Here is a 112605-nt window from a genome sequence, read left to right as displayed (position 1 = left end):
GGCGCCCTCACGGACCGTCTTCACCGAGGTCACCGTCGCCGTGCCGTCGGAGGCCTTCACGGTCTGGGTCTCGTCCTCGGCCGCATGGGCCGGGGTCAGGCTCGGCAGTCCCGCGGGCGGGAGCAGGGCCAGCGTCAGCAGCGCGGCCACGGCCAGACGCAGCGGGTGGGAGATGAGGCGGTTCACGGCGGCGGGGGCTTCCTTCGGGGTGCGGTGGGCGGACAGCGGACGGATCACTGGTCCAGGTCCTTCATCACGTCGGCGACGATGCCCTGCATCAGCAGCGGGCCGCCGGTGGAGGTCCATCGGGAGCCGTCCACGGGGATGATGTGTCCGTCCTTGTAGGCGGTCAGGTCGGTGAAGCCGGAGGCCTTCTCGGCTTCCTTCAGCGCGGTCTGCGCGCCGCTGAGATCGGCGGTGCCGCCGGCGTTGGGGTTGTCCTGGCTGGATCCGCCCAGGGTGCCGAAGAACATGTAGTCGGCGTCGATCTGGTTCAGGTTTTCCAGCGAGACCGGGTCGGAGTGGCCCAGGCCCATGCGGTCCTGGTTCTGCGGGCGCTTGAGCCCGAGGTCGGTCAGGGCTCGGCCGGCAGGCAGCTCCTTGAGGATCAGGGAGGCTCCGCCGCCCTGCCAGCGCACGATGGAGAAGGTCTTGTCCCCGTAGCGACCGGCCAGCTTCTGCTTGTCCTGCTCCACGGTGGAGCGGTAGTCCTGTTCGATCTGCCGTGCCTTGTCCTGCAGGTTCAGCGCGTCGGCCACCCGATCGAAGTTCTTCTCCCAGGGTCCGCCGGCGTACCCGGTGAACACCACCGGGGCGATCTTGCGCAGGATCTCCAGGACGTCCGGGCGGTTGTTCACGCTGGTGCCGTCCACCAGGATCAGGTCCGGGTCCATCGCGCCGATGGCCTCGTAGTCCAGCTCCGAGACGCTGCCCAGCAGCTTCACCCCGTCGGCCTTGTCGGCCAGGTAGTGCGGCACCCCGGACTGCCCGCGCCCAGCCACGGACCCGACGGGCTTGACCCCCAGGGCCAGCGCCCCGTCCAGGGTCGGCTCGGACAGGGTCACGACCCGCTGCGGGTTCTCCGGCACCTGCACCTCGGTGCCCTCGATGTCCTTGACGGTGCGGGTGGGCCCGGCGGAGTCGGACTCGGCGTCCCCGGCGTCGGACCCGCACCCGGCCAGCACGCTGGCGCACAGGAGTGCCAGCAGGAGGGCGAGGAGGGTGCGCAGACGCCCGGTGCGGCGCGGTCCGGCTGGGACGATGACGGGCATGAAGGCTCCCCGGAGTGATCGATTAGCTCAGGCTCACCTTAGTCGGCGGATTCGTTCGCTTCAAGCGATAGCAGCCCCGGGTCACGCAGATGCGACGCAGGACACGAAGGAGCCCCTCCCCCGCAGACGGGGAAGGGGCTCCTTCACGGGATGGAGACGGCGCGCTGGGCACCGCACTCCCGGAGACGCAGGGCTTACTTGGCCCGCTCCAGGATCTCCACGATCCGCCACCGCTTGGTCGCGGACAGCGGGCGGGTCTCCATGATCCGCACCAGGTCGCCGACGCCGGCGGTGTTCTGCTCGTCGTGAGCCTTCACCTTGGAGCTGCGGCGCATGACCTTACCGTACAGCGCGTGCTTGACGTGGTCCTCGACCTCGACGACGACGGTCTTGTCCATCTTGTCGGAGACGACGTAGCCGCGGCGGGTCTTGCGCAGGTTGCGCTCTTCCGTCTTGACTTCACTCACTTGGCATCACCTTCGCTGGCCTTCGCGGCCTTCTTCGCAGCCTTGGCGGCCTTCTTGTCGGCCTTCTTGTCCGAGGCTTCCGGGGCCGAGGCCTCGACCTCGGGGCGGATGCCCAGCTCGCGCTCGCGCAGCACCGTGTAGATGCGGGCGATGTCGCGCTTGACGGCCTTGAAGCGGCCCGGGTTCTCGAGCTGGCCGGTGGCCTTCTGGAAACGGAGGTTGAACAGCTCCTCCTTAGACTCACGCAGCTTCTCGGCCAGAGCCGCGGAGTCCAGGTCCTCGAGCTGATCGATCGACAGATCCTTCGATCCAACTGCCATTTCTATTCACCACCTTCGCGGCGCACGATGCGTGCCTTCATGGGGAGCTTGTGGATGGCCAGGCGCAGGGCTTCCTTCGCCACCTCATCGGTGACGCCGGACAGCTCGAAGAGCACGCGGCCGGGCTTGACGTTGGCGACCCACCATTCCGGGGAGCCCTTACCGGAGCCCATGCGGGTCTCGGCGGGCTTCTTGGTCAGCGGGCGGTCCGGGAAGATGTTGATCCAGACCTTGCCACCGCGCTTGATGTAGCGGGTCATGGCGATACGCGCCGCCTCGATCTGGCGGTTGGTCACGTACGCCGGGGCCAGCGCCTGCACGCCCCACTCCCCGAAGGACACCGTGGTGCCGCCCTTGGCGACGCCGGTGCGCTTGGGGTGGTGCTGCTTGCGGTACTTGACGCGACGGGGAATCAGCATTTATGCCTCACCATTCTCTGCGGTCGTGGTCTCGGCCTGCGCGGAGGCACCGGTGCGAGCCGCATCGCCCTGGGGCTGCTGGCTGTCGGTGCGCCGCTCCTGCCGATGCTCGGCGGAGGCCCCGCGACGACGGCGCTCGCCGCCGCGACGCTCGCCGGCACCGCCGCGACGGTCCCCGCCGCGGCCGCCGCGCCGGTTGCCCTGCGCGACCTGCTGGGCGGCCAGCTCCTTGTCGGTCAGGTCGCCCTTGTAGATCCAGACCTTCACGCCGATGCGGCCGAAGGTGGTCTTGGCCTCGAAGAAGCCGTAGTCGATGTTCGCCCGCAGGGTGTGCAGGGGCACGCGGCCCTCGCGGTAGAACTCCGAGCGGGACATCTCGGCCCCACCCAGACGCCCGGCGCACTGGATCCGGATGCCCTTGGCACCGGCGCGCTGAGCGGACTGGATGGCCTTCTTCATCGCGCGGCGGAAGGCCACGCGGGAGGCCAGCTGCTCGGCCACACCCTGGGCGACCAGCTGAGCGTTGACCTCGGGGTTGTTGACCTCGAGGATGTTCAGCTGGATCTGCTTGCCGGTGAGCTTCTCCAGCTCGCCGCGGATGCGGTCGGCCTCGGCGCCGCGGCGGCCGATCACGATGCCGGGGCGGGCGGTGTGGATGTCCACGCGCACGCGGTCCCGGGTCCGCTCGATCTCGACGTTGGCGATGCCGGCGCGGTCCATGCCCTTGGACATGAGCTCGCGGATCTTGATGTCCTCACGAACGAAGTCCTTGTAGCGCTGGCCTTCCTTGGTGGAGTCAGCGAACCAGTGCGACTTGTGGTCCGTGGTGATCCCCAGTCGGAATCCGTGCGGGTTGATCTTCTGTCCCACTTAGCGGTCCTCCTCGTTCTCCGGGGTAGCGAGCACCACGGTGATGTGGCTGGTTCGCTTGTTGATGCGGTACGCGCGCCCCTGGGCCCGCGGCTGGAACCGCTTCATGGTGGGGCCCTCGTCCACGAAGGCCTCGGACACGTACAGGTCCTCCTCCGTGAAGGCGACGCTGTCGCGCTGAGCCAGCTGGCGGGCGTTGGCCACCGCGGACTCCACGATCTTGAACACCGGCTCCGAAGCGCCCTGCGGGGCGAACTTCAGAATCGCCAGAGCCTCATTCGCCTGCTTGCCACGAATCAGGTTGACGACGCGCCGGGCCTTCATAGGCGTCACGCGAACGTAGCGCGCAGATGCCTTGGCTTCCATTGCCTATCTCTCTTTCGTCTTCTAGCCGAAGAGCGTGAGCTGCTGGATCGGGGGAACCCGACCTAGCGGCGCTTGCCCTTGCGGTCGTCCTTCACATGGCCGCGGAAGGTCCGCGTGGGAGCGAATTCGCCGAGCTTGTGCCCGACCATCGACTCGGTGATGAACACGGGGATGTGCTTGCGTCCGTCGTGCACGGCGATCGTGTGCCCGAGCATGTCGGGGATGATCATCGAGCGGCGGGACCACGTCTTGATGACGTTCTTGGTGCCCTTGTCGTTCTGAGCGGCGACCTTCAGGTAGAGGTGCTGATCGACGAAAGGGCCCTTCTTCAGACTGCGAGGCATGTGTCAGGCTCCTTAGCGCTTCTTGCCGGTGCGACGGCGACGGACGATGAGCTTGTCGCTGTCCTTGTTCGGACGGCGGGTGCGCCCCTCGGGCTTGCCGTTCGGGTTGACGGGGTGCCGACCGCCGGAGGTCTTGCCCTCGCCACCGCCGTGCGGGTGGTCCACCGGGTTCATGACGACGCCGCGCACGGTCGGGCGGATGCCCTTCCAGCGGTTACGCCCGGCCTTGCCCCAGTTGATGTTGGACTGCTCGGCGTTGCCGACCTCGCCGATCGTGGCGCGGCAGCGCACGTCGACGTTGCGGATCTCCCCGGAGGGCAGGCGCAGCTGGCCGTACTTGCCCTCCTTGGCCACCAGCTGCACGGAGGCGCCGGCGGAGCGGGCGAGCTTGGCGCCCCCGCCGGGACGCAGCTCCACCGCGTGGATCACGGTGCCCACGGGGATGTTGCGCAGCGGCAGGTTGTTGCCGGGCTTGATGTCGGCGTTGGGGCCGGACTCCACGACGTCGCCCTGCTGCAGGCGGTTCGGGGCGATGATGTAGCGCTTCGCCCCGTCCACGTAGTGCAGCAGCGCGATGCGCGCGGTGCGGTTCGGATCGTACTCGATGTGCGCGACCCGGGCGTTCACGCCGTCCTTGTCGTGGCGGCGGAAGTCGATCAGGCGGTACTGGCGCTTGTGGCCACCGCCCTTGTGCCGGGTGGTGATGCGCCCGGAGCTGTTGCGCCCGCCGTTCTTGGGCAGCGGACGGACCAGGGACTTCTCCGGGGTCGTGCGCGTGATTTCTGCGAAGTCGGCGACGCTCGAGCCGCGGCGGCCCGGGGTCGTCGGCTTGTGCTTACGGATTGCCATAGTTGTCTTCCTCGTTCAAGTGGTCTCCGCAGGCTCAGGCCTGCGGACCGCCGAAGATGTCGATGCTGCCTTCGCGCAGGGTCACGACGGCACGCTTGGTGCTCTTGCGCGCTCCCCAGCCGAAGCGGGTGCGCTTGCGCTTCCCGGCACGGTTGATGGTGTTCACACCCGAGACCTTGACGCCGAAGATGCGCTCCACGGCGTCCTTGATCTCGGACTTGTTCGAGCGGGGGTCGACCTCGAAGGTGTACTTGCCTTCGTCGATCAGGCCGTAGCTCTTCTCCGAGACGACGGGGGCGATGATGACGTCACGGGGATCCTTGATGGTGGCGCTCACTGGGCGACCTCCTGGTTCTTTCCGGCCTTGCTGGCCACGGCCACGAACACGTCGTAGGCGTCCTTGGTGAAGACCACGTCGTCGGCCAGCAGCACGTCGTAGGTGTTCAGCTGGTCGGCGTAGAGCACGTGGGCGTTCACCAGGTTGCGCACGGACAGCGCGACGGCGTCCTCCTTGCGGTCGATGACCACCAGGACGTTCTTGCGCGGGGTGATCTCGGCCAGGGCGGCCTTCGCGGCCTTGGTGGACACGGAGTCCACCAGGGAGGAGACCACGTGGATGCGACCGTGGGCGGCCCGATCCGAGAGGGCCTGGCGCAGGGCCGCGGCCTTCATCTTCTTGGGGGTGCGCTGGGAGTAGTCGCGCGGGACGGGCCCGTGGACGATCCCGCCGCCGGTCATGTGCGGGGCGCGGATGGAGCCCTGGCGGGCCCGGCCGGTGCCCTTCTGCTTGAAGGGCTTGCGCCCGGCCCCGGAGACCTCTCCGCGGTTCTTGGCCTTGTGGGTGCCCTGGCGGGCGGCGGCCAGCTGCGCGATGACGACCTGGTGCAGCAGAGCCGTGTTGGGCTCCAGCGCGAAGACGTCGTCGGGCAGGTCGACGTTCAGGGTTTCGACTGCCATGGTGTCAGGCTCCCTTCACAGCGGTGCGCACCAGAACGACGCCGTTCTTGGGGCCGGGGACGGCGCCCTTGATCAGCAGCACGTTGTTCTCGGTGTCGACACCCTGGATCGTGAGGTTCTGGGTGGTGTGGCGGGTGTTGCCCATCCGCCCGGCCATGCGCATGCCCTTGAACACGCGCGCGGGGTAGGAGGCGCCGCCGATGGACCCGGGCTTGCGGTGGTTCTTGTGCGCACCGTGGGAGGCGGAGACGCCCTTGAACCCGTGGCGCTTCATGACGCCGGCGAAGCCCTTGCCCTTGGTCTTGCCGATGACGTCGACCTTCTGGCCGGCCTCGAACATCTCGACCTTCAGCTCCTGGCCGAGGGAGTACTCGGAGGCGTCCGCGGTGCGGATCTCCACGAGGTGGCGGCGCGGGGTGGTCCCGGCCTTCTCGAAGTGCCCCGCCATGGGCTTGGTGACCTTGCGCGGATCGATCGCACCGAAGCCGATCTGCACCGCGGAGTAGCCGTCGGTGTCCTGGTCGCGCAGCTGGGTGACGACGTTGGAGTCGGCCTTGACGACGGTCACCGGCACGAACTTGCCGTTCTCGTCCCAGACCTGGGTCATGCCGAGCTTGGTGCCCAGCAGGCCCTTCACCTGGCGCTCGAAGTGGTTAGTCATGGGGATGCGATCCTCTTTACAGCTTGATTTCGATGTTCACGTCTGCCGGGAGGTCGAGGCGCATGAGCGAGTCGACGGCCTTCGGCGTGGGATCGACGATGTCGATCAGCCGCTTGTGCGTGCGCATCTCGAAGTGCTCGCGGCTGTCCTTGTACTTGTGCGGCGAGCGGATCACGCAGTACACGTTCTTCTCGGTGGGCAGCGGCACGGGGCCGACCACCGTGGCGCCCGCGCGGGTCACCGTCTCAACGATCTTGCGAGCCGAGGAATCGATGACCTCGTGGTCATACGACTTCAGCCGGATGCGGATTTTCTGTCCCGCCATCTGTCGGACTCTCTTTCTTCAAGTACTTCCCTGTGATGGGACCGGACGGTCCCTTGTGGTGGCGTCTTCAGGCAAGCGCCCGCGAGCCGCTCGCCGCTGGGGCGATCGCTGCGGGATCCTGGCGCCGCTTCGCACGAGCTGAATCCGGACGGATTCCGGGTTCCTCACCTCGCCGAAGCACCGACCCCCGAACTCGGGCGTGTCGCGCGCGCTGCGCGCGGAGACGCCGTGAACATCTCGGACCGGGTCGTTGTGGCTTGCGCGGAGCGCACCGCCGTGAGCCGGAAGCGGGACTTCCGGTGCACGCGGCGCATCGACGCCTGCAAGCGCTTGAACAACGTTCTCCATCCTGCCATGCCCGGCAAGCCGCCCGCAAGCGCTGGAGGGATTCGTGGTAGAACACACACCCACCGAGGGCAGCGGGCGATGGCGGCGACCCATGGCCGGCGATCGCGCGGCACGCGCCCGGGGACGCGGGAAGGCCCCGACACACCTGAAGTGTGCCGGGGCCTTCTCGCAGATCCGGTCGGCGCGGGGGCTGCCCGCGCCGACCGAGCAGGTCGGGTGACCTTACTTGACGATCTTGGTCACACGACCGGAGCCCACGGTGCGGCCACCCTCGCGGATGGCGAAGCCGAGGCCCTCCTCCATGGCGATCGGCTGGATCAGCTCGACCGACATCTCGGTGTTGTCACCGGGCATGACCATCTCGGTGCCCTCGGGCAGGGTGATGACGCCGGTGACGTCGGTGGTCCGGAAGTAGAACTGCGGACGGTAGTTCGAGTAGAACGGGTTGTGACGCCCACCCTCGTCCTTGGACAGGATGTAGACGTTCGCCTCGAAGTTGGTGTGCGGGGTGATGGAACCCGGCTTCACCACGACCTGGCCGCGCTCGACGTCGTCGCGCTTCAGGCCGCGCAGCAGCAGACCGCAGTTCTCGCCGGCCCAGGCCTCGTCGAGCTGCTTGTGGAACATCTCGATCCCGGTGACCGTGGTCTTCTGGATCGGGCGGATGCCGACGATCTCGACCTCGGAGTTCAGGGCCAGGGTCCCGCGCTCGGCGCGACCGGTCACCACGGTGCCGCGCCCGGTGATGGTGAAGACGTCCTCGATGGGCATCAGGAACGGCTTGTCCTTGTCGCGCACGGGGTCCGGGATGTACTCGTCCACGGCCTCCATGAGCTCCTCGATGGACTTGACCCACTTCTCGTCGCCCTCCAGCGCCTTCAGCGCGGAGACGCGGATGACGGGGGCGTTGTCGCCGTCGAACTCCTGGGAGGACAGCAGCTCGCGGACCTCCATCTCGACGAGGTCCAGCAGCTCCTCGTCCTCGACCATGTCGGCCTTGTTCAGGGCGACCAGCAGGGTCGGCACGCCGACCTGGCGGGCGAGCAGCACGTGCTCGCGGGTCTGGGCCATCGGGCCGTCGGTGGCGGCGACCACGAGGATCGCGCCGTCCATCTGGGCGGCACCGGTGATCATGTTCTTCACGTAGTCCGCGTGGCCGGGGGCGTCCACGTGGGCGTAGTGGCGCTTCTCGGTCTGGTACTCGATGTGCGCGATGTTGATGGTGATGCCGCGCTGCCGCTCCTCGGGAGCGGAGTCGATCATGCCGAAGTCCTGGAGCTCGTTGAGGTCCGGGTACTTCTCGGCGAGGACCTTGGAGATCGCGGCGGTCAGGGTGGTCTTGCCGTGGTCGACGTGACCGATGGTGCCGATGTTGACGTGAGGCTTGGAGCGCTCGAACTTAGCCTTAGCCAAGGGTGTTCCTCCTAGAACGTTTGTGTGGAAGCTTGCGCTGGCCGCGCGCAGTCCGCTGTGGAAGACGGATTCCCTGTCTACCTTAGCGGATTTCCCGCAGACGCGTGAAGCGCCGGCGCAAGCCGGGGGTCCCCGTCGGCCCGCCCCGTGCGGGGCGGACCGGCGGAGTGGGGATCACTCCCCGCGGGACTTCTGGATGATCTCGTCCGCCACGGCCTTGGGGACCTCGGCGTAGCTGTCGAAGGTCATCGAGTACACCGCGCGGCCCTGCGTCTTGGAGCGCAGGTCGCCGATGTAGCCGAACATCTCGGACAGCGGGACGAGGGCGGCCACCAGCTTGATGCCGGCGACGTCCTCCATGGACTGGATCTGGCCGCGCCGGGAGTTCAGGTCGCCGATGACGTCGCCCATGTACTCCTCGGGGGTGCGGACCTCCACGGCCATCAGGGGCTCGAGCAGGACCGGGTTAGCGCGCCGCGCGCCTTCCTTGAAGACCATGGAGCCGGCGATCTTGAAGGCCATCTCGGAGGAGTCGACGTCGTGGTAGGCGCCGTCCACCAGGGTGGCCTTCACGCCCACGACCGGGTACCCGGCGAGGATGCCCAGCTGCATCGCGTCCTGGATGCCGTGATCCACGGACGGGATGTACTCGCGCGGCACGCGCCCGCCGGTGATCTTGTCCTCGAACTCGTAGAGCTCCTCGGAGTCCAGGGCGATCGGCTCGAAGGAGACCTGCACCTTCGCGAACTGACCGGAGCCGCCGGTCTGCTTCTTGTGGGTGTAGTCGACCTTCTCCACGGCCTTCTTGATGGTCTCGCGGTAGGCCACCTGGGGCTTGCCCACGTTGGCCTCCACGCGGAACTCGCGCTTCATGCGATCCACCAGGATGTCCAGGTGCAGCTCGCCCATGCCGCCGATCTCGGTCTGGCCGGTCTCCTCGTTGAGGTTCACGGTGAACGTGGGGTCCTCGGCGGAGAGCTTCTGGATGGCGGTGGACAGCTTCTCCTGGTCGCCCTTGGTCTTGGGCTCGATGGCCACGAAGATCACGGGCTTCGGGAAGGTCATGGACTCCAGCACGATCGGGTGGGCCGGATCGCACAGGGTGTCCCCCGTGGTGGTGTCCTTCAGCCCGATCGCCGCGTAGATGTGCCCGGCCTGGATCTCCTCCACCGGGTTCTCCTTGTTGGAGTGCATCTGGAACAGCTTGCCGATGCGCTCCTTGCGGCCCTTGGTGGAGTTGGTGACCTGCTGGCCGGAGGAGGCCACGCCGGAGTAGACGCGGATGTAGGTCAGCTGGCCGTAGAACGGGTGCGCGGCGACCTTGAAGGCCAGGGCCGAGAACGGCTCGTCCTTCGAGGGCTTGCGGGTCAGCTCGACCTCCTCGTCCTTGGGGTCGTGCCCGATCATGGGGGGCACGTCCAGCGGGGACGGCAGGTAGTCGATGACCGCATCCAGCATGGGCTGCACGCCGCGGTTCTTGAAGGCCGAGCCGCAGAACACGGGGTAGGCCTCGTTGTTCACGGTCAGCTGGCGCACGCCGGCCTTGATCTCGTCGATCGTGAGCTCTTCGCCCTCGAGGTACTTCTCCATGAGCTCCTCGGAGGCCTCCGCGACGGCCTCGATCAGCTCGTTGCGGTACTGCTCCGCGCGGTCCTTGAGCTCCTCGGGGATGTCCCGGGTCTCGTACTCCGCGCCCATGGTGACATCGCCCTTGGCGTCGCCGGGCCACACGTAGGCCTTCATCTCCAGCAGGTCGACGACGCCGACGAAGTCGTTCTCCGCGCCGATCGGCAGCTGCATGACCAGGGGCTTGGCCCCCAGGCGCTTGACGATGGTGTCCACGGTGAAGTAGAAGTCCGCGCCCAGCTTGTCCATCTTGTTGACGAAGCAGATGCGGGGGACCTCGTACTTGTCGGCCTGGCGCCACACGGTCTCGGACTGGGGCTCCACGCCCTCCTTGCCGTCGAAGACCGCCACGGCGCCGTCGAGCACGCGCAGGGCGCGCTCGACCTCGACCGTGAAGTCCACGTGGCCGGGGGTGTCGATGATGTTGATCTGGTTGTTCTTCCAGAACGTGGTGGTCGCGGCCGAGGTGATGGTGATGCCGCGTTCCTGCTCCTGGGCCATCCAGTCCATCGTGGAGGCGCCGTCGTGGGTCTCACCGATCTTGTGGTTGATGCCCGTGTAGAACAGGATGCGTTCGGTCGTCGTGGTCTTGCCGGCATCGATGTGGGCCATGATGCCGATGTTGCGGACCTTGTTCAGGTCGGTAAGCACGTCACGTGCCACGGTGTCTCCTTCAGGTGGATCCGTGCCCTCGGGACCCGCCCGCCGGTGCCGGCGGGCGGGTGGGGCATGAGATTACCAGCGGTAGTGGGCGAAGGCCTTGTTGGACTCGGCCATCTTGTGGGTGTCCTCGCGGCGCTTCACAGCGGCACCGAGACCGTTGGAGGCATCCAGGATCTCGTTCATCAGACGCTCGGTCATGGTCTTCTCGCGGCGCAGCTTGGAGAAGCCGACCAGCCAGCGCAGGGCCAGCGCGGTGGCGCGCCCGGCGCGCACCTCGACCGGCACCTGGTAGGTGGCGCCGCCGACGCGGCGGGAGCGGACCTCCAGGGAGGGCTTGATGTTGTCCATGGCCTTCTTCAGCGTGGCCACGGCGTCGCCGCCCTCGGCCTTCTGCGCCACGCCCTCGAGGGCGCCGTAGACGATGCGCTCGGCGGTGGACTTCTTGCCGTCCTGTAGGACCTTGTTGATCAGCTGGGTGACCAGCGGGGAGCCGTAGACCGGGTCGACGACGAGAGGACGCTTGGGAGCGGGACCCTTACGAGGCATTACTTCTTCTCCTTCTTCGCGCCGTAGCGGGAGCGGGCCTGGCCGCGGTTCTTGACGCCCTGGGTGTCCAGCGCGCCGCGCACGATCTTGTACCGCACGCCGGGGAGGTCCTTCACACGACCGCCGCGCACGAGCACGATGGAGTGCTCCTGCAGGTTGTGGCCCTCACCGGGGATGTACGCGGTGACCTCGACGCCGCCGTTGAGCTTCACGCGAGCGACCTTGCGCAGCGCGGAGTTCGGCTTCTTCGGGGTGGTGGTGTAGACGCGGGTGCACACGCCGCGCTTCATGGGGCTGCCCTTCAGTGCGGGCGCCTTGGTCTTCTCGACCTTGGGAGTCCGGCCCTTGCGGACCAGCTGCTGAATGGTAGGCACTGTTCGTGTTCTCCAGTTGGTGCTTCGCCGCGGCCGTCCCCGTGCTGGACACGGGGGAAGCCGCTGCTCGGTGTCTGTCCCAGGCGGTCTCGGGTGAGGAGCCGGTTCTGAGGCACTGATACGTCGCCGACCGGCGGGCGGGGAGATCGGAGCGGTTTTGGGCACGCGGAGACGATGGCATTTTGGCGCAGAGCGTGCGCGCCAGAGGACCGTATCCATACCTGCCATTGATTCCGAAGCCCACCGCCGTGATCGCCTCCGGTGTCGCGTCCGCGAGACTCCGAAGCCGGAGCCCTGTGGGCACGCACCCGCGCTGGGGCTGGTACTTCGTCGTCCAGCATACACGAGGCCCCGCCGCCCCGGAAGAGCCCATGAGCCACCGCACACCCGACGGCCCCGGGCGCTGCCGCCCGGGCCGGACTCACACCCGGTGCTCCCCCAGGCGCAGCTGCTCCTCGATCCGGCCCGCGCAGTCTCGCAGCGCCTCCAGGGTTGGCCCGAGCAGCCGCCGCGGCTCCGCGTGCTCCGTGCCCACGCGCGTGGAGACGTTCAGCCCCGCCACGACCTCTCCCCCGGCCCCGCGCACCCCGACGGCCAGCGAGCGCAGCCCGACCTCCAGCTCCTGGTCCACCAGCGCCCACCCGTCCCGGCGCACCTGCTCGATCCGCTGGGCCACGGCCTGCGGATCGGTCAGCGTGTGCCGGTTCAGCGCCCGCGGAGGGTGCTCACCCAGGTGCCGGTCCACCTCCTGCGGGGATCGCCCGGCGAGCAGGACCCGGCCCATCGACGTCGTCGCGGCCGGCAGCCGGGTGCCCACCGAGATGTCCACGGCCATGATCCGCTGCGCGGCCACCCGCGCCAGGTAGACGATCTCCGGCCCGTCCAGCACGGACAGGGACACCGACTCCCCCAGCCGGGCCGACAGCTCCCGCAGCGGGACCTCGGCCACCTGCTTGAGGGTCTGCCCGGACAGGTAGGCGTAGCCCAGGGACAGCACCTGCGGGCCCAGGCGGAAGGCCCGGCCCTCCACCTGCACGTAGCCCAGGTGGGCCAGGGTGTGCAGGAACCGCCGGGCGCTGGCCCGGCTCATCCCCGTGCGCTCGGCCACCTGCGCCAGGGTGAGCTCCGGGTGCTCGGCGTCGAAGGCCCGGATCACCGCCAGGCCCCGCTCCAGCGACCGCACATACGTGCCGGCGGCCGGCTCCTGCTCGTCGCGGCTCACGCGGCCTCGCCGTCGGGGAAGACCAGGGGCACCTCGGGCATCAGCTCGCGCAGACCGGACTCGTCGATCCCGTGCATCTGGCGCACCCGCACCTTCCCGTCGCCCTCCAGCAGGAACACCCCCAGGTCCGTGTAGACCCGGGAGACGCAGCCGACGCCGGTGAGGGGGAAGGTGCACTCGGGGACGATCTTGGCCGTGCCGTCCCGGGTGAGCAGGCGCATCATCACCCAGGTGGACTTCGCCCCGATCGCCAGGTCCATCGCCCCGCCCACCGCGGGGATCGCACCGGGCTTGCCGGTGGACCAGTTGGCCAGATCCCCGCCGGCGGAGACCTGGTAGGCCCCCAGCACGCACACGTCCAGGTGCCCGCCGCGCATCATCGCGAAGGAGTCCGCGTGGTGGAAGTAGGAGGCGCCCGGGGTCTCGGTCACCGGGATCTTCCCGGCGTTGATGAGGTCCTCGTCCACCTCCTCCCCGTGCGCGGCCCGGCCCATGCCCAGCATCCCGTTCTCGGTGTGCAGGGTGACCCCCTGCTCGGGGCCGAGGTGATCCGCGACGGTCGTGGGCTGGCCAATGCCGAGGTTGACGTAGGAGCCCGGGGCGATGTCCGCGGCGACCAGCCGGGCCAGGGCCTCCTTCTCCAGGGGCCCCTCGTCGGGGGACTGCGGCTCGGGCGTCTGCTGCTCGGGGGTGCTCATCGGCGGTCTCCTTCCGCGGGGGTGCTGGACGGCCGCCCGGCGCGCTCGCGCGCGGCCAGCCGCCCGGATTCGCTGGGGATGCGCACCAGCACGTCGGTGTAGATCCCGGGGGTCACGATGACCTCCGGGTCCAGCGGCTCCCGGGAGATCTCATCCACCTGCGCGATGGTGCGCCGGGCGGCCGTCGCCATGACGGGGCCGAAGTTCCGGGCGGTCTTGCGGTAGACGAGGTTGCCCCAGGCATCCGCGGCGAAGGCCTTGATCAAGGCGGCGTCGGCGTGGATCGGGGTCTCCAGCACGTGCCCGCGCCCGTCGATCATCCGGGTCTCCTTGCCCTCGGCCAGGGCCGTGCCGTAGCCGGTGGGGGTGAAGAACCCGCCGATGCCGGCCCCGGCCGCGCGCAGCCGCTCGGCCAGGTTCCCCTGCGGGACCAGCTCCAGCTCGATCCGCCCGGCCCGGTAGGCCTCGTCGAAGTGCCAGGAGTCGGACTGGCGGGGGAAGGAGCAGATGATCTTGGCGACCCGCCCCTCCCGGATCAGCCGCGCGAGCCCGACGTCGCCCTGCCCGGCGTTGTTGTTGACCACGGTCAGGCCCGTGGCCCCGCCCTCCAGCAGGGCGTCGATCAGCTCCATGGGCTGCCCGGCGTTGCCGAAGCCCCCGATCAGCACGGTCGAGCCGTCCTCGATCCCGGCGACGGCCTCGGCCGCACTCTGCGCGATCTCGGTCATGCCCGCTCCTTCCCGTCATTCTCCTCGGACCGGGGTTCCTCGTCCCCGGCGACGTTCTCCAGGACCACGGCCAGGCCCTGGCCCACCCCGATGCAGATCGCGGCCACGCCCCACCGGCTGCCGGTCTCCCGCAGCCGCGCGGCCAGGGTGCCCAGGATCCGCCCGCCGGAGGCGCCCAGGGGGTGTCCGATGGCGATGGCCCCGCCGCGGGCATTGACGATCTGCGGATCCACCTCCCAGGCGTCCAGGCAGGCCAGGGACTGGGCGGCGAAGGCCTCGTTCAGCTCGATCGCCCCGACCTCGCCCCAGCCGATGCCGGCCCGGGCCAGGGCCTGTTCGGCCGCGGCCACCGGAGCGATGCCGAAGTCCTGCGGGACCAGGGCGTGGGCCCCGCGCCCGGCGATGCGGGCCACCGGGTCCCGCCCGATCAGCTCCGCGGCCTCCTCGCTGCCCAGCAGCACCGCGGAGGCGCCGTCGTTCAGCGGCGAGGCGTTTCCGGCGGTGATCCGCCCGCCGTCCTTGCGGAAGGCGGGGTTCAGCCCGGCCAGCTTCTCCTCGATGGTCCCCGGGCGCAGGGACTCGTCCCGGGTCAGCTCGGTGTCCGGAACCTGGGCCACCAGCGCGTCGTAGAAGCCCTCCTCCCAGGCCTGTGCCGTGAGTCGGTGCGAGCGCGCGGCGAAGGCGTCCATCCGCTCGCGGGTGATCCCGCGGGTCTCGGCCAGCTGCTCGTTGGCCTCCCCGAGGGACACGGTCCAGGCCGGATCCATCCGGGGGTTGACCAGGCGCCAGCCCAGGGTCGTGGAGGCCAGCTCCAGGTTCCCGGCGGGGAAGGGCCGCTCGGTCTTGGGCAGCACCCAGGGGGCCCGGGACATGGACTCCACCCCGCCGGTCAGCACGATCCGCGCATCCCCGACGGCGATCTGGCGGGAGGCCTGCATCGCGGCGTCCAGGGAGGAGCCGCACAGCCGGTTGATGCTGGTGCCGGGCACGGACACGGGCATCCCCGCCAGCAGTGCGGCCATGCGTGCGACGTTGCGGTTCTCCTCCCCGGCGCCGTTGGCGTTGCCCAGCATCACCTCATCCACCGCCGCCGGGTCCAGCGCGGGGCTGCGCCGCAGGATCTCGGCCAGCACGAAGGCCGCCAGGTCATCCGGGCGGGTGCCGGACAGGCCGCCGCGGAAGCGCCCGAAGGGGGTGCGCACGGCGTCGTACACGTAGGTCTGTGCAAGGGCGCTCATCGGCGCTCATCCTCCTGGGCATCGGTGGGGTCATCGGCGTGGCCGGGGTCCTGGGCCGGGCCCGGATCCTGGGCAGCGGCCGGGGGCAGGTCCCCGATCTCGCGCAGGACCCGCTGGGCGCGGGCGAAGGCCGTGTTGGCCGAGGGCACGGAGCAGTAGATCGCGGTCTGCAGCAGGATCTCCTGCAGCTGGGCCACGGTGACGCCGTTGCGCCTGGCGGCCCGCACGTGCATGTCGAACTCCTCCCAGTGCTGCCCGGCGATCATCGCGGTCAGGGTCACGGCGCTGCGAGTCGGCCGGTCCAGACCGGGGCGGGTCCAGATCTCCCCCCAGGCGTAGCGGGAGATCAGGTCCTGGAAGGGGGCGGTGAACGCGGTGGCGGTGCGCGCGGCCCGATCCACGTGCGCGTCGGAGAGCACCTGGCGGCGCACCGCGGCGCCCTCGGCGTGGACCCGGTCCCGGTCCGCGGACCGCTCGGGCAGCTCGCCGTTCGGCCGGGAGCCGTCGGCCTGCACGGCGTCGGTGGGGGCGGCATCGCCAGCCGCGGGGGCGGCGCCGGCGGGGGCGACGGCGGCGGCCGCGGCGTCGGCGGCGGGCCGGTGCTCGGCGAAGAACTCCCGCAGCGCCCCGGCCACCTCCCTGGGCTTCTCCGCGCAGGCCAGGTGCGCGGCACCCTCGATGACCGCCAGGCGCCCGTCGGGCACCCCGTCGGCGATCTCGCGCAGGGATGCCGGGGGCGTGGCGGGGTCCTCGGCCCCGGCGATGGCCAGGACCGGCACCCGGATCTCCCGGAGGCGCTCGCGCAGATCGTGGCGGCTCAGGGCCCGGCAGATCTGCGCGTAGCAGTGCCGGTCCGCCTCCTGCAGGCTGTGCATCAGCTCGGTGGCCACGACCGGCTGGGCCGCGAGGAAGCCGTCCGCGAACCAGGTCTGGGTGCTGCGGATGACCTGGCTTGGGGTTCCGGAGGCGGCCACGAACTCGGCCCGCTCCAGCCAGGCCTGCTCGGTGCCGATCTTCGCCCCGGTGCACAGGGCCGCCAGGGCACTCACCCGCTCCGGGTGGGCCAGGGCCAGCTCCAGACCCACGGCCCCGCCCACCGAGACCCCGGCGTACAGGAACGGGGTGTCCTCGGGCAGGCCGCGCTCGCGCTGCAGGCGCGCGGCCAGGTCGGCCACGGCCTCGGCCAGCTCCGCCAGGCTGTGCTGCGCGGTGTCGGCGGCCCCGCGGCCGTGCCCGGGCAGCTCCCAGCCGACCGGCTCGACGTCGCCCGCCAGCTGCGCGGCCGCCGGGGCCCACAGCGGGGTCACGGCGGTGCCCAGGGAGGGTCCGAGCAGCAGCAGCGGGCGGCGCGGATGGTGGGCCGGCGCGTCGGGCTCGTCCCGGAGGTACTCCCCCAGGGCGACGGCGGTCAGGGTCGGGGTGCTCATGGGCGTGCTCCTCGGGTCGCGGGCTCATCCGGTGCGATGCCGCCGCGCCATCGGCGGGCGGCGGCCAGGGCCAGGGCCACGGCGTCGCCGTAGGTCCCGGTGTCCTCGGGGTCGGTGTCGGGGGCCTCGGGGAAGGTCAGGGCGAGGTTGCGGGCCATCGGCTCGGGGTGGACCTCCAGGCCCTCCAGGAGACGACGCCCCAGAGCGGCGGCGATCATCCCGTGGGCCAGGACCTCGCGCAGCGGCTCCCACTCCAGGTGCCAGGCCACGTCCGAGCGCTCCTCCAGGGCCAGCGCGGCGCACTCGTGCAGCCGGCCCATCGCCGAGGCGGCGGCCAGCCCGGAGCGGCGCATCAGCACGGACAGCACGGGGTTGCGCTTGTGGGCCATGGCCGAGGAGCCCCCGCGCCCCGGTGCCGCGGGCTCGGACAGCTCCCCGATCTCCCGGCGCGCCGAGACGACGACGTCGCCGCCGATCCGGGCGAAGCACTGCGCGGTCAGGGCCGGGGCCTGGGCCGCGGCGAGCACCGGCTGTCGCCGGGTGTGCCAGGGCGCGGCGGGCAGCGCCAGGCCCAGGCGCCGGGCCCAGGCCGCCAGCAGGGCCTGGGGGTCCCGCCCTCCCCGGGGGTCCCGGGGCAGCTGGGCACCGGTGCCCGCGGCCCCGCCGATCGCGACCGGTAGCCGCCGCAGGCTCGCGGTCAGCTCGGCCCGGGCCTCGGCGAGCCCGTCCAGCCAGCCGCCGGCCCGGGCCCCGAAGGTCGTGGGCAGGGCGTGCTGGGCCAGGGTGCGCGCGATCATCGGGGTGCGGGCCTGACGCTGCGCGATCTCGGCCAGGGCGTCCCCGGCGGCCGTCACCTCCGCGAGGATCCGCTCGGTGCCGGCGCGCATGCGCAGCATCAGCGCGGTGTCCATGACATCCTGGCTGGTCAGCCCGCGGTGCACCCAGGCCCCGGGATCGGAGTCCGGCCCGTCCGGGGAGCCGGTGCCGCCCAGCCGGGACCGGACCCGCTCGCGCGCGGCGCGCACCAGCCCGATCACGGGGTTGCCCCCGGCTTCGGCCTCGGCCGCCAGGCCCGGCAGGTCGTAGTCCTCGGCCGCGCCGAGGGCCTCGGCCACCTGCTCAGCCCACCCGGAATCGAGGATGCCGGTCTCGGCCTGCGCCATGACCCAGGCCAGCTCGACCTGGAGGAGCGAGTCCAGGAAGGCCTCGGGGTCCAGGGCCTCCCCCGCGTGCTGCCCGCCGGGCAGCAGCAGGTCGCGGAACTCAGCCATCGGCCGCGACCCCCCGCCGGTCGGCGCGATCCTGCCCGACGCCCTCCTCATCGGCACCCTCCTGTCCGGCGTCGTCGGCCGCGAGCGCCTGCTCGTCCTCGGGCAGGTACGCCCGGGTGAACAGGCGGTTGAGCAGCCCGCGGGCGAAGATCGTGACCAGCCAGAACGGGGCGTGGCCGGGATCGGTCGGGCCCGGCTGCACCGTGGTGAAGGAGAACGTCCCCTCCCGGTCCACGAAGTCCCGGCCCCAGCCGGTGAACTCCCAGCCGCTGCGCACCAGGGAGCCGGTGCGCTGCGGGATCGAACCGTCCCGATCGGCCTGCCAGATCTCGATCATCGCGTCCGGGACCGGCTGCCCGGCGCCGTCGCGCACGGTGCCGAAGAAGCGCATCGCGCCCGGCACGCCGATGTGGACCAGCTCGCTGCCCCCGCCGAAGGGCAGGCCGTTGTTCTCGTAGGCCGTGGCGTAGCCGAAGAACGGGCCGATGGTCTGGCCCGGCGTCGGCGTGAGGTCCTCCGGCGGGTCGGTGACGGGCCGGCCGCGGCTGACCGGCACGGTCACGGGGGTGCGGTTCTGGGTGCTCATGCGTCCTCCTCGGGGTCCATCCAGGTGCGGCCGCTGCCGCCGAGCACGATGTCCCAGCGGTAGCCCAGCAGCCATTCGTGCTCGGAGACCTCGTGGTCGTAGGCCGCGATCAGCCGGTCCCGGGCCTTCTGGTCGGCGATGGACTGGTAGATCGGGTCCAGCGGGAACAGCGGGTCCCCCGGGAAGTACATCTGGGTGATCATCCGCTGGGTGAAGTCCGTGCCGAACAGGGAGAAGTGGATGTGCGCTGGGCGCCAGGCGTTGCGGTGGTTCTTCCACGGGTACGGCCCGGGCTTGATGGTCGCGAAGGAGTAGGAGCCGTCCTGCCCCGTGATGGTCCGGCCGATGCCGGTGAAGTTCCGGTCGATCGGCGCCGGGTGCTGGTCCCGCTTGTGGATGTAGCGCCCGGCCGCGTTGGCCTGCCAGATCTCCACGAGCTGCCCGCGCATCGGGCGCCCGGCCGAATCCAGCACGCGCCCGCTGACCCGGATGCGCTCCCCGATCGGCTCCCCGCCGTGCTGGATGGTCAGGTCGCTCTCCAGCTCGCCGACGTCGCGGTGCCCGAAGGCCGGGGAGGTCAGCTCGATCAGCTCGGGGTCGGTGTGGTGCAGGTCCTTGGTCGGGTGGCGCAGCGCGGAGCTGCGGTAGGGGGCGAAGTCCAGGCGCGGCTGGGTCTCCCGCGTCCCCGAGGCCGCGTACTGCTCGTGCTGCTCCCGGATCTCCCGGCTGATCGCCTGCTGGCTGGCCGCGGCGGCGTCGGGGTCGGTGGGCACCTGAGCGTTCGTCTCGGCTCCGGCGGGCCGTTCGTCGTGGGTGGTGTGGGTGGTCATGGCTCGTCCTCTCGCGGGCTCGACGGCGGATGCGGGGTACCCGAGCCGACGCCGCGGGCGGCGTCGGCCCGGGCGGGTATCAGGTGCGGACTCGGCGCCGCTCGGCGTCGCTGCGCCGCTGCTCGGCGGCGGCACGCCGCTGCTCGCGCACCGCCTGCTGCACGGCCTTCCCGCCGAGCCGCTCCTGCGGCACGAAGGCCGTCTCCCGGGCCGAGAGGATCGTGACGCAGCTGATGAGGATGGAGACGACGACGAAGACGACCACGCCCTGCCAGCCGAAGCGCGGTTCGATGATCGCGGCGATCGAGGGAGCGAAGCCGATGAGCACCAGACCCAGCTGGTTGCCCATGGCCATGCCGGTGTAGCGCACGGGGGCGGCGAACATCTCCGGGAAGAACACCGTCCACACGGCGTTCCAGCAGGAGTAGAACAGGCCCTGGTTGACGATGCACAGCAGGAAGATCAGCCCCCAGCTGCCGGCGTGGATGGCCTCGAAGTAGAACCAGACGCTCACGATGCAGCCCAGGGCGCCGACCAGCAGCACGGGCTTGCGCCCGACCCGGTCCGAGAGCACCGCCAGCAGCGGGATCGCGGCCATGGACACCGCCATCGCCACGGCGTTGACCAGCAGCATCCGGGAGCGGTCCAGCCCGACGACGTTGGAGGCGTAGTTCAGGGCGTAGACCATCATGATGGACTGCACCACGGAGAAGAAGGTGATGAGGAAGACCCGCAGCACGTCCGTGCCCTGGGTGCGCAGCACCCCGACGGCGGGCACGGCCTGCAGCTGCCCGGTCTCCTTGGACTCCTCGAAGGCCGGGGTCTCATCCAGGTGGGCCCGGACGAAGTAGGCCAGGGCCAGCACGACCCCGGAGATCAGGAACGGGATGCGCCAGCCCCATCCGTACAGGGCCTCCTCGGGCAGGTTGGCCACGGGGATGAACACCAGGGCTGCCAGGACGTTGCCGGCCGAGCAGCCGATCATGGTGAAGCTGGTGAAGAAGGCCCGCCGCCCGTCCGGGGAGTGCTCCATGGTCAGGGTGGAGGCCCCGGCGGCCTCGGCCCCGGCGGAGAAGCCCTGCGCGGCCCGGCACAGCACGAGCAGCACCGTGGCCCAGGCGCCCACGGCCTGGTAGGTGGGCAGCAGGCCGATGGCCACCGAGGACAGGCCCATGATCATCAGGGTGATCAGCAGGGACAGCTTGCGCCCGACCCGATCCCCGATGTGGGACATCACCAGCCCGCCGATGGGCCGCACGATGTAGGCCACGCCGAAGGTCGCCAGGGAGGCCACGGTGGCGACGACGGGATCCCCCTCCGGGAAGAAGATGTGCCCGAAGACCAGGGCCGAGGCGGTGCCGTAGAGCACGAAGTCGTAGTACTCCAGGGTGGCCCCCAGGAAGGCGGCCAGGGCGGATTTGCCCGGTGTCTTGCGCACCGGATCCGACGGATCCGGGGCGTGCGATCCGGTGTGGGAGGCGTCCGGCGCGGGGGCCGGGGTGGTCTGCTCGCTCATGGGACTCCTTCGTCTCGTGGGCACGGGCGGCGCGCGGTGCGACGCCCGCCGCAGAAGGGCCCATGTGTTCGCTGTGCGAACTGTTGTACGCGATGCGCACCTCCGCGTAGTGTCGACGACGATACCCCGTCGGCGAGATCTGCGCCACTGCGGCGCCGCTGCCCCGACGCACCGACCCCGGGGACCCTCCCCGGACCAAGGAGCATCCCCATGAGCCTTCCCGGCCGATCCCACCTCGTGGGTCTGATCGGCGGCGGCATCACCGCCTCCCTGACCCCTCCCCTGCACGAACGCGCCGCGGACCGCCTCGGGCTGCGCTACCTCTACCGGCCGGTGGACCTCGAGGCCCTGCCCGGACACCCCGGTCCCGTCTCCGCCCAGCACGGGGTGGAGCTGCTCGGCGCGGCCCGCGAGCTCGGCTTCAGCGCCTGCAACGTGACCCACCCGTGCAAGCAGCTGGCCGTGGCGCCGATGGACGAGCTCTCCGAGGAGGCCGCCCGGCTGGGCGCGGTGAACACCGTGCTGTTCCGGGACGGACGGATGATCGGGCACAACACCGACGTCACCGGCTTCGCCGCCGCGCTGGCCGCGGGCCTGCCCGCGGCAGACCTGACACGGGTGGTGCAGCTGGGCACCGGCGGTGCCGGCTCGGCCACCGCCTACGCCCTGCTGGCCGCCGGCGCCCAGCGCCTGGAGCTGTTCGACGTGGATCGGCAGCGGGCCGAGGAGCGGGCCGCCGAGTACGCCCGGCTGTTCCCCGGGGCCGAGGTCCGCGCCCTGTCCCGCGAGCAGCTGCCCGAGGCCGTGGGCGAGGCGACCGGACTGCTCAACGCCACCCCCATCGGGATGCACCACCACCCCGGTGCGCCCCTGGATCTGGAGCTGGTGCACCCGGGACTCTGGGTGGCCGATGTGATCTACCTGCCGCAGGAGACCCCGCTGATCCGGCGCGCCCGCGCCCTGGGCTGCCCCGTGCTTCCCGGCGGCGGCATGGCCGTGGGGCAGGCCGTGGACGCCTTCACCCTGATCACCGGGCAGGCCCCGGACCGGGAGGCGATGGCCCGGGACTTCGCCGAACTGGTCACCGCCCAGCAGGGGCCCGGCACCCCGACGCCGCCGTCCCCCGCCGAGTCGACCCCCGCCCACGCGGAGAGCCAGCCCGCCGCCGAGGACGAGGAGGCCGGACGATGAGGACCTCGATCGCGACCGTGAGCCTGTCCGGGACCCTGGTGCAGAAGCTGCGCGCGGCCGCCGCGGCCGGATTCGACGGGGTGGAGATCTTCGAGCAGGACCTCGTCGTCGCCCCGGAGTCCCCGGAGCGGATCCGGGAGCTGGCCGCCGGGCTCGGGCTGAGCCTGGACCTGTACCAGCCCTTCCGCGATGCCGTGGGGGTCAGTCAGGAGGACTTCGCCCGGGTCCTGCACCGAGCCGAGGCGAAGTTCAAACTGATGGGCCGGCTCGGGATGGACCTGATGCTGGTCTGCTCCACCGTCGCCGGCGGGGTCACGGCCGATGACGCCGTCGGCGACGAGCTGACCGCCCGGCAGCTGGGGAGGCTGGCCGACGCCGCCGCGGCCCACGGCATCCGCCTGGCCTACGAGGCCCTGGCCTGGGGGGGCGGCGGTGAACGACGTGGACCACTCCTGGCGGATCGTGCGCGCCGCGGACCGGGGGAACCTCGGGATCTGCCTGGACAGCTTCCACATCCTCTCCCGGGACTGGCCCACCGAGGGCATCCTGGACATCCCGGCGCAGAAGCTGTTCTTCCTGCAGCTGGCCGACGCCCCGCCGATGTCCCTGGACGTGCTCTCCTGGTCCCGCCACCACCGGGTCTTCCCCGGGGAGGGCGGCTTCGCCCTGGCCGGCTTCCTGGACACGGTGCTGCGCGCCGGCTACGCGGGGCCGCTGTCCCTGGAGATCTTCAACGACTCCTACCGCCAGACCAACGTGTACCGGACCGCCCAGGAGGCCCACCGCAGCCCGGTGTGGCTGCAGGACCGCGTGGCCGCGCTGCGGGCGCAGCGCGGGGAGGACGAGCGGCTTCCCGCCGATGCCGCGCTGACCCGGCTGCCGCAGGCCCAGGCACCCACCGGGATCCAATGGGCGGAGGTGCGCGGGCAGCGCACCGACGGGCTGCAGGCCCTGCTGGCGCAGCTGGGCTTCCGCCCGCGCGGTCGGCACCGGACCAAGCCGGTGGGGCTGTGGGAGCAGGGCGCGGCGCGCGTCGTGCTCAACGAGGACCACTGGGCGCGGGAGGACGCCAGCCTCGCCTCCCTGGCCGTGCAGGTGCCCTCGGCCGAGGGCACCGCGCGCCGGTGCCGCGAGCTGGGCTTCCGCGAGGTCGCGCGCCTGACCCGCGACGACGAGCAGCGCTTCCCGGCCTTCCTCACCCCGGACGAGACCGAGGTCTTCCTCACCGAGGCGAGCGAGGGCCAGCCCGCGTGGGTCGCGGAGTTCGACCGGCCCGACGTCGACGCCGTCCCCCGCCTGGACCGGGAGCCGGGCGAGCCGCTGATCACCGGGATCGACCACGTCAACCTCGCCCAGCCCCGCCACCACCAGGCCGAATCCATGCTGTTCTACCGCGCGGCGCTGGGCCTGGAGCGGCGCGCGGCCACGGACGTGCCGGGCCCGGACGGGCTGATCAGCTCCCAGGTGGTGCGCACCGAGGACGGCTCGGTGCGCCTGCCGCTGAACGTGGCCCCGGACCTCAGCGCCCACCCGGGCCGGGAGCACGTGGCCTTCGCCTGCTGGGACATCCTGGCCCTGGCCCGGCGGGCCCGGGCGGCGGGGCTGGGATTCCTGCCGGTGCCGGAGAACTACTACGAGGACCTCGACGCCCGCTTCGAGCTGCCGGCCTCGCGCCTGGCCACCCTTCGGGAGCTGGACCTGATGTACGACCGGGACGAGCGCGGCGAGTTCCTGCACTTCTACACCCGCACCGTCGGGCAGGTGTTCTTCGAGGTGGTCCAGCGCCTGGACGGCTACGACGGCTACGGCGGGCCCAATGCCCCGGTGCGCCTGGCCGCCCAGGCCCGCCTGACCGACGGGCTCTGAGAGCCCCGGCGAAGCACCTGGGAAACGGGGAAGGGCCCCGCACCGGCCCCCGACGCTCACGAGCGTCGGGACCGGGGCGGGGCCCTTCACGGTGCCGTCACCGTGCGGGCGCGGTGCTCACCGCGCCCGCACGGTCCGGCATCAGGAGCCGTACCCGGGGTACTCCTCCAGCGGGATCGCGTGGAACTCCGCGGCCACGGAGCCGTCCGTCTCCCCCGCGTAGGAGAAGTCGGCGAATCCGGTGGAGTTGGCGTACATCTGCTCGCGCGCCTCCTCCGTGGGCTCCACCTCGATGTCGTTGTACCGATCCAGACCGGTGCCGGCCGGGATCAGCTTGCCGATGATCACGTTCTCCTTCAGGCCCACCAGCGGGTCGGACTTGCCCTCCATCGCCGCCTGGGTCAGCACCCGGGTGGTCTCCTGGAAGGAGGCGGCCGACAGCCACGAATCCGTGGCCAGGGAGGCCTTGGTGATGCCCATCAGCTCCGGACGCCCGGCGGCCGGGCGGACCTGCTCCTGCACGGCCTTCTTGTTGGCCTGCTGGAACTGGACCGTCTCCACCAGCTCACCCGGCAGCAGATCGGTGTCACCGGACTCGATGACGGTGACCCGCCGGGTCATCTGGCGCACGATGACCTCCACGTGCTTGTCGTGGATGCCCACGCCCTGGGAGCGGTACACGCCCTGGACCTCGTCCACCAGGTGCTTCTGCGCCTCGCGGGGCCCGCGGATGCGCAGCACCTCCTTGGGATCCACCGCACCGGAGACCAGCTGCTGGCCGACCTCCACGCGGTCCCCATCCGAGACCAGCAGCCGCGCCCGGCGCAGCACCGGGTAGGACATCGGCTCGTCGTCCTTGCTCTCCGGGGTGATGACCACCTTGAGGGACTTCTCCGTGTCCTCGATGGACACGGTCCCGGCGATCTCGGAGATCGGGGCCACGCCCTTGGGGGTGCGGGCCTCGAACAGCTCCTGGATGCGGGGCAGACCCTGGGTGATGTCATCCGCGGAGGCCACACCGCCGGTGTGGAAGGTGCGCATGGTCAGCTGGGTGCCCGGCTCGCCGATGGACTGCGCGGCGATGATGCCCACGGCCTCGCCGATGTCCACCAGGTTCCCGGAGGCCATCGAGCGGCCGTAGCACTTGGCGCACACGCCCACCGCGGACTCGCAGGTCAGCACGGAGCGGACCCGCACCTTCCGGATCCCGGCCTGGTACAGCTTCTGGATCACGGCGTCGGAGACGTCCGCGCCGCCCTCGGCCAGCACCGTGCCGTCCTCGTCCTTGACGTCCACCGCGAGCACGCGCCCGTGGATGGAGTTCTCGACGTCGTCGTGCAGGTGCACGGCCCCGGTGTCCGGGTCCACCTGGACCAGGTCCAGGTTCAGGCCCCGCTTGGTGCCGCAGTCCAGCTCCCGCACGATGACGTCCTGGGAGACGTCCACCAGACGCCGGGTGAGGTACCCGGAGTTCGCGGTGCGCAGCGCGGTGTCGGCCAGGCCCTTGCGGGCGCCGTGGGTCGCGATGAAGTACTCCAGCACCGACAGACCCTCGCGGTAGGAGGACTTGATCGGACGCGGCATGATCTCGCCCTTGGTGTTGGACACCAGCCCGCGGATGCCCGCGATCTGGCGGACCTGCATCCAGTTGCCCCGCGCCCCGGAGGAGACCATCCGGTTGATGGTGTTCAGCCCGGTCAGGTTCTCCATCATCGCCGCGGCGACCTCGTCGGTGGCCTTGGTCCAGATGTCGATCAGCTCGGAGCGGCGCTCGTCGTCGTCGATCAGACCCATGTCGTACTGACCCTGGATCTCGCTGGCCTGCTTCTCGTAGCCGGCCATGATCTCCGGCTTGGACGGCGGGGTGGCGATGTCGGAGACGGCCACCGTGACCCCCGAGCGGGAGGCCCAGTAGAACCCGGTGTCCTTGAGGTTGTCCAGGGTGCGGGCGACCACGTGCATCGGGTAGTTCTCGGCGAGGTCGTTGACCAGCGAGCCCAGGCCCTTCTTATCCGCGATCCCGGTGTACCAGGGGTAGTCCTCCGGCAGGGTCTGGTTGAACAGCACCTGCCCCAGGGTGCACTCCAGCAGCACCGGCTGACCCGGGTCCCAGCCCTCGGGGGCTTCCCAGCCCTCGTAGGGCACGAAGTCCTCCAGCTCGATCTTCACCATCGAGTTCAGGTGCAGCTCGCGCCGGTCCAGGGCCATCAGGGCCTCCGCGATCGAGGAGAAGGACCGGCCCTCGCCGGCGGCCCCCTCCCGGACCGTGGTCAGGTGGTACAGCCCGATGATCATGTCCTGGGACGGCACCGCCACGGGGCGCCCGTCCGAGGGCTTGAGGATGTTGTTCGAGGACAGCATCAGCACGCGCGCCTCCGCCTGGGCCTCCGGGCTCAGGGGCAGGTGCACGGCCATCTGGTCGCCGTCGAAGTCCGCGTTGAACGCCGAGCAGACCAGCGGGTGCAGCTGGATGGCCTTGCCCTCCACCAGCTGCGGCTCGAAGGCCTGGATCCCCAGGCGGTGCAGGGTGGGGGCGCGGTTGAGCAGCACCGGGTGCTCGGTGATGATCTCCTCCAGCACGTCCCAGACCTGCGGGCGGAAGCGCTCCACCATCCGCTTGGCGGACTTGATGTTCTGCGCGTGGTTCAGGTCCACCAGGCGCTTCATCACGAAGGGCTTGAACAGCTCCAGGGCCATCTGCTTGGGCAGACCGCACTGGTGCATCTTCAGCTGCGGGCCCACCACGATGACCGAGCGGCCCGAGTAGTCCACGCGCTTGCCCAACAGGTTCTGGCGGAACCGGCCCTGCTTGCCCTTGAGCATGTCCGACAGGGACTTCAGCGGGCGGTTGCCCGGCCCGGTGACCGGGCGACCGCGCCGGCCGTTGTCGAACAGGGAGTCCACGGCCTCCTGCAGCATCCGCTTCTCGTTGCTCACGATGATCTCGGGCGCGCCGAGATCCAGCAGGCGCTTCAGGCGGTTGTTGCGGTTGATGACCCGACGGTACAGGTCGTTCAGGTCCGAGGTCGCGAAGCGGCCGCCGTCCAGCTGCACCATCGGACGCAGCTCCGGCGGGATCACCGGCACCGCGTCCAGGACCATGCCCAGCGGGGAGTTGCTGGTGGTCAGGAACGCGTTGACGACCTTCAGCCGCTTCAGGGCGCGGGTCTTGCGCTGGCCCTTGCCGTTCTGGATGGTCTCCTTCAGGGCCTCCGCCTCGGCGGCCATGTCGAAGGTCTCCAGGCGCTTCTTGATCGCCTCGGCGCCCATCGCGCCCTCGAAGTACATGCCGAACTTGTCCACCATGGACCGGTACAGCGCCTCGTCGCCCTCCAGGTCGGTGACCTTGAGGTTCTTGAAGCGGTCGAAGACCTTGTCCATGTGGGCGATTTCGGCGTCCACGCGCTTGCGCACCTGGGCCATCTGACGCTCCGCGGCGTCGCGCAGCTTGCGCTTCTCCGCGGCCTTGCCGCCCTCGGCCTCGATGCGGGCCAGCTCCTCCTCGGTCTCCTTCGCGATCGCGGCGATGTCCGCGTCCCGCTCGGATTCCAGGGTCCTCTTGTCCCGGTCGTGGGCGGCCTGCAGGTTCGGCAGGTCCTCGTGCCGGGCCTCCTCGTCCACGGAGGTGATCATGTAGGCGGCGAAGTAGATGATCTTCTCCAGATCCTTCGGCGCCAGATCCAGCAGGTAGCCCAGGCGGGAGGGCACGCCCTTGAAGTACCAGATGTGCGTGACGGGCGCGGCCAGCTCGATGTGGCCCATCCGCTCACGGCGCACCTTGGCCCGGGTCACCTCGACGCCGCAGCGCTCGCAGATGATGCCCTTGAAGCGCACGCGCTTGTACTTGCCGCAGTAGCACTCCCAGTCGCGGGTCGGCCCGAAGATCCGCTCGTCGAACAGACCCTCCTTCTCCGGCTTGAGGGTGCGGTAGTTGATGGTCTCCGGCTTCTTGACCTCGCCGTACGACCACGAGCGGATGTCCTCGGCGGTGGCCAGACCGATCCGCATCAGTCCCAGTGAAGATTCGTTGGACATGGGGTCCTTTTCTCTTGAAAAACGAATGAACGATCTCGTGGATGGGGTGGGAGGATCAGACCTCTTCGACCGAGCTGGGCTCGGCGTGGGAGAGGTCGATGCCCAGCTCGTCGGCGGCCCGGTAGCTCTCGTCCTCGGAGTCGCGCATCTCGATGGCGTGCCCGTCGCTGGAGAGGACCTCCACGTTCAGGCACAGGGACTGCATCTCCTTGATGAGCACCTTGAAGGACTCCGGCACCCCCGGCTCGGGGATGTTGTCGCCCTTGACGATGGCCTCGTAGACCTTCACGCGACCGTGCACGTCATCGGACTTGATGGTCAGGATCTCCTGCAGGGTGTAGGCCGCGCCGTACGCCTCCAGGGCCCACACCTCCATCTCGCCGAAGCGCTGACCGCCGAACTGCGCCTTACCGCCCAGCGGCTGCTGGGTGATCATCGAGTACGGGCCGGTGGAGCGGGCGTGGATCTTGTCGTCCACCAGGTGGTGCAGCTTCAGGATGTACTGGTAGCCCACCGAGATCGAGTCCGGGAACGGCTCGCCGGTGCGCCCGTCGAACAGCTGGGCCTTGCCGGTGGAGTCGATCAGCCGCTCGCCGTCGCGGTTGAGGTTGGTGTGGTCCAGCAGGTCGAAGATCTCGTCCTCGTCCGCGCCGTCGAACACCGGGGTGGCGACCTTGGTGGGGCCGGACTCCTTGGGGAAGTTCGGCAGCTTCTCCAGCCACGCCGGGTTCCCCTCGATCTTCCAGCCCTGCTTGGCCAGCCAGCCGGTGTGCACCTCCAGCACCTGCCCGATGTTCATGCGCCCGGGCACGCCCAGCGGGTTGAGGATGACGTCCACCGGGGTGCCGTCGGCCATGAAGGGCATGTCCTCCACGGGCAGAATCTTGGAGATCACGCCCTTGTTGCCGTGGCGCCCGGCGAGCTTGTCCCCGTCGGTGATCTTGCGCTTCTGGGCCACGTACACGCGCACCAGCTGGTTGACCCCGGGGGGCATATCCTCGTCGTCGTCCTCGCGGTCGAACACCCGCACCCCGATGACGGTGCCGGACTCGCCGTGCGGGACCTTCAGGGAGGTGTCGCGCACCTCGCGGGACTTCTCGCCGAAGATCGCGCGCAGCAGCCGCTCCTCCGGGGTCAGCTCGGTCTCGCCCTTCGGGGTGACCTTGCCGACCAGGATGTCCCCGGCCTCGACCTCGGCGCCGATGTGGATGATGCCGCGCTCGTCCAGGGCGGAGAGCACGTCCTCGGAGACGTTCGGGATGTCCCGGGTGATCTCCTCGGCGCCGAGCTTGGTGTCGCGGGCGTCGATCTCGTGCTCCTCGATGTGGATCGAGGTCAGCACGTCGTCGGAGACCATCCGCTGGGACAGGATGATCGCGTCCTCGTAGTTCAGCCCCTCCCAGGACATGTACGCCACCAGGAGGTTCTTGCCCAGGGCCAGCTCGCCCTGGTCCGTGGAGGGACCGTCGGCGATCAGCCCGCGCACCTCCACGCGGTCCCCCTCGGAGACCACGACGCGGTGGTTGTAGCAGTTGCCCGGGTTGGAGCGCTGGAACTTGGAGATCGGGTAGGAGGTGGTGGTCCCGTCGTCGTTGCCCACCACGACCAGGTCCGCGGAGACCTCCCGGACCACGCCGGCCTTGCGGGCCAGCACGGAGTCCCCGGAGTCCAGGGCCGCGTAGCCCTCCATGCCGGTGCCGACCACCGGGGACTCGGACTGCAGCAGCGGCACGGCCTGACGCTGCATGTTCGCGCCCATCAGCGCGCGGTTGGCGTCGTCGTGCTCCAGGTACGGGATCAGCGAGGTGGCCACGGAGACCATCTGGCGCGGGGAGACGTCCATGAACTGGACCTCGTCCGCGGCGATCGCCTCGGCCTCGCCGGAGCCGTTGGCCGCACGGCACAGGACGGTGTCCTCGGCGAAGCGCTGGTCCTCGGTCAGCGGGGCGTTGGCCTGCGCGATGATCGAGCCCTTCTCGTCATCGGCGGTCAGGTACACGACCTTGTCGGTGACCTTCCCGTGCTCGACGACGCGGTACGGGGTCTCAATGAACCCGAAAGGGTTGATCCGGCCGAAGGTGGCCAGCGAGCCGATCAGGCCGATGTTCGGGCCCTCAGGGGACTCGATGGGGCACATGCGGCCGTAGTGGGAGGGGTGCACGTCGCGCACCTCCATGCCCGCGCGGTCGCGGGACAGACCGCCCGGGCCCAGCGCGGACAGGCGCCGCTTGTGGGTCAGGCCCGCCAGCGGGTTGTTCTGGTCCATGAACTGCGACAGCTGGGAGGTCCCGAAGAACTCCTTGATCGAGGCCACCACGGGGCGGATGTTGATCAGGGTCTGCGGGGTGATCGCCTCGACGTCCTGGGTGGTCATGCGCTCGCGCACGACCCGCTCCATGCGGGACAGCCCGGTGCGGATCTGGTTCTCGATCAGCTCGCCGACCGCGCGGATGCGGCGGTTGCCGAAGTGGTCGATGTCGTCGGTGTCCACGCGGATGTCCACGGACTGCCCGTCGCGCACGCCCTTCATGGTCGTGCCGCCGTCGTGCAGGGTCACCAGGTAGCGGATCATCGCGACGATGTCCTCCTGGGTCAGCACCGAGGAATCGTTGTCCGCGAGGTTCTTGTCCAGGCCCAGCTTCCGGTTGATCTTGTACCGGCCGACCTTCGCCAGGTCGTAGCGCTTGGGGGTGAAGTACATGTTGTCCAGCAGGGACTGGGCGGCGTCCACCGTCGGCGGCTCACCCGGGCGCAGCTTCTTGTAGATGTCGATCAGCGCCTCGTCGCGGGTCTCGACGGTGTCCTTCTCGAGGGTCGCGCGGATCGAGTCGAACTCGCCGAACTCCTCGAGGATCTTGGACTCGGTCCAGCCCAGGGCCTTCAGCAGCACGGTCACGGACTGCTTGCGCTTGCGGTCCAGGCGCACCCCGACCTGGTCGCGCTTGTCGATCTCCAGCTCGAACCAGGCCCCGCGGGAGGGGATGATGCGCGCGGAGTAGATGTCCTTGTCCGAGGTGCGGTCCGCGGACTTCTCGAAGTAGGCGCCCGGGGAGCGGACCAGCTGGGAGACGACGACGCGCTCGGAGCCGTTGATCACGAAGGTGCCGGACTCGGTCATCAGCGGGAAGTCGCCCATGAAGACGGTCTGCTGCTTGATCTCGCCGGTCTCGTTGTTCATGAACTCGGCCTTGACGTACAGCGGGGCCGAGTAGGTGGCGTCGCGGTCCTTGCACTCCTCCATGGAGTACTTGGGGTCGGCGAACTCCGGCTCGGAGAAGGACAGGGACATGGTGCCCTGGAAGTCCTCGATCGGGGAGATCTCCTCGAAGATCTCGGTCAGGCCGGAGACGGTGGACACGGAGGTGTCCCCGGTCTTCTCCGCCTCGGCGACGCGCTGGGCCCAGCGCTCGTTGCCGACCAGGCGGTCGAAGCTGTCCGTCTGCAGGGCCAGCAGATTCGGAACGCTCAGCGGCTCGTGGATCTTCGCGAATGAGATGCGGGACGCGGAGCCGTCGTGCTGGGCTCCGGTCGCGCCAGCGGCGTCGTTGTTTGAGGTGCTCGAGGCGACCAAGATTGGATCCTTCCACAGACCTGTCTGTACTCGAAGGCTCCCCTTCAGGATCCGACCGCTCCCGCGGGTCCTCGGCGCTGCACGACGCTCACCCGGCGCCCGCGCCGCGCGGTGGCGGCGGCGTCATGCGGTGCGGACGGTGGTCGTGCTGGCGTGGACGGGAGGAAGCTGGATCCATCGGTTGTACCCACCGCTATATGAAGGCACAAAGAACTAGGGAAAGCGCAAATCTCCACATTACACACACCCTGCCGTCCTGTCCAGGGGACGGGCTCAGCGCTTCCCGCGGTCTCGACGACGCCGCCGGGGCGCTCGGGCGCCGGGCTCGGGACTGGAGCTCAGGCGCCGGTGGCCTCGTACCGGCGGACCCCGCCCTCGATGCCGACGAAGCGGTAGGGGCCGGCGGTGACCCGCGGGTTGGCCTGCTGCTCGGCGGCGGAGACCGCCGTGCCCGGGTGCAGCTCGCGGTAGCGGGTGACGTCCACGGGCTCGCGGGCGGCCAGCTGGGCGGCGTGCTCGGCCCGGTGCAGGTGGGCCCGGTAGCCCGGGAGCACCCGCACGGAGAAGAACTCGGAGACCGCCCCGGAGCCGTAGGAGAAGATCCCGATGCGCCGCCCGGTCAGGTCCGCGTCCCCGTCCAGCAGGGCCAGGAGGGCCAGGAACACGGAGGCGGTGTAGCTGTTGCCCACCACGCGGTTGTATCCGACGGTCGGGGCGAGCTCCTCGACCACCTCCGCCTTGGGCAGGGGCTCCCCCACGTGCCGGCGCAGGCGCTGGTGGGCCTTGACCGCCATCATGGTGAAGGGCTGATGGTAGCAGAAGGCGTCGATCTCCTCGAAGGCGGCCCCGCCGTGGGCGCGGTAGTCCTCCCACGCCCCCTCCAGGGCGTCCATGTACGCGGAGATGGAGAACTTCCCCTCCACCAGCGCCGTGACCCGGTGGTTGGGCCGCCAGAAGTCCGGGACGTCCGCGGTGTGCACCCCGGAGGCCGGCTCCACCTCCAGCAGGGCGGGATCGGCCTGCACCAGGAAGGCCACCGCGGCCGCGCCCTGGGTGGGCTCCCCCGGGGAGTCCAGGTCGTAGCGGGCCACGTCCGAGGCGATGACCAGCACCTTCTCCTCCGGGTGCCGGGCCACCACGCCCAGGGCCAGCTGCAGGGCCCCCGCCCCGGAGTAGCAGGCCTGCTTGGTCTCCAGCACCCGGATCTGGGCGGGCAGGCCCAGCAGGGCGGCCACGTGCACCCCGGCGGCCTTGGACTGGTCGATCCCGGATTCGGTGGCGAAGATCAGGGTGCGCAGCCCCTCGACGTCGTTGTCGGCCAGGATCCGGGCCGCGGCGGCGGCGCCCATGGTGACGACGTCCTCGTCCTCGGCGGGCAGGCTCATGGCCTCCTGACCGATGCCCACGGAGAACTTGGCGGGGTCGATGCCCAGGTGCTGGGCCAGCAGGTCCAGGTCCAGGCGGTGGTGGGCGGTGGCGAAGGTGATGTCCTGGATGCCCAGGGCGGGGGTGGTCATCGGGCGTTCCTCTCGATCTTCACGTGGGCGGCCATCAGCTCACCCGGATTGGTCTGGGCGGCCAGCAGGGACAGCTCCCCGCACAGCACCGCGCCCGCGCACAGCACGGCCAGGCGCCGGGCGTTGGCCCCGGGCTCGCGCTCCTCGCGGCAGCCCAGCCGCCGCAGGTTCTCCTCCACGGTCTCCAGCCCCGCGCCCTTGCCGTTGCCCACCGAGCCGACGATGAGGCTGGGCAGGTTGCAGGCGAAGTACAGGTCCCCGTCGCGCACCTCGGCCTGGGTGATGCCCTGGGAGCCCTCCACGATGTTGGCCGCGTCCTGCCCGGTGGCCAGGTAGAAGGCCAGCAGCATGTTGGCGTAGTGGGCGTTGGCCGAGCGCAGCCCCCCGGCCAGGGTGGTGCCGATGAGGTTCTTCTCCGTGTTCAGCCGGGCGATGGCCTCCGGGGTGGATTTCAGCAGCCGCTGCACGATCCGCCGCGGGATGGTCAGCTCCGTGACCACGTTCTTGCCCCGGCCCAGGATCCCGTTGACGGCGGTCGCCTTCTTGTCCGAGCAGAAGTTCCCGGAGATCGAGCCGTACTCCAGCTCGGGGTGCAGCTGGAGGATCCAGGGCATCAGGTGGTCCGCGGCGAGGGTGACCATGTTGTGCCCGGAGGCGTCCCCGGTGGTGAACTCGAAGCGCACGAACAGCAGGTTCCCGGCGTGCTGCACGTGCAGGTCCACCAGCCGGGCGAAGCGCGAGGCCCCGGAGACCACCTCCTGCATCTGCTCCCGGCGGGTGCGCAGGTCCTCGGCGGCGGCCAGCGCGGCCCCGGCGTGCTCGGCGCGGAAGTACACGGAGCGGCTCATCCGCTCGTCCACCAGGGTCGCGCGGATGCCGCCATCGACGAACGCGGAGACCTTCGCCCCGCGTTTGACGGAGGGCCACAGTGGGGATTCGTAGGTGGCCAGCGGGACGCTGACCTCCTCGCCGTCGATCACGTTGCCGCTGAAGCGCAGCGGGCCGACCCATTGCAGGGGGATGGGGGCGTAGAGGGGCTGATCGGTCATGCGGGGTCCTCCTCGAAGGCGGTGGTCTCGGAGCGCGCGGCCAGGGCGGCCAGGTCCGCTCCGCGCAGGGCGGCGGCGTGGGCCAGGCGGCCCTCCACGAGCACGTCCGTGCGGGTCAGCTCGGCCGGGGTGCGCACCCCGAGCAGGGCGCACAGCTCGCGCAGCCGCTCGGTCCAGGCGCGGATCAGCCCGGTCAGGCGCTCGGCGCCGTCGGGGGCGACGGGCCCGGCGGACCCGGCCGGATCCTCGGCGAGCACGGCGTGCAGGAAGGTCCCGGCCACCCCGACGGCCCGCGCCCCCAGGGCCAGTCCGCGCACGACGTCGTAGGGGTGGCGCACCCCGCCCGAGGCCAGCAGGGCGGGCAGCCGGGTTCCCGCACGGGCGCCGAGAGCGTCGAGCAGGACCATCGGGGCGGACTGCCCGAAGCCCTGCAGGAAGGCGTAGTCGCGCCCGTCGCGCCGGTCGTTCTCGATGCGGGCGAAGTCCGTGCCGCCGCGCCCGGCCACGTCCACCAGCTGGACCCCGGCGCGGGCGAGCTTGGCCAGGGTGGTGCGGGTCATCCCGCAGCCGACCTCCTTGACCACCACCGGCACGGACAGCTGCTCGGCCAGGGCCGCGATGCCGTCGCACCACGCGGAGAAGCCGCGGGCGCCCTCGGGCATCACGGTCTCCTGCACCGCGTTGATGTGGATCTGCAGGGCGTCGGCCTCCAGGGCCTCCACGACGCGGCGGGCCTGATCCGGGGTGGCCTCGGCGGAGAGGTTGGCCATGACGAAGCCCTCCGGGTTGGCCTCGCGCAGCACCCGGAAGCTGGGCAGGGTGGAGGGGTCCTTGAGGTACATGCTCATGGACCCGGTGGCGATCGGCAGGCCGGTGGCCGCCGCGGCCTCCCCGAGGGCTGCGTTGACCGCACCCGTGTGCTCGGAGCCGCCGGTCATGCCGTTGAGGTAGAAAGGCACGGGCCAGCGCACCGGCCCGCGCTCCCCGGCCCAGGGCAGGGTCACGGACAGGTCCACGTCCTCGGCCTCGATCCCGGCCAGGGCCTCGTGCAGCAGGCGCACGTCGTCCCAGTCCGTGGGGACCGGGTCCCGGTGCAGCTGCCGCTGCTGGCCGGCGGCCAGGTGCAGGTGGTCGTCCTTGCGCTGTCCGCTCATGCTGCCGCTCCTCGGCTCATCGGCTGCTCCTCCTCCCGCGTGCGGCGCACGCGCAGTCCCTCGGGGGCCACGGCCAGATCCAGCGGGCGGATCCCGGCCGCACTCCAGGCCGCGCCCAGCCGGCCCGGGTCCGTCTCGCGCGCGGCCAGGGCGATCCCGCAGTCCCCTCCCCCGGCTCCCGAGGACTTCGCGGCCCAGCCGTGCGCGGCGGCGGTCTCGCACAGCACCCGCAGGTGCGGGGTCTCGATGACGGTGCCGCGCAGCGCGGACAGCTCGGCCAGCACCGCGCGGGCCGCCTCCACGGCCTTCCCGGCCGCCTCGACGTCCGCCGCGCGCAGGGCGGCGCGGAAGGCGGTCACGGCGGCGTCGCTGCGCTGCAGCAGGTGCTGGGGGATGCGCGCGGTGCGGCGCACGGCCCCGACCAGCTCGGGGGTGTCCGCGGGGGTTCCGGTCCACCCGATGGCCAGGCGCACCGGCAGGGGCGTGCCGGCGGGCAGGGCCGGTTCCAGGCGCAGCCCGGGCCAGGGAGCCCGCAGGGTGCGGCTCACGCCGTCGCGGGCCAGCATGTCCGCCACGGCCTGGCGGTCCGGGGAGGCGTAGTGCACCCACCCGCCCAGGGCGGAGGCGGCCAGGTCCCCGCCGGAGGTCAGGGTCGTGACCATGACGGTGGCCATCAGGGCCAGGCGGTAGACCTGCTCGGGGGTGGGATCCAGCCCGTAGGCCGCGGCCACGGTCCCGACGACGGCCACGGTGACCGCCGCGGAGGAGCCCAGGCCGAACTTCGCGCCGGAGACGGCGTCGTCCAGGCCGCTGGTGATGCGCAGTCCGTAGTGGCGCGGGGCCAGCCCGGATTCGGCGCGCCAGGTCTCCACCACGGTGATCGCCGCGCGCACGTACCGGTAGTAGCCCTGGCCCTCCTCGGAGAAGCTCGGCCCGCCCGCACCGTGGCGCCAGGTGACCGGGGTGGGGTCCGGGGCGTGGGGGGATTCCAGCAGCCCGGTCTCCTCCAGGTCCCGCAGCTGCACGGTGACCCGCCGGTCCACGGCCACCAGCACGGCCTGGCGTCCCGGCTCCACGACGGCGTACTCCCCCAGCAGGTACAGCTTGCCGGGGGCGTCGGTCGTGACCCGCGGGGCGGGGTCCTCCGGGATCATGCCCGCCCCCGGTCCAGCAGGTGCGCCCCGGGGCCCGCCTGGGCGCTGATCAGCCGGAGATCCGGGAAGCGCTCGGCCAGCCGGTCCCGCAGGGTCGGGACATCCTCGGCGCGGGTCAGCACGGCGACGTTGGGGCCGGCGTCGGCGGTGGCCCAGGCGCCCAGGCCCTCGGCGCGCAGGGCGGCGACGGCGTCGAACAGCGCCACGGAGGTAGGGGCGAGGTAGCGCACCGGGGGCCGATTGCCCATGATCGCGGCGTGCATGCGCAGGGCGCTGGACTCGGTGAGCTCTCCGACGGCCTCCACGTCCCCGGCGGCCAGAGCCGCGCGCATGTCCCGCAGATCCTGAGCGGTGGACTGCACCCAGCCGGGGAAGTACGGGGAGGTGGCCACGGTCTCGCGCATCGCGGTCCGGGAGGAGACGGCCTTGGTCCGCGCGGAGACCACCGCGATGACCATGCCGAGCTGCGGGCCGGGCACCTGCTCGGCGAAGGAGGCGGCGTCGGGATCCTCGGCCCCCTTGCCGTCGTGCCAGATCACGAGGTTGCCCAGCACCGAGCGGGCGGCGGAGCCGGAGCCGCGCCGGGCCAGGCGGGAGACGGTGCGGGCGTCCTCCGGCAGGCCGTAGGCGGCGGCCGCCGCGCGGGCCAGGGCGGCGAAGCCCGAGGCGGAGGAGGCCAGCCCCGCCCCGGTGGGCACGGAGTTCTCGGAGACCACCCGCGCGTGCGCGGTGGAACCGGCCAGCCGGCGCACCAGGTCCAGGAAGGCGGTGACCCGTGCCGCGGAGGTGCCGGTCTGCTCGACGCCGTTGAGGGTGAAGGCGTCCGCGCTCAGTTCCGGGTCCGGGGTGACGGTGGTGGTGGTCGGGAAGACGTCCAGGGTCAGGGAGAGGCTGCCGGTGTGCGGCAGGACGAGCTGCTCGTCGCGTTTGCCCCAATACTTGATCAGGGCGAGGTTGGGGTGGGCCACGGCGGTGGCGGGCTGCCGGCTCACGCGGTGAACTCCTCGGGGTCGATGATCCAGGTCTGGGCGGCCCCGGCCTCCTCCAGGGCCCGGGCCAGCTGGGGGGCGTGGCCCCGGTCCCGGGCCAGGGCGATGATGCAGCCGCCGCGCCCGCCGCCGGTGAGCTTGGCCCCGTGGGCCCCGGCCGCGCGGGCGGTGCCGACCAGGTGGTCCAGCTCCTCGCAGGAGACGGACAGGATCTGCAGGGTCTCGTGCACGGCGTCCATGTGGGCGCCGAGGGAGGCGGCGCGGTCGGCGGCGAGGTCCGCCCGGGCGGCGACGGTGTGGTGGCGGATGGTCTCGAAGTAGTCGGCGGCCAGCTCCGGGTCCGAGCGGCGGATCTCCCCGACGGCGGCCACCGCGGAGTGGGTGTCCCCGGGGCGCCCGGAGTCGGCGACCACCAGCGGGGCGGACAGCGCGACCTCGAGGTCCTCGACCCGCCCGGCCTGGAACCAGATGGGCCGCTGGGTGACCACGGTGTAGGCGTCCAGCCCGGAGGGGCTGCCGTGGGCGACCCGCTCCCCGGTCTGGACCAGCTCGTAGCGGGTGCGCTCGTCCAGCTCGGTGCCCATCAGGTCCGCGAGCGCGTTGACGATCGAGGAGGCCCCGGCCGCGCTGGATCCGAGGCCGCGCTCCAGGGGGACGTCGCCCAAGCAGGTCACGTGCACGCCCTCCAGGGGGTGGTGCAGCAGGTCCAGGGTGGATTCGATGGTGGTGACCAGGGAGCCGAGGCGGGCCGGGGCGTGGGCCAACGGGCCGTCGTAGATGTCCACGGTCAGACGCAGCGGGCCGGGCACGGGAGCGGCGGTGGCCTGCAGGCCGATCTTGCGCAGCGGGAAGGCGATGGCGGGCTGCCCGTGGACCACGGCGTGCTCGCCGAAGAGGATGATCTTGGCGTGGGCCCACCCGGTGCCGATGTGCCCGGGGGCCGCGGCGGTGTCGGGCCCCGGGGTCCGGGTGGGGTGGGCGGCCGGGTGCGCGGGGGTCTGCGGGGCCGCGGGGAGGGGGTCGGTGGCGCCGGGTGCGGCGCGCAGGTCCGAGCGGTTCTCGACCGCGCCGTGTTCCATCCTGAGCTGTTTCCGTTCCTCGCCTGTGCTGTGCCGGGCCCCGCGGGCGGCGTCCGCTCGGGGCGCGGCGCGTGGGGGCCGTGGTCCTCCCGCCCGCGGCGAGGGGATCCCCTCGATCCTACGTCCTGTCCCGCGGGAGGGCCCATTCGGCCCCTGTGCGCCCCCGTCAGCACTCGACGACGTTGACCGCCAGCCCGCCCTCCGAGGTCTCCTTGTACCGGTGGGACATGTCCGCGCCGGTCTGGCGCATCGTCTCGATGACCTGGTCCAGGGAGACCCGGTGCTCCCCGTCCCCGCGCAGGGCCATCCGGGCGGCGTTCACGGCCTTCGCCGCGGCCATCGCGTTGCGCTCGATGCACGGGATCTGCACCAGCCCGCCCACCGGGTCGCAGGTCAGACCCAGGTTGTGCTCCATCGCGATCTCCGCGGCGTTCTCCACCTGGTGCGGGGTCCCGCCCATCACCTGGGCCAGTCCGGCCGCGGCCATCGAGGAGGCGGAGCCCACCTCCCCCTGGCAGCCGACCTCCGCCCCGGAGATCGAGGCCTTCTTCTTGTACAGGGTCCCGACGGCGGCCGCGGCGAGGAAGAAGTCCACCACGGCCCGGTCCCGGGCCCGGCGCCCCGCCGTGCGGATGCCCGGCAGGTAGTTCATCGCGTAGTGCAGCACCGCCGGCAGGATGCCGGCGGCCCCGTTGGTCGGCGCGGTGACCACCCGCCCGCCGAAGGCGTTCTCCTCGTTGACGGCCAGGGCGATGAGGTTGACCCAGTCGATGGCCCAGCTGGGCTCCTTGCGCGGATCCTCCTCGAGCAGCTCCCGGTGCCACTGCCCCGCCCGGCAGCGGACCTTCAGCGGGCCCGGCAGGTAGCCGATGCGGGACAGGGAGGAGCCGATGCACTGGCGCATCACCTGGTAGATGTGCAGGATCCCCGCGGTGACCTCCTCCTCCGTGCGGGCGGTGGTCTCATTGGCCAGCTTGATCTGGGCGATGGACAGCCCGGCGTCGTCGGCGATCTGCAGCAGCTCGGCCGAGGAGGTGAAGGCGTGGGGCACATCCGTCAGGCTGTCCCCGCCGGCGGCCTCCTCCCCTTCCTCGATGACGAAGCCGCCGCCGATCGAGAAGTACGTGCGCTGCTGCAGCACCGCCTCATCCGCGTCCACGGCGGTGAAGCGGATCCCGTTGGTGTGCCGCTCGAGCACGGTCAGCGGGCGCAGCACCATCCCGGCCTCGGTCAGCGCGACCTCCGGGCCGGACACCAGGTCCTCCCGGGCGGCCTCGCGCGGCTCGATGCCGGGGGCGAACCCGGCCAGGCGCAGCCGCCCGGTGGCCTGATTCTCCTGCACGAGCCGCTCCGAGGCGGGCACGTCGATGGTCTCCGGGACCCACCCGGCCAGGCCCTTCAGCGTGGCGGACATGGTGCCGTGCCCGGCGCCGGTGGCCGCCAGCGAACCGTACAGGTCCACCCGCAGGTCCGCGACGTCGTCCAGCTGGTGCGCGCGGATCAGCTCCGTGATGAAGCGGTTGGCCGCTCGCATCGGGCCCACCGTGTGAGAGCTGGAGGGTCCGACGCCGATGCTGAACAGGTCGAACACGCTGATGTCGGTGGCCACGGGCCTAGCGCTCCCGCCGGTAGAAGGGCAGCGGGACGACCTCGAACTGCGCGTGCTTCCCGCGGATGTCCACCGTGACCTCGGTGCCGGGCTCGGCCCGGTCCGCGCGCAGGAAGGCCATCGCGATCGGATGGCCCAGGGTGGGCGAGGGGATCCCGGAGGTGACCTCCCCGATCGTCTGCCCGTCCTCCACGATCGCAGCACCGGCCCGGGCCGGGCGCTTGGCCAGGCCACGCAGCCCGACCAGGACGCGGGCGTCCTCGGCCTCGGCCCGCTCACCGGCCCCCTCCAGCCCGGCGCGGCCGACGAAGTCCTCCTTGGCCTTCAGCCCGGCGCGCACCAGCCCGCCCAGGCCGGCCGCGTAGGGGGAGATCCGCGCGCCCAGCTCGTGGCCGTACAGCGGCATCCCGGCCTCCAGGCGCAGCGAGTCCCGGGCCGCAAGCCCCGCCGGCATGACCCCGCGGGACTCCCCGGCCTGGGCGAGCACGCTCCACAGCTGCTCGGCCTGCTCCCGGGCGACGTACAGCTCGAAGCCGTCCTCCCCGGTGTAGCCGGTGCGGGCCAGCAGCACGTCGATCCCGCCGACCACCGCGGGGGCGCAGGCGTAGTAGCGCAGCCCGGACAGCTCGGTGCCGCCGTCGGCCAGGTGCAGCTCCTCGAGCGCATCCCCGAGGATCTCGACGGCGGCCGGGCCCTGCAGGGCCACCAGGGCGCTGGCCGCGGACTCATCGGCCACCTCGGCGTCGAAGCCGACCCCGCGCACGGTGAGCTCGCGCAGCACGGCGTCGACGTTGGCGGCGTTGGGCACCACCAGGTAGTCCCGCTCGGCCAGGCGGTAGGTGATCAGGTCATCCACCACCCCGCCGTCCTCGGTGGCCATCAGGGAGTACTTGGCCCGTCCCACGGCCAGGGCGCCGAAGGCGGAGACCAGGGCGTGGTCCAGCAGGTCAGCGGCCTGGGGCCCGCGCACCCGGATCTCGCCCATGTGGGAGAGGTCGAACAGCCCGGCGGCCTCGCGCACGGCCTGGTGCTCGGCGACGTCGTTGGCGTACTTCAGCGGCATGTCCCAGCCGCCGAAGTCCGTGAACTGCGCCCCCAGGGCCTCGTGCACGGCGTGCAGGGCGGTGCGGCGCGGGCCGTCCTCGACGGCGGGGGGAACGGGGGTCTCGGTCATGGCGGTTCAGTCCTCCTGGGCCGCGGCGGAGTGCGCGGCGTCGTCGTGGGCGTCGATGTCGAAGGCGGAGATCGGCGGGCACTCGCACACCAGGTTGCGGTCCCCGGCGGTGCCGTCGATGCGGCCCACCGGCGGCCAGTACTTCCCGGTGCGCAGGGCGGGCAGCGGGTAGGCGGCCTGCTCGCGGGTGTACGGCCGGTCCCAGTCCGCGCCCAGCAGGGCCTCGGCGGTGTGCGGGGCGCGGCGCAGCGCGGATTCCGCGGCCGGCACCCGCCCCTCGGCCACCGCGGTCATCTCCGCGTGGATCGCGCTCATCGCGTCGACGAAGCGGGTCAGCTCCGCGAGGTCCTCGGACTCGGTGGGCTCGACCATCAGGGTGCCGGGCACCGGGAAGGCCAGGGTCGGGGCGTGGAAGCCGTAGTCCATGAGCCGCTTGCACACGTCCTCCGCGGTGATCCCGGAGGCCTCGGTCAGCGGGCGCAGGTCCAGGATGCACTCATGGGCCACGAGCCCGCCGGGCCCGGTGTAGAGCACCGGGAACAGCGGATCCAGCTTCCGGGCCAGCCAGTTGGCGTTGAGGATCGCGGTGCGGGTGGCCTCGCGCAGGCCTTGAGCCCCCATCATCGCGATGTACATCCAGGAGATCGGCAGCACCCCGGCGGAGCCGAACAGCGCCTGGGAGACCGCCTGGGCCCGGCCGGCAGCGGTGCGGGAGGAGCCCGACGCCGCGGCGTCGTGCCCGGCACCGGCGGCGGCCGCATCCCCCGGCAGGTAGGGCAGCAGCTGCTCGGCCACCGCCAGGGGCCCGACGCCGGGCCCGCCCCCGCCGTGCGGGATGCAGAAGGTCTTGTGCAGGTTCAGGTGGGAGACGTCCCCGCCGAAGGCGCCCGGCGCGCCGAGGCCCACCAGGGCGTTGAGGTTGGCCCCGTCCAGGTACACCTGGCCGCCTGCGGCGTGCACCCGGGCGCAGACCTCGGCGACGTCCTCCTCGAAGACCCCGTGGGTGGAGGGGTAGGTGATCATGATCCCGGCCAGCTCCTCGCGGTGCTTGCCGATCTTCGCGTCCAGGTCATCCAGCAGGATCGAGCCGTCCTCGGCGGTGGCCACCGCGACCACCCGCAGCCCGGCCAGGGCGGCGGAGGCGGCGTTGGTGCCGTGCGCGGAGGCCGGGATGAGCACGACGTCGCGGCCCTCCTCGCCGCGGTCCCGGTGGTAGCCGCGGATCGCCAGCAGCCCCGCGTACTCCCCCTGGGAGCCCGCGTTGGGCTGCAGGGAGACCCCGGCGTACCCGGTGATCGCGGACAGCCACCGCTCCAGGTCCTCGATCAGCTCCAGCCACCCGGCGGTCTGCTCGGCCGGGGCCAACGGGTGGATCCCGGCGAACTCGGGCCAGGAGATCGGCTCCATCTCCGCGGCGGCGTTGAGCTTCATGGTGCACGAGCCCAGCGGGATCATGGTGCGATCCAGCGCCAGGTCCTTGTCCGACAGCTCCCGCAGGTAGCGCATCATCGCGGTCTCGGAGCGGTGCCGATGGAAGACCGGGTGGGTCAGGTACTCGTCCCGACGGGCCAGCGGCGCAGGGATCTCCCGGCCGAAGCCGGCCCCGGGCTGCCCGTCCGGGGCGGCGTCGAAGGCGGCCAGGACGTCGTCGAGCTGGGCCCAGGTGTGCGGCTCGCCCACCGAGATCCCGAGGGTGTCCGCGTCGATTCGGCGCAGGTTGATCCCGGCGCGCTCGGCGGCGGCCAGCACCGCGTCGGCCCGGCCCGGGACCCGCACGGTCACGGTGTCGAAGAAGTCCGCGTGCACCGGCTCCAGGCCCGCAGCGCCGAGCCCCGCGGCCAGGTAGGCGGCCTTGACGTGCACGTCCTCGGCGATGCGCCGCAGGCCCTGGGGCCCGTGGTAGACGGCGTAGGCCCCGGCGACGATGGCCAGCAGGGCCTGGGCGGTGCAGATGTTGGAGGTGGCCTTCTCCCGGCGGATGTGCTGCTCGCGGGTCTGCAGGGCCAGGCGGTAGGCCGGGCGGCCCGAGGAGTCCGTGGAGACCCCGACCAGGCGCCCGGGCAGGGAGCGCTCCAGGCCCTTGCGCACCGCGAGGAAGGCCGCGTGCGGGCCGCCGAAGAACAGCGGGACCCCGAAGCGCTGGGAGGAGCCGACGGCGGCGTCGGCGCCCAGCGACCCCGGGGAGGCCAGCAGGGTCAGGGCCAGCGGGTCGGAGGCCACGGTGGCCATGGCCCCGGCCTCCTTGGCGGCGGCGATCAGCGGGGCGACGTCGATCAGCTGCCCCTCGGAGCCGATCTGCGTCAGCAGCACCCCGAAGACCGGCTCCTCGGGCAGGGACTGGCCCGCGGCGAAGTCCACGGTGCGGTGCTCCAGACCCAGGGCGTCCAACCGGCCCCGGGTGATCTGCAGGGTCTGCGGCAGCAGCCGGGCGTCCAGCACCGCGACCCCCCGCTTGACCTTCCGGTTGGCCCGGTGCATCAGCAGCACGGCCTCGGCGGCGGAGGTGGCCTCATCCAGCATGGAGGCGTTGGCGATGTCCAGGCCGGTCAGGTCCATCATCGCGTTCTGGAAGTTCAGCAGGGCCTCCAGCCGGCCCTGGGAGATCTCCGCCTGGTAGGGGGTGTAGGAGGTGTACCAGGCCGGGTTCTCCAGGATGTTCCGGCGCAGCACCGCCGGGGTCACGGTCTCGTAGTAGCCCTGCCCGATCATCTGGGCGCGCACCGTGTTCTTCGCCGCGAGCTCGCGGATGCGGGCTAAGGCGGCGGTCTCGTCCAGGGGCTCTTCCAGCCCGGGCAGGGTCAGCTCGTCGGCGCGGCGCACCGATCCGGGCACGGCTGCGTCGATCAGGGCGTCCAGGGAGTCGCGTCCGAGGTCGGCGAGCATGGTCTCGATCTCGTCGGGGCGGGGTCCGAGGTGGCGGTCGAGGAAGGTCATGGCAGCTCCGCTGGGGGTGGGGTCTCGCCTCCCCGCTCTGTCCGGTGACCTGAGGGTTTCGGCCAGCGCCTTGCCCCGTCGGCGGGTCCTGCTGAGGGCCCTCTCCAGAGTCGCCTGGGCTGCGGCGGTACCTTGGCCTGAGAGTTTCCCGGGGAGGGTTTGCTCCTTCGGCGCCCGGTGGGTCCCGGGGCTCTCCCGCCGCGCGTGATCGGCTGGGTCCAGTGTGCCACACCGCACGCGCGGGCGCGTCATCGAGGGGCGGCCGGTGCCGGTCCCGACGCGGGGGCCGCCGCGTAGACTGTGTCTGCCCCGTTCCCCGCGCAGGAGATGACCGTGCCCCAGCCGAAGCTCGCCGATGTGGCCGCCGCGGCCGGGGTCTCCCCGACCACCGTCTCCCGGGTGCTCAACGATCGCGGCTACCTCTCCCAGAAGACCAAGGACGCGGTGCACGCGGCGATGGCGGAGCTGGGCTACCGCCCCAATGCCATCGCCCGCTCCCTGCAGCAGCGCTCCAGCCGCCTGGTCGGCATCATCTTCCCCACGGTGGCCCACCCGTTCTACGGGCAGATGGCCGAAGCCCTGGAGACCCGCCTGGCCGGGGCCGGCTACAAGGTGCTGCTGTGCGACTCCGCCGGGCGGCCGGATCGGGAGCGGCGGCACCTGGACATGCTGCTGGCCAACCAGGTGGACGGGATCATCACCGGGGCGCACTCCCAGGTGGTCGGCGACTACCCGGGGCTGCGGGCGCCGGTGGTCACGATCGACCGGCCGAAGGGCCACGACTTCCCGGACATCTCCTGCGACAACCGGACGGTGATGCGCGAGCTGACCCGCGGCGTCATCGCCCGGGGCGCCCGGCGGATCCTGCACCTGACCTCCTCGCGGGATCCGCAGGCCCCGCGCCTGCTGGGCCACGCCGAGGCGATGGCCGAGGCGGGGCTGGAGCCTGCGGTGCTGCGCCCGGAGCCCTCTCGGGGCTGGTGGCCCGACCCCGAGCAGATCGATCCCGTGCTGGATCGGGCGTGGGAGGCCGCCGCGGCCCCGGAGGCCGTGATGTGCAGCAACGACCTGCTGGCCGCCGCGGTGCTGAGCTGGGCCCGACGCCGGGGCCTGCGGGTGCCGCGGGATCTGCAGGTCACGGGCTTCGACGGCTCCGCGGCCTCCCGGATCTTCTGCCCCGAGCTGAGCACCGTGGTGCAGCCCTACGGGGCGATGGCCCGGGAGGCCGTCGCGGCGATCCTCGCCGCGGTGGACGGCGAGCCGCTGCCGGCCGGCACCCGCGAGCTGCCGGCCACCATCGACTGGCGCGAGACCACCCGCCCGGCCTGAGCCCCGCGCCCGCATCGGGGCGGGGGCCCGGGCCGGGCGGGCTCGGGTCGGCTCAGGACTGCGCGGCGGCGGCCGGCTTCTCCTTCGGGGTGATGCTCAGGAATGCCTCCCCGTGGGCGACGGTGCTTCCGGTGTCCGCGGTGAGCTGCGTACCCTCGATCCGCTTCGCCGAGGTCACGACCATCGGGGTGGTCAGGTCGTAGCCGGCCGCGCGGATGGCCGCGGCGTCGAAGCGGGCCAGGACGTCCCCGCGGCGCACCACGTCTCCCTTGCGCACCAGCGGGGTGAAGTGCTCCCCGTCCAGGGCCACGGTGTCGAAGCCCAGGTGGATCAGCACGTCCAGCCCGCCCGCGGTGCGCAGCCCGTAGGCGTGGCCGGTGGGGAAGGCGACGGTGACGACGGCGTCGGCCGGGGCGTAGAGCACCCCGTCGCTGGGGTCCACGGCCGCGCCGGGACCGAGCATCTGCTGGGCGAAGGTGGGGTCGGAGACCTCGGACAGGGCCAGCACCCGCCCGTCCAGCGGGGCGGTCAGGCGCCAGTCCTCGGCGTCGTCGGCCAGCACCGGGCCGGCTTCTCCCTCGTACCGCTCGGCGTCGTCGCCCTCCGCGCCCAGGGCCACGGCGGCCCCCTCGGCGGCGGCCGCGGCGTTGCGCTGGGCCGCACCGACCTTCCGGCGGGCCACCGCGTAGGTCACGGCGAAGGAGATCGCGGTGGTGATCAGCAGGGCGATGAAGAACCGGCCGATGTCCGTGGCCCGGATGGACACGAAGCCGAGGTAGCCCGCGGCCCCGAGGGCGACGGCGCGGATGTTCATCAGCGCCACGAGCGCCCCGCCGACCGCGGCCGCGCCCATGCCGATGAACAGCGGGTAGCGCAGGCGCAGGTTCACCCCGAAGATCGCCGGCTCGGTGATGCCGAGGAACGCGGAGAAGGAGGAGGCCCCGGCCACGCCCTTGAGCTTCTTCTCCCGGGTGGTCAGGTACACGGCGAGGCAGGCCGCGCCCTGGGCGGCGTTGGCCATCGAGGCGATGGGGAAGATGAAGGAGCCGCCGGCGGCGATCAGCTGCAGCTCGATCGGCGGGAAGGACTGGTGCAGCCCGGTGATCACGATCGGGCTGTAGAAGAACGCGAAGACCATGCCGCCGAGGGGCCCGGCCACGGTGTAGAGCCATTCGATGCCGCGCCCGAGGGCGTCGCCGGCGGTGAACAGGAACGGGCCGATCGCGACGAAGGTGATGAAGCCGGTGATCAGCAGGGACAGGGTCGGGGTGAAGATGAAGCCGATGGTGCCCTTGAGCACGCGGTTCAGCCCCTTCTCCAGGTTCGCCAGGATGAAGGCGACGACGAGGATGGGCAGCACGGTGCCCTGGTAGCCGGACTGCTGGACCTGCAGGCCGAAGACGTCCCAGTAGGTCATCCGGTTCTCGGCCAGGGCCTGGGCGACGTCGTAGCCGTTGACCAGCTGCGGCATGACCATGGCCATGCCCATCGCCGCACCCAGGTACGGGTTGCCGCCGAAGCGCTTGGCCGCGGAGAAGCCGACCAGGATCGGCAGGAAGGCGAAGGGGGCGGCCGCGAGCATGTTGATGATGCCGGCCAGGCCCTCCCAGGCGGGGTTGGCCTCGATGAACGACTGCCCGCCGTACCAGGGCATCAGCCCCTCGGCGGTGAGGACGTTGTTCAGGGCCATGAGCATGCCGCCGCCGACCAGCACCGGGATCAGCGGCACGAAGATGTCGGCGAAGACCTTGAGGAAGCGCACGAACCAGGAGGAGCGCTGGTCGGCGACCTGCTTGAGTTCGTCCTTGGAGACCTCCTTGACCCCGAGCGGGGCCAGGTGGGCGAAGACCCGGTCGACGTCGCCGGGCCCGACGATGACCTGGAACATGCCCCCGCCCTCGAAGGTGCCCTTCAGGTCCGGGTCCGCATCCAGCGCGGCCTGGTCCACCTCGTCGCTGTCCTGCAGGACGAAGCGCAGGCGCGTGGCGCAGTGGGCGGCGGCCTGGATGTTGCTGGGTCCGCCGACGGCGTCGACGACCCTCTCTGCTACGGCGGCGTGTTCCACGGAAGTCTCCTTCGCTCGGCCGTGGGCGCCCGCGGGATGCGGCGCCTGTCAATCGATTGACACACTAGCACGGCCGCGCCCCGGCGTGACCCCCTCCCGTTGTGCGTGGCGGGTGCATGGCGGGCCTAGGGCCCGGGCAGGAGCGCGGCCTCGGCGCTGAGGAGGCGGGCTCCGGCGTCGCACCGGGCGGTGACGGCCACGGGACCGGTGAGGAAGATGCGCTGGGTGAACACGCAGGCGCCGTCCTCGGCGAAGATCTCCAGGCTGGATGAGTCCGCGAAGAGCTCGACGGCGCGGTGCGGCGCCGCGGGAAGGGTGCGGGTGCGCTCGGGACCGCCGGCCTGGTACTGGCTGCCGCCGCGGTCCACGGTGATGCCGGTGGCGCAGATGCTGACGGTCACCGCGATCCCCCGCGGATCCAGGTACTCCAGGCGAGACGCAGGATCCGGTACCGCGCCGGCCGAGGGGCCCTCGAAAGAGACCTCCACCCGCAGCCGGTGCGCGGGGCGAGGCTGCGGCGGGATGAGCTGCGCGGCGTCGGCATCGGGCAGGTCCAGCTCCCCCAGGGGCAGCAGTCGGTCCACCTCGGGCACCGGCCGCTGCAGCAGCCGGCCGCCGCGCAGGATCAGCTCCCGGGGCAGGGTCATCTGGTGGACCCAGCCGTGGTCCAGGGAGGGCTGATCGTCCTCCCCGGCGTTGCCCATCCATCCCATCAGGACGGTGCGCTCTCCGGTCCCGGCGAAGACCTGCGGGGCGTAGAACTCGAAGCCGGCATCCAGCTCCTCCAGCGCGGTGGCCTCCCGGAAGGCGCACCCCTCCAGCACCCCCACGGTGTACGTGCACGGGTGGGGGTTGCGGAAGCGCTCGCCCTCGGGCCCCAGGCCCTGCGGACAGAAGATCAGCACGTGGCGTTCCTCCCCCGTCGCCTCATCGCGCAGACCCACCAGCTGGGGGCACTCATCCATGAATCCCGGGGCGCGCAACTCCGGACGATCGAAGCGCACCTCCCCCGTGAACCCCCAACGGCGGCGATCCGCCGAGTCCCACCGCAGGATCGCGCCCGTGCCATCCTCGCGCTGCGCCCCCAGCAGCATCATCCACCCGCCCTCCGGGGCGGGCAGCACCTGGGGATCCCGGAAGTGGGCGGTGTATCCCGGCGGCGGACCCGGGATCAGCGGGTTGTCTAGGTCCGGAAGCAGCCGCCCCGACCCGGCGCCGGCGGGCACGGCCCGGCACTGATAGGCCTCCCGGCCGCCGTCCGGGGTGCGCACGTTGCCGGTGTAGTAGAACTCCACCCCTCCCCCCGGCAGCGGCAGGGCCCCGCCGGAGTAGCAGCCGTCGCGGTCGTACCAGCGCACCGGCTCCAGCGCGGTGCCGAGGTCACGCCAGTGCAGCAGCTCCTCGGAGATGGCGTGACGCCAGAACACGGCCTTCTCCGGGTGCAGGGGGCTGTACTGGTAGAAGGCGTGCCAGCGCCCGTCCAGGTGCACCAGGCCGTTGGGGTCGTTGAGCCTGCCCACCGGCGGGGCCAGGTGGTAGCGGGGGCGGTCCGGGTCCGCGCGCACGGCGGCGGCCAGTTCGCGTTCGCGCGCCGCGGCCCGGCGGGCCCGATCCAGCAGCTCGGGATCGACGACGGCAGGATCCTCGACGCCGGGGATCCCGACGGCCGGGTCCTCGGCGGCAGCCCCCTCGGCATCGGGGCGGGCGGGCTCGGGAAGGCAGGAAGGGGGCATGAGACCACCCTAGACACTGTGACCATCGTTTGACACATCGCCCTGCCCCGGAGGCGGACGCGCGAGAGCCCCCGCCCTCCCGCGAACGGGATGACGGGGGCTCTCGCGTACCAGCAGGGGCTCTCCCCGGTGCGGGGAGAAGCGTCCTTACTTGAGGGTGACGGTGGCGCCGGCGCCCTCGAGCTGCTCCTTGGCCTTCTCGGCGTCCTCCTTGGAGGCACCCTCGAGGACGGCCTTGGGGGCGCCGTCGACCAGGTCCTTGGCCTCCTTCAGGCCGAGGGAGGTCAGGGCGCGCACCTCCTTGATGACCGCGATCTTCTTGTCGCCGGCACCCTCGAGGATGACGTCGAACTCGGTCTGCTCCTCGGCGGCGTCCGCGCCACCGTCGCCACCGGCGGCGGGGGCGGCGGCCACGGCGGCCGGGGCGGCGGCGGTGACGTCGAAGGTCTCCTCGAAGGTCTTCACGAACTCGGAGAGCTCGATCAGGGAGAGCTCCTTGAAGGCCTCGATCAGTTCGTCGATGGACAGCTTAGCCATGTGATTGGCTCCTCACTTCGTCTGGTTGCAGGTCGGAACTGCAACGGATCTTGGTTCCCTGGCCCCGGGTGGGCACCAGGCACAGCGTGCGATCCGCGAGCGGATCAGCGGCTGTCGGCATTCGCGGAGAATGCCTTAGGCAGCGGATTCTCCACCCTGTTCCTCGACCTTGACGCGCAGCGCCTCGGCGGTGCGCACGGTCTTGGACAGCGGTGCCTGGAACAGTGCGGCGGCCTTGGCCATGGTGCCCTTGGCGGCACCGGCGACCTTGGCCAGCAGCACCTCGCGAGATTCAAGATCCGCAAGCTTGATGACGTCAGCTTCACTGAGCGGCTTACCCTCGAAGTAACCGCTCTTGATGATCAGCTGGGGGTTCTCCTTGGCGAAGTTGCGCAGGCCCTTGGCCGCCTCCACCGGTTCCCCGGTGATGAAGGCGACGGCGGTGGGGCCCTGCAGGTCGTCGAAGTTCAGGCCCTCGACGCCCGCCTCCCTGGCCGCGATCGCGGTCAGGGTGTTCTTCACCACGGCATATTCGGCGTGCTCACCGAGGGAACGGCGCAGCTCCTTGAGCTTCGCCACGGTGAGACCACGGTACTCAGTCAGAACAGCGGCAGTGGAGGAGGAGAAAAGATCCCTCAGCTCCGCTACGGCGGCTGCCTTCTCCGGTGTCGCCATGGTTCTCCTTCCGGTCTGAATGCCGGGCGCCCATGAGCCCACGAAAAAAGCCCCGCACAGGCGGCGGGGCGACGCTCCCCTCACGGAATCCTCGATGCGCTGGGCAGAGGAACCCGGGGGTTCGGCGTGTCACGGTCACCTGCGCTGGCCGTCCTCGCGGGACTCTTATGGCGGATTGGTCTGCCTGGCGGCATGACCGAACCTACGACCGGCGGTCTTTGGTGTCTCCATTGAACCACACCCGCGGCGGATGCGCCAGCGGGCGGGGGCGCGGCACGCGAGGTGCGGATGCGAGAACGCCCCGCCGGACCCGGTGCCTGACCGGATCCGACGGGGAGCTGCGACCGCCATGGCGGCGGCTCACCGAGGCTCAGCTGCGCCTGCGGCTCACTTCTCCGCGACGGAGGGGTCCACCGGCACGCCGGGACCGAAGGTGGTGGCCACCGTCAGCTTGGAGATGTAGCGGCCCTTGGAGGAGGACGGCTTCAGCCGCACGATCTCCTCGACGGCGGCGCGGAAGTTCTCCACCAGCTGCTCCTGGGTGAAGGAAGCCTTGCCGATGATGAAGTGGAGGTTGGCGTTGCGATCGACGCGGAAGTCGATCTTGCCGCCCTTGATGTCGCCCACGGCCTTGGCCACGTCCATGGTCACGGTGCCGGTCTTGGGGTTCGGCATCAGGTTGCGCGGACCCAGGACCTTGCCCAGGCGCCCGACCTTGCCCATCATGTCCGGGGTGGCCACGGCGGCGTCGAAGTCCGTCCAGCCGCCGGCCACGCGGGCGATGAGGTCATCGGAGCCGACGAAGTCCGCACCGGCCTCCTCGGCGGCGGCGGCCTTGTCACCCTGGGCGAAGACGACCACGCGGGCGGTCTTGCCGGTGCCGTTGGGCAGGTTCACGGTGCCGCGGACCATCTGGTCGGCCTTGCGGGGGTCCACGGACAGCCGCATGGCGACCTCCACGGTGGGGTCGGCCTTGGAGCTGTTGATCTCCTGGGCCAGGGCGATCGCCTCGGGGGCGCTGTAGAGGCGGCCCTCCTCGATCTTCTCGGCGGCTGCCTTGTACGCTTTGCTGCGCTGTGCCATCTGCTTGCTCTCTCCTTGTGCAGTCGTGGTCTGTCGGATCGCGCGCGATCCTGCCACACGCCCGGCGCCTGCTGCGCTGCGGACGGCCCGCCGCGGCGGCGGGTCTTTCGGGTCGGCATCGGGATGATGCCGGTGCCTCGCGGTGGAGGCGAGGGGACTACTCGACGGTGATGCCCATGGAGCGGGCCGTGCCGGCGACGATCTTCGCGGCGGCGTCGATGTCGTTGGCGTTGAGGTCGGGCATCTTGGTCTGGGCGATCTCGCGGACCTGGTCCATGGAGATCTTGCCGACCTTGTTGGTGTGCGGGATGCCGGAGCCCTTCTGCACGCCCGCGGCCTTCTTGATCAGGTCAGCGGCCGGCGGGGTCTTGGTGATGAAGGTGAAGGAGCGGTCCTCGTAGACCGTGATCTCCACCGGCACCACGTTGCCGCGCATGGATTCCGTGGCGGCGTTGTACGCCTTGCAGAACTCCATGATGTTGACGCCGTGCTGACCCAGGGCCGGGCCGACCGGCGGGGCCGGGTTGGCGGCGCCTGCCTGGATCTGCAGCTTGATGAGGCCAGAGACCTTCTTCTTGGGAGCCAATGCTTGGTCCTTTGCTTACGTGGGACGGACCGCCGCGCAGGAGCGCACGACGGCGGGTGGCCGCCGTGGCGCGGCGACCGGCGTGAGGGCGCACCCCAGCGTTCGGGTGCGCACACGCAACCATCCACTCTACGCCGCGGCGGGGGTCGGGCACCACCCGCAGCGGCCCACCTCACAGACAGACGGCGCCCGTCGTCTCCCGGTGCGGGAGGCGGCGGGCGCCGTCGGAGCCTGGCGGATCAGATCTTGGAGACCTGATTGAACCCCAGGGTCACGGGGGTCTCGCGCTCGAAGAGGGAGACCAGGACCACCAGCTGCTGGGCCTCGGGGTTGATCTCGTTGACGGTCGCCGGGAGGGTCTCGAACGGGCCCTCCTTGACGACCACGGACTCCCCGATCTCGAAGCCGACGCTGACCTGCGGGGCCAGCGGCTCCGGGATGGGCTCGCCGGCCTGCTTGGCGGCCTCCACCTGCTCGGCCTCGAAGACCGGGGCCAGCATGTCCACGACCTCGTCCAGACGCAGCGGCACGGGGTTGTAGGCGTCCTGCCCGACGAAGCCGGTGACGCCGGGGGTGTGGCGCACCACGCCCCAGGACTCGTCGGTGAGGTTCATCCGCACCAGCACGTAGCCCGGGATGCGCACGCGGCGCACGGTCTTGCGCTGGCCGTTCTTGATCTCCACGACCTCTTCCATGGGGACCTGGATCTCGAAGAGGTCGTCCTCCATGTTCATCGACTGCGCGCGGGTCTGCAGGTTGGTGCGGACCCGGTTCTCGTAGCCGGCGTAGGTGTGGATGACGTACCAGTCGCCCTCCTGGCGGCGCAGCTTGGAGCGGAACTCGGCCATCGGGTCCGGCTGCTCCTCCTCGGCCGCCTCGGAGCCCTCCTGGGCCTGGACTGCCTCCGCGGCCTCGGCCGCGGTGTCCTCGAAGCCCTTCTCCGGGTTCTCCGGCTGGGCGTCGGTGGCCGCGATCAGCCCGGCGTCGGTGTTCTCGAAGCCGGAGCGAGACTCCCCCGCCTGCGCGGCGGCGGCCTGCGCGGCCTGCTCCGGGGAGACCTCCTCCGGGGTGCCGGCCTGCTCGGCGTCGGGAGTCTGGTTGGTCGGGGTCTCGGGGCTCACGCCCTCGGCGTTCTCGCGTTCCTGCTCGGACACTGTTGCTGTTCCTGCTTTCTGGGAGGGTGCGCCGGACGCCGCCCCGCCGGGGGCGGGTCCGCGCGAGCGGACCGGGGATCGGACGGACGGTGCGGACTACTGTCCGGTCATGGACTGGCCGTTGCCGAACAGCCAGAAGGCTCCCTTGCCGAAGAGGAAGTCCAGACCGGAGATCAGCAGCAGCATGAAGGCCACGAAGATCAGGACGATGATCACGTAGTTGACCAGCTCGCGGCCGGTGGGGGTCACGACCTTCTTCAGCTCGGCAAGGACCTGGCGGAGGAAGAGGAAGATCCTCCCGAAGAAGCCGCGGGCCCGGGCGTCTTCGATCCCGGCTCCTCCTGCGGCGGCGGCCTTGGCCATGGGATCCGCCCCTTTCTGCGACGTGCGACGAGCGTTCGGGACCCTGGGGCCCCGGTCCCCGCGGACGGGCCGCGACGACGGGGTGCGTGCAGGGCAGACAGGACTCGAACCTGCAACCTGCGGTTTTGGAGACCGCTGCGCTACCAATTGCGCCACTGCCCTTCGGAAGGCCCCGGGCCTTCCGCGGTGACTCTCCTCCGCGTCGGGGCCCGTGACGGCGCGCGGGATCCTCAGGGGGTGAGTACCGGGTACCGACTGTAGCCGAGAGCCCGCGCTCGGCGCAATCCGCCGTCGATCCCGGCCCGGGCGCAAGGCCCGACCCTAGGATGGGAGCTGGGCGGGCTGCCCGCGCCGCGGGTCCCGCACCGGCCACCGCCCCCGACGTCGAAGGAAGCCGCCGACCATGACCTCCCACGAGCGCATCTCCGCCCGCATCAGCGCGATCGCCCCCTCGGCCACCCTCGCGGTGGACGCCCGCGCCAAGGAGCTGAAGGCCGCCGGGCGCCCGGTCATCGGCTTCGGCGCGGGCGAGCCGGACTTCCCCACCCCGGAGTTCATCGTCGACGCCGCCCGGGCGGCCCTGGATGACCCGGCGAACTTCCGCTACACCCCGGCCGCGGGCTTGCCGCAGCTGCGCCGGGCCATCGCCGAGAAGACGGCGCGGGACTCCGGCTGGGAGGTGGAGGCCTCCCAGGTGGTGGTGACCAACGGCGGCAAGCAGGCGGTCTACGAGGCCTTCGCGACCGTCATCGGGCAGGGGGACGAGGTCCTGCTGCCCGCCCCGTACTGGACCACCTACCCCGAGGCGATCCGCCTGGCCGGGGGCGAGCCCGTGGAGGTCTTCGCCGGCTCGGAGCAGGGCTACAAGGTGACCCCGGAGCAGCTGGAGACCGCCTGCACCGAGCGCACCAAGGCGCTGATCTTCGTCTCCCCCTCCAACCCCACCGGGGCGGTGTACTCCCCCGAGGAGACCGCCGCGATCGGGGCGTGGGCCGCGGAGAAGGGGATCTTCGTGCTCACGGACGAGATCTACGAGCGGCTCACCTACGACGACACCCCCTTCACCTCTCTGACCGAAGCCGCCCCGCAGCTGCGGGAGAACCTGGTGATCCTCAGCGGGGTGGCCAAGACCTACGCGATGACCGGCTGGCGGGTGGGCTGGCTGGTGGCGCCGGCCGACGTGGCGAAGGCCGCGACCAACCTGCAGTCGCACCTGAGCTCCAACGTCAACAACATCGCCCAGCGGGCCGCGCTGGCGGCCCTGACGGGCCCGCAGGAGGAGGTCGAGGCGATGCGCCGGGCCTTCGACGCCCGCCGCCGGCTCATCGTGGATGGGCTCAACGCGGTGCCCGGCTTCTCCTGCCCCGTCCCGCAGGGCGCGTTCTACGCCTACCCGGACGTCACCGCCCTGCTGGGCCGGGAGATCGCCGGGCGGCGCATCGAGTCCTCCCAGGACCTGGCGACCCTGATCCTGGAGGAAGCGGAGGTCGCCGTCGTGCCGGGTGAGGCCTTCGGCCCCTCCGGATACCTGCGCCTGTCCTACGCCCTGGGCGAGGAGGATCTGCGCGAGGGCATCGGGCGGATCCAGCGGCTGCTGGCCGACGCCGCCTGAGCGCACCACCCGAGCCGACCGCCGATTCCCACACGAACCCACATGTCGGAAGTGTGACTCCCCTCGCCCTGAGGCCGTGGTTCCCCGGAATTCAACGGAACCACGGCCTCTGCCGACTCCACAGAAACGCAACCGCTCGCTAGACTGGTTCCGGTTGACGAATCCATCCGAACCATCAGTCGAGGAGACCACCATGAAGATCGGACTGCTCACCAGCGGCGGGGACTGCCCCGGCCTGAACGCCGTGATCCGCGGCGCCGTGCTCAACGGAGTCAAGACCTACGATGACGAGTTCGTGGGCTTCCGGGACGGCTGGCGCGGCCTCGTGGAGGACGACATCATGGATCTGCCCCGCACCAAGGTGCGCGGCCTGGCCCGCACCGGCGGCACGATCCTCGGCACCTCCCGCACCAACCCCTACGATGGCCCGCACGGCGGCCCGGAGAACATCTCCATCGTGCTGGAGAAGAACCAGATCGACGCCGTCGTCGCGATCGGCGGCGAGGGGACCCTGGCCGGGGCCCGCCGCCTGGCCGACGCCGGCCTGCCCGTCGTCGGGGTGCCGAAGACCATCGACAACGACCTCAACGGCACGGACTACACCTTCGGCTTCGACACCGCGGTGCAGATCGCCACGGATGCGATGGACCGCCTGCGCACCACCGGCGAGTCCCACCACCGCTGCATGGTCGCGGAGGTCATGGGCCGCCACGTCGGGTGGATCGCGCTGCACTCCGGCATGGCCGCCGGCGCGCACGCCGTGCTGATCCCGGAGCAGCAGGTGCCGATGACGCAGGTGGCCGAGTGGGCCAAGGAGGTCCACGACCGCGGCCGCTCCCCGCTGGTCGTGGTGGCCGAGGGCTTCATCCCGGAGGGCTTCGACGAGGTCATGCACGACAAGGGCGTGGAGAAGGACGGTCGCCCGCGCCTGGGCGGCATCGGCGAGTACGTGACCCGGGAGATCGAGAAGCTCACCGGCATCGAAACCCGCAACACCACGCTGGGGCACATCCAGCGCGGCGGCTCCCCCACCAGCTTCGACCGCGTGCTGGCCACCCGCTTCGGGATGAACGTGGTGGACCTGGTGCACGACAAGGAGTGGGGCAAGATGGTGGCCCTGCACGGCACCGACGTGGTGCGCGTGGGCTTCCACGAAGCCCTGGACTCCGGGCTGAAGGAGGTTCCGCAGGACCGCTGGGAGGAGGCCAAGACCCTCTTCGGACGCTGATCCCGCGTCGGCCGGGCGCCGGTGCCCACCGACGCCGCCCGGCCGAGCACGACGACGGCCCGGCCGTCCTCCCTCATCGCGAGGGGAGACGGCCGGGCCGTCGTCGTCGGTGCGGCCAGGCTAGCCGGACATCACGGCTGGCGCAGGAAGTCCGCGCGGTGCCGTCGGCCGGCCACCTGCCCGGCCTCCGGGTCCACGATCACGGTCTGGGCCGCGGCGTAGACGGTCTCCGCGGGCTCCCCGTCCTCACCGGGCTGCCCCGGATCCACCACCCGCAGGGCGGCGGCGGGGTCCACCGAGCGCTTGAGCACGGCCAGGGCGATGGGCCCGGCCTCGTGGTGCAGGGCCGCGGAGGTCACCCGCCCCACCGCACGGGTGCCACCCTCCGCGTAGACCGGCGAGCCGAGAGCGGGCAGGGTGTGCTCCGAGCCGTCCAGGTCCAGGAAGGCCAGGCGCCGGGGCGGGTGGCCCAGGTTGTGCACGCGGGCCACGGTCTCCTGGCCCTTGTAGCAGCCCTTGGCCAGGTGCACGGCGGTGCGCATCAGATCCAGCTCGTGCGGGATGGCCCGCCCATCGATCTCCCGGGCGGCGCGCGGGCGCCACTCCTCGATGCGCAGGGCCTCCGCGGCCCACAGCCCGGCCCAGCCCAGCGGCGCCGGGTCCGCCTCGGCCAGGCCCGCCAGCTCCGGCAGCCGCTCGCGCGGCACCAGGGCCTCGTACCAGGTGCGCTGGGCCCCGGGGTGCTCCGCGACGGCGGCGTAGCTGGTGCCGCCGGGCACGACGCCGGGCCACGGGTCCCGCCACACCAGCGGCAGCCCGGACTCGCCCGCGCGCGCCAGGAACGGCGCCAGCACGGCGGCATCCCGCGGGTCCACACGCAGCCCCACCACGGCCCAGTCCGCGGCGGCCGCCCGGACCTGCACCCGCAGCATGAAGCGCATCGAGTCCAGGAACGCCGTCAGCGGCTGCTCCTGCCCCGGCTCCACGATCAGCAGGATCCGGTCCTCGCCGATGATCGCGTGGGGGACGTACTCGAGCCGCCCCTGCGCGGAGAGCAGGGCCAGCTCCGCGGAGGACCCGGCGGGCAGGCCGGTGAGCACCTGGGAGGACAGGGTGGTCAGCCAGCTGGCCCGGTCCTGCCCCGTCACCTCGACGACGCCCAGGTGGGATGAGTCCACCAGCACCGGGGAGGCGGGGGTGGAGCGGGCCAGGCGGCGCTGTTCGCGCAGGGGGTCGCCGTAGTGGGCGGGGACCGCCTGGTCCGGGGCCTCCGCCGGCACCGCGCCGTGCCGGTCCAGCAGGGGTGAGCGTTCGGGACTCACCGCACCACCTCGGCCGCGTCCGTGCGGCGCAGGCGCGCGGAGGCGTGGGAGGCCATCTCGTGCCCGAGGGCGGCCATGTCCCAGGCCCACATCAGCTCGCCGTTGACCAGCCCGTACATCCGGGAGGCGGCGGTGTACTCCTTGGCTCCCTCGGCCCGCATCACGGCGTCGGTGGCCATCTGGATGCGGGGCCCGTCGATGACGCCCACGTACAGCTCGCTGACCCCGCCGGGGTGGTTGATGTTCGCGGTGATCTCGAAGCCGCCCTCCTCTCGGCGCAGCCTCTCCACGTCCGCGGCGGTGGCCAGAGTCGGTTCGGCCGCGCCGGGGATGAGCCCGGGGCCGAGGTCGCCCTCCTGCAGCTTCCGGCCCAGCTGCCAGAAGCCGGTCTCCACGCTGATGGGGCGGGTGCGCTGCCCCTCCTCGTCCAGCAGGTAGGACTCGGCGCGGTACTCGATGAACGGCAGGCCGGACTGGGTGAAGGAGACGATCTGCCCGAACTGCCGATCGGGGACGTCCTGGCCGTAGCCGAGCACGCCCACGCCCTCCCACTGGCCGAGCAGCCAGGCGAAGGGGACGAGCTCGGGAGTCATGTCTGAGGGGATCTCGATAGCCATGGCCCCATCCTAGGCGCGCAGCCTCAGGCCCGCGCGGGCTTTCCCTCGGACGCGAACGGGCCCCGGGCGGCAGTGCCCGGGGCCCGTTCGCGCGACCGCCGCGGCGGTCAGCGTCGATGGGTCACTTCTGGCCCTTGAACAGCCGGGCCACCACGAGGACCGCGGAGCCCGCGATGCCCAGGGAGGCCAGGCCCAGCAGGGACAGGAAGAAGATCTCGAGTGCCATGATCATGGTCACCAAGCTACCACGCGCAGCAGCAGGAAGGTTCCGGCGCAGCCCAGGATCCCGAAGAACGCGACCGGCACCAGCCCGAGGGTCACGGCCCCGCGCCGCGGGCCATCCGCAGGCCCCGCCGCGATCAGCCGGACGCCGACCCCGGCGATCAGCACCGCGATCACCGCGCCGCAGACCCACACGGCCCACCCGGCCCGGGTCTGCTCGTGCACCAGGGCCATCGCGATCCACCCGGCGGAGCTGACCGCGGCCAGCACCCCGGTCACCGCGGAGATCACGGACTCCAGCCGGGCGGGCGCCCCCTCCCCGCGCACCAGCTCCCCGATGAAGCAGGCCAGCACCCCCACGGCGACGACGGCCGGCAGCAGCGTCACCAGCGAGGCCGAGGCCGTCAGCAGCACGACCGCGCAGGCCGCCAAGCCGCTGGCGCCGATGATCCCGGTGTGCACCGGCACCACCTCCCCGCCGCGCTGCTGGGCCACCCCGGAGGCTGCCGGCCACCCCCACGCGATGACCAGGACCATCACGACGGTGGCCACCGCGGAGGCCTGCGGGGCCCACACCGCGCACAGCAGGGAGACGGCCAGGCCCAGGACGGCGGATCCGGCGACGAGCCGGTAGCGGGAGGGGCCGGAGCGCCCGGCGCTGCGCAGCCGCTCACCGCGGGTGGGAGTCGCTGACGGGGTCACGGCGGGCGGGCCTCCTGAGTCGATCGGGGCGGGCGACGGCGCGGGGCCGGCACGGGCCTGGCGGCGCCCGAGGGCGGACGGTGCCGAGTCTACCGGGCGCCGTGGCCGACGTCGGGGGCGCGCCGGGTCCCCGCGCCATCGGCCTATACTGTGCTCGTCCGCACAGACGCGGTCGCATCCCGCACCCGTGACCGAGGGAAGGAAGCCTCCGTGTCCCAGATCCTCGTCCTCAGCGACACCGCCGAGCAGGCCGCGGCGGCCCTGCCCGCCCTGGAGCTGCTCGCCCATGACGTGCACCGCGTGGGCCTGGGGACGAGCCTGGACTCCATCCGACGCCACGGCCCGGACCTGCTGCTGCTGGATGCCCGCGCGCAGGTGCTGCAGGCGCGCAACGCCGCCCGGCTGCTGCGCGCCCAGGCCCCCGAGCTGCCGATCCTGGCGGTGCTCACGGAGGGCACGCTCAGCGCGGTGACCCCCGAGTGGCCCGTGGACGACTTCCTGCTGCCCGACGCCGGCCCGGCCGAGGCCGAGGCGCGGCTGCGCCTCCTGCTGGGCGCCCGTCGCAGCCCCACCCCCGCCCCCGCTCCCGCCGCGGAGCTGATCCGGTGCGGGGCAGTCGTCGTGGACGAGGCGGGCTACAGCGCCCGGATCGACGGGCAGCCGCTGAACCTGACGTACAAGGAGTTCGAGCTGCTGAAGTTCCTCGCGCAGAACCCCGGGCACGTGTTCACCCGCGCCCAGCTGCTCAGCGAGGTGTGGGGCTACGACTACTACGGCGGCACGCGCACCGTGGATGTGCACATCCGGCGCCTGCGGGCCAAGCTCGGGGCGGATCACGAGCAGATGATCACCACGGTGCGCAACGTCGGCTACTCGATGCACGCGCCGAAGGGCTGACGGCTCAGCCGCTCGCGGCCCCGGGTTTGGCGGCCAGGATGGTCCCGCGCACCAGCTCGCGGTCTTAGCACACCAGGGCGTCGTTCTCCAGGAGGCGCTCGCGCCCGATGGTGTCCCCGGTGCGTCGGCTGCGGGTCTCGCGCACGATGACGTTGTGCCGACGCACCTGGGCGGCCCCGGCGTCGTCGGCGTCCTCGTAGAAGTACGCGTCCTCCTCGAGGATGTGGTATTTGAACTCCCCCGGCCGCTCCGCGCGCAGCTGGCCCCGCAGGTGCTCCCCGTCCACGGCGACCCGGAACTGGTGGGTGCGGTCCGTGCCGTTGTGCACCCGATAATCCAGGAAGTTGTAGATGATCGAGGTCCCGGTGCCGTAGGGGATCTGGCGCTTGAAGTCCGGGAACAGGTCCAGCCCGGAGTGGTGGTGGTGCTCGGTGATGGTCAGCTCGGAGTGCAGCGCCATCCAGTGCAGCAGGTTGGTGAACTGGCACATCCCGCCGCCGATGCCCGACTCCGCGTGGTCCCCCTGGATGACCACCCCGGGCTGGAAGCCGCGGGCGGCGGTGGGGTTGCCCACCAGCCGCCAGAAGGAGAAGGTCTGCCCCGGCCGGATCAGGATCCCGTCCACCAGGGGGGCGGCGATGGCCAGGGACCGGGCCTTGCCCTCCTGCAGGTGCTGCTCCGTGCTGCCCAGGCGACGCCGGATCAGCGAGTTGTGCCCGTAGATCCGCGTCGGCAGATCCTCGGCGCTGCGCGGCGCGGCGAAGCTCCGACGCCGCGGCAGGTCGGCCAGGTGCCGCTGCAGGCGCTGCCGCTGGATCGCGATCTGATACGTCAGCGGGGAGATGTCCGAGAAGAGTCTGCGAGCCATATCACAGAAGATAGCCCACGGCGCGGCATCCGCCCAGCCCCGTCCCGCGGCCCGGCACGGCTCAGTCCTCCATATCCTTCGCCGCGGCCCGCCGGGCCGGCAGCATCTCGCGGTCCACCCAGCCGAGCACCTCGTCGAGGATCGGCAGGACCTGCTCCAGCTCCTGGGTGGTGATCGTCAGGGGCGGACTGACGTGCAGGGTGTTCTCCCGCCCGAAGGTGCTGAAGCCCCGGTCGTACAGCCGACCGATGATCCGCTTCATCACCGGGTCCGAAGACCGGTACCCCACCAGCGGGGTGCGGGCCTCCCGGTCCGAGACCAGCTCCACCGCGGCGAACATCCCGAGGTGGCGCACCTGGCCCACGCACTCGTGCTCCCGGGCCATCCGGTCCAGGAAGTCCGCGAGCACCGGGGCGGTCTGCGCCACGTGCTCCAGCACCCCGTACTGCTCGTAGGCGTCCAGGGCCGCGTTGGCCGCGGCGCACGCGAGGGTGTGCCCGGAGTAGGTGAGCCCGCCGGGCAGCGGGTGCTCCTCGAAGAACCGGGCGATCTCCCGGGAGACCAGCACCCCGCCCAGCGGCACCGCCGCGTTGTCCACGCCCTTGGCGAAGGTCATCAGATCCGGCACGACGCCGAAGCCCTGCCAGGCGAACATCGTCCCGGTGCGCCCGAAGCCGGTCATCACCTCGTCGAAGATCAGCAGGATCCCGTACCGGTCGCACAGCCGCCGCAGCCCGGGCAGGTAGCCCTCCGGCGGGATGATGACGCCGTTGGCCCCGACCACCGGCTCCACGATGATCGCGGCGACCGTCTCCGGGCCCTCGAAGCGCAGCTGGCGCTCCAGATCCGCCAGGGCCCGCTCCGTGGCCGCGGCGTCCGCAGCCTCGCCGGACCAGCCGTCCTGGTACGGGTGCGGGGACAGGAACTTCACGAAGCCCGCGCCCGCGCCCTGCTCGGCCCCGAGCCGGCGCCAGTCCCCGGTGGCCTGCGCGGCCCCGGCCGTGGCCCCGTGGTAGCTGCGGTAGCTGGAGAAGACCTTGGTCCGGCCCGTGACGGTGCGGGCGATGCGCAGCGCGTGCTCGTTGGACTCCGCCCCGCCGTTGGTGAACATCACCCGGGCGAAGTGCTCCCGCCCGGCCAGGGCGACCAGGCGCGCGGCCAGCCGAGACTTGGGCTCGGTGGCGAAGGCGGGGGACATGAAGCAGAAGCGGCGGGCCTGCTCGGCGATCGCCTCGGCGATGCGGGGGTGGCCGTGGCCGAGGTTGGCGCAGACCATCAGCGAGGACATGTCCGCGATCCGCCGACCGGTCTCATCCCACAGCCAGATCCCCTCCGCCCGGGTGATGGTGTGCACCGGGCCCCCGGAGACGGACCAGGACTGCAGCACGTGATCCCGATGCTGGGCGGCGATCTCCTGGGTGTCGATCCCCAGAGTGTCGATCTCCGAGGTCCGGCCCGGATCCGCACCGGGCGCGGGATCGGCCTGCCCGCAGGCGTCGGAGACGGGGGTGATGCGGGCGGAGGTGACGGTCATGGCGGGCCCTTCTTCGTGCCGGAGGTCGTCCCGGGGCGGGTCCGGCGCGGCGTATGGCGAGCCTAGGAGCCGCGTGTTTCCCGCGCATTGCCGCCGGACGACGAGCGCGCACCGTCGGAACGACGTCTGCGCCGTCGCACCGGGCGGGCAGTAGACTGGGAGCAGTCGTCGCGCGTGCGCGGCGCGATCCTGGCCGCGAGAGAAACGGGAACGTCCACGTGTCCACTTCCGCCGAGCTGCACACCCAGAACCCCTCCCAGACCCCCAGCGGGCAGCCGCACCCCGCGGTCCTCGCCCCGACTCCCGAGCGCGTGCGCGCCGTCGAGCGCCTGGCCGAGCAGGCCCGCGAGCACGACGGCGCCGCCCCCTTCTCCGAGCAGACCCTCGTGCAGCTGCGCCGGGCCGCCCGCGACGACGCCGAGCGGATCCTGCTGGTCATCGCCGAGGAGGACGGGCAGGCGCTCGCCGCGGCCGTGGCCACCGCCCCGGACCCGCAGGACGAGGAGTCCACCGGCACGCTGGAGGCCGTCGTCGCCCCCGATCGACGCGGCGCCGGGCTCGGCCGGGCCCTGCTGGAGACCGCCCTGGGCGAGGAGGGCCTCGGCGAGGACCTGCCCCGCTACCGCGCCTGGGTGCACGGCTCGGGGCTGGCCGGGGACTCCCGGGAGTACTCCGCGCCCCTGGCCGCCGTGCAGCTGGCCAAGGACCTCGGGCTGCACGCGGTGCGCGAGCTGTGGAAGATGCGCCTGGAGCTCACCGATGCCGCCCGCCGCTCGATCGCCGAGCAGGCCGCCGCCCATGAGCCCGCCGCCCCGGTGCACCTGCGCACCTGGACCCCCGAGGACGCCGAGGCCTGGCTGCGCCTGAACGCCCAGGCCTTCGCCGAGCACCCCGAGCAGGGCCGCCTGACCCGCGCGGACCTGGACGCCCGCACCGCCGAGGACTGGTTCCGCCCCGAGGGCTTCTTCCTCGCCGAGACCTCCGAAGGCGCCGACGGCGGCTCCGGGCTGCTGGGCTTCCACTGGACCAAGATCGAGACCGATCAGCAGGGCCCGCGCGAGGGCGAGGTCTACGCCGTCGGCGTGGCCCCGGACGCGCAGGGCACCGGGCTGGGCAAGGCCCTGACCTTGGCCGGCATGGACTGGCTGGCGCGCCTGGGCACCGGCGAGGACGCGCAGGAGGAGCCGCTGGCCGCCATCGTCCTGTACGTGGACGCGGACAACGCCCCGGCGGTGAGCCTGTACCGCTCCCTGGGCTTCGTCCCGTGGGACGTGGACACGATGTACGCCCCCGGGCCCGCCGGGCAGGACGACGCCGCCCCCGCCCCGAGCGCGAACCTCACCCGCCCGGCCGAGATCTCCGACATCGCCAAGATCGAGCGCGCCGAGACCCGCGGGGACCGCATCGACGAGCCCGAGCACTTCTCCACCCCGCTGCTGCAGGGGGACTTCGGCTCGGAGCGCTTCCTGGACCGGGAGACCTCCTGGCTGGACTTCAACACCCGGGTGCTGGAGCTGGCCGAGGACCCGAACCTCTACCTGCTGGAGCGGCTGAACTTCCTCTCCATCGTCGCCTCCAACCTGGACGAGTTCTTCATGGTCCGGGTCGCCGGGCTCAAGCGGCGCATCGCCACCGGCATCGCCGTGCCCTCCGCGGCCGGGCTGACCCCGGAGGAGCAGATGGAGGAGATCTCCGAATCCGCCCACCGGCTGCAGCAGCGCCACGCGCAGGTCTTCCAGGAGCAGGTGCTGCCCCGCCTGGAGGAGGAGAACCTGTTCATCGTCGGCTGGGAGGACCTGGAGGAGGAGGCCCGGCAGCGGCTGTCCGCCGAGTTCCAGGAGCGGGTCTTCCCGATCCTCACCCCGCTGGCCGTGGACCCGGCCCACCCCTTCCCGTACATCTCCGGGCTGGCCCTGAACCTCGCCGTCATCGTGCGCAACCCGCAGACCGGCAAGGAGCTGTTCGCCCGCGTCAAGGTCCCGGACCAGCTGACCCGGATGATCTCCGTGGACGGGCCCAAGACCACCAACTCCTCCTCCCGCCCGGCCCGGTTCATCCCGCTGGAGACCGTCATCGCCCAGCACCTGGACCAGCTGTTCCCCGGCATGGAGGTCGTGGAGCACCATGTGTTCCGGGTGACCCGCAACGAGGACCTGGAGGTCGAGGAGGATGACGCCGAGAACCTCCTGAAGGCCCTGGAGAAGGAGCTGCTGCGCCGACGCTTCGGCCCGCCCGTGCGCCTGGAGGTGGAGGACTCCATCAACCCCGCGATCCTGGACCTGCTGGTCTCGGAGCTGCGCATCGACGAGTCCGAGGTGTACCAGCTGCCCGCCCCGCTGGACCTGCGCGGGGTGTCCAACATCGTCAAGGTCAACCGGCCCCGGCTGCACTACCCCACCTATGTGGCCCACACCAGCCGCTTCCTCAACGCCGCGGAGACCGCCAAGGCCGCGGACGTGTTCGCCGCGACCCGGGACCACGACGTGCTGCTGCACCACCCGTACGACTCCTTCGCCACCAGCGTCCAGGCCTTCCTGGAGCAGGCCGCGGCGGACCCGAACGTCATGGCGATCAAGCAGACCCTGTACCGCACCTCCGGGGACTCCCCCATCGTGGACGCCCTGATCGAGGCCGCGGAGGCCGGCAAGCAGGTGCTGGCCCTGGTGGAGATCAAGGCGCGCTTCGACGAGCAGGCCAACATCTCCTGGGCCCGCAAGCTCGAGGAGGCCGGGGTGCACGTGGTCTACGGCATCGTCGGGCTGAAGACCCACTGCAAGCTGTCCCTGGTGGTGCGCCGGGAGGCCGACGGGCTGCGCCGGTACTGCCACATCGGCACCGGCAACTACCACCCCTCCACCGCCCGGTTCTATGAGGACCTCGGCCTGCTGACCTGCGATGCGCAGATCGGTGAGGACGTCTCCCGGCTGTTCAACCAGCTCTCCGGGTACGCCCCGAAGACCACCTTCAAGTCCCTGCTGGTGGCCCCGCGCTCGCTGCGCTCGGGCCTGATCGACCGGATCAACCGGGAGATCGCCCACCAGCGGGCCGGGCTGGCCGCGAAGATCCAGATCAAGTGCAACTCCATGGTCGATGAGGCGATCATCGACTCCCTGTACCGGGCCTCGCAGGCCGGGGTGCGCGTGGACGTCGTCGTGCGCGGGATCTGCGCGCTGCGCCCGGGCGTGCCGGGACTGTCCGAGAACATCACGGTGCGCTCCGTGCTGGGCCGGTTCCTGGAGCACTCGCGGGTGTTCACCTTCGCCAACGGCGGCAAGCCGGTGGTCTACATCGGCTCCGCGGACATGATGCACCGGAACCTGGATCGGCGCGTGGAGGCGCTGGTGCGGATCAAGGACCCGGTGCACGTGGAGTACCTGCTGACCCTGTTCGACCTCTACCTCTCCGAGCGCACCTCCACCTGGCACCTGGACGGCGACGGCGTGTGGACCCGCCACGCGCTGGACGCCCAGGGGCGCCCGCTGATGGATGTGCAGAGCCACTACCTGGAGTCCCGGGCCCGGCAGGGCTCCTCCTCCCGAGGCTGAGCCAGCCTCCCGCGGGTCCCGCCGCCCCGGCGCGTCGGGGCCCCAGTGCGCGCGCAGCCGTCATCGATCCCCTCACCCGAAGGAAGCTCCCCGATCATGTCCAAGCCCTCTTTCCCCGCCGTCGTCGCCGCCGGCGCCCTGTGCTGGCGCGAGCGCGAGGGCGTGCTGGAGGTCCTGATCATCCACCGCCCCAAGTACGACGACTGGTCCTGGCCCAAGGGCAAGCGCGACGACGGCGAATCCGTGCCGCAGACCGCGATCCGGGAGGTCGCCGAGGAGGTGGGCCTGAGCATCACCCTGGGCGCCCCCCTGGCGGTGACCACTTACCAGGTCAAGCAGGGCCGCAAGGACGTGCACTACTGGGCCGCGCACGTGCCCGCCTCCGCCCAGGCCCACCAGGACGGCGGCGAGGTGGACGAGCTGCGCTGGGTCACCCCGGAGCAGGCCCGGGACCTGCTGACCAACGCCACGGACACCGAGCCCCTGGACCGGCTGGTGGCCCTGCACGAGGCGCAGGACCTGCGCACCCGCGCCGTGATCGTGGTGCGCCACGCGAAGGCCAAGCCGCGCTCGTCGTGGTCCCGGGCCGAGGGCGATCGGCCCCTGGCCGCGACCGGCAAGCGCCAGGCGGTGGCCGTGGGGAAGCTGCTGGCGGCGTGGAAGCCGCAGAAGGTCATCTCCAGTCCGTGGGTGCGCTGCATGCAGACGGTCGCCGGGTACGCGAAGGCCGAGGGCCTGGCGATCAAGGAGAAGAAGCGCCTGACCGAGGCTGAGCACTCCCGCAAACCGGGGAAGGTGGAGAAGCTGATGGAGGCCGTGTTCGAGTCCGGGACCTCCACCGTGGTGTGCACGCACCGGCCGGTGCTGCCCACGGTGCTGGCCGTGGTGGATCGGCACCTGCCCAAGGCGCTGCGCGCCCAGCTGCCCACCGAGGACCCGTACCTGAGCCCCGGGGAGATGATCGTGCTCAATGTGAGCCGGAAGCACCGAGGCCGCGTCGTCTCCCTGGAGCAGGTGAAGCCCAGCGATGACTGAGACGACGTCGATCCCCACGCCCTACGAGGACCTGCTGCGCGACATCCTCGCCCACGGCGCCCACCGTCCGGACCGCACCGGCACCGGGACCACCGGGGTGTTCGGCCGGCAGATGCGCTTCGACCTGGCCGCGTCCTTCCCGCTGCTGACCACCAAGCGGGTGCACTTCAAATCCGTGGCCCTGGAGCTGCTGTGGTTCCTGCGCGGCTCCTCCAACGTGCGCTGGCTGCAGGAGCGCGGGGTGAGCATCTGGGACGAGTGGGCCGATGAGGACGGCGAGCTGGGCCCGGTCTACGGGGTGCAGTGGCGCTCCTGGCCCACGCCGTCGGGCGGGCACATCGACCAGATCGCCCAGGTGATCCGCTCCCTCCGGGAGAACCCGTTCTCCCGCCGGCACGTGGTCTCCGCGTGGAACCCGGCCGAGGTGGAGGACATGGCCCTGCCCCCGTGCCACGCGCTGTTCCAGTTCTACGTGGTTCCGGATGCCTCCGGGGCGCCGCACCGGCTGTCCTGTCAGCTGTACCAGCGCTCCGCGGACATGTTCCTCGGGGTGCCGTTCAACATCGCCTCCTACGCGCTGCTGACCCTGCTGGTCGCCGATCAGGTGGGTCTGGAGCCCGGGGAGTTCGTGTGGTCCGGCGGGGACTGCCACATCTACGACAACCACCGGGAGCAGGTGGCCGAGCAGCTGAGCCGCGAGCCGCGCCCGTACCCTCAGCTGCGGTTCCGGCACCGCGACTCCCTGGATGCCTACGAGTACGAGGACTTCGAGCTGGTGGGCTACGACCCGCACCCGACGATCAAGGCGCCGATCGCCGTATGAGCGGGGTGGGCCCCGAGCTGGCGGCGATCTGGGCGCAGGCCGCCGGAGAGGTGATCGGACGGGACGGGGGGATGCCGTGGCACTGTCCCGCGGACTTCGCGTTCTTCCGCGAGCGCACGATGGGCTATCCGGTCATCATGGGCCGGGCCACCTGGCAGTCCTTCCCGCAGCGGTTCCGCCCCCTGCCGGGGCGGACCAACATCGTGCTCTCGCGCACCGTCTCCCCCGGGGAGCACGACGGCGCCCGGTGGGTCCGCGATCTGCCCGAGGCCCTGCGGGTCGCCGCCGAGGCGCCCAGTGGGTCGGAGCGGATCTGGCTGCTCGGCGGGGCGTCCCTGTACGACCGGGCGCTGGGGGCCGAGGACCTTCCGGTGGTGCGCGGGGGCCGGGTGTCCCGGGTGCTGGTCACGCAGCTGGACGCCGAGGTGCCCGGAGACGCCCGCGCCCCGCAGCTGGGCCCGGAGTGGTCCGTGCGGGAACTGGGCTCCGGCGTCGACCCGAAGGCCCGGGTGGCCGGTCCCGACGGCGCCCTGTCCCCCGCGGCGCTGCCCTATCGCTTCCTGGAGGCCACCCGCTGAGCTCACGCTCCGCGGCCGTTTGGGGAGCGGTCGGCCGGTTGTGGAGCGGCCTCACCGCTTCGCAACCCGCCGACCGCTTCCGAAACGCCCGGCCACCGCGGCGCGGCCCCCACCCGGCGGGGCATCTTCCGTAGACTGGGGCCCATGACTTTCCACCCTGGAGATCCCGTAGGATTCGTCGGCTGGCGCGGCATGGTCGGCTCCGTGCTGATGCAGCGCCTGGAGCAGGAGGGGGACTTCGCGGACTTCACCCCCGTGTTCTTCTCCACCTCCGCCGCCGGCTCCCCCGCGCCGACCTTCCGCGGCGCCGAGGAGCCCAGCACCCTGCAGGACGCCCACGACCTGGACGAGCTGGCGCTGCTGCCGGTCATCGTCACCACCCAGGGCGGGGATTACACGAAGGCCGTGCACGGGAAGCTGCGCGAACGCGGGTGGGACGGGCTGTGGATCGACGCCGCCTCGACCCTGCGCCAGGAGCCGGGCTCCGTGATCGTGCTGGATCCGGTGAACAGGGACGTCATCGACCGGGCCCTGGAGGCCGGGATCCGGGACTTCATCGGCGGCAACTGCACCGTGTCCTGCCTGCTGATGGGCCTGGGCGGACTGTTCCGCCGCGGGCTGGTGCAGTGGAGCACCGCGATGACCTACCAGGCGGCCTCCGGCGGCGGGGCCCGGCACATGCGCGAGGTGCTGGCCGGGTTCCGCGACGTCGCCGGGACCGTCGCGCAGGAGCTGTCCGATCCGGCGTCGGCGATCCTGGAGGTGGACCGGAAGGTGCTGGCGATGCAGCGCTCCGGTGAGCTGGACACCACCCAGTTCGAGGTGCCGCTGGCCGGCTCCCTGATCCCGTGGATCGACGCGGATCTGGGCAACGGGCAGTCCCGCGAGGAGTGGAAGGCGGATGCCGAGACCAACAAGATCCTGGGCCTGGACGGCGATGACCGGGTGGTCATGGACGGGCTGTGCGTGCGGATCGCGACGATGCGCTCCCACGCCCAGGCCCTGACGATGAAGCTCACCGAGGATCTGTCGGTGGAGGAGATCGAGCGGATCATCGACGAGGACAACGAGTGGGCGCACGTGGTGCCCAACACCAAGGAGGACACGATCCGGGACCTGACCCCGGTGGCGGCCTCCGGGTCCCTGCGGATCCCGGTGGGGCGCATCCGCAAGCTGGCGATGGGCCCCGAGTACATCTCCGCCTTCACCGTGGGGGATCAGCTGCTGTGGGGCGCGGCCGAGCCGGTGCGCCGGATGCTGAAGATCGCCGTCGGCACCCTCTGACGGGCGGCCCGGCCCCGGGCTGGCCCGGCCCCGCCCGCCCGCCCCGGCTTTGGGAGGGGTTTCGGCGTTTGGGAGCGTTCTCGCGGCTCCCAAACACCGAAACCCCTCCCAAACGGGCACGGAAGGAGGGCGCTGGCGGCTCGACCGCGGGACGGTCAGACTGCACGATCGGGGAACCACAGCGGGTCCTCCGCCATCCCCTCGGGGATATCCATCTCGGTCAGCCACGATTCGTCCGCGCCTAACAGCAGCCGATGCAGATCCCGGATGACGGACGCAGAGGGATCCACGGTGCGCACGATGAAGACGGCGAGGGAGAGCGGATAGTTGATCCGCTCCGTGTCGGCGCCCGCCAGTGAAGGTTCCAACAGCCCAGGAAGACGACGGATCGTCGCCACGCGCAGGGAGGTCCTCCGGTTCCAGACGCGCGCATGGTGGGCAGATCGATTGCGCAGAACCGTGAAGACGCGCAGAAACCTGGAGAGCACCTCGGGCGGCAGCCCGCATTCCCGGGCGATCCCCTTGCGGAGGCTGTCCTCACGGAGGTTGTCATACCACTTGGAGAGGAGCCCCAGACTCATGATCTCCGCGGCCATCCAGATCGGGGGCAGCGGATCCTGGTACTTGTTGCGGAACTCCTCGATGAACTGCTCCGGTGCCCCGCCGGTCATGCACTCTTCCAGTTTGCGCCGGTCTCGACGGAACGCCGGGGCGGAGGAGTACAGGGTCTCGTCCAGGTATCCCATGGGCCCGTGCGCCTGACCCAGATGGTTCGTCATCGCAGCCCGCAACCAGGCTTCGATGGAATGGGATAGGCGCATGATCTGCGATCGCAGCTGCGCATCGAAATCGTAGAGGCGCAGTACCTCGTCCAGGGTGGCGCCGGGTTCGAGGACCTCCCATTCCTCTCCGTAGAACCACCACAGGTAGCCCGCCAGACGGTAATAGCTCATCCGGTGCAGTGTCAGTTCGATCTTCTCGGCCGGTGCGTCAAGGCCTCGGCTGCGCAGCCGCAGCGCCTGATCCCGCAGGGAGAGGGACGGTTTGGTGTAAGGGGCCTTGGACATGAAGAAACCCGCCTATTTGAGGATCTGCTGTCACCAGCAGACTAGCCTTGGCGGGTCTTGTTGTCTCTCATTCTACCGCATCGCCGCGGGCTTCGTCGGCCGTTCCCCACCCCCGCCTCAGCTGTGGGAGGGGTTTCGGCGTGTGGGAGCGTTCTTGCGGCTCCCACACGCCGAAACCCCTCCCAAACGCGGGCAGAGACGGCGCGGGCGGCGGATAGGGTGAGGGGATGGAGATCTGCGCGACCCGGGCGCTGGAGCGCGCCGAGCTGATCCGCCTGTACGACGCCGTCGGCTGGTCCGCCTACACCCGCGAGCCGGAGCTGTTCGGCCCGATGGTCGACGGGGCCTGGCTGGTGCTCGCGGCGCGGGAGGGGGACCGCCTCGTGGGGCTGGTCCGGGTGGTCGGCGACGGCGCCACCGTCGCCTGCATCCAGGATCTGCTGGTGCTGCCCGAGCATCAGGGCTGCGGCATCGGGAGGGCGCTGCTGGACCGGGCGCTGGAGGCCTGCGCGGGGATCCGCCAGATCTACATCACCACGGACGACGCCGCCGCGAACCAGCGGGTCATCGATCTCTACCGCTCGCTGGGCTTCCGCCCCACCCCGGAGATGGGGCTGACAACCCTCACGCTGCAGCGCTGACCCGCCGCCCTGCCCTCCCCGGCCCCGGTTTTGGGAGGGGTTTCGGCCTTTGGGAGCGTCCTCGTGGCTCCCAGACGTCGAGACCCCTCCCAAACGCGGGGGGGGGGACGCTACGGCTCAGGCGCGGGCGGCCGGGCGGTGCGGGGCGCAGCAGTGGCGGGAGTGCCAGGCGGCCTTGATGCGCGCCTGCCGCACCTTCGCCTCGGCGCGCCGCTCGGCCCGACGGACTCGGCGCTGGGCCTTCGCCGCCCGGCGCTCGGCCCGCCGCGCCTGGATCCGATGCCACACGGCCAGCACCTTGGCCTTGGCCCACTGGTTGAAGCGGTGCACGATCGGGTACTCGGTGGCCAGCACGCCCAGCCCCAGGAAGATCGCGAGCCACCCCGGGCCCGGGGTCACCAGCATGACGACGCCGGCCAGCACGATCACCCCGCCGACCAGGGTCACCAGGGTCTTGTGGACGAAGCGCAGCACCGGGTGGCGATGGGTGAAGGCCTTGAAGCGCCCCAGGGCGCGGTGCACGCGCCCCTCGCGCTGGCCCTGTTCGATCTCCCGCTCCAGGGAGGAGGCGGGCTGGGTGCGCACCTCGACGGCAGCCTCGGCGGAGGCGGTGCTCGGGTGCGTGCGGACTGCGGTGGATGATGCCATCAGTCGGTATCCTACGGCCTGGTCTCCCGGGAATCCATGCCCTGGCCCACCAACGCCGCCTCTCCTCTCGGATTCTCCGGAAACACACCGGCGGCGCACCGGAAACACCCCGCTCAGGTCCTTGTCCGCGTCGGCGGCCGGTGGTGTGATGGCGGTATGAAGAAGCTCATCAACGATCCCGCCGACGTGGTCCGCGATTTCCTCACCGGATTCGCCGCCGCGCATCCCACCACCCACCGCGTGGACGCCGAGCAACGCCTGGTCCTGCGCTCGAGCATTCAGGAGGGCAAGGTCGGCGTCGTCTCCGGCGGCGGCTCCGGACACGAGCCCCTGCACGCCGGCTTCGTCGGCCCCGGGATGCTCGACGCCGCGGTGTGCGGGGAGGTCTTCACCTCTCCCGTCCCGGACCAGATCCAGGCCGCCACCGAAGCCGCTGACACCGGCGCCGGGGTGCTGCACATCGTGAAGAACTACACCGGCGACGTCATGAACTTCGACATGGCCGCGGAGCTGGCAGAGGACACCCGAGTGGAATCCGTGATCGTGGCCGACGACGTCGCGGTGGAGGACTCCTCCTTCACGGCCGGTCGCCGAGGGGTCGGCGGCACGGTGTTCGTGGAGCGCCTGGCCGGGGCCGCGGCCGCCGAGGGTCGGGACCTGGACGGCGTCGTGGCCGTCGCCCGGAAGGCCGCCGAGTCCTGCCGCTCGATGGGGGCGGCCCTGACCTCCGGCACGCTGCCCGCCCACGGGAAGCCGTCTTTCCAGCTGGGTGAGGATGAGCTGGAGCTGGGCGTCGGGATCCACGGCGAACCCGGTCGCTCCCGTGAGCCGATGGCCCCCGCCGCGGAAATCGCCCGGAAGCTCACCGAGCCCGTACTCGCCGAGATCCCCTCGGGCCAGCCCGTCATCGCGATGCTCAACGGCATGGGCGCCACTCCCCTGTCCGAGCTGTACCTGATGTACGGCGAGGTCGCGAAGGTCCTGGCCGAGCACGAGGTGGAGGTCGCCCGCGTGCTGGTGGGCGACTACATCACCAGCCTGGACATGGCCGGCTGCTCCCTGACCCTGATGCCCGCCGATGACGACCTGCTGCGCCTGTGGGATTCCCCCGTGGACACCCCCTCGCTGCGCTGGGGAGCCTGAGACTCCCGGACGATGCCGCCCGGGAGCCGGGCCGATTCTCGGCCCGTCCCAGCCCCGATACCCCGTCCGCCGCGGCCCGAGTCCGGGAGGCCGCCTCGGATGTCACCCCGTTCCCGGACGGATGCGAGGAGAAGCATGGATACCGCCGATGCCGCCACATGGGTCGAGCGCGCCGCCGCGCTGATGCACGAGCACGCCGAGGAGCTGACCGAGCTGGACGCCGCGATCGGGGACTCCGATCACGGGGCCAACATGGATCGCGGCTTCGCCGCCGCGGCCCGCCTGGGCTCCGCGGATTTCGACGACGCCGCGGCGTACCTGAAGAAGGTCGGGATGACCCTGGTCTCCACCGTGGGCGGGGCCTCCGGCCCCCTGTACGGGACGTTCTTCCTGCGCTTCGCGAAGGCCTACGATGCCGGGCAGGATCCGGCGTCGGCCTTCGCCGCGGCCTTCGAGGCCGGGGCCGAGGGCACAGCCGAGCGGGGGAAGTCCCAGGAGGGCGAGGCGACGATGCTCGATGCGCTGCTGCCCGCCTCCCGGGCCCTGACCGAGAAGAGTGGGGACGGGCTGGGTCCCGCCCTGGAGGCCGCGCAGCGGGCCGCCGAGGAAGGGGCCGCCGCGACCGAGGACATGGTGCCGACCAAGGGCCGGGCCAGCTACCTGGGCGAGCGGGCCAAGGGCCATCGCGATCCCGGGGCGGCGTCGGCCGTGCTGCTGGTGCGCGCCGCACGGGAGGTGCTGGCATGATCGGGATCGTCATCGCCTCTCACTCCGCGCCGCTGGCCGAGGCGGCCCGGGAGCTCGCCCTGCAGATGGTCGCCAAGAATCCGCCGGCCCTGGAGCTGGCGGCCGGCACGGAGGACGGCGGGCTGGGCACCGACGCCGCGAAGATCGTGGAGGCCGTGCAGCGGGCCGATTCCGGAGACGGGGTCGTGGTCCTGATGGACCTCGGCTCGGCCGTGATGTCCGCCGAGATGGCCGTGGAGATGCTCGAGCCGGAGCTGGCCGAGCGCACCCGCCTGTCCCCCGCCCCGCTGGTGGAGGGCCTGGTGGTCGCGGCCGTCACGGCCGCTTCCGGCGGGGACCTGGACCGCGTGGATTCCGAGGCCCGCGGCGGCCTGCGCCCCAAGGAGAAGCACCTGGGCTGACGCACCGGGGCGGCCACCCGGGCCGCCCCGGCCGCGCCCCGCCTCACCTGCGAGGCCCGCGGGGTCCGGCGGGGTCCCGTCAGATCCGGGTGCCGACCACCACGGGCTCGGCCTCCAGGCGCACCCCGAACTCCCGCTGGACGCCCTCGCGCACCGCGCGGGCCACTGCCACGACGTCGGCGGCGGTGGCCTGCCCGCGGTTGGTGATGGCCAGGGTGTGCTTGGTGGACAGGGCGGCCCGGCCGCCGGCGACGGCCGCGGACTCCCCCTCCAGCCCGTAGCCCTTGTCGAAGCCCGCGTGCTGGATCAGCCAGGCCGCGGAGAGCTTGGTCAGGGACTCGTCCACCGCGCCGTCGGCGTCCAGCACCGGGTAGCGCGGGGCATCGGCCGGCAGGTCCGCCCCGGCGTCGGCCGAGATGATGGGGTTGGTGAAGAAGGAGCCGGTGGAGTGCGTGTCGCGGTCCGCCGGGTCCAGGACCATGCCCTTGCCGGCGCGCAGACGCAACACGGCCTCGCGCACGCGGGACGCCGGGACCCGCTCACCGACCTCGGTGCCCAGGCTCCGGGCCAGCTCCGCGTAGCGCAGGGGCGCGGAGTCCGCGCGGACCTCCAGATCGAAGCTGACCTGCAGCACCGCCCAGCGCGGGGAGGGCCCGAGCATCTCCCGCTTCAGCGCGGAGTCCCGGTAGGCGAAGGCCATCCGCTGCCGGTCGAAGACCTCCACGCGCCGTTCGACGCGGTCCCACAGCCGGGCGGAGGCGAAGTGCTGGGAGATCTCCGTGCCGTACGCGCCGACGTTCTGCACCGGGGTGGCCCCGACGGTGCCGGGGATCCCGGAGAGGGTCTCCAGCCCGGACAGGCCCTCTTCGAGGCTGCGGGCCACCAGGCCGTCCCAGTCCTCCCCGGCCTCGGCGCTCAGGCGCGCGCTGCGTCCGTCCTCGGCGCGGCGCACGGTGACGCCGGTGCTCGCGGTGTGCACCACGGTGCCGTCGAAGCCGTCGTCGCCGACCACCAGGTTGGAGCCGCCGCCTAAGATCAGCACCTGATCCCCGGCGTCATCGGCCGCGATCAGGGCGTCGATGATCTCCTGCTCGGTGCGCGCGCGCACGTAGGTGCGGGCCGGGCCGCCGACGCCGAGGGTGGTCAGTTCGCTCAGAAGGGTCTCGCTCACTCGGCCCAGTCTAGCCGCGGGCCGTCAGCCGACCAGGCCCGGCGCCCGCCGGTGCCCGCCGGGATACGGGCGGCTCGGGCAGCACCGATGTGGCGGCTCAGCTGAGCCGGTGCACCCGCTCCTCCTCCGGGGTGGCCAGCTGCGGGACCAGCAGGAAGGAGACCACCACGAGCACCAGGACGACGGACAGTCCCTGGCGCACCCCCAGCGCCTCCCCGAGCAGACCCAGGATCGGCGGGCCGCCGAGGAACGCGCCGTAGCCGACGGTGGAGACCACCGAGACCCGCGCGGAGGCCTTCATCGGGTTGTCCGCCGCGGCGGACATGCCCACCGGGAAGCCCAGGGCCGCGCCCAGGCCCCACACGAAGATCGCGCCCATGCCCAGCCACAGCCACGGGGACAGCACGAAGGAGCCCAACCCCACCACGGCCAGCACACACGCGATCCGCATGACCCGCACCCGCCCGTAGGCGTTGAGCAGACCCGTGCCCAGCAGCCGCCCGGAGGTCATCGCGGTGACGAACAGCCCGTAGCCCACGGCACCCACGGAGTCGGAGGCGCCGTAGCCGTGGGTCAGGGCCAACGCGACCCAGTCGTTCGCGGAGCCCTCGGCCAAGGCCATGCCCAGCACGAACACCCCGAGCAGCACGGTGCGCTTCTCCATCCACGCGTGGCGCACCGAGAACCTCCCCGGCACGGCCTCCGGGTCCACGATGGCCATGATCCCGGTGGTCGCCGGACGCACATCCTCGGATTCGGTGCGGGTGAAGGCCATGCACACCACCACCAGCACGATCACGACGGCGTAGACCGCCGTCATGTGCGCGGCCACGGACACGCCCAGGGCCGTCATCGCGGTGCCGACGATCGAGCCGATCACCGTGCCGACCGAGAAGCAGCCGTGCATCAGGGGCATGCGCTGCTTGCCCAGGGCCCGCTCCACGGCCGCGCCCTGCACGTTCGCGGCCACCGAGTAGGTGGCCTGCCCGAGGCCGAACAGCCCCAGCCCGATGCCGGCCAGCGTCACCGAGCCCAGCACCGACACGGCGTAGGCCAGGCCCAGCCCGCCGAGCATCATCAGCGCGAAGGTGATCCACAGGGTCCGCTGGGCCCCCAGGCGCATGACCACCATCCCGGAGGCGGACACCGACAGGAACGCCCCGAGGGTCTGCGCGAGCAGCAGCAGCCCGAGCGGGCCGGCGCTGAGGTGCAGCTGCTGGGCGATCGCCGGGACGCGCACGAGCCACGCGGAGATGGACAGGCCGCTGGCCAGGTAGATCCCGAGCACAGCGAAGAGCCAGGCGCGGTCGGTCACGGGGCGGCGCCCGGTGGTGCGGGTGATCATGGTCTTCTCCTGGCGACGCACGAGAGCGGATCCGGTGCGGATCCGGCGGCAGGTGTTGCGATGACGAGGCGGCGCCCCTCCCGGAGAGGGCGTACCCCTCCGGAGGGGCCGGGGCAGGAGCCCGAACGCCGCGGGATGCTTCCGGGCGCGGCAGGGCTGTTCCCGGCGGCGGCGCCGGGTCTCAGAGGGCGACGACCGCCTGGGCCTTGACCAGCACCTTCTGCGCGGTGCCCTCGGCGTCCGGGGCGGTGACGGTCAGATCCACCCGGGCCGTGCGCGCCTGCGGATCCAGCGCGCCGATCTTCCCGGACACGGCCAGCACGGTGCCGCCGGTCTCGGGGCTGGCCGCCCCCTCGGCATCGGGCACGGGCACGGGCTTGGTGAAGCGGGTCTGGTAGTCCACGATCGCCGCCGGGTCCTGAGCCCAGTCGACGACCAGCTGCACCGCCGCCCCCATGGTGAGCATCCCGTGGGCGATCACCCCGGGAAGCCCCACGGCCTCGGCGAAGCGCTGGTTCCAGTGGATCGGGTTGAAGTCCCCGGAGGCGCCGGCGTAGCGGATCAGATCCGCCCGGGTCAGCGGGATCTCTCGAGTCCCGATCTGCTGGCCCTTCTCCAGGTCATCGAACTGCGGCCTGCTCATGCCTGCTCCTCCCCTCGCACCAGCAGGGAGGACACCGCGGTGCACACCGGGGCACCCTGCGCGTCGGCGATCTCCTCGCGGGTCGTGATCATGGCCCCGGTTCCCAGGGCGCGCACCGCGTCCACATGCACGACGGCGCGCAGCTCGTCCCCGGCCACGATGGGCCGGTGGTGGGTGAAGCGCTGGTCGGCGTGGACCACCCGGGAGAAGTCGATGCCTGCGGTGGGGTCCTGGATCAGCTGGGCGTCGGCGGCCTGGGCGATCACGACGGCGTAGGTCGGCGGGGCGACGAGATCCGGGTGCCCGAGGGCCCGGGCGGCGTCGACGTCGGTGTGGGCGGGGTGCTCGGCGTGCACCGCGCGGGCGAAGGCGCGGATCGCCTCGCGGGAGACCTGGTAGGCGGGGGCGTCCTCGTAGACGCGCCCGGCGAGGTCTGCGGCGAGGCCCGGCTGCTGCTCGGGCATAGCTCTCCTCGTGGTCGGGATGGGGGCGCTCCCCAGCCTATCCCCCGCGCCCGTTCCCGCTCCCGGACCGGGGATGAGAGAAGGACCCCCGTCCGCCGCGGCGATGGCCGCGGGGACGGGGGTCCTTTCCGGAGGTAGCGGTGGACGGGCTCGATCCGTCGACCTCACGATTATGAGTCGTGCGCTCTAACCAGCTGAGCTACACCGCCTTACATGTGAAGCACCCGCGCGCGGCCTCAGCCGTGCGCGGGCCCTCATCATGAGAGCCCCGACCGGGAATCGATCCCGGGACCTCCATCTTACCAAGATGGCGCTCTACCACTGAGCTATCGGGGCAACGACATAAGACTATACAGACCGGTTCACAAGCCCGCCAAATCCGTCAGCCATGTCGTCCATCACAGCGGAAGCGCTGTGATGAGCTCGCCCTCGGGCGGGGCCTCAGCGGCCGCGGTAGCCCTCGCGCCCGTCGCGCTCGAAGCGGTCCCGGTGTCCCCGGTACCCGCCGCGATCCCCGCGGTCCCGGTTCCCGCGGTAGCCCCCGCGATCCCCGCGGTCCCGGTTCCCGCGGTAGCCGCCGCGGTCATCCCGGTCGCGCCCGCCGCGGTAGCCCCCGCGGGGACCGCCCTGGCCGCGCCCGCCGAGGCGTCCGCCCGAGCGTCCGCCGCCGGCGCGACCGCCGCGATCCGGGGCGATGTCGATCCGGTGGCCGTTGATCTCCAGGTCCCGCAGGGAGTCCACGTCCAGATCCTCCGGCAGGTCCACCAGGGAGAAGCCGCCGCGGATGTCGATGTTGCCGACCTGGGAGCCGGTCAGCCCGCCCTCGTTGGTCAGGGCCCCGACGATCGCGCCGGGCAGCACCCGCTGATCGTGGCCCACCTGGATCTTGTAGGTGCGCAGGCCCTCGTCGCTGCGACGCCGCGGGCCGCGCTCCCGACCGCCGTCGCGATCCCCGCGCTCCCGGTCCCGGCCGCGCGCCGGACGCTCCGGCAGCTCCTCGGCGAAGAACGGGCGCCCGTCCTGGGCGATGAACGCGATCGCGGCGGCGACGTCCTCGGCGGGCACGTCGTGCTCGGCGACGTAGCCCTCCACCAGGCCCTTGAACAGGGTCAGGTCCTCGGACTCGAGGGTCTCGGTGATCTGCTGGGCGAAGTTGTCCAGGCGGGACTGGTTCACGTCCGCGGCGCTGGGCATGTGCATCTGCTCGACCTTCTGGTGCGTGGCCTTCTCGATCTGACGCAGCATGTGCTTCTCGCGCGGGGTCATGAACAGGATGGCCTCGCCCTCCCGCCCGGCCCGCCCGGTGCGCCCGATCCGGTGCACGTAGGACTCGGTGTCGTGCGGGATGTCGAAGTTGACCACCAGGGAGATCCGCTCCACGTCCAGCCCGCGGGCGGCGACGTCGGTGGCCACCAGGATGTCCACCCGGCCCTCGCGCAGGGCCTCCACGGTCCGCTCCCGCTGGGTCTGGGGGATGTCCCCGTTGATCGCGGCGGCCTGGAAGCCGCGGGCCTTGAGCTTGTCCGAGACCTCCTCGGTCTCCTTCTTGGTGCGCACGAAGGCGATCACGCCATCGTAGTCCTCGACCTCCAGCACCCGGGTCATGGCCTCGAGCTTGTGGGAGTGCATGACCTGCATGTACCGCTGCCGGATGTTCGCCGCGGTGGTGGTCTTGGCCTTCACGCGCACCTCCACCGGGTCGCGCAGGTAGTCCTCGGCGATGCGGCGGATGGACTTGGGCATGGTCGCGGAGAACAGGGCCACCTGCTTCTCCGCGGGGGTCTGGGAGAGGATCTCCTCGACGTCCTCGGCGAAGCCCATGCGCAGCATCTCGTCGGCCTCGTCCAGCACCAGGTGGCGCAGCTGGGACAGGTCCAGGGAGCCGCGCTTGAGGTGGTCGATGACGCGCCCGGGGGTGCCGACGACGACCTGCGCGCCGCGGCGCAGACCGGCCAGCTGGGGGCCGTAGGGGGAGCCGCCGTACACGGGCAGGACGGTGAAGTCCTCGAGGTGCTTGGCGTAGGAGGAGAAGGCCTCCCCGACCTGCAGGGCCAGCTCGCGGGTGGGGGCGAGCACCAGCACCTGCACGGCCTTGGAGGGGCCCTCCAGGTCGGACAGCTCGGCCAGGTGGGACAGGGCCGGCAGCGCGAAGGCCGCGGTCTTGCCGGTGCCGGTCTGGGCCAGGCCGACGACGTCGCGGCCCTCCAGCAGCAGCGGGATGGTCTCCGCCTGGATCGGGGAGGGGGTCTCGTAGCCGATCTCCTCCAGCGCGGCCAGCACGCGCCCGTCCAGGCCGAGCTCGACGAAGCGGGGGCCGGCCGGCTCCTCGGCGGCGGGCTCCTCGGCCTGCGTGGTCTCCGCCGGAGCGGTCGCGGTCGTCTTGGTCTCGGCGGGGACAGCCTCCGCGGCGGGAGCCGGAGTCTCGGCCTGCTGGGTCTGCTCGGGCTGCGCCGGGGTCTCGGCCGACTGGGTCTCGGGGTCCGCGGGGGTGGTGCGGGCGTCGTCGGGCAGGGGGGTGGTGTTTTCGCTCACCGAAAGGTCCTTTGCTTGGCGGGGGTCGTGTCCCGGCGAAGATCTCGCCGGAGGCCGGATGTCTCCCCTCATGGCTCCGCCCGCGTGATCCGACTCCGAGTTGCAGCGGAGGACGTCATCTTCGGTGGGCGCACCCGTCCCGCTGATCTGCGGGTGTCTGTGGTCTTCAGGCGGTGCGCGCGGCGGCGAGCTCGAGATCGAGTGACGGCCTTCCGCTCCGCTGTCTCAGCGGGCGTGGGGGCGCGTCTCGGGGAATCCCGGTGTCCCCCACCCTACCCCACCGCGGTGCGCCCGCGGCCGGGGCGTGACGCACCGCTCGGTGCCCCGCACCCCCGATCGGACGGGGCCGGGCGTGGGGCGGCGTCGGACCCCTGCGGGGCGGGCACAGTCAGGCCCGGCGCAGCACCACGACGCTCTGCTCCCGGAACACGACGTCGTAGGACGCGCCGTAGTGCTCCCGGGCGTAGGCGCCCGGATCGGCGGGGCCGCGCCCGCCCCAGGTGGCGCCGTCGGTCTGCAGCACGAGGTACTCCGGGGCCGGGTCCCCGGCGGTGCCGATCCAGTGCACGTCCCGGCCCGGGACCAGGCGGGTGAGCACCGAGAGGTCCGCGGCCACGCTCACGCCCTCCGGCACGTGTTCGACGGCCCGCTGCCGCGCCTGGATCACCTGCCGCTGCGTGGCATCCGGCTCCCGCTGCCGCCAGGCCTCGGCCAACGGTCCCGAGGGCACCAGGGCCACCGCGAGGACGGCGGCCAGCACCGGCCCGGCCGCGCAGACGGCGTCCACCGTCGCTCGCGCCCGCGAGCGCAGGACGGCGGCGCGCCCGCTCGCCCCGGGATCCCCGGCATCGCCCTGGTGCACGACCTCGCGCCGACGGCGCTGCGCGGGGGCCGCAGCGCGGGCCCGCAGGGCGGCGTCGAAGACCGCGGCGAACAGCACGGGCATCAGCACGAGGCTGTAATGCCAGGTGGGCCCCCAGTACCCCTCGTTCGGGGAGAGGAAGCGCCACACGAGGGTCGGCAGACCCACCCAGGACAGCGGCGAGCGCAGGAACACCACGGCCCCGCTGAGCAGCAACAGCCCCCAGGTGCGCAGCTTGGCTTCAGGGGTGAACAGCTGGGCGAAGGCCTGCAGCGGGTCGCCCAGGGCCCGCGGCACATCCACTTTGTCCGCGTAGTCGAAGGTCCCGTGCGGATTCAGCGCGGGCAGGATCACGCTGACGGCCAGCACGCTCCAGGCCAGGCCCCAGCACGCCAGGATGATGCCGGCCGGCGCCCCGGGCCGACGCAGCGCGCCCCGCACCCGGTGCGCCGCCGCGCTGCACAGGCCGGGCGCGGGGCGGATACCGGACGCGGATCGCTGCTCGCCGGAGCCCTCCGACGCCGAACCGGACCCGGGCTCAGGCCCCGCGCCGTGCCCGTCCGCGGCGGGGGCGCGAAGGGCCGTCCAGAGGATGACCAGCCCGATGACCGCGACGGTGATGCCGAGGTCCTCCTTGACGAAGACCAGGGGCGCTGCCCACCCGGCGGCCGCGCGCAGGCGGCGCAGGGCCAGCAGGCACAGGCTCATCGCCAGCAGCGGCACCGCGAAGGCGACCTCGTGGAACTGCACCCGCACCGCCTCGAACACCCCGAAGCTGAGGGTGAAGGCCGTGCCCAGGCAGAGCCCACGCGCCCACCCGAGGAAGCGGGTGCCGAAGCCGGCGAGGATCCCGGCCCCGAGCCCGAGCAGCGCGTCCTGGGTGATCATGATGGCCAGGCCGCTGGGCCACAGCGCCCAGACCGGGCCGAGCAGGATGAGCAGGGGGTGGAAGTGGTCCCCCAGAAGGTTGAAGCCGTGGCCCTTGATGTCCACGATCGGGGCCCGCAGGTGCGCGTAGTCCTGGGCCAGCTGGGAGAAGATCGCCAGGTCCCAGGAGGGGCTGTCCCAGCGTTCCCACTGCCCCACGGACATCCAGGAGAACAGCCCCGCAGCGAGCAGCGCGCAGACCGCGCCGAGCGCCCAGGTTGCGCGTCGCGAACCCCGCGGCGCGACAGCCCGACCGGCGGCGGGGTCGGCGCTGCCGCCGGAGGTGGCGGCGCGTCGACCGCGTGAGACGATGGATCCCATGCCTGCTCCCTGCGTTCGCGAGCGTCTGCTGCGCCCGGATTCACCCGTGGATCTGGCGCGCACGCTCGCGGTGCTGCGGCGCGGCACATCGGACCCCACTGTACGCATCCGCAGCGGATCCCACGGCACCCGCGCGGTGCTCACCGCACGCATCCCGGAGGACACCGGGTCGGGGGTCACCGCGGTGCTCGAGCAGGGCCCGCACCTGGTGCCCGACGCCGCGGCGCGCGAGGCCGCGTCGGGTCCGGCCTGCTGGCCGATCCTGGTCCGGGCCTGGGGGTGGGATCCGGAGGAGATCGCGGCCTTCCTGGATCGAGCCGCCGGACTGACGGGGCTGGCCGATGACTGGCCCGGCTTCGCGGCCTCACCGGAGCACCGGCTGATCCCAGCGGACATCCGGGCGGCGTTCCGCACCCGTCCGGGGCTGCGGCTGAGCTCCTCCGGGTGGGTCTTCCGCCACGCGGTGAGCGCGGTCTTCGAGCAGAAGGTCACGGGTGCGGAGGCGATCGGGGCGTGGCAGCGCCTGACCCGCGAGCACGCGGACCCCGCGCCGTCCCCGGGTGGGACGGCCCCGGCGTGGGCGCGGGACCTGGTGCTGCCGCTGACGCCGCTGCAGTGGCGCCGGATCCCGTCCTGGCACTGGCGCACCGCCGGGGTGGATGCCCAGCGCAGCGCAGCGGTGGGTCGGTTGGCGGAGGCCGCCGGATCGCTGATCCGCGCCGAGGAGGCGCGACGACTCCCGGGCGGGGCGGCGCACGGGGTGGCTGCTCTCGCCCGGGGGCTGGCGGCGGTGCCGGGGATCGGCCCGTGGACGGTGGCCGAGACGATGCAGCGCTCCCACGGTCTGCCGGATGCGATCAGCGTGGGCGACTACCATCTGGCCCACGGCGTCTGCTACGCCCTGGAGGGGCGCGCCGGGGACGATGAGCGGATGCTGCGGCTGCTGCGCCCGTGGGCGGGCAACCGCCAGCGGGTGGTGCGCATGATCCTGGCCGCCGGGCCCCGCCGACCCCGGCGCGGGCCCCGGGTGGCCCCGCAGGCCCACCGCTTCGGGGGCTGACGACGCGGCTGCGGCCCCGGAACGGGTGTTCCGGGGCCGCGGGGCGGAGATCCCACGGTCGCCGGGCGGGCGCGGGATCGGGTGGGTGCCGGGCTCAGGCCTGCGCGGGATCCGCGGACGGGGCCTGCCCGCCCTCGGCCTGCTGGGCCGCCTGCTTCTCGGCCTCGGCGATCTGCCGGCGCACGTCGTCCATGTCCAGGCCCTGCACGGCCTCGATGACCTGGTCAAGCTGGGAGCCGTTGAGGGCGCCGGGCTGGGCGAAGACGAGGGTCTGCTCGCGGAAGGCCATCAGGGTGGGGATGGAGGTGATCCCCGCGGCGGCCGCGAGGCTCTGCTGGGCGTCGGTGTCCACCTTGCCGAAGGCGATCTCCGGGTGCTTCTCCGAGGCAGCCTCGAAGACCGGCCCGAACTGCTTGCAGGGCCCGCACCACTCGGCCCAGAAGTCCACGAGCACAATCTCGTGGTCCTGGATGGTCTGGTTGAGGTTGTTCTCGGTCAGTTCGACGGTAGCCATGTGCCCGAGACTACGCACCGACCCCGGGCGAGCCCCAGGCCTTTCACTGTGAGCACAGCATCCTGACCGCGGCCGGTTGGCACCCGCCGGCTCGGCGTCGGCCTCCGCACCCGCCGGAGGCGGGGCCGCGGCGGAGGTGGAGACGCCGAAGGGCCCCGATCCGGTGGATCGGAGCCCTTCGGGTGGCGCGCCCTGTGCAGGGCATCGGTGGCAGGTGAGGGATTCGAACCCCCGTAGGCAGTGCCAGCTGATTTACAGTCAGCCCCCTTTGGCCGCTCGGGTAACCTGCCGAGCCTCCGCCGCGCCGGCGCCTCGGCCGTCACGATGGATCATCGCTCCCGCAAGCGGGAGCGGATACCACCGTAGCGGACCCGAGCCTCCCGGCACAAACCCCGGCCCCTGCGCGGACCCGACCTGTGAGCAACGGCACCGGGAGGGGCGCTCTCTCTCCCGAGGTCCGCCGCATCGGGCCCGCCTCACCGACCGCCGGGCACGCGCGGCGGCGTGTGCTGCTCGACCAGCAGCGCGGCCTCGATGCGGGCCAGGAACCGGGCGGACTGCCGGGCGCTGATCTCCCCGCGGGCCACCGCCGCGCGCAGGTCCTCTCGGACCCCGCGATGCCGGGCCACCAGATCCGCCCGGTGCAGGCCCGCGGCGGGCACCGGGGCGGAACCGGGACGGGGGCGCGACGGCGCGGGAACGGGCAGGGCGGCGACGGCGCCTGCCTCCAGCTCGCCGGGGAGGACTCCGTGGGGAAGGACGGTGTGCATCTGCATGACTCCCACCCTCGGACGCCCGCCTGTGCCCCTGGTGAGAGGACGATCAGGGCCAGGTCGGGGAACGCTGGCCGATCGCCGATCCCTCCCCCGCCGCCCGGCCCAGCACGTACCCTGGTGGAGAACATCCGACCTCGACCCCGCAGGAGGGCCCATGGCCAGCGAATCCTCATTCGACATCGTCAGCACCGTGGACAAGCAGGAGGTCTCCAACGCGCTGAACCAGGCGCAGAAGGAGGTGTCCCAGCGCTACGACTTCCGCGGCGTCGGCGCCTCCGTGGAATCCTCCGGGGAGAAGATCCTCATCAAGGCCAACTCCGCCGAGCGCGCCCAGGCCGTGCTGGACGTCTTCCAGTCCAAGCTGGTCAAGCGCGGGATCTCCCTGAAGTCCCTGGACGCCGGGGAGCCGTACCCCTCCGGCAAGGAGCACCGCATCGAGTGCTCCATCAAGGAGGGCATCGCCCAGGACCAGGCCAAGAAGATCTCCAAGCTCATCCGGGAGGAGGGCCCCAAGGGCGTGAAGGCGCAGATCCAGGGCGATGAGCTGCGGGTCTCCTCCAAGTCCCGGGACGATCTGCAGGCCGTGCAGGCCCTGCTGAAGGAGGCGGACCTGGAGGTCGCCGTGCAGTTCGTCAACTACCGGTAGCCCGCGCTCCCGCCTTCAGCGCCGACGACGCGACGCGGCCCGCGCCCCGATCCTTCCGGGGTGCGGGCCGCGTCGCGTTCGGCTGGAGCGGAAGATCAGCGCCCGGCGTTCCCGCCGTAGCCGGCCATCTGCTCCAGGCGGGCGATGCGCTGGTCCATGGGCGGGTGGGTGGAGGTCAGGCGCCCCACGTTCAGCCCGCCGAAGGGGTTGGCGATCATCACGTGGGAGGCGTTGGCGACCTTCGGGTTCTCCGGGTCCATCGGGGCCCGGGCGGTGCCGGTCTCCAGCTTGCGCAGCGCCGAGGCCAGGGCCAGCGGGTCGTCGGTGAGCCGGGCGCCGTCCTCATCGGCGTCGTACTCGCGGGTGCGGCTGATGGCCATCTGGATGATCGAGGCCGCCAGCGGGGCGACCAGGGCGATGAGCAGGCTGCCGATGACGTTGCCGCCGCGCTCCCGGTTGCCGCCGAAGAACAGCGCGAACTGGGCGATGGAGGAGACGACGCCGGCGATGGCCCCCGCCACGGAGGAGGTCAGGATGTCCCGGTTGTACACGTGCATCAGCTCGTGCCCGAGCACCCCGCGCAGCTCGCGTTCGTTGAGCAGCTGCAGGATGCCCTCGGTGCAGCACACCGCGGCGTGCTCCGGGTTGCGCCCGGTGGCGAAGGCGTTGGGCGAGAGGGTCGGGGCGATGTACAGCCGCGGCATGGGCTTGTCGGCCCGGGTGGACAGCTCCTGGACGATCCGGTACATGGCCGGGGCCTCCTGCGGGGTGACCGGCCGGGCGTTCATGGAGCGGATGGCGATCTTGTCGCTGTTCCAGTACCCGTAGGCGGAGGTGCCCAGGGCGATCAGGGCGAAGATCCAGATGAACGCGGAGCTGCGGGTCCCGGCGGCCAGCACGCCGCCGATCCCGAGCAGCACCGCCCAGAGCCCGCCGAACAGCAGGGCCGTCTTGAGCCCGTTGTAGTGCTGGTGCATGGTCCTTCGATGTCTCCTCGGATGACGACGACGGTCCGCGGACGCCCGCGGGGGACGACGAACGCGGTGCTTCAACCGTAAAGCATCAGGGTCACGGAGTGGTTGCGCAGACCTGTCAGCCAGCTGAGGACTGGCTGGGCGGTCTCGGACAGTCGGTCAGCCGCGCCAGCGCACCACGACCCACGTCGCGGTCCAGACCGGGATGGGCCGTGCGCTCGCAGCCCGCGGGGCAGCAGCGCGCGGAGCATACGCCCGGGGCTCCCCCATCGGCAGCTCACCAGCGGGCAGCCCCTCATCCCCGGTCTCCTCGACCACACCGACCCCCGCGGCACGAGGGAGCCGCGCCTGGGGAACCGGCTGCCCGTCCTCCGGGAGGTCCGCGGGTGCCGCGGAGGCCGGAGTCTGCGGCCCGGCCGCGTCCTCGGCCACGGCGTCCCCGGCCGCAGCATCCTCGACCGCGGCTTCCCCGCCTGCATCCTGCTCGCTCGCGCTCTCCCCGGCGGCCACCGGCCCGGTCTCCGGCTGCGGCTCCGGGTCCACCGGATCCGGAAGCACCGGGGACTGCGCCCCGGTCGCGGGCCGCTGCGCCGCAGGGACGGGGCCGGGATCGACATCGATCGGCACGAGGTCGGTCTCCGGCTGCGCCTGTGCGGGCACCGCGGCCGCGGCGGTGCGGATCACCGGCTCCTCCGCGGGCTCCGCCGAGGGCCCGGAGGCCTCCGGCTCGGCGTCGGCGGGCCGCACCTGGGCGCTGCTGAAGGAGGCCTGCGGCACCGGCACCGCGCTCCCCCGATCCTCGACGGGGGACGAGGACCCGTCGGCGCGCCCGGCGGGTCCGGCCTCACCGGAGGAGCCCCCCTCGCCTCGGATCCCCTGGCCGTTCCCGCGGTCCGGCTCGGGCGAAGCCGTGGTGCGCGCGGCGAGGACCGTGCGCACCAGCACCGGACGCTCCGCCTCCTCACGCGCCGCCGGTGCGCCGGCTGCGGCCCGCGGGGCGGTCTCGGTCTCCGCGAACTCGGTGGGTGGGAGTCGCGACGGGGAGGACGGGGCATCGGCTTCCGATGACGGCGCGGAGATCTCCGCCTCGATGGTGGGCGAGGGCCGGGCTCCCTCCGGAGGCAGCTGTACGGTGGAGGCGAACAACGCGACCGCGGCCAGGGCCGAACCGAGCCGCACCCGCCGCCACCCGGGATGTCCCGCACCCAGGTGCGCGCGCCCGGAGGGCGCGTGTCGGGGCGGATCCGCGATTCCCCGGGGAGATGCCGCGCCGTCGGCCACGGGACCCGACGCCGCGCCGACGGCGGCCAGGGCGTGAGCCCGCTGCCCGCCGTGCAGCAGGACTCCGCCCAGGAGCATCCCCGGCAGCACCCAACCGCGCATCAGATCGGAGGTGCTGACCAGCGCCAGGTGCTCGGCGGAGCAGCGCGGGCAGGTCTCCAGATGCCGCAGCAGGCGCCGACGACGAGCAGACGTCAGGCGCCCGCGCACCAGCTGCGGGAGCATCGGCGCATATTCGGCGCACTCCCCCGTCGCCGGACGCAGCGCATAGTGGGAGAGATACCCTTCCCGGAGGCGTTCGCGGGCCCGCACGGCGGCCTGGGAGACGGCGTTGGGCGTCATCTCCAGCTCCGCCGCCAGCTCGCGAGGCGCACGCCCTTCCACATCCAGACCCCACAGGATGGTGCGCCAGCGCGGGGGCAGATCCTGATAGGCGCGGGTGACGATGCGGGCCTCCTCGCGGCGGCCCACCACGGCCTCGGTGGTCTCCGCCAGCGGCAGCGCCTCCGGGGACTGCGGATCCTGCGGGGCGGGGCCGCTGCGGCGCTCGCGCACCACCGTGGCGACCGTTCGCATCAGGTACCGCAGGAAGGCCCGACGGGGCCCTCTGCCGTCGGCGAGCATCCCGAGGATGCGCACGAAGGCCTCGGCGACGGCGTCCTCGGCCTCCTCCGGGTTCGCGCCGGAGCGTCGGGCGATCCGCACCGCGGTGCGCGCATGGCGCTGATACAGCCGCTCGGCCACACCGGCCGGGTCCTCCGGGTACCGGCGCAGCAGCGCCTCGTCCTTCTCCGGCGTCTGCGACCCCTCGGCCGCGCTGCCCGCCGCGTCTTCCGGTTGCATCACGAAACATTCACCCCCGATATTCCGAGACCCTGTCCCCCGGGCACTCGTCCCGATAACCTTAGGCCAGGATGGGCGCGGAAGCATCGCATCGAACGACGCAAGAGTCGCCACAGGATGCTCGTCATCGCAGCGTGAGAGTCCGACGACGCCGGGGCCATCCCGATGCACCGGGATACCCGGGTGCGCCCCGCCCTGCTCCATCCCCCATGGAGCACATCCCCCGATGGGGCGGCGACGCACCCGCGCCTGGCTCCCCCCTGCCAGGCGCCCCCGGAATGCGGATCCGGACATCCCCCATGTCCCGGTCCGCGAGCGGGCGGCCGCATCCCCCGATACGGGCTGCCGCGGTGTCGGGGCCTCCTCCCCGGAGGCCCCGACACCTTCTCCAGAGCACCGCGACCCCGGATCGTGACGCGATTTCAGCCGCAGATCTTCCATGATCCATATCACTCGCCCAGCGGCCTCCTATTGTGAGTGGCTCAGAATAACGCTAGGGTGGTTCCATGACCTCACAGACCACGCCGACGCACCCTCCGGCCCACGACGCCGCGGCCCTGCGCGCGCAGTGGTCGGACGAGCTGCGCTCCCTGGGCCGTCGGGTGACCCGGCAGCGCCTGGCCGTGCTGCACACCGTGCATCGGCACCAGCACTCCACCGCCGAGGAGATCGTCCGCCACGTGCGCGCCGTGCTGCCGAGCATCACCGTGCAGTCCGTCTACGTGGTGCTGGCCGACCTCACCGCGGTCGGCATGCTCCGGAAGTTCCAGCCGCCCGGCACCCCGGGGCTGTACGAGACCCGCGCCAACGACAACCACCACCACAGCGTGTGCGTGGACTGCGGGCGCGTGGAGGACGTGGACTGCGCCGTCGGGCAGGCCCCGTGTCTGCACCCGAGCCAGACCCATGGGATGCAGATCCTCAGCGCCGACGTCGTCTTCCGCGCCCTGTGCCCGCAGTGCCGGGCCGCCCGGGAGCGCGCCGAGGCCGAGTCCCGGGACTGATCCCGGGGTCGCCATCTCAGACCACCCGAACCGCTCCGCACCCGCGGAGCCCGGGCCCATCCCCAGTCACACCCACGACGAAGGAGATCCACCATGACCGAACAGCAGTTCGATCCCCATCGCCCCTCCACCACCGAGACCGGCGTGCCGCGCCAGTCCGACGAGTACTCGCTGAGCGTCGGCGCCAACGGCCCGCTGCTGCTGCACGACGTCGAGCTGGTCCAGAAGCTGGCCCGCTTCGACCGCGAGCGCGTCCCGGAGCGCTCCCCGCACGCGAAGGGCTCCGGCGCCTTCGGCGAGCTGGAGATCACCGAGGACATCTCCGCGTACACCTACGCGAAGTTCCTGCAGAAGGGCACCAAGACCCCGATGCTCGCGCGCTTCTCCACCGTGGCCGGTGAGCTGGGCTCCCCGGACACCTGGCGCGATGTTCGCGGGTTCTCGCTGAAGTTCTACACCGAGGACGGCAACTTCGACATGGTCGGGAACAACACGCCGATCTTCTTCATGCGCGACCCGATCAAGTTCCCGGACTTCATCCACTCGCAGAAGCGCACCGCCGACTCCGGTCTGCGCAGCGCCAACATGCAGTGGGACTTCTGGACGCTGTCCCCGGAGTCGGCCCACCAGGTCTCCTACCTCATGGGCGATCGCGGGCTGCCGCGCAGCTGGCGGCACATGAACGGGTACTCCTCCCACACCTACATGCTGGTCAATGCGGAGGGGAAGAAGACCTGGGTCAAGTGGCACTTCATCTCCGAGCAGGGCGTGGAGAACATGACCAACGAGGAGGCCGAGCGGCTGGCCGGCTCCGACGGGGATTACCACCGCCGGGACCTGTTCGACGCGATCCAGCGCGGGGAGTACCCGTCCTGGTCCGTGGAGATGCAGTTCATGCCCTACGAGGACGCGAAGGACTACCGCTTCAACCCCTTCGACCTGACGAAGGTCTGGCCGCAGAAGGACTACCCGCGCCACAAGGTCGGCCGGTTCACCCTGAACCGGAACCCGGAGAACTTCTTCGCCCAGATCGAGCAGGCGGCCTTCGCCCCGGCCAACATGGTCCCCGGCACGGGGCTGTCCCCGGACAAGATGCTGCTGGGCCGGGTGTTCTCCTACCCGGACGCCCAGCGCCACCGCATCGGCACCAACTACAACCAGCTGCCGGTCAACGCCCCGGTGGTGCCCATGAACTCCTACGACAAGGAGGGCTTCATGCAGTACCACCACTCCGGTTCGGCCGCGCCGTACGCCCCGAACTCCTACCGCTCCTACGTGAGCAAGGAGGAGTCCCGGGTGGACAACGGCTGGGAGGCCGACGGCGAGCTGGTGCGCGCCGCGTACACCCTGCACGCGGAGGACGACGACTTCGGCCAGGCCCACACCCTGGTGCGCGAGGTCTACGATGACGCCGCCCGCGAGCGCCTGGTGAACACCGTGGCCGGGATGATGGCCGACGTCGAGGAGCCGGTGCTGTCTCGGGTGTTCTGGTACTGGAAGAACATCGACCAGGAGGTCGGCGAGGCCATCGAGAAGAAGGCCAAGGAGCACCGCGGGGACGACGTCCCCGGCGCCTGATCGCCGCCCCCACGGCTCTGACCCTCCCCGGTCCTGAAGCCGTATGACCGGAAGGCCCCCGTCTCCCGTCCCCGCCTCGCGCGGGGGTCGGGAGGCGGGGGCCTTCTCGCGTGCCCGCGCGGCGGCGGGCCGAGGCTCGGGCCGCGGGATGTCCGCGCCTCAGAGACGGTCCTGCATGGCCGCCAGCTCCAGCAGCTCCCGGACCTGCTCGATGGGCAGCACGGCCGAGGGACTCAGCGCGTTGATGCGCACGTGTCCGGCGCCGGCGTCCACGGCCAGCTGCAGGGCCTGCCGGGCGGGGGCCGCGCGCAGGGTCAGCTTCGGGTCGATGGCGGCGGCCTCGGGGGCGGAGGTGAACAGCAGCATGGTCTCCGGGGTGGAGCCGTCCTCGGTCTGCACGTAGAGGGGGTAGGCGTCCTCCCCGGGGCCGTCCAGGGCGACCAGCAGTCGGGCGTCGGGGGCGATGAGGCTGCCGAGCAGCCGCGGCATGGACTCCTCGAGCAGGGCCTCCTTGGCGGTGTCCAGGTGCGGGGCGGCCAGGGCATCGGCGATCAGGGCGCGGTCCAGCCGGCAGCTGGCTCGCCCGTTGGGCTCCACGACGATCCCGTCGCAGGCAGTCTCCTCCAGCATCTGGCGCAGGATCTGAACCCCGGGGCGGGCCTGGGTGCGGAAGTCGGTGCCGGTTCCCCCGGCGGCGTGCAGGGCGCGGGCGGTGTCCTCGGTGGCGAACACCGCCAGCAGGGTCGCCCCGTCGGGGCCCTGTACGGTCTGCAGCCGCAGGGTCGAGCCGGGGCCGATCCGCTCGCCCCGCGGACCGGGGGTGAGGTCCGAGCCGGAGATGTCCAGCAGCGCCTGCCCGCCCATCAGCGCGCGCAGCACGTTGAGCTGGGTGCGGTGCTCGGGGCGGCGCCCGTAGTGCTCCAGGGCCTGCAGCAGGTCGGGATTCTGAGCGGGACCGGTGGTCGGCTGCGCGGCGGCGGGGGTGGCCTCCCGGCTCGGCGGTGTTCCGGCGGCCTCGGTGGGCGCGGACCGCTGCGCGGCGGCGGGGGGAGTCTCAGCGGGCGCCGCGCTCCCCGGTGTCCCGCCGTCCGCGGTCCCGCCGTCGGCCGCAGCCTCCGGCTGCGCGGCGTCGGACCCCGTCTCCTCGGGGACGGCCGGGGGCACGGCGAGCCCGGCCTCCTCCAGCCGCTTCGCCATCCACGCCGGCAGCGCCTCGGCGGTGCGGGGGTAGGCCCGCAAGTCCTGGGCCAGCGCCGCGGCGGTGGCCTCCTCCCCCGGAAGCCAGGAGGCGGGCTCCTCCTCGTACTCGGCGTCCAGACCCACCTGGTACTGCGGTTCGGGCCAGCCCTGGGCGTCGATGACGATGCTCGCGGACAGCCACGCCCCCGTGTCCGGTTCGTAGGAGGCCGCACGCAGCTGCTCCAGCAGCGGCACCACGGTCGTCGCGGGCCCGACCGCGCCGGTGGAGCCGACCAGCTCCTCGCCGTCGCGGATCTCGCTGATCCGGGCCAGGTAGGAGCCCGGCGAGGACCAGGCGGGGGCGAAGTCCGCGATGAGCTGGTCCCAGCCCGGGGTGGTCTGGGTGGAGGAGAGCAGCCAGTGCCCCAGGGCGTTGACCGCCTCCTGGACGCGCTGCTCGCGCTGCTGCTGCCCGGGACGCTCGGTGAGGCGGTGGCTGGGGGTGGTGGACATGGCTTCTCCTCGCGGATGCGCTGGCCGGTGGACTCGCCTTCCGAGCCTACACAGCGCACACCCCGCGGACCCCCTGGGAACCCGGCCCGCGCGGGGCATTCCTTGCTAGCCTGTCCCCATGACCAAAACGCTGCAGGATCTGATCGACGAGGCACTGTTCATCTCCACCGAGCACCAGGCGCGCCTGGCCGAGCTCACCGGGGATTCGGACTGGGACGTGGACTTCTCCGCGCCGTCGTTCACCCTGCAGGCGGACCCCTCCGTGTCCCTGACCCCGTCCCTGCTGGGCACCGAGTCCGAGCAGCGCGGCTCGTGGATCTGGTCCTGGCAGGAGCTGGGCCACTTCCCGGACGCCGTGGTGGCCGCGGCGGTGCAGGCCCGGGAGACCGGCGAATCCCTGGGCGTGCAGGAGCTGGCCACGGATGAGCTGATCCTCTCCGAGGGCCTGGCCCGGCGCCTGACCCTGGCGGCCAAGGCCGTCACCGGCATCTACGCGCACTACCCGGCCACCGCCGGCGGCGGGGTGCGGGCCTGGTTGCTGCTGGACGGCCCGCAGTTCGAGCTGCCCGAACCCACCGTGCAGCGGATGGGCCGGGTCATGGCCCAGGCCCTGCAGACCGGCACCGCGGTGCACCACCAGCGCGCGGTGGATTCCTACGCGCGGCTGCGCGGGGCGCACATCACCTGGGACACCGAGGCCTGCGCGATCATCACCGCGGCCGACGGCGCCCTGCGGCTGTGGTTCGACGACCAGCAGATCACCGGCATCGAGGCCGCCGAACCCGTGGTGGATTCCCGCGAGCTGGCACGCTGCGCCCGCGCGGCCGCCGAGCATCGCCAGCGTCTGCGCGAGGAGGGCCGTGAGGCCCTGCGCCTGGCCGCCGCGGAGGGCGAGCGCCAGCGCCGGGTCCGCGAGCAGGAGGAGGCCGAGCGGGTGGCCCGCACCCAGGCCGCCCTGGTCGAGCAGGAGGACGAGCGCGCCGTGGCCGCCGCCGCGGACCGCGCGGCGGAGGAGGAGCCCCTGCCGGAGCGGGTGGAGGAGCTCTCCCCGCGTACCGCCGCGACCGCGAGCACCGAGTCCGCCCAGCCGGAGGGCGTGCGCCGGGCCGAGACCGGCGGGGAGGGCGCGCCCTTCGACCACTCCCCCCGCGCCGACGCCGAGCCCGGCCTGGTGGCCTCCTCCCCCGTGGATGCCGACGAGGCCCAGCCGCGCACCGACCAGCACACCCAGGTCCCCGCCGCGGAGCAGGAGCCCGCCGAGGCCCCCGCCCGCCGGCAGGAGGAGCGGCAGCCTCGCTGGGAGGCCGAGGAGGCCACCGGACGCCACGAGGTCGTCCAGGAATACGCGGAATACGGGGAGGACGCCGAGGGGCTCACCGAGACCCCGGGGCGCGATGCCGAGCAGGAGCCGGAGGAGAACCTCACCGCCCTGGAGCGGCTGCGCCGGGCCAACGCCCAGGCCGGTCCGCAGGAGGCCGGGCGCACCCGCCGCGAGGAGCGGGCCGAGCAGGAGCCGGAGTACGTGGTGGAGGACCAGCAGCAGGAGGAGCAGCAGCCCAAGGGCAGGAAGAAGGGCTTCTTCAGCCGCTTCCTCGGCCTGTAGACCCACCCGCACCCGCGCACCACAGTGCACAGGGGCCCCGCGAGCGGATCCGCTCGCGGGGCCCCTGTGCACGGGTGAGCCCTCGGCTCACCCGCCTGCGGCCGGGCTCAGGCCTGCCGGTGCACCACCGCGTGGGCGAAGCTCTTCAGGGCCTCCTTGACCGTGGACTCCGGCAGCGGGGCCAGGGCCTCGATCGCGTCGTCGGCCCACCGGTAGGCGATGCGCCAGGCCTGCTCGGTCACCGAGTGCGCGGCCAGGGCCGCCACCGCCTCGGCCAGGGCGGCGTCCTCGGTCAGGTCCCCATCGATCAGCTCCACCACGTTGGCGGCCTCCGCGTCCCCGTCTGCAGCGGCCTGGCGCACCAGGATGCTCGGCAGGGTCGCCACGCCCTCGCGCAGGTCCGTGCCGGGGGTCTTCCCGGAGGTCTCGGCGTCCGCGGTGACGTCGATGACGTCATCGGCCAGCTGGAAGGCCACCCCCACCAGCTCGCCGTAGCGGACCAGCACCTGCACGATCTGCTCCGGGGCCCCGGCCAGGGTGGAGCCGTACTCGCAGGCCGCGGCGATCAGGGAGCCGGTCTTGCCCTCGATGACCTTGATGTAGTGCGCCAGCCGGTCCTCGTCCGCGGCGGGCCCGGAGGTCTCGTGCAGCTGCCCCAGGACCAGCCGCTCGAAGGTCTTGGCCTGGATGGCCAGGGGCCGGGCGCCCAGCTCGGAGACGATCAGGGAGGCCCGGGAGAAGATCAGGTCACCGGTGAGGATCGCCACGGAGTTACCCCAGATCCGGTGCGCGGCGTCGGTGCCGCGGCGGGTGGCGGCCTCGTCCATGACGTCGTCGTGGTACAGGGTGGCCAGGTGGGTCAGCTCGGTGACCACGGCGGCGTCCAGCACGTCCCCGGTGATCTCGGCGGCGCCGGCGGCCCGGGCGGCCAGCAGGGTCAGCAGGGGCCGGACCCTCTTGCCGCCGGCCTCCAGCAGGTGCCGGGCGGCGGTGTCGGCCAGCGCGTCCGTGTACCGCAGGGCCTCGCCCAGGCGGGTCTCGACGCCGGCCAGGCCCTGCAGCACGTCCGGGCCCAGGGCCTCATCCTGGGCGATCAGCTCGAAGCCGGCCGGCAGCGCGAGGCCCCCGAAGCCGGGGAACTCCTCCCGCCCGGCGGCGTCGGCGCCCTCCCCGGGCAGGGTCTGGTCCGGCTCGGTGTGTCCGGGGGTGGCTGCAGTCACGGTATCTACACTCATCTGTCGTCGGGGAACGGATCGGCCGGGCCGGTGGTGGCGGGGGCTCAAGGGGCGGTCGGTCGACCACCGGCCATCTTAGCGGGTGGAGGTGGGCGGGGTCAGGGCCTCCAGGGCGTGCACCAGGCGGTCCGTCGTGGTCCGCGGGTGCTCCGGGGTGAGGTTGGCCATGATCGCCACGGCCAGGCGCATCAGGGCGGGGGCGCGCATGCCCGCGGCCAGGCCGGCCCGCATCACGGCCGGGTGCCCGATCAGCTGGGCGCAGGCCCGCCCGAGGGTGAAGTGCGAACCCCACGCGCCGCGCAGCAGCTCCGGGTACCCGGCCAGGACCCGCTCCCGCTGGGCCGGGCCGTTGGCCCGGGCGGCGTCGTCCACGAGCTGCGCGGCGCACCGGGCGGATTCCATCGCGTAGGAGATGCCCTCCCCGTTGAAGGGGGACACCATGCCCCCGGCGTCACCCAGCAGCAGCAGGCCGGGCAGGTGCAGCGGGGTGCGGTTGAACCCCATGGGCAGGGCCGCGCCCAGCACCCGGCCCTCCCGGTGCTCGGGATCCAGCTGCCACTCCGGCGGCATCGCGGCGGTCCACCGAGCCAGGACCTCCCGGTAGTCCAGGGTGCCGAAGTGCTCGGAGGTGTTCAGGATGCCCAGACCCACGTTGGCGGTGCCGTCGCCGACGCCGAAGATCCAGCCGTAGCCGGGCAGCAGCTCCCGTCGACCGGAGCCGGGCTCGGCCCCGTCCAGCTCCAGCCAGCCCTCCATCCAGTCCAGCTCGCTCAGCGGGGAGTGGAAGTAGGTACGCACCGCGACCCCCATCGGGCGGTCGTCGCGCTTGGCCAGTCCGGCGGCGACGGCGGTGCGGGTGGAGTTGCCGTCCGCGGCCAGCACCAGCTGGGCGAAGTGCTCCTCGGTCTTCTCAGTGCGCCGCCCGCGCTCGTCGTGCACGCGCACCCGCACCCCCACGATCCGCTCGGGGTCCCGCAGGTCCGCGGGCGTCAGCCCGGAGGTGCCCGTATCGGTCTGGCCGGCGCGGATCACCTCGTGGACCGCGCGGCCCTCCAGGATCCGGGCGCCGGCGGCGCGGGCGTGGGCGGCGAGGTCCGCGTCGAATCCGTAGCGGGTGCGCACCAGGCCGTAGCCGGGGAACTCCCCCTGGGATTCGAAGGGCACGTCCACCCGGCGCCCGGCCGCGCGCAGGCGCAGGCCGCGCTGGCGGCGGTAGCCGTGCTCGGCGTCGTGGGGCAGTCCCATCAGCCGCATCTCGCGCACGGCCCGGGGGGTCAGCCCGTCCCCGCAGACCTTCTCCCGGGGGAAGCGGGTCTTCTCCAGGACGGTGACCTCGTGGCCCGCGGCGGCCAGCCAGTACGCGGCGGTGGAGCCCGCCGGGCCGGCGCCGGCGATCAGGATGCGCACCGGGCTACGCCTTCCTCGCCCGGTGCAGGGCGACGACGCCGCCGGTGAGGTTCCGGTACTGGACCCCGGCCCAGCCGACCTCGCGGATCTGAGCGGCCAGGGTCTGCTGATCCGGCCAGGCCCGGATGGTCTCGGCCAGGTACGCGTAGGACTCCGGGTTGGAGGAGAACATCCGCGCCAGCGGCGGGAAGGCCCGCATCAGGTACTCGCGGTAGATGAAGCGGAAGGGGGCCAGCAGGGGGGTGGAGAACTCGCAGATCACCAGGGTCCCGCCGGGCTTGGTCACCCGCAGCAGCTCGGCCAGGGCCGACTGATGCTCGGCGACGTTGCGCAGCCCGAAGGACATGGTCACGGCGTCGAAGGAGGCGTCGTCGAAGGGCAGGTCGGTGACGTCGGCGCGCACGAAGTCGATGTCCGGGTGGCGTCGGCGCCCCTCGGCGAGCATCCCCTCGGACAGGTCCGCGGCCACGACCTCGGCCCCGGCGTCCCGGTAGGGCACGGAGGAGGTCCCGGTGCCGGCGGCGACGTCGAGGATGCGCTGACCCGGGCGGGGGGCGAGGGCCTCGACGGTACGTCGGCGCCAGCCGCGGTCCATGCCCAGGGACAGCAGCGCGTTCATGAGGTCGTAGCGCGGGGCGACGCCGTCGAACATCGCGGAGACGTCCTCGGACTTCTTGGTCAGGTCAGCTCGGTTCACGTGTCCCATTGTGGCAGACCGGGCCGAGACCCCAAGATGTTGCACTCGGTGCACCGACCTGGTTAGGCTGAGCGCCATGTCCTCCCCCGATCGGCGCGCCCAGCGGCGCGAGAGCACCCACCGCGCGATCGCCGCCGCGGCGCTGCAGCTGATCGTGGAGCAGGGCGCCGAGGGCCTGTCCGTCGCGGAGCTGGCCCGCCGCGCCGGGGTGTCCCGGCGCACCGTGTTCAACCACTACTCCTCGATCGAGGAGGCGGCCGTGGCCCAGACCTTGTGGGAGCTGGACGAGCTCAGCGAAACCATCCCCCTGCCGCAGATCCCCGTCGACGCCGCCCTGCCCGTGGTGGTGGCCCGACTGGTGGAGGCCTTCGTCGCCAGCCCCGCCTCCCTGGAGCTGATCCTGCGACTCTCGGCCCTGTCCCGGGAGCTGCGCAGCCACCCCGCGGTGGCCCAGTGGGGTCAGCGCACGGTCGAGCACGCCGTCGGCATTCTCACCGAGCGCACGGCGCGCCTGCGTCCGGGCGCCGATCCGCTGCAGGTGCGCATCCTGTGCCTGTCCCTGGTCGCCGCCTGCGCGGCGGCCCTGGACGATCCGGCCCGCTGCGCCGGACCGGGCGGGGCGCCCCCGGAGGACATGGGGCGGCTGCGCGAGCGCACCCTGGGGGCGCTGCGGCTGCTGGCCGGGCTGCCCCCGGATCTCGGCGCCCCGGCCGACTCGAGCTGAGCCCGGCCCTCCCCCGGCCGCGCTCGCCCACCCCGGGCCGCGCCCCACCGCCTCTCACCGCATCTGTCTCCCGTCCCGCGAATCGAAGGAAGTCCACCCCGTGGCAACACTCCTGTATAAGATCGGGCGCTTCGCCTCCCGCAAGGCCTGGCTGGTCATCGTGATCTGGCTGCTGGCCCTCGGCGGGGCGATCGGCGCCTACTCCGCCTTCCACACCCAGCTGAGCACCTCCTTCACGCTGCCCGGGTCGGAGACCCAGCGGCTGCAGGATGAGCTGAAGGAGAAGCTGCCCGACGCCAGCCACGGCACCGGGCAGATCGTGCTGAGCACCGACGACGGCAAGGCCTTCACGGACCAGCAGAAGACCGAGGTCGCCCAGGCCCTGGACAAGGTCTCGGACGTGCACGGCGTCGCCTCCGTGATCAACCCGTTCCAGACCCAGCAGTCCCTGGCCGATGCCAAGAAGCAGCTGGACTCCGGCAAGCAGCAGCTGGATCAGGGCCGCGAGCAGCTGCAGGGCGCCCAGCAGCAGGTCACCGACGGGCGCGCCCAGCTGCAGCAGGCCCAGCAGCAGCTGGACGAGCAGCGCCAGAAGCTGCCGGACGACGCCCCGGAGCAGGCCAAGACCGCCCTGGACGACCAGCAGAAGCAGCTGGACGCGAGGAAGAAGGAGCTGGACGAGGCCGCCGCGCAGATCCAGCCGAAGGCCGACGAGCTGAACACCCAGCAGAAGAACTACGAGCGCAACCTCAAGCTGTGGCAGTACTCCTCCGAGGCCAACAGCGTCTCCGATGACGGCTCCACCGCGCTGGCCATGGTCCAGTTCGACGACCCCATCGAGAACGTCTCCGATGAGACGAAGTCCGGGGTGATGGACGCGATGACCAGCTCCTCGATCGACGGGGTGCACGAGGACTTCGATCAGAACATCGCCCAGACCATCGGCGGGCTGGCGGGCCCGGGTGAGATCATCGGCGTCGTCGTGGCCCTGGTGGTGCTGCTGGTGATGCTGGGGACCCTGGTGGCCGCCGGCCTGCCGATCATCGCGGCCCTGCTGGGGGTGGGCATCGGCGTGCTGGTGACCATGTCCCTGTCCAAGGTCGCCGACATCCAGCAGGTCACCCCGATGCTCGGGATGATGCTGGGCCTGGCCGTGGGCATCGACTACTCCCTGTTCATCCTCAACCGGCACCGGAGCAACCTGCGCGAGCGCATGGAGCTGCACGAGTCCGTGGGCGTGGCCGCCGGGACCAGCGGCAACGCCGTGGTGTTCGCCGGCACCACCGTGGTCATCGCGCTGCTGGCCCTGAACGTCATCGGGATCCCGTTCCTGGGCGTGATGGGAACCACCGCGGCCCTGTGCGTGGTGATCGCGGTGCTGGTATCCGTGACCTTCACCCCGGCGATGCTGGGCCTGGTGGGCACCCGGGTGCTCAACCGCACCGAGCGCACCTGGTACCAGGGCACCGGCGGCAAGCACGCGCAGCGACGCAGCGAATCCGAGGCCCGCGGCTGGGCCGGATTCGTCACCGGGCACCCGGTGCTGGCCGGGCTGGGCGCGATCGTGCTGCTGGGGGTCCTCGCGATCCCCACCGCCTCGATGCGCCTGGGCCTGCCGGACGGCTCCACCGAGCCCGAGGACTCCACCCAGTACCGCGCGTACCAGACCATAAAGGACGAGTTCGGGGCCGGGGCCAACGGCTTCGTGCTCGTGGTCGGGCAGCTGCCGGACGGCCTGGATGAGACGGCCGCGCAGGACAAGGAGCTCGCGGTGGCCGATGAGCTGAAGAAGCAGGACGACGTCGTCTCCGTGGTCCCGGCGGGGATCTCCGATGACCGCTCCGTGGCCGTGTACCAGGTGACCCCGAAGGAGGGGCCCAGCGCGCAGTCCACGGTGGATCTGGTCAACCGGCTGCGGGATCTGTCCGCGCAGACGGAGAAGGACGAGGACGTCAGCCTCGGGGTGACCGGACAGACCGGCGGCAACATCGACATCTCCTCGATCCTGGCCGAGGCCCTGCCCAAGTACATCGGGATCGTGCTGGGGCTGAGCTTCCTGGTGCTGATCCTGGTGTTCCGGTCCATCCTGGTGCCGCTGACCGCGACCCTGGGCTTCCTGTTCTCCCTGCTGGGGGCTTTCGGCGGGGTCGTGGCTATCTACCAGTGGGGCTGGCTGGGCCCGGTGGTCGGGGTGCATGACCCGTCCGTGGTGCTGTCCTTCCTGCCGACCCTGCTGGTGGGTATCCTGTTCGGCCTGGCCATGGACTATCAGATGTTCCTGGTCTCCGGGATGCGCGAGGCCTACGTGCACGGGGCGGACGCGCGTTCGGCCGTGGTGCGCGGGTACAACCACTCGGCCCGGGTGGTGGTGGCCGCGGCGATCATCATGCTCAGCGTGTTCGGCGGCTTCGTGTTCTCCGAGCTGACGATGATCCGTCCCATCGGCTTCGGCCTGGCCTTCGGGGTGCTGCTGGACGCCTTCGTGGTGCGCATGACCCTGATCCCGGCGCTGCTGCACCTGCTGGGTGAGAAGGCCTGGTGGCTGCCGAAGTGGCTGGACCGCATCCTGCCGAACGTGGACGTGGAGGGTGCCGGCCTGGAGCGGAAGCTGGAGGGTCGGGACGAGCACCTGGCCCAGAAGGCGGCCCAGGATGACGCCCAGGGCGAGAAGCAGAAGGCCGCAAGGGCCTGACCCGGCGAGTCCTGCGCGCGCGGGACGGCGAGAGCCCCGGATCCAGAAGGGTCCGGGGCTCTCGCCGTGTCTGCGGTGTCGGGTCAGGCGGGGCGGGCCGGTCCCCGGCGGGGGCAGGGCCGGGCCGGTCAGACGCGGGTGCGGGGTCAGGCAGGGTGGGCCAGGGCGTCGTGGAAGGGGCGCAGGTCCGCCCGGGAGCCGCGCACCTCGATGACCTCGATCCCCTCCTCCGGCTCCCGCAGGGCCGCGCGCAGGGCGGCGACGTCATCGGCGCGGACGTAGCGGTGGCCGAAGCCGCGCACCAGGTGTTCCAGGTCCGCCCCGTGCGGGGTGGAGAAGAAGCGCTCGACGGCGTCGGCCCACCCCTGATCCTCGGCGACCTGCCCGTGCTCCAGGGTGGTGAAGATGCCGCCGCCGTCGTCGTTGAACACCACGATCTGCAGGCGCGGGCGCGCCTCGCGGGGCCCGAGGGTCAGGGAGCCGAGGTCGTGCAGGAAGGTGAGGTCCCCGACGAGCAGGCGGACCGGGACGCCCAGGCCCAGGCCGATGCCGGTGGCGGTGGCCGCGGTGCCGTCGATCCCGGCCAGGCCCCGGTTGGCCCACACCCCCGTCAGGGCGCGGTCGGGCGCGGGGGCGAGATCCGCGTCGCGCACGAGGTTGGAGGAGCCCAGGACCAGCGCCGACCCGTCCTGCTCGCAGGCCCGGGTCACGGCCGCGGCGACGGCGGGCCCGGTGGGGAGCTGCCCGGCGGCGGCCAGCCGCTCGATCCGGGCGGCCAGGGCGGCGTCGGCGTCTCGCCAGGCCCGTAGCCAGCCCGGTTCCCCGGTGCCGGCGAAGGCCGCGGCCTCCGCGAGGGTGCGCACGGGCATCTCGGGGCGACGGCGCGGGTCGGCCCAGGCCACGGGGCGGGGCAGGTAGATCACGGCGTCGGTCTGCGGGTCGGCGAGCAGGCGGGTGACCGGCCGGGAGAGGGTGGGCCGACCGAAGAGCACCACCCGCTCGATCCGCCCGCCGAGGCTCTCCTCACCCAGCAGCACCCGGTAGGCGCCGATGGCGTGGGTCCCGCTTCGGGCGTTCGAGGACGGTTCGGCCAGCAGCGGCAGCCCCTGGGCCTCGGCGAAGTCCCGGGCCAGCGGACCGGCCCCGTCCCCGGCGATGACGACGCTGCGCCGCAGCATATCGGCGGGCCGCTCCGGGGTCTCCCCCGAGGCTCTGTTCCCCGCGGCCGCCCCCTCGTCTGCCGCGGGCCGACCCTGGGGCCCGGGCTGGTTCTGGAGTTCTGGCCGGTCCTGGGGCTCCGGCCGCCGACCGGCGGTCACCGGGTTCGTCGAGCGCGCAGCCGGGGGGCGCGCGGCGTGGGCCACGACGGCCTCGAGGGTCGGGTCCGGCAGCGTGGGGGCGGGCTCGGGCTCGAGGCCGGTCACGCCGTCGGCCCAGGCGCGCAGGATCTGGCGCATGCGCCGGTTCGGGTGCAGGGGCTCGTCGAAGGCGCAGTTGATCTGCACGGGGCCGCGAGGCCGCAGGGAGGGCTGGGCCCAGTCCTCGGGGTCGCGACCGGTCAGGGCGGCGAGGGCGTCGGTGAATCCGGCGGTCTGCGGGCCGGGGGTCTGCTCGGGGTAGTCGGTGAGGTCCACGCCGACCCGCACGTGGGTGCCGAAGATGCCGGGCTGGTCCGTGGTCTGGTTGGCGCCGGTGCCGCGCAGCCGCGGGGGCCGGTCCGCGCTGAGCACGGCCAGGGGGACCTCGGCGTGGTGGGCTTCCATGACGGCCGGCAGCAGCTCCCCGACCGCGGTGCCGGAGGTGGTCACCACCGCCGCAGGCGCGCCGGTGGCCTTGGCCAGGCCCAGGGCGGTGAAGCCGGCGGTGCGCTCGTCGATGCGCACGTGCACCTGCAGCGCCCCGGCGTCGGCGGCGGCCGCCAGCGCGTAGGCCAGGGGCGCGGACCGGGAGCCGGGGGCGATCACCGCGTGCCGCATCCCCGCGCGGATCAGCGAGTCCAGGACGGAGACGGCGGTGAGGAACGCGTCGGGACGCTGATCGGGGGCGGGCTCGGCTTCAGGGGTCACCCGCGCCAGTTTACGCGGGCCCGCACCCCGCCCGACGACGCCCACCATCCTCCCCCTGGCATCGACCTCTTCCGCCGGCCTTCCATTGCCCCGTCCTCCCATCGCCGCCGCCCCGCCGACGTCGGATGCCTCGACGCCGCGCCCCAGATCCGCGGTCTCCGTCCTCTTGAAATTTCAGCAGGCTCGGCAGGCTGCACCCTGCGGACCGCCTGAAATTACAGCACCGCCAACGGGAAATGACCCGCAGAAACTCTTGAAATTTCAACGTCCTGGAGGCAGAGATGATCTTCCGAAACTCTTGAAATTTCAGTTTCCTCGACGACGCTTGAATTTTCAGTTCCCGCGACGGGGAATCTCCTGCGAGAGGCTTGAATTTTCAGCGCCGGCGACGGGAGCCATCCGGCCGGGCCCTTGAAAATTCAGCAGGCACGGGGGGTGAAGGCCTGTGGGGGAGTTGAAAATTCAGCTGGCGCGGGCGTAGCTGAATTTTCAGGAAACCGCGAACAACACATCGAGGGGGTGCCTGTTGAAAATTCAGGTGACGCCTCCCCTCCCGCCGGCGGCTCAGTCGCACCGCTCCTCGGCGGCGCAGCGGCCCCCGCTGCCCCGCGACGGCGAGGTCGCCACGACGGCGGGCCGACCGTGGCAGCGGAAAGCGGTCGGCCCGTGAGGGTCACAGCCGCCGCGGCCGGTCGGACGGACCTACCGAACCGGCCTGCCCGGGCGGCGGCCGAAGGCTTGCGCCTTCTAGGCCTACCCCAGCCTGGACCTGCTCCCAGTTCTCGCCCCAGGCCCGGGGCCGGACCTAGGCCCGGCCCCGCCCTCGCCCTAGGGCCTAGACCTACGCCTGGGTCCCGCCACCCTCGGTACGGCCACCCTCGGCCGCGCGGGTTTCGGCGGAGGCGGCGTCGTCGGCCTGGGACTGCAGGCCGGAGCGCTGGCTCAGCGGGGGCACCCGGAAGAACCAGGAGAGCACGAAGGCCGCGAGGATCACGCCCAAGCCCACCCAGTAGATGGTGCGCGCCGAATCGTTGAAGCCCTTCATGAACGGCCGGGTCAGGGCGGCGTCGGCCCCGTTGAGATAGGAGGTGTCGCTCGTGCTGGAACCGGCGCTGCTGCCCATGTCATCCGAGGAGCTGCGGATCTGATCGGCCAGCTTCGGGGCCAGCTCATCCACCCAGTGCTCCCGCTGGGACTCATCGGACCAGTTCACGCTCACCGTGTCCCCATCCACCGACGCCTCGGCCTTCTCGGCCACGGCCTGCAGCACCTGCTGCTTCGCGGCATCGGGGGCACCGGCGGGCAGCTGCTGCTCCGCCTGCTGCACCGCCTGATCCAGCTGGGACTGCACCTGCTTCTTCACCGGGTCCGTGATGGGATCCCAGATCTTCTCCATCACCCCGGCGTTCTCCGCCTTGCCCGCCACGGACGGGTCCAGGGCTGCGTTCAGGGCGGAGCGCAGATCGCCCTCGTCGCCCATCGCGTGGGAGATGTTGGTGGGCATCGCCGTGAACAGCACGGACAGCAGCACCGCCGTGCCCAGGGTTCCGCCGATCTGGCGGAAGAAGGTCGAGGAGCTGGTGGCCACCCCCATGTCCCGCGGGGCCACCGAGGACTGGGAGGCCAGGGTCAGGGACTGCATCAGCTGACCCAGCCCCAGGCCGATGAAGAACATCCCGAGCATCAGGAACCACACCGGCAGGTCGATGGTCATGAAGGTCAGCAGGTAGTAGCCGATCGCGGTGATGAACGTGCCGATCACCGGGAAGATCCGGTACCGGCCGGTCTTGGCCACGATCTGACCGGAGATGATCGAGGAGAGCATGATGCCGCCGACCATCGGCAGCGTCGCGAACCCGGATTCGGTGGGGGTCAGCCCGACGACGATCTGCAGGTACAGCGGGATCGTCATCATCGCGCCGAACATCGCGAAGCCCACGAGGAAGCCCAGCACGGTGGCCATGGAGAAGGTCCCGGAGCGGAACAGCTTCAGCGGGATGATCGCATCCGGGCCCATCTTCGCCTCGATCAGCACGAAGGCGGCGATGCCGACGGCGCCGATCACGTAGCAGGTGATCGCCCCGGCGGAGTCCCAGCCCCAGTCCCGACCCTGCTCGGCCACCAGCAGCAGCGGCAGCAGGGCGGTGATCACGGCGGCCGCACCCCACCAGTCGATGCGCGGCTTCTCGTGCTCGCCCAGGCGCGGCAGGTGCAGGAACGCGATGACCAGGGCCAGGGCGATCACGCCGATGGGCACGTTGATGAGGAAGACCCAGCGCCAGCCCGGGATCCACAGGATCTGGGCGGAGCCGGCGAAGATCCCGCCGAACAGCGGACCGAGCACCGAGGAGATGCCGAACACGGCCAGGAAGTACCCCTGGTACTTGGCCCGCTCCCGCGGGGCGAGCATGTCGCCCATGATCGCCAGCGGCAGGGACATCAGGGCCCCGGCGCCGATGCCCTGGAAGGCGCGGAACCCGGCGAGCATGATCATCGACGTGGAGAAGCTGGACAGCAGCGAGCCCACGATGAACACGCCGATGCCGAAGATGTAGAGGGGTCGGCGCCCGAACACGTCGGAGAGCTTGCCGTAGATGGGCGTGGAGATCGTGGAGGTGATCATGTACGCGGTGGTCACCCACGCCTGCTGATCCAGCCCGTGCAGGTCATCGCCGATGGTGCGGATCGCGGTGCCGACGATGGTCTGGTCCAGGGAGGCCAGGAACATCCCGGACATCAGCCCGACCATCACGAGCATGATCTGGCGCTGGGACATCACGGCCGAGGCCTTGGGCTGCGCCCCCGTCCCGCCGTCTGCCTTCCCACTGCCGGCTTTCCCGCCGCCGGACTTCTCGGCGTGCGGGGCGACGGCGGGCAGGTGCCCGCTGGCCGGTCGGGCGGTCCCGGCGGCGTCGGCCGCGATGACGGCGGCCGTGCCGGTTCCGGTGCCGGCCCCGGCGCCCGGGGTGTGGTGGGTGGCTGGCTCGTGTGCGGCGTCTGCCGCGACGTGCCGGCCCTGGTAGTTCGACATGCAGTTCCTGACCGTGGGTGGTGCTGGGGCCCGCGGCGCGTGAGGGCGGCGGGCGCGGGGCGCAGTGTCCCGCAGGCTCAGAGAACACTACCCCCGGCATCGGCCCCCGGTCACCCCGGTGGTTCGTGATGCTCTGCACTGAGTGCACCCTGACCGCGGCATGCGTTTCTCCCGGGCCCGGTTCCGCTTCAATCCGCCTCGCGGCGCGCGCGCAGCGCCTCGTAGGCGGCGCGGGTGCGCTCCAGCCACCACTCGCGCCGCTGTCCCGTCACCTCGTGGCGCGCCAGCAGATGCTGCTCCGGGGCGGGTCGCGTGACGGGCAGCTCGCCGTCGCGCGGGATGAGGGGGTTCTCCACCAGGTCCTCGGCATAGAGGGAGGCGGTGCCCAGCCCGCAGGCGTGGGGCAGCTGCGGCAAGGCGGCGACCAGGGCGAGTCCCGCGGCCATGCCCACGGAGGATTCCAGGGCGGAGCTGACGACGGCGGGCAGCCCGGCCTGCCGGATCACCCGCAGGGCCGCGCGCACCCCGCCCAGCGGGGCCGCCTTGACCACGATCAGGTCGGCCGCGCCCCGCCGGGCCACCTCCAGCGGGTCCGTCTCCTTGCGCACGGACTCGTCGGCGGCGATGGGGGTGCTCAGGCCGCGGCGTCGGGCCTCCTGACGCAGCCGGGCCAGGCCGTCGATCCCGGCCACGGGCTGCTCGGCGTAGGCCGGGGAGAACTCCTCGAAGGCCTCCAGTGCGGCCAGGGCCTGCTCATGGGTCCAGCCGGCGTTGGCGTCGGTCTTGATGACGGCCTGGGGGGCGGCCTCGCGCACGGCGCGCAGGCGGGCGAGGTCCTCGGCGAGGCTCTGGCCGCGCTCGGCGACCTTGACCTTGACCTCCCGCACCCGCCCGTGGGAGCGGGCCAGCACCGGGGCCACCTGCTCCGGGGGCACGGCCGGCACGGTCGCGTTGATGGGCACGGTGGTGCGCACCGGGGCGGGTGGTTCGCGCCAGGCCATCTCGATGGCGCAGGCCAGCCACCGGGAGGACTCCTGCGGCCCGTATTCCAGGAAGGGGCAGAACTCCCCCCAGCCGGCGGGCCCCCGGAACAGCACGGCCTCCCGGTGGGTGACGCCGCGGAAGCGCACGGACAGCGGCAGGCTCACCACCCGCGCGGTCTCGAGGATCTCCGGCAGGGCGGGCAGGGCGGGTTCGGGTGCGTCGTCGACGGGGGTGCTCATGGTCCCATCGTCCCCCATCCGCCCCATTCAGGAAACGTCCAGGGAAAACGCCCGGAACAGTGAGGTTGTGCTGACAGGATCGACTCCGGTCGATCCCCCGCCGTCCGCCGGCGCGCGGGATCGCAGGCAACTGCGGCACGCGAGAGATGACGGGCGGTGAACGGCGACGAATCCCATGGGACCTGCCCCCGTCTCCCCCGTCTCCGCCGCCTCCGCCCTGCCCCCGGAGGATCCCACTCCGGCCCGGCGACCCGGCGTCGGGACCGTGATCCGGCACCTGCTGGGTGTGGGGCTGATGATCGCGGGACTGTGGGCCACCATCGAGCTGTTCCTGCATCGCAGCGCCGGTCAGCAGATCGACGAGACGGCGCTGGCGGAGGTCAGCAACCGGCTGCAGCGCTACACCGCGCAGTCCTCCTCCCTGCTCAACGCCCTGCCGGCGATCTCGGCGGGTCTGGCGGTGGCGGGGATCCTCATCGTGCTGTTCCGGCGCCACCGCTTCGCCCCCGCCCTGGTGGGGGTGCTGGTGGCGGTGGGCGCCAACGGCAGCGCGCAGCTGCTGAAGTCCACACTGGTCAAGCCGAATCTGGGCATCCAGGATGCGGCGCTGAACTCCCTGCCCTCCGGGCACACGACGTTCGCGATGGCGGCCGGCTCGGCCCTGTTCCTGGCGGCCCCGCGCCGGTGGCGGCCGGGGCTGGCGATCCTGATGTGCGCGTTCGCGGTGGTCACGGGGGTGGCCACGGTGATCAACGGGTGGCACCGCCCGGCGGATGTGGTGGCCGCGATCTTCCTGGTCTCGGCGTGGACGATCCTGGGGATGCTGGTGCTGCGCTTCCTGCCCGCGGAGAACCGGGATGAGTCCGGCACGCGCTTCACGGGGCTGCTGGTGATCCCGCTGTTCACGATCTTCGGGCTGTTCCTGGGGTTCACCGCGCTGGTGACGTACCTGGTGTCCACGTACCAGCATTACCCGGGGGCGGCCCTGCTGGGTAGCCTGTGCCTGATCGGGGCGGTGGGGATGCTGTGCACCGCGCTGATCGTGTGCTTCCTGCGGGGCGGTCTGCGCGCCCCGGTGGAGCGGGCGTACACCAAGGTCTGGACGTACTGACCGCTCCCCCACGGGCGGGCTCGGAAGGCCCTGGGGCTCAGACTGACCGGGGCTCAGACCTGTTCGCCGCGGGTGATGGGGCCGGTGGCGCCTTCCGGGGTCTCCTCGGCGACGAGCGCGTCCCCGGTGAGGCCCTGGGATCTGAGCCATTCGAGCCGGTCCAGGAGCACGCGGGTGACCCCGGCTTCGTAGGGCAGCTTGTACATGGCGGCGGTGGTGGGCCCGGCCAGGGGGTTGGCGGCGGAGGCTTCGATGCGGTTGATGGCTTCGCGCATGGTCTCGGCCTGGCGCTGCACGAAGGTGCGCTCCACGGGCAGGCCGTGGCCGGGGACGAACACGCGGTACCGGTCCAGGCCGGCGACGGTCTGCAGGACCTGCACCCACATGTCGGGGAAGGAGTCGTCGAAGGCGGGGTCCGCGCCCTGCTCGACGACGTCGCCGGTGAACAGGACCTCGTCCACCCCGGCGAGGACGTCGTTGTCGGTGTGCCCGAGGCCCAGGTAGAAGAGGGTGACGGCGCGGTGGCCGAGGTCCACGCGGGTGAAGGAGGCGCGGCCGCCGTCTCCGGGGAGCATGCGGGTGGGCAGGATGATGTCCGTGTTGGGGCCCTGGTGGTGGGCCATCTCGGGTTCGAGGGTCTCCACGAAGCTGCGCTGCCGGTCCGCGTAGCGGGTCATGGCCCGCACGGCCTTGGGGTGGGCCCAGAAGTCCGTGACGCCGTCCGCGGCGAACACGGCGTTGCCGAAGATGTGGTCGTAGTGGGCGTGGGTGTTGACGACGACGAAGGGCAGGTCCGTGATGCGCCGGGCGGCCCGGAAGATCTCCGCGCCCTGGCGGGGCCCGGCCCCGGTGTCGATGACCATGGCCTTGTCCGCCCCGACGACCAGCCCGGAGTTGAGCCGGTAGTCATCCGTGGCGATCAGGTAGATCCCATCCGCGATCTCTTGTGTGCGAGCCATGCCCCCTACGGTACTGGATGCGGCCGCACCCCGCCTGCTGGTGGGGCACCGAAGCGCCGGGGAGGTTCCGCCCTGGTCAGGAACGGATGAGCGAAGAGGTCTTCCAGATGACGCAGCCACACACCGAGGACTGAGCGACTGATCGGGGCCTGCATATCAATTTTTTGCGAGTTCGTACTCACGGCAAACGCCACATTTTTGCGATTCGAACGAGCTACCTGTAGATGTTCACCACATCCTTCGAACCGCCAGGGAACCTGACGTAACCCAGACCATCCTATAGGTCTTGTTCAATTTTATTCTATATTGCAACCTGTCCGGACTATCTCCCCAAATATTTTGATTGATCGATATACCCCCACACTCTTTGGTCTCCAAATTCAAAGAGGATTTACCCCAGGCGGTCGGCCCATCATTACCCCTAGCATAGGTAACGCGCTTATTTACGGGCGTGCATTCTGCAGAATAATTAAATATATTATTAACAGGAGCCGTGAATGCGAAGATCAGTGCACACGCCCCGAAAATTATTGCGACGGTGAATAAGGCCAGCTCAACTCTACTCTTGAATCTTTTCACTTGAATTCATCGTCCTGCGGGGTCACGAACTGCACTGCATCCCCACCTCACCCGATACAACCATATTCATCCAGCTTAGGTAGCAAGTTGCCCCGCTGACGCCCACCCCTAACGATCACGTCGCCCCCGTTCCCGATCTCCAGTGCGCGACCCATGTACCCTACCATTACCTTACTGGACGGTGGGGTCGAGCGCTGACGGTGGCTGCACGGAACTGGTGGATCGAGGGCGCTGCCACCCAGATGCTTCTGCGCACGAGGTTCTGAAGCGTCCCGTGTTCCGTTCCGGCCTACTTCCTCAAGGAGGATCAGGACACGCCCCAGAAGTACGGCCCCGTATTCAAGACCCGGGCCGTGATGCTCATCGACGAACACCTCCAAGCTGAGCAGTGCTCTGCCTGGAGCGCCTGCACCGCAGTCAGTGAATCCGTCGGCGGGATCTCAACCCCACACCCTGCGGGGCTGGTGGAGACAAGACCGCATCGACCACGGCCAGGCCCCGGGACTGAGCACCGCTGAAGCCGAGGAGATCACCAGGCTGCGCCGAGAGAACCGCGAGTTGCGCCGCGCGGACGAGAACCTGCGCAAGACCTCAGATTTCTTCGCATCGGAACCCACCCACCCCACGACGAGGTGATCGCGTTCATCGACGAGAACCTGGATCAATTCGGGGTCCGGGTCATCTGCCGCACCGTGGGTGCGGCGGAATGTGGGTTCATCACCTCCATCGGCTACCGCTCGGCCAAGGCCGGGCCTGGCTCCGCACGGGCCCGATGCGACGAGATCCTCATCCAGGAGCTCCAACGGATCCACCAAGACAACGACAGCGTCTACGGGGCCAGGAAGATGCACTAGGCGATGCTCCGTCCGGCTAAAAGGTCGGCCGGGACCAGGCCGCCTGACTGATGAAACTCGCCGGGCTAGAAGGGGCCAGGCACGGCCGTCAGCTGATCATCCCGCGCCCTACCGGGGCACCGGGTGACCGTCCGGCATGGTCGAACGCCGCTTCGCTGCTGAACAGCCCCACCAGCTGTGAGTCGCTGACATCACCTACGTGCGCACCCTGGGAGAGTTCGCCTACACGGCGTTCATCACCGATATCTGCTGCCGTCGGATAGTCGGCTGGTCTGTATCCTCTTCGCTACATACTGACCGGTTGCCATTGCTGGAACTGAAAGACGACATGGCGAGCACCGGGGGCCAGCAGCAACGGGCAGGGGCTGATCCACCACTGCGACAGAGGCTACCAGTACGTCAGTCTGGTCTACCCGGATGCGGTCATCGCCGCCGGGGTGACTGCTTCGGTGGGCACTGTGGGCGACAGCTATGACAAAACCCTCGCCGGGGACAGTCATTGGCCTCTACAAGGCTGAGCTGATCCGCTCCAAACGGGTCTGGGAATCCACCGCGGCCGTGGAGCTGGCCACGACGGGTGGGTGCATTGGTGGAGCATGACCCGGAGGCACGAGGTCCTGAGTTACCACACTCCTGCGGAGGTCGAGGGGACCTACAATCAGGAGCAGGGCGTAGCGCCCGTTGCGTCGTAAACT

93 protein-coding genes, 4 tRNA genes, 3 pseudogenes and 1 riboswitch are annotated in these 112605 nt (G+C 71.8%); of the genes and pseudogenes, 26 read left to right on the top strand and 74 right to left on the bottom strand.

Annotated features, from left to right (window positions below):
• From KKR01S_RS06965 to KKR01S_RS06840, 26 genes are all read right to left on the bottom strand, one after another.
• Window positions 1-237 (bottom strand): hypothetical protein (locus KKR01S_RS06965; RefSeq protein ID WP_131800593.1); only part of this gene is annotated, 237 nt, incomplete at its 3' end.
• A complete protein-coding gene (locus KKR01S_RS06960; protein WP_061225634.1) occupies window positions 234-1271 on the bottom strand; it encodes an ABC transporter substrate-binding protein in 1038 nt (345 codons plus the stop codon). The genes KKR01S_RS06965 and KKR01S_RS06960, both read right to left, overlap by 4 nt.
• Window positions 1272-1465: 194 nt before the next feature.
• Window positions 1466-1738 (bottom strand): 30S ribosomal protein S17, encoded by a 273-nt coding sequence (gene rpsQ / locus KKR01S_RS06955; RefSeq protein ID WP_055684579.1) that lies wholly within the window; start codon window positions 1736-1738, stop codon window positions 1466-1468.
• Window positions 1735-2058, bottom strand: coding sequence for a 50S ribosomal protein L29 (gene rpmC / locus KKR01S_RS06950; protein ID WP_061225633.1), 324 nt, complete (start codon window positions 2056-2058; stop codon window positions 1735-1737). Before rpmC ends, rpsQ begins: the two co-directional genes overlap by 4 nt.
• A 2-nt stretch (window positions 2059-2060) precedes the next feature.
• Window positions 2061-2477: a 50S ribosomal protein L16 gene (gene rplP / locus KKR01S_RS06945; RefSeq protein ID WP_055684581.1), complete on the bottom strand. Its 417-nt coding sequence runs from the start codon at window positions 2475-2477 to the stop codon at window positions 2061-2063.
• Entirely contained in the window at window positions 2478-3347 is an 870-nt protein-coding gene (rpsC, locus tag KKR01S_RS06940; RefSeq protein WP_061225632.1) for a 30S ribosomal protein S3, read from the bottom strand.
• On the bottom strand, window positions 3348-3713 hold the full coding sequence (rplV, locus tag KKR01S_RS06935; protein WP_055684583.1) for a 50S ribosomal protein L22: 366 nt from the start codon (window positions 3711-3713) through the stop codon (window positions 3348-3350).
• A 62-nt stretch (window positions 3714-3775) separates the two neighbouring features.
• A complete protein-coding gene (rpsS, locus tag KKR01S_RS06930) occupies window positions 3776-4057 on the bottom strand; it encodes a 30S ribosomal protein S19 (RefSeq protein WP_055684584.1) in 282 nt (93 codons plus the stop codon).
• Between the two features lie 12 nt (window positions 4058-4069).
• Window positions 4070-4906, bottom strand: coding sequence for a 50S ribosomal protein L2 (rplB, locus tag KKR01S_RS06925; protein WP_058731519.1), 837 nt, complete (start codon window positions 4904-4906; stop codon window positions 4070-4072).
• 34 nt (window positions 4907-4940) lie between these two features.
• On the bottom strand, window positions 4941-5243 hold the full coding sequence (gene rplW / locus KKR01S_RS06920; RefSeq protein WP_055684586.1) for a 50S ribosomal protein L23: 303 nt from the start codon (window positions 5241-5243) through the stop codon (window positions 4941-4943).
• Complete coding sequence (gene rplD / locus KKR01S_RS06915; RefSeq protein ID WP_055684587.1) at window positions 5240-5863, bottom strand: 50S ribosomal protein L4; 624 nt, start codon at window positions 5861-5863, stop codon at window positions 5240-5242. Before rplD ends, rplW begins: the two co-directional genes overlap by 4 nt.
• A gap of 4 nt (window positions 5864-5867) precedes the next feature.
• A complete protein-coding gene (gene rplC / locus KKR01S_RS06910) occupies window positions 5868-6524 on the bottom strand; it encodes a 50S ribosomal protein L3 (protein WP_055684588.1) in 657 nt (218 codons plus the stop codon).
• A 16-nt stretch (window positions 6525-6540) separates the two neighbouring features.
• Window positions 6541-6849 (bottom strand): 30S ribosomal protein S10, encoded by a 309-nt coding sequence (gene rpsJ / locus KKR01S_RS06905; RefSeq protein ID WP_030015043.1) that lies wholly within the window; start codon window positions 6847-6849, stop codon window positions 6541-6543.
• 570 nt (window positions 6850-7419) lie between these two features.
• Complete coding sequence (tuf, locus tag KKR01S_RS06900; RefSeq protein ID WP_055684589.1) at window positions 7420-8610, bottom strand: elongation factor Tu; 1191 nt, start codon at window positions 8608-8610, stop codon at window positions 7420-7422.
• Between the two features lie 174 nt (window positions 8611-8784).
• Window positions 8785-10899 (bottom strand): elongation factor G, encoded by a 2115-nt coding sequence (fusA, locus tag KKR01S_RS06895; RefSeq protein WP_055684590.1) that lies wholly within the window; start codon window positions 10897-10899, stop codon window positions 8785-8787.
• A gap of 72 nt (window positions 10900-10971) precedes the next feature.
• The gene (rpsG, locus tag KKR01S_RS06890) at window positions 10972-11445 is read right to left on the bottom strand and encodes a 30S ribosomal protein S7 (RefSeq protein ID WP_055684591.1); all 474 of its coding nucleotides are present in this window, start codon (window positions 11443-11445) and stop codon (window positions 10972-10974) included.
• Window positions 11445-11819 carry a 30S ribosomal protein S12 gene (rpsL, locus tag KKR01S_RS06885; RefSeq protein ID WP_055684592.1) on the bottom strand — a complete coding sequence of 125 codons (375 nt, stop codon included), beginning with the start codon at window positions 11817-11819 and terminating at the stop codon, window positions 11445-11447. Before rpsL ends, rpsG begins: the two co-directional genes overlap by 1 nt.
• A gap of 421 nt (window positions 11820-12240) precedes the next feature.
• Window positions 12241-13041: an IclR family transcriptional regulator domain-containing protein gene (locus tag KKR01S_RS06880; RefSeq protein ID WP_055684593.1), complete on the bottom strand. Its 801-nt coding sequence runs from the start codon at window positions 13039-13041 to the stop codon at window positions 12241-12243.
• Window positions 13038-13739, bottom strand: a complete 702-nt coding sequence (locus KKR01S_RS06875) for a CoA-transferase (RefSeq protein WP_058731518.1) — start codon at window positions 13737-13739, stop codon at window positions 13038-13040. The genes KKR01S_RS06880 and KKR01S_RS06875 overlap by 4 nt, the downstream gene beginning before the upstream one ends.
• Window positions 13736-14467 (bottom strand): 3-oxoacid CoA-transferase subunit A, encoded by a 732-nt coding sequence (locus KKR01S_RS06870; protein ID WP_061225631.1) that lies wholly within the window; start codon window positions 14465-14467, stop codon window positions 13736-13738. Before KKR01S_RS06870 ends, KKR01S_RS06875 begins: the two co-directional genes overlap by 4 nt.
• Window positions 14464-15705 carry a thiolase family protein gene (locus tag KKR01S_RS06865; RefSeq protein WP_061225630.1) on the bottom strand — a complete coding sequence of 414 codons (1242 nt, stop codon included), beginning with the start codon at window positions 15703-15705 and terminating at the stop codon, window positions 14464-14466. Before KKR01S_RS06865 ends, KKR01S_RS06870 begins: the two co-directional genes overlap by 4 nt.
• Complete coding sequence (gene pcaDC, locus KKR01S_RS11605; protein ID WP_081101621.1) at window positions 15702-17132, bottom strand: bifunctional 3-oxoadipate enol-lactonase/4-carboxymuconolactone decarboxylase PcaDC; 1431 nt, start codon at window positions 17130-17132, stop codon at window positions 15702-15704. Before pcaDC ends, KKR01S_RS06865 begins: the two co-directional genes overlap by 4 nt.
• Window positions 17129-18403, bottom strand: a complete 1275-nt coding sequence (locus KKR01S_RS06855) for a lyase family protein (RefSeq protein WP_061225629.1) — start codon at window positions 18401-18403, stop codon at window positions 17129-17131. Before KKR01S_RS06855 ends, pcaDC begins: the two co-directional genes overlap by 4 nt.
• Window positions 18396-18989, bottom strand: coding sequence for a dioxygenase family protein (locus KKR01S_RS06850; RefSeq protein WP_061225628.1), 594 nt, complete (start codon window positions 18987-18989; stop codon window positions 18396-18398). The genes KKR01S_RS06855 and KKR01S_RS06850 overlap by 8 nt, the downstream gene beginning before the upstream one ends.
• Window positions 18986-19819 (bottom strand): protocatechuate 3,4-dioxygenase subunit beta, encoded by an 834-nt coding sequence (pcaH, locus tag KKR01S_RS06845; protein WP_061225627.1) that lies wholly within the window; start codon window positions 19817-19819, stop codon window positions 18986-18988. The genes KKR01S_RS06850 and pcaH overlap by 4 nt, the downstream gene beginning before the upstream one ends.
• A 79-nt stretch (window positions 19820-19898) precedes the next feature.
• Window positions 19899-21335 (bottom strand): MFS transporter, encoded by a 1437-nt coding sequence (locus KKR01S_RS06840; RefSeq protein WP_081101619.1) that lies wholly within the window; start codon window positions 21333-21335, stop codon window positions 19899-19901.
• Between the two features lie 210 nt (window positions 21336-21545).
• Here KKR01S_RS06840 and KKR01S_RS06835 point away from each other — a divergent pair, with 210 nt between their 5' ends.
• From KKR01S_RS06835 to KKR01S_RS06830, 3 genes and pseudogenes are all read left to right on the top strand, one after another.
• The gene (locus KKR01S_RS06835; protein ID WP_081101618.1) at window positions 21546-22526 is read left to right on the top strand and encodes a shikimate dehydrogenase; all 981 of its coding nucleotides are present in this window, start codon (window positions 21546-21548) and stop codon (window positions 22524-22526) included.
• Window positions 22523-22894, top strand: a pseudogene (locus KKR01S_RS11545) (sugar phosphate isomerase/epimerase family protein); the annotation flags it as partial. The gene KKR01S_RS06835 and the pseudogene KKR01S_RS11545, both read left to right, overlap by 4 nt.
• Before the next feature lie 64 nt (window positions 22895-22958).
• A complete protein-coding gene (locus tag KKR01S_RS06830; protein WP_369472974.1) occupies window positions 22959-24392 on the top strand; it encodes a sugar phosphate isomerase/epimerase and 4-hydroxyphenylpyruvate domain-containing protein in 1434 nt (477 codons plus the stop codon).
• 141 nt (window positions 24393-24533) lie between these two features.
• Here KKR01S_RS06830 and KKR01S_RS06825 read toward each other — a convergent pair whose 3' ends face one another.
• From KKR01S_RS06825 to gcvP, 11 genes are all read right to left on the bottom strand, one after another.
• Entirely contained in the window at window positions 24534-28427 is a 3894-nt protein-coding gene (locus KKR01S_RS06825) for a DNA-directed RNA polymerase subunit beta' (RefSeq protein WP_061225626.1), read from the bottom strand.
• Window positions 28428-28482: 55 nt separating this feature from the next.
• Window positions 28483-31998, bottom strand: coding sequence for a DNA-directed RNA polymerase subunit beta (gene rpoB, locus KKR01S_RS06820; RefSeq protein ID WP_061225625.1), 3516 nt, complete (start codon window positions 31996-31998; stop codon window positions 28483-28485).
• A gap of 338 nt (window positions 31999-32336) precedes the next feature.
• On the bottom strand, window positions 32337-33515 hold the full coding sequence (locus KKR01S_RS06815) for a hydroxymethylglutaryl-CoA synthase (RefSeq protein WP_055684601.1): 1179 nt from the start codon (window positions 33513-33515) through the stop codon (window positions 32337-32339).
• Window positions 33512-34564, bottom strand: coding sequence for a hydroxymethylglutaryl-coenzyme A reductase family protein (locus KKR01S_RS06810; protein WP_055684602.1), 1053 nt, complete (start codon window positions 34562-34564; stop codon window positions 33512-33514). The genes KKR01S_RS06815 and KKR01S_RS06810 overlap by 4 nt, the downstream gene beginning before the upstream one ends.
• Window positions 34561-35718: a type 2 isopentenyl-diphosphate Delta-isomerase gene (fni, locus tag KKR01S_RS06805; RefSeq protein ID WP_061225624.1), complete on the bottom strand. Its 1158-nt coding sequence runs from the start codon at window positions 35716-35718 to the stop codon at window positions 34561-34563. Before fni ends, KKR01S_RS06810 begins: the two co-directional genes overlap by 4 nt.
• Window positions 35715-36872: a phosphomevalonate kinase gene (locus tag KKR01S_RS06800; RefSeq protein WP_061225623.1), complete on the bottom strand. Its 1158-nt coding sequence runs from the start codon at window positions 36870-36872 to the stop codon at window positions 35715-35717. Before KKR01S_RS06800 ends, fni begins: the two co-directional genes overlap by 4 nt.
• The gene (mvaD, locus tag KKR01S_RS06795) at window positions 36869-37864 is read right to left on the bottom strand and encodes a diphosphomevalonate decarboxylase (RefSeq protein WP_061225622.1); all 996 of its coding nucleotides are present in this window, start codon (window positions 37862-37864) and stop codon (window positions 36869-36871) included. The genes KKR01S_RS06800 and mvaD overlap by 4 nt, the downstream gene beginning before the upstream one ends.
• On the bottom strand, window positions 37861-38940 hold the full coding sequence (mvk, locus tag KKR01S_RS06790; protein ID WP_061225621.1) for a mevalonate kinase: 1080 nt from the start codon (window positions 38938-38940) through the stop codon (window positions 37861-37863). The genes mvaD and mvk overlap by 4 nt, the downstream gene beginning before the upstream one ends.
• Before the next feature lie 166 nt (window positions 38941-39106).
• Window positions 39107-40549: an L-serine ammonia-lyase gene (locus KKR01S_RS06785; RefSeq protein ID WP_061225620.1), complete on the bottom strand. Its 1443-nt coding sequence runs from the start codon at window positions 40547-40549 to the stop codon at window positions 39107-39109.
• Window positions 40550-40553: 4 nt separating this feature from the next.
• A complete protein-coding gene (gcvT, locus tag KKR01S_RS06780; protein ID WP_061225619.1) occupies window positions 40554-41723 on the bottom strand; it encodes a glycine cleavage system aminomethyltransferase GcvT in 1170 nt (389 codons plus the stop codon).
• Window positions 41724-41729: 6 nt separating this feature from the next.
• Entirely contained in the window at window positions 41730-44657 is a 2928-nt protein-coding gene (gene gcvP, locus KKR01S_RS06775; RefSeq protein WP_061225618.1) for an aminomethyl-transferring glycine dehydrogenase, read from the bottom strand.
• Between the two features lie 115 nt (window positions 44658-44772).
• Window positions 44773-44865: riboswitch (glycine riboswitch) on the bottom strand.
• Window positions 44866-44984: 119 nt separating this feature from the next.
• Between gcvP and KKR01S_RS06770 the strand changes: the two genes are divergently transcribed.
• Window positions 44985-45986 carry a LacI family DNA-binding transcriptional regulator gene (locus KKR01S_RS06770; RefSeq protein WP_058730963.1) on the top strand — a complete coding sequence of 334 codons (1002 nt, stop codon included), beginning with the start codon at window positions 44985-44987 and terminating at the stop codon, window positions 45984-45986.
• 52 nt (window positions 45987-46038) lie between these two features.
• Here KKR01S_RS06770 and KKR01S_RS06765 read toward each other — a convergent pair whose 3' ends face one another.
• The 9 genes from KKR01S_RS06765 to KKR01S_RS06725 form a co-directional block, all read right to left on the bottom strand.
• Window positions 46039-48051 carry a sucrose-specific PTS transporter subunit IIBC gene (locus KKR01S_RS06765; protein WP_061225617.1) on the bottom strand — a complete coding sequence of 671 codons (2013 nt, stop codon included), beginning with the start codon at window positions 48049-48051 and terminating at the stop codon, window positions 46039-46041.
• A 125-nt stretch (window positions 48052-48176) separates the two neighbouring features.
• Window positions 48177-49784 carry a glycoside hydrolase family 32 protein gene (locus KKR01S_RS06760; protein ID WP_061225616.1) on the bottom strand — a complete coding sequence of 536 codons (1608 nt, stop codon included), beginning with the start codon at window positions 49782-49784 and terminating at the stop codon, window positions 48177-48179.
• Between the two features lie 147 nt (window positions 49785-49931).
• Window positions 49932-50321, bottom strand: coding sequence for a 50S ribosomal protein L7/L12 (gene rplL, locus KKR01S_RS06755; protein WP_055684612.1), 390 nt, complete (start codon window positions 50319-50321; stop codon window positions 49932-49934).
• A 135-nt stretch (window positions 50322-50456) separates the two neighbouring features.
• Entirely contained in the window at window positions 50457-50996 is a 540-nt protein-coding gene (rplJ, locus tag KKR01S_RS06750) for a 50S ribosomal protein L10 (RefSeq protein WP_055684613.1), read from the bottom strand.
• Window positions 50997-51383: 387 nt separating this feature from the next.
• Window positions 51384-52079, bottom strand: coding sequence for a 50S ribosomal protein L1 (gene rplA / locus KKR01S_RS06745; protein ID WP_055684614.1), 696 nt, complete (start codon window positions 52077-52079; stop codon window positions 51384-51386).
• A 157-nt stretch (window positions 52080-52236) separates the two neighbouring features.
• Window positions 52237-52665, bottom strand: a complete 429-nt coding sequence (rplK, locus tag KKR01S_RS06740) for a 50S ribosomal protein L11 (protein WP_058730686.1) — start codon at window positions 52663-52665, stop codon at window positions 52237-52239.
• A gap of 239 nt (window positions 52666-52904) precedes the next feature.
• Entirely contained in the window at window positions 52905-53819 is a 915-nt protein-coding gene (gene nusG, locus KKR01S_RS06735) for a transcription termination/antitermination protein NusG (RefSeq protein ID WP_058730687.1), read from the bottom strand.
• Between the two features lie 96 nt (window positions 53820-53915).
• Window positions 53916-54182, bottom strand: a complete 267-nt coding sequence (gene secE / locus KKR01S_RS06730; protein ID WP_055684617.1) for a preprotein translocase subunit SecE — start codon at window positions 54180-54182, stop codon at window positions 53916-53918.
• Between the two features lie 89 nt (window positions 54183-54271).
• Window positions 54272-54344: transfer RNA gene (locus KKR01S_RS06725), tRNA-Trp, on the bottom strand.
• Window positions 54345-54585: 241 nt separating this feature from the next.
• On the opposite strand from KKR01S_RS06725, the gene KKR01S_RS06720 reads away from it, so the two are divergent.
• Both KKR01S_RS06720 and KKR01S_RS06715 read left to right on the top strand, forming a co-directional pair.
• Window positions 54586-55794, top strand: a complete 1209-nt coding sequence (locus KKR01S_RS06720) for a pyridoxal phosphate-dependent aminotransferase (RefSeq protein WP_061225615.1) — start codon at window positions 54586-54588, stop codon at window positions 55792-55794.
• Between the two features lie 193 nt (window positions 55795-55987).
• Window positions 55988-57022: a 6-phosphofructokinase gene (locus tag KKR01S_RS06715; protein WP_055684619.1), complete on the top strand. Its 1035-nt coding sequence runs from the start codon at window positions 55988-55990 to the stop codon at window positions 57020-57022.
• 131 nt (window positions 57023-57153) lie between these two features.
• Here KKR01S_RS06715 and ygfZ read toward each other — a convergent pair whose 3' ends face one another.
• The 3 genes from ygfZ to KKR01S_RS06700 all read right to left on the bottom strand — a co-directional run bounded on the left by ygfZ (window position 57154) and on the right by KKR01S_RS06700 (window position 59885).
• Window positions 57154-58344: a CAF17-like 4Fe-4S cluster assembly/insertion protein YgfZ gene (ygfZ, locus tag KKR01S_RS06710; RefSeq protein ID WP_061225614.1), complete on the bottom strand. Its 1191-nt coding sequence runs from the start codon at window positions 58342-58344 to the stop codon at window positions 57154-57156.
• Window positions 58341-58961 carry a nitrobindin family protein gene (locus KKR01S_RS06705; protein ID WP_058730692.1) on the bottom strand — a complete coding sequence of 207 codons (621 nt, stop codon included), beginning with the start codon at window positions 58959-58961 and terminating at the stop codon, window positions 58341-58343. Before KKR01S_RS06705 ends, ygfZ begins: the two co-directional genes overlap by 4 nt.
• A gap of 234 nt (window positions 58962-59195) precedes the next feature.
• The gene (locus KKR01S_RS06700) at window positions 59196-59885 is read right to left on the bottom strand and encodes a hypothetical protein (protein ID WP_061225613.1); all 690 of its coding nucleotides are present in this window, start codon (window positions 59883-59885) and stop codon (window positions 59196-59198) included.
• A 210-nt stretch (window positions 59886-60095) separates the two neighbouring features.
• On the opposite strand from KKR01S_RS06700, the gene KKR01S_RS06695 reads away from it, so the two are divergent.
• Complete coding sequence (locus KKR01S_RS06695) at window positions 60096-60782, top strand: winged helix-turn-helix transcriptional regulator (RefSeq protein ID WP_055684623.1); 687 nt, start codon at window positions 60096-60098, stop codon at window positions 60780-60782.
• Window positions 60783-60846: 64 nt separating this feature from the next.
• Here KKR01S_RS06695 and KKR01S_RS06690 read toward each other — a convergent pair whose 3' ends face one another.
• The gene (locus KKR01S_RS06690) at window positions 60847-61650 is read right to left on the bottom strand and encodes a VanW family protein (RefSeq protein ID WP_061225612.1); all 804 of its coding nucleotides are present in this window, start codon (window positions 61648-61650) and stop codon (window positions 60847-60849) included.
• A gap of 61 nt (window positions 61651-61711) precedes the next feature.
• Entirely contained in the window at window positions 61712-63184 is a 1473-nt protein-coding gene (locus KKR01S_RS06685) for an aminotransferase class III-fold pyridoxal phosphate-dependent enzyme (RefSeq protein ID WP_099049749.1), read from the bottom strand.
• 53 nt (window positions 63185-63237) lie between these two features.
• On the opposite strand from KKR01S_RS06685, the pseudogene mshD reads away from it, so the two are divergent.
• The 6 genes and pseudogenes from mshD to asd all read left to right on the top strand — a co-directional run.
• Window positions 63238-64434 (top strand): annotated as a pseudogene (gene mshD, locus KKR01S_RS11335) (mycothiol synthase); the annotation flags it as partial.
• Window positions 64435-64464: 30 nt separating this feature from the next.
• Window positions 64465-66729, top strand: coding sequence for an RNA degradosome polyphosphate kinase (locus KKR01S_RS06680; RefSeq protein ID WP_404817468.1), 2265 nt, complete (start codon window positions 64465-64467; stop codon window positions 66727-66729).
• A 96-nt stretch (window positions 66730-66825) separates the two neighbouring features.
• Window positions 66826-67764 carry an NUDIX hydrolase gene (locus tag KKR01S_RS06675; protein ID WP_058730696.1) on the top strand — a complete coding sequence of 313 codons (939 nt, stop codon included), beginning with the start codon at window positions 66826-66828 and terminating at the stop codon, window positions 67762-67764.
• Complete coding sequence (locus KKR01S_RS06670) at window positions 67757-68587, top strand: thymidylate synthase (RefSeq protein WP_058730697.1); 831 nt, start codon at window positions 67757-67759, stop codon at window positions 68585-68587. The genes KKR01S_RS06675 and KKR01S_RS06670 overlap by 8 nt, the downstream gene beginning before the upstream one ends.
• On the top strand, window positions 68584-69165 hold the full coding sequence (locus KKR01S_RS06665; protein ID WP_081046210.1) for a dihydrofolate reductase: 582 nt from the start codon (window positions 68584-68586) through the stop codon (window positions 69163-69165). Before KKR01S_RS06670 ends, KKR01S_RS06665 begins: the two co-directional genes overlap by 4 nt.
• Window positions 69166-69309: 144 nt before the next feature.
• On the top strand, window positions 69310-70449 hold the full coding sequence (gene asd, locus KKR01S_RS06660; RefSeq protein WP_061225611.1) for an aspartate-semialdehyde dehydrogenase: 1140 nt from the start codon (window positions 69310-69312) through the stop codon (window positions 70447-70449).
• A 155-nt stretch (window positions 70450-70604) separates the two neighbouring features.
• Here the strand turns inward: asd and KKR01S_RS06655 are convergent, their stop codons facing one another.
• Window positions 70605-71516: an Abi family protein gene (locus KKR01S_RS06655; RefSeq protein WP_061225610.1), complete on the bottom strand. Its 912-nt coding sequence runs from the start codon at window positions 71514-71516 to the stop codon at window positions 70605-70607.
• A 227-nt stretch (window positions 71517-71743) separates the two neighbouring features.
• On the opposite strand from KKR01S_RS06655, the gene KKR01S_RS06650 reads away from it, so the two are divergent.
• A complete protein-coding gene (locus KKR01S_RS06650; RefSeq protein ID WP_061225609.1) occupies window positions 71744-72157 on the top strand; it encodes a GNAT family N-acetyltransferase in 414 nt (137 codons plus the stop codon).
• A gap of 117 nt (window positions 72158-72274) precedes the next feature.
• Here the strand turns inward: KKR01S_RS06650 and KKR01S_RS06645 are convergent, their stop codons facing one another.
• Window positions 72275-72805 carry a PGPGW domain-containing protein gene (locus tag KKR01S_RS06645; RefSeq protein ID WP_058731140.1) on the bottom strand — a complete coding sequence of 177 codons (531 nt, stop codon included), beginning with the start codon at window positions 72803-72805 and terminating at the stop codon, window positions 72275-72277.
• A 156-nt stretch (window positions 72806-72961) separates the two neighbouring features.
• On the opposite strand from KKR01S_RS06645, the gene dhaK reads away from it, so the two are divergent.
• The 3 genes from dhaK (at window position 72962) to dhaM (ending at window position 75096) form a co-directional block, all read left to right on the top strand.
• On the top strand, window positions 72962-73948 hold the full coding sequence (gene dhaK, locus KKR01S_RS06640; RefSeq protein ID WP_058731141.1) for a dihydroxyacetone kinase subunit DhaK: 987 nt from the start codon (window positions 72962-72964) through the stop codon (window positions 73946-73948).
• 135 nt (window positions 73949-74083) lie between these two features.
• Window positions 74084-74695 (top strand): dihydroxyacetone kinase subunit DhaL, encoded by a 612-nt coding sequence (gene dhaL / locus KKR01S_RS06635; protein ID WP_196826217.1) that lies wholly within the window; start codon window positions 74084-74086, stop codon window positions 74693-74695.
• Window positions 74692-75096, top strand: coding sequence for a dihydroxyacetone kinase phosphoryl donor subunit DhaM (dhaM, locus tag KKR01S_RS06630; RefSeq protein WP_058731143.1), 405 nt, complete (start codon window positions 74692-74694; stop codon window positions 75094-75096). Before dhaL ends, dhaM begins: the two co-directional genes overlap by 4 nt.
• A gap of 79 nt (window positions 75097-75175) precedes the next feature.
• On the opposite strand, the gene KKR01S_RS06625 is transcribed toward dhaM, so the two are convergent.
• From KKR01S_RS06625 to KKR01S_RS06590, 8 genes are all read right to left on the bottom strand, one after another.
• Window positions 75176-76267 carry a UDP-N-acetylmuramate dehydrogenase gene (locus KKR01S_RS06625; RefSeq protein ID WP_061225608.1) on the bottom strand — a complete coding sequence of 364 codons (1092 nt, stop codon included), beginning with the start codon at window positions 76265-76267 and terminating at the stop codon, window positions 75176-75178.
• A gap of 97 nt (window positions 76268-76364) precedes the next feature.
• Entirely contained in the window at window positions 76365-77612 is a 1248-nt protein-coding gene (locus KKR01S_RS06620) for an MFS transporter (RefSeq protein WP_061225607.1), read from the bottom strand.
• A 181-nt stretch (window positions 77613-77793) separates the two neighbouring features.
• Window positions 77794-78255 (bottom strand): MaoC family dehydratase, encoded by a 462-nt coding sequence (locus KKR01S_RS06615; RefSeq protein ID WP_061225606.1) that lies wholly within the window; start codon window positions 78253-78255, stop codon window positions 77794-77796.
• Window positions 78252-78719 carry an FAS1-like dehydratase domain-containing protein gene (locus KKR01S_RS06610; RefSeq protein WP_061225605.1) on the bottom strand — a complete coding sequence of 156 codons (468 nt, stop codon included), beginning with the start codon at window positions 78717-78719 and terminating at the stop codon, window positions 78252-78254. The genes KKR01S_RS06615 and KKR01S_RS06610 overlap by 4 nt, the downstream gene beginning before the upstream one ends.
• Before the next feature lie 135 nt (window positions 78720-78854).
• Window positions 78855-78928: transfer RNA gene (locus tag KKR01S_RS06605), tRNA-Met, on the bottom strand.
• Window positions 78929-78983: 55 nt separating this feature from the next.
• Window positions 78984-79055: transfer RNA gene (locus KKR01S_RS06600), tRNA-Thr, on the bottom strand.
• A gap of 105 nt (window positions 79056-79160) precedes the next feature.
• Window positions 79161-81251: a DEAD/DEAH box helicase gene (locus KKR01S_RS06595; RefSeq protein ID WP_061225604.1), complete on the bottom strand. Its 2091-nt coding sequence runs from the start codon at window positions 81249-81251 to the stop codon at window positions 79161-79163.
• A 388-nt stretch (window positions 81252-81639) separates the two neighbouring features.
• Window positions 81640-83199 (bottom strand): DUF2079 domain-containing protein, encoded by a 1560-nt coding sequence (locus tag KKR01S_RS06590; protein ID WP_414602872.1) that lies wholly within the window; start codon window positions 83197-83199, stop codon window positions 81640-81642.
• Window positions 83200-83359: 160 nt separating this feature from the next.
• On the opposite strand from KKR01S_RS06590, the gene KKR01S_RS06585 reads away from it, so the two are divergent.
• Entirely contained in the window at window positions 83360-84421 is a 1062-nt protein-coding gene (locus KKR01S_RS06585) for a DNA-3-methyladenine glycosylase family protein (RefSeq protein ID WP_064725839.1), read from the top strand.
• A gap of 94 nt (window positions 84422-84515) precedes the next feature.
• On the opposite strand, the gene trxA is transcribed toward KKR01S_RS06585, so the two are convergent.
• The 3 genes from trxA to KKR01S_RS06570 form a co-directional block, all read right to left on the bottom strand.
• Window positions 84516-84935, bottom strand: coding sequence for a thioredoxin (gene trxA / locus KKR01S_RS06580; RefSeq protein ID WP_058730738.1), 420 nt, complete (start codon window positions 84933-84935; stop codon window positions 84516-84518).
• A 208-nt stretch (window positions 84936-85143) separates the two neighbouring features.
• A tRNA-Tyr gene (locus tag KKR01S_RS06575) sits at window positions 85144-85225 on the bottom strand.
• A 186-nt stretch (window positions 85226-85411) separates the two neighbouring features.
• Window positions 85412-85711: a hypothetical protein gene (locus KKR01S_RS06570; protein ID WP_058730737.1), complete on the bottom strand. Its 300-nt coding sequence runs from the start codon at window positions 85709-85711 to the stop codon at window positions 85412-85414.
• Between the two features lie 154 nt (window positions 85712-85865).
• Here KKR01S_RS06570 and KKR01S_RS06565 point away from each other — a divergent pair, with 154 nt between their 5' ends.
• Window positions 85866-86357, top strand: a complete 492-nt coding sequence (locus KKR01S_RS06565) for a YajQ family cyclic di-GMP-binding protein (protein ID WP_058730736.1) — start codon at window positions 85866-85868, stop codon at window positions 86355-86357.
• Between the two features lie 95 nt (window positions 86358-86452).
• On the opposite strand, the gene htpX is transcribed toward KKR01S_RS06565, so the two are convergent.
• Together htpX and KKR01S_RS06555 are read right to left on the bottom strand one after the other, a co-directional pair.
• Window positions 86453-87334 carry a zinc metalloprotease HtpX gene (gene htpX, locus KKR01S_RS06560; protein ID WP_061225601.1) on the bottom strand — a complete coding sequence of 294 codons (882 nt, stop codon included), beginning with the start codon at window positions 87332-87334 and terminating at the stop codon, window positions 86453-86455.
• A 156-nt stretch (window positions 87335-87490) separates the two neighbouring features.
• Entirely contained in the window at window positions 87491-89455 is a 1965-nt protein-coding gene (locus KKR01S_RS06555) for a sigma-70 family RNA polymerase sigma factor (RefSeq protein ID WP_061225600.1), read from the bottom strand.
• Between the two features lie 506 nt (window positions 89456-89961).
• Between KKR01S_RS06555 and KKR01S_RS06550 the strand changes: the two genes are divergently transcribed.
• A complete protein-coding gene (locus tag KKR01S_RS06550) occupies window positions 89962-90459 on the top strand; it encodes a Fur family transcriptional regulator (RefSeq protein WP_081046198.1) in 498 nt (165 codons plus the stop codon).
• Window positions 90460-90552: 93 nt separating this feature from the next.
• Entirely contained in the window at window positions 90553-92037 is a 1485-nt protein-coding gene (locus KKR01S_RS06545) for a catalase (protein WP_058730733.1), read from the top strand.
• Window positions 92038-92196: 159 nt separating this feature from the next.
• Here KKR01S_RS06545 and KKR01S_RS06540 read toward each other — a convergent pair whose 3' ends face one another.
• The gene (locus KKR01S_RS06540; RefSeq protein WP_058731834.1) at window positions 92197-93729 is read right to left on the bottom strand and encodes an SseB family protein; all 1533 of its coding nucleotides are present in this window, start codon (window positions 93727-93729) and stop codon (window positions 92197-92199) included.
• A 118-nt stretch (window positions 93730-93847) separates the two neighbouring features.
• On the opposite strand from KKR01S_RS06540, the gene KKR01S_RS11050 reads away from it, so the two are divergent.
• Window positions 93848-95332, top strand: a complete 1485-nt coding sequence (locus tag KKR01S_RS11050; RefSeq protein WP_058731835.1) for a DUF6882 domain-containing protein — start codon at window positions 93848-93850, stop codon at window positions 95330-95332.
• A gap of 107 nt (window positions 95333-95439) precedes the next feature.
• Here the strand turns inward: KKR01S_RS11050 and KKR01S_RS06530 are convergent, their stop codons facing one another.
• From KKR01S_RS06530 to KKR01S_RS06520, 3 genes are all read right to left on the bottom strand, one after another.
• Window positions 95440-96567 carry a polyprenyl synthetase family protein gene (locus tag KKR01S_RS06530; RefSeq protein WP_081047796.1) on the bottom strand — a complete coding sequence of 376 codons (1128 nt, stop codon included), beginning with the start codon at window positions 96565-96567 and terminating at the stop codon, window positions 95440-95442.
• A 75-nt stretch (window positions 96568-96642) separates the two neighbouring features.
• Complete coding sequence (locus KKR01S_RS06525; protein WP_058743764.1) at window positions 96643-97974, bottom strand: geranylgeranyl reductase family protein; 1332 nt, start codon at window positions 97972-97974, stop codon at window positions 96643-96645.
• A 4-nt stretch (window positions 97975-97978) separates the two neighbouring features.
• Window positions 97979-98680 carry a demethylmenaquinone methyltransferase gene (locus KKR01S_RS06520; RefSeq protein ID WP_058731829.1) on the bottom strand — a complete coding sequence of 234 codons (702 nt, stop codon included), beginning with the start codon at window positions 98678-98680 and terminating at the stop codon, window positions 97979-97981.
• 67 nt (window positions 98681-98747) lie between these two features.
• Here KKR01S_RS06520 and KKR01S_RS06515 point away from each other — a divergent pair, with 67 nt between their 5' ends.
• Window positions 98748-99395, top strand: a complete 648-nt coding sequence (locus KKR01S_RS06515) for a TetR/AcrR family transcriptional regulator (protein ID WP_061225599.1) — start codon at window positions 98748-98750, stop codon at window positions 99393-99395.
• Between the two features lie 100 nt (window positions 99396-99495).
• Complete coding sequence (locus tag KKR01S_RS06510) at window positions 99496-102087, top strand: MMPL family transporter (RefSeq protein WP_061225598.1); 2592 nt, start codon at window positions 99496-99498, stop codon at window positions 102085-102087.
• A gap of 146 nt (window positions 102088-102233) precedes the next feature.
• On the opposite strand, the gene menD is transcribed toward KKR01S_RS06510, so the two are convergent.
• From menD to KKR01S_RS06495, 3 genes are all read right to left on the bottom strand, one after another.
• Window positions 102234-104153, bottom strand: coding sequence for a 2-succinyl-5-enolpyruvyl-6-hydroxy-3-cyclohexene-1-carboxylic-acid synthase (menD, locus tag KKR01S_RS06505; protein ID WP_165596167.1), 1920 nt, complete (start codon window positions 104151-104153; stop codon window positions 102234-102236).
• 841 nt (window positions 104154-104994) lie between these two features.
• Complete coding sequence (locus KKR01S_RS06500) at window positions 104995-106929, bottom strand: MDR family MFS transporter (RefSeq protein ID WP_061225635.1); 1935 nt, start codon at window positions 106927-106929, stop codon at window positions 104995-104997.
• 443 nt (window positions 106930-107372) lie between these two features.
• On the bottom strand, window positions 107373-108407 hold the full coding sequence (locus KKR01S_RS06495) for an o-succinylbenzoate synthase (protein WP_058743608.1): 1035 nt from the start codon (window positions 108405-108407) through the stop codon (window positions 107373-107375).
• Window positions 108408-108582: 175 nt separating this feature from the next.
• On the opposite strand from KKR01S_RS06495, the gene KKR01S_RS06490 reads away from it, so the two are divergent.
• Complete coding sequence (locus KKR01S_RS06490; RefSeq protein ID WP_061225596.1) at window positions 108583-109518, top strand: phosphatase PAP2 family protein; 936 nt, start codon at window positions 108583-108585, stop codon at window positions 109516-109518.
• 53 nt (window positions 109519-109571) lie between these two features.
• Here KKR01S_RS06490 and KKR01S_RS06485 read toward each other — a convergent pair whose 3' ends face one another.
• A complete protein-coding gene (locus KKR01S_RS06485; protein ID WP_058743610.1) occupies window positions 109572-110477 on the bottom strand; it encodes an MBL fold metallo-hydrolase in 906 nt (301 codons plus the stop codon).
• A 935-nt stretch (window positions 110478-111412) separates the two neighbouring features.
• Between KKR01S_RS06485 and KKR01S_RS11600 the strand changes: the two are divergent.
• Window positions 111413-112602, top strand: a pseudogene (locus KKR01S_RS11600) (IS3 family transposase).
• Window positions 112603-112605 lie beyond the last annotated feature (3 nt).

It is taken from the genome of Rothia kristinae NBRC 15354, assembly GCF_001570865.1.
In the GTDB taxonomy this organism is placed as follows: domain Bacteria; phylum Actinomycetota; class Actinomycetes; order Actinomycetales; family Micrococcaceae; genus Rothia; species Rothia kristinae.
Note: the sequence above shows the minus strand (reverse complement) of the source record. Positions and strands in the feature narration are given on the sequence as shown.

Bases quoted from the DNA above. Each gene is read 5' to 3' on its own strand.
- KKR01S_RS06620 (WP_061225607.1), bottom strand. From the start codon at position 77,612: ATGATCACCCGCACCACCGGGCGCCGCCCCGTGACCGACCGCGCCTGG.
- KKR01S_RS06565 (WP_058730736.1), top strand. From the start codon at position 85,866: ATGGCCAGCGAATCCTCATTCGACATCGTCAGCACCGTGGACAAGCAG.
- pcaH (WP_061225627.1), bottom strand. From the start codon at position 19,819: ATGACCACCCACACCACCCACGACGAACGGCCCGCCGGAGCCGAGACG.
- KKR01S_RS06665 (WP_081046210.1), top strand. From the start codon at position 68,584: ATGAGCGGGGTGGGCCCCGAGCTGGCGGCGATCTGGGCGCAGGCCGCC.
- trxA (WP_058730738.1), bottom strand. From the start codon at position 84,935: ATGGCTACCGTCGAACTGACCGAGAACAACCTCAACCAGACCATCCAG.
- KKR01S_RS06770 (WP_058730963.1), top strand. From the start codon at position 44,985: ATGACCGTGCCCCAGCCGAAGCTCGCCGATGTGGCCGCCGCGGCCGGG.
- KKR01S_RS06680 (WP_404817468.1), top strand. From the start codon at position 64,465: ATGTACGCCCCCGGGCCCGCCGGGCAGGACGACGCCGCCCCCGCCCCG.
- htpX (WP_061225601.1), bottom strand. From the start codon at position 87,334: ATGCACCAGCACTACAACGGGCTCAAGACGGCCCTGCTGTTCGGCGGG.
- KKR01S_RS06645 (WP_058731140.1), bottom strand. From the start codon at position 72,805: ATGGCATCATCCACCGCAGTCCGCACGCACCCGAGCACCGCCTCCGCC.
- KKR01S_RS06850 (WP_061225628.1), bottom strand. From the start codon at position 18,989: ATGAGCACCCAGAACCGCACCCCCGTGACCGTGCCGGTCAGCCGCGGC.
- rpsS (WP_055684584.1), bottom strand. From the start codon at position 4,057: ATGCCTCGCAGTCTGAAGAAGGGCCCTTTCGTCGATCAGCACCTCTAC.
- KKR01S_RS06865 (WP_061225630.1), bottom strand. From the start codon at position 15,705: ATGAGCGCCCTTGCACAGACCTACGTGTACGACGCCGTGCGCACCCCC.
- KKR01S_RS06520 (WP_058731829.1), bottom strand. From the start codon at position 98,680: ATGGGACACGTGAACCGAGCTGACCTGACCAAGAAGTCCGAGGACGTC.
- KKR01S_RS06555 (WP_061225600.1), bottom strand. From the start codon at position 89,455: ATGCAACCGGAAGACGCGGCGGGCAGCGCGGCCGAGGGGTCGCAGACG.
- KKR01S_RS06540 (WP_058731834.1), bottom strand. From the start codon at position 93,729: ATGTCCACCACCCCCAGCCACCGCCTCACCGAGCGTCCCGGGCAGCAG.
- KKR01S_RS06655 (WP_061225610.1), bottom strand. From the start codon at position 71,516: ATGTCCAAGGCCCCTTACACCAAACCGTCCCTCTCCCTGCGGGATCAG.
- KKR01S_RS06825 (WP_061225626.1), bottom strand. From the start codon at position 28,427: ATGTCCAACGAATCTTCACTGGGACTGATGCGGATCGGTCTGGCCACC.
- rplD (WP_055684587.1), bottom strand. From the start codon at position 5,863: ATGGCAGTCGAAACCCTGAACGTCGACCTGCCCGACGACGTCTTCGCG.
- gcvT (WP_061225619.1), bottom strand. From the start codon at position 41,723: ATGACCGAGACCCCCGTTCCCCCCGCCGTCGAGGACGGCCCGCGCCGC.
- KKR01S_RS06610 (WP_061225605.1), bottom strand. From the start codon at position 78,719: ATGCCCGAGCAGCAGCCGGGCCTCGCCGCAGACCTCGCCGGGCGCGTC.
- rplA (WP_055684614.1), bottom strand. From the start codon at position 52,079: ATGGCACAGCGCAGCAAAGCGTACAAGGCAGCCGCCGAGAAGATCGAG.
- pcaDC (WP_081101621.1), bottom strand. From the start codon at position 17,132: ATGAGCACCCCGACCCTGACCGCCGTCGCCCTGGGGGAGTACCTCCGG.
- rpsJ (WP_030015043.1), bottom strand. From the start codon at position 6,849: ATGGCGGGACAGAAAATCCGCATCCGGCTGAAGTCGTATGACCACGAG.
- rplL (WP_055684612.1), bottom strand. From the start codon at position 50,321: ATGGCTAAGCTGTCCATCGACGAACTGATCGAGGCCTTCAAGGAGCTC.
- dhaM (WP_058731143.1), top strand. From the start codon at position 74,692: ATGATCGGGATCGTCATCGCCTCTCACTCCGCGCCGCTGGCCGAGGCG.
- KKR01S_RS06870 (WP_061225631.1), bottom strand. From the start codon at position 14,467: ATGACCGAGATCGCGCAGAGTGCGGCCGAGGCCGTCGCCGGGATCGAG.
- KKR01S_RS06485 (WP_058743610.1), bottom strand. From the start codon at position 110,477: ATGGCTCGCACACAAGAGATCGCGGATGGGATCTACCTGATCGCCACG.
- rplB (WP_058731519.1), bottom strand. From the start codon at position 4,906: ATGGCAATCCGTAAGCACAAGCCGACGACCCCGGGCCGCCGCGGCTCG.
- rpmC (WP_061225633.1), bottom strand. From the start codon at position 2,058: ATGGCAGTTGGATCGAAGGATCTGTCGATCGATCAGCTCGAGGACCTG.
- KKR01S_RS06675 (WP_058730696.1), top strand. From the start codon at position 66,826: ATGTCCAAGCCCTCTTTCCCCGCCGTCGTCGCCGCCGGCGCCCTGTGC.
- KKR01S_RS06705 (WP_058730692.1), bottom strand. From the start codon at position 58,961: ATGGCTATCGAGATCCCCTCAGACATGACTCCCGAGCTCGTCCCCTTC.
- rplV (WP_055684583.1), bottom strand. From the start codon at position 3,713: ATGGAAGCCAAGGCATCTGCGCGCTACGTTCGCGTGACGCCTATGAAG.
- KKR01S_RS06960 (WP_061225634.1), bottom strand. From the start codon at position 1,271: ATGCCCGTCATCGTCCCAGCCGGACCGCGCCGCACCGGGCGTCTGCGC.
- KKR01S_RS06835 (WP_081101618.1), top strand. From the start codon at position 21,546: ATGAGCCTTCCCGGCCGATCCCACCTCGTGGGTCTGATCGGCGGCGGC.
- KKR01S_RS06855 (WP_061225629.1), bottom strand. From the start codon at position 18,403: ATGGCTGAGTTCCGCGACCTGCTGCTGCCCGGCGGGCAGCACGCGGGG.
- rplP (WP_055684581.1), bottom strand. From the start codon at position 2,477: ATGCTGATTCCCCGTCGCGTCAAGTACCGCAAGCAGCACCACCCCAAG.
- KKR01S_RS06530 (WP_081047796.1), bottom strand. From the start codon at position 96,567: ATGAGTGTAGATACCGTGACTGCAGCCACCCCCGGACACACCGAGCCG.
- KKR01S_RS06800 (WP_061225623.1), bottom strand. From the start codon at position 36,872: ATGATCCCGGAGGACCCCGCCCCGCGGGTCACGACCGACGCCCCCGGC.
- mvk (WP_061225621.1), bottom strand. From the start codon at position 38,940: ATGGAACACGGCGCGGTCGAGAACCGCTCGGACCTGCGCGCCGCACCC.
- rplC (WP_055684588.1), bottom strand. From the start codon at position 6,524: ATGACTAACCACTTCGAGCGCCAGGTGAAGGGCCTGCTGGGCACCAAG.
- KKR01S_RS06515 (WP_061225599.1), top strand. From the start codon at position 98,748: ATGTCCTCCCCCGATCGGCGCGCCCAGCGGCGCGAGAGCACCCACCGC.
- KKR01S_RS06840 (WP_081101619.1), bottom strand. From the start codon at position 21,335: ATGAGCGAGCAGACCACCCCGGCCCCCGCGCCGGACGCCTCCCACACC.
- KKR01S_RS06650 (WP_061225609.1), top strand. From the start codon at position 71,744: ATGGAGATCTGCGCGACCCGGGCGCTGGAGCGCGCCGAGCTGATCCGC.
- secE (WP_055684617.1), bottom strand. From the start codon at position 54,182: ATGGCCAAGGCCGCCGCCGCAGGAGGAGCCGGGATCGAAGACGCCCGG.
- KKR01S_RS06690 (WP_061225612.1), bottom strand. From the start codon at position 61,650: ATGGCTCGCAGACTCTTCTCGGACATCTCCCCGCTGACGTATCAGATC.
- asd (WP_061225611.1), top strand. From the start codon at position 69,310: ATGACTTTCCACCCTGGAGATCCCGTAGGATTCGTCGGCTGGCGCGGC.
- KKR01S_RS06720 (WP_061225615.1), top strand. From the start codon at position 54,586: ATGACCTCCCACGAGCGCATCTCCGCCCGCATCAGCGCGATCGCCCCC.
- KKR01S_RS06875 (WP_058731518.1), bottom strand. From the start codon at position 13,739: ATGAGCACCCCCGAGCAGCAGACGCCCGAGCCGCAGTCCCCCGACGAG.
- KKR01S_RS11050 (WP_058731835.1), top strand. From the start codon at position 93,848: ATGACCAAAACGCTGCAGGATCTGATCGACGAGGCACTGTTCATCTCC.
- dhaL (WP_196826217.1), top strand. From the start codon at position 74,084: ATGGATACCGCCGATGCCGCCACATGGGTCGAGCGCGCCGCCGCGCTG.
- KKR01S_RS06495 (WP_058743608.1), bottom strand. From the start codon at position 108,407: ATGAGCACCCCCGTCGACGACGCACCCGAACCCGCCCTGCCCGCCCTG.
- KKR01S_RS06570 (WP_058730737.1), bottom strand. From the start codon at position 85,711: ATGCAGATGCACACCGTCCTTCCCCACGGAGTCCTCCCCGGCGAGCTG.
- rplJ (WP_055684613.1), bottom strand. From the start codon at position 50,996: ATGGCGACACCGGAGAAGGCAGCCGCCGTAGCGGAGCTGAGGGATCTT.
- KKR01S_RS06815 (WP_055684601.1), bottom strand. From the start codon at position 33,515: ATGACCACCCCCGCCCTGGGCATCCAGGACATCACCTTCGCCACCGCC.
- KKR01S_RS06810 (WP_055684602.1), bottom strand. From the start codon at position 34,564: ATGACCGATCAGCCCCTCTACGCCCCCATCCCCCTGCAATGGGTCGGC.
- fni (WP_061225624.1), bottom strand. From the start codon at position 35,718: ATGAGCGGACAGCGCAAGGACGACCACCTGCACCTGGCCGCCGGCCAG.
- rpsG (WP_055684591.1), bottom strand. From the start codon at position 11,445: ATGCCTCGTAAGGGTCCCGCTCCCAAGCGTCCTCTCGTCGTCGACCCG.
- KKR01S_RS06715 (WP_055684619.1), top strand. From the start codon at position 55,988: ATGAAGATCGGACTGCTCACCAGCGGCGGGGACTGCCCCGGCCTGAAC.
- KKR01S_RS06545 (WP_058730733.1), top strand. From the start codon at position 90,553: ATGACCGAACAGCAGTTCGATCCCCATCGCCCCTCCACCACCGAGACC.
- gcvP (WP_061225618.1), bottom strand. From the start codon at position 44,657: ATGACCTTCCTCGACCGCCACCTCGGACCCCGCCCCGACGAGATCGAG.
- KKR01S_RS06685 (WP_099049749.1), bottom strand. From the start codon at position 63,184: ATGACCGTCACCTCCGCCCGCATCACCCCCGTCTCCGACGCCTGCGGG.
- KKR01S_RS06615 (WP_061225606.1), bottom strand. From the start codon at position 78,255: ATGAGCAGGCCGCAGTTCGATGACCTGGAGAAGGGCCAGCAGATCGGG.
- KKR01S_RS06670 (WP_058730697.1), top strand. From the start codon at position 67,757: ATGACTGAGACGACGTCGATCCCCACGCCCTACGAGGACCTGCTGCGC.
- KKR01S_RS06490 (WP_061225596.1), top strand. From the start codon at position 108,583: ATGGGACCTGCCCCCGTCTCCCCCGTCTCCGCCGCCTCCGCCCTGCCC.
- KKR01S_RS06550 (WP_081046198.1), top strand. From the start codon at position 89,962: ATGACCTCACAGACCACGCCGACGCACCCTCCGGCCCACGACGCCGCG.
- KKR01S_RS06760 (WP_061225616.1), bottom strand. From the start codon at position 49,784: ATGCCCCCTTCCTGCCTTCCCGAGCCCGCCCGCCCCGATGCCGAGGGG.
- dhaK (WP_058731141.1), top strand. From the start codon at position 72,962: ATGAAGAAGCTCATCAACGATCCCGCCGACGTGGTCCGCGATTTCCTC.
- KKR01S_RS06585 (WP_064725839.1), top strand. From the start codon at position 83,360: ATGCCTGCTCCCTGCGTTCGCGAGCGTCTGCTGCGCCCGGATTCACCC.
- KKR01S_RS06500 (WP_061225635.1), bottom strand. From the start codon at position 106,929: ATGTCCCAGCGCCAGATCATGCTCGTGATGGTCGGGCTGATGTCCGGG.